This is a genomic window from Companilactobacillus tucceti DSM 20183 (assembly GCF_001434665.1).
GTDB lineage: Bacteria > Bacillota > Bacilli > Lactobacillales > Lactobacillaceae > Companilactobacillus > Companilactobacillus tucceti.
Window position 1 is genome coordinate 57672 of the sequence record NZ_AZDG01000002.1, and the last position, 90207, is coordinate 147878.

Annotated in this window: 85 protein-coding genes and 1 riboswitch (1 of these 86 cut by a window edge); of the genes, 60 read left to right on the forward strand and 25 right to left on the reverse strand. The window is 33.3% G+C overall.

Going from position 1 to position 90207, the window contains the following annotated elements; all coding sequences use genetic code 11:
- Positions 1-458: the 3' portion of a Cof-type HAD-IIB family hydrolase gene (locus FC72_RS01470; RefSeq protein WP_057764060.1), read on the forward strand. The gene continues 367 nt to the left of window position 1, outside the view; 458 of the gene's 825 nt are visible here — the last part of the coding sequence; its start codon lies beyond the left edge, outside the window; the stop codon is at positions 456-458.
- Positions 459-502: 44 nt separating this feature from the next.
- Here the strand turns inward: FC72_RS01470 and FC72_RS01475 are convergent, their stop codons facing one another.
- Entirely contained in the window at positions 503-1849 is a 1347-nt protein-coding gene (locus FC72_RS01475) for a uracil-xanthine permease family protein (RefSeq protein ID WP_057764062.1), read from the reverse strand.
- 703 nt (positions 1850-2552) lie between these two features.
- On the opposite strand from FC72_RS01475, the gene FC72_RS01480 reads away from it, so the two are divergent.
- From FC72_RS01480 to FC72_RS01490, 3 genes are all read left to right on the forward strand, one after another.
- Positions 2553-3758 carry a NupC/NupG family nucleoside CNT transporter gene (locus FC72_RS01480; RefSeq protein ID WP_057764217.1) on the forward strand — a complete coding sequence of 402 codons (1206 nt, stop codon included), beginning with the start codon at positions 2553-2555 and terminating at the stop codon, positions 3756-3758.
- 118 nt (positions 3759-3876) lie between these two features.
- Positions 3877-5148: an NCS2 family permease gene (locus tag FC72_RS01485; protein ID WP_235805124.1), complete on the forward strand. Its 1272-nt coding sequence runs from the start codon at positions 3877-3879 to the stop codon at positions 5146-5148.
- Between the two features lie 163 nt (positions 5149-5311).
- Positions 5312-5809, forward strand: coding sequence for a DoxX family protein (locus FC72_RS01490; protein ID WP_057764066.1), 498 nt, complete (start codon positions 5312-5314; stop codon positions 5807-5809).
- A gap of 30 nt (positions 5810-5839) precedes the next feature.
- Here FC72_RS01490 and FC72_RS01495 read toward each other — a convergent pair whose 3' ends face one another.
- The 4 genes from FC72_RS01495 to FC72_RS01510 all read right to left on the reverse strand — a co-directional run bounded on the left by FC72_RS01495 (position 5840) and on the right by FC72_RS01510 (position 10230).
- Positions 5840-6568, reverse strand: coding sequence for an alpha/beta hydrolase (locus FC72_RS01495; protein WP_057764068.1), 729 nt, complete (start codon positions 6566-6568; stop codon positions 5840-5842).
- A 162-nt stretch (positions 6569-6730) separates the two neighbouring features.
- Positions 6731-7459, reverse strand: coding sequence for an alpha/beta hydrolase (locus FC72_RS01500; protein WP_057764070.1), 729 nt, complete (start codon positions 7457-7459; stop codon positions 6731-6733).
- Positions 7460-7605: 146 nt separating this feature from the next.
- Positions 7606-8568, reverse strand: coding sequence for an AEC family transporter (locus FC72_RS01505; RefSeq protein WP_057764072.1), 963 nt, complete (start codon positions 8566-8568; stop codon positions 7606-7608).
- A gap of 39 nt (positions 8569-8607) precedes the next feature.
- On the reverse strand, positions 8608-10230 hold the full coding sequence (locus FC72_RS01510) for a malolactic enzyme (protein WP_057764074.1): 1623 nt from the start codon (positions 10228-10230) through the stop codon (positions 8608-8610).
- 101 nt (positions 10231-10331) lie between these two features.
- On the opposite strand from FC72_RS01510, the gene FC72_RS01515 reads away from it, so the two are divergent.
- The 5 genes from FC72_RS01515 to FC72_RS01535 all read left to right on the forward strand — a co-directional run bounded on the left by FC72_RS01515 (position 10332) and on the right by FC72_RS01535 (position 13864).
- On the forward strand, positions 10332-11201 hold the full coding sequence (locus FC72_RS01515; RefSeq protein ID WP_057764076.1) for a LysR family transcriptional regulator: 870 nt from the start codon (positions 10332-10334) through the stop codon (positions 11199-11201).
- 616 nt (positions 11202-11817) lie between these two features.
- A complete protein-coding gene (locus FC72_RS01520; protein ID WP_057764078.1) occupies positions 11818-12093 on the forward strand; it encodes a hypothetical protein in 276 nt (91 codons plus the stop codon).
- Between the two features lie 17 nt (positions 12094-12110).
- A complete protein-coding gene (locus FC72_RS01525) occupies positions 12111-12566 on the forward strand; it encodes a low molecular weight protein-tyrosine-phosphatase (protein ID WP_057764080.1) in 456 nt (151 codons plus the stop codon).
- Positions 12567-12611: 45 nt separating this feature from the next.
- Positions 12612-13319, forward strand: a complete 708-nt coding sequence (locus FC72_RS01530) for an MgtC/SapB family protein (protein ID WP_057764082.1) — start codon at positions 12612-12614, stop codon at positions 13317-13319.
- Positions 13320-13417: 98 nt separating this feature from the next.
- Entirely contained in the window at positions 13418-13864 is a 447-nt protein-coding gene (locus FC72_RS01535; RefSeq protein ID WP_057764084.1) for a hypothetical protein, read from the forward strand.
- Positions 13865-13995: 131 nt separating this feature from the next.
- Here FC72_RS01535 and FC72_RS10890 read toward each other — a convergent pair whose 3' ends face one another.
- Positions 13996-14145, reverse strand: a complete 150-nt coding sequence (locus tag FC72_RS10890; RefSeq protein WP_164477882.1) for an SPJ_0845 family protein — start codon at positions 14143-14145, stop codon at positions 13996-13998.
- A 158-nt stretch (positions 14146-14303) separates the two neighbouring features.
- Between FC72_RS10890 and uvrC the strand changes: the two genes are divergently transcribed.
- Both uvrC and FC72_RS01545 read left to right on the forward strand, forming a co-directional pair.
- On the forward strand, positions 14304-16121 hold the full coding sequence (gene uvrC / locus FC72_RS01540; protein WP_057764086.1) for an excinuclease ABC subunit UvrC: 1818 nt from the start codon (positions 14304-14306) through the stop codon (positions 16119-16121).
- Between the two features lie 266 nt (positions 16122-16387).
- Positions 16388-16894 carry a VanZ family protein gene (locus FC72_RS01545; protein WP_057764089.1) on the forward strand — a complete coding sequence of 169 codons (507 nt, stop codon included), beginning with the start codon at positions 16388-16390 and terminating at the stop codon, positions 16892-16894.
- Positions 16895-17068: 174 nt separating this feature from the next.
- Here the strand turns inward: FC72_RS01545 and FC72_RS01550 are convergent, their stop codons facing one another.
- The 4 genes from FC72_RS01550 to FC72_RS01565 form a co-directional block, all read right to left on the reverse strand.
- Positions 17069-17938 carry an SPFH domain-containing protein gene (locus FC72_RS01550; protein ID WP_057764091.1) on the reverse strand — a complete coding sequence of 290 codons (870 nt, stop codon included), beginning with the start codon at positions 17936-17938 and terminating at the stop codon, positions 17069-17071.
- Positions 17939-18027: 89 nt separating this feature from the next.
- A complete protein-coding gene (locus tag FC72_RS01555; protein ID WP_057764093.1) occupies positions 18028-19971 on the reverse strand; it encodes a PTS fructose transporter subunit IIABC in 1944 nt (647 codons plus the stop codon).
- Positions 19972-19986: 15 nt separating this feature from the next.
- Positions 19987-20910: a 1-phosphofructokinase gene (pfkB, locus tag FC72_RS01560; protein ID WP_057764096.1), complete on the reverse strand. Its 924-nt coding sequence runs from the start codon at positions 20908-20910 to the stop codon at positions 19987-19989.
- Entirely contained in the window at positions 20911-21669 is a 759-nt protein-coding gene (locus FC72_RS01565) for a DeoR/GlpR family DNA-binding transcription regulator (protein WP_235805125.1), read from the reverse strand.
- Between the two features lie 188 nt (positions 21670-21857).
- Here FC72_RS01565 and obgE point away from each other — a divergent pair, with 188 nt between their 5' ends.
- The 7 genes from obgE (at position 21858) to FC72_RS01600 (ending at position 28212) form a co-directional block, all read left to right on the forward strand.
- A complete protein-coding gene (gene obgE, locus FC72_RS01570) occupies positions 21858-23141 on the forward strand; it encodes a GTPase ObgE (protein WP_201781785.1) in 1284 nt (427 codons plus the stop codon).
- A gap of 11 nt (positions 23142-23152) precedes the next feature.
- On the forward strand, positions 23153-25075 hold the full coding sequence (locus FC72_RS01575; RefSeq protein WP_057764101.1) for an acyltransferase family protein: 1923 nt from the start codon (positions 23153-23155) through the stop codon (positions 25073-25075).
- A gap of 13 nt (positions 25076-25088) precedes the next feature.
- On the forward strand, positions 25089-26027 hold the full coding sequence (rnz, locus tag FC72_RS01580; RefSeq protein WP_057764103.1) for a ribonuclease Z: 939 nt from the start codon (positions 25089-25091) through the stop codon (positions 26025-26027).
- 2 nt (positions 26028-26029) lie between these two features.
- Positions 26030-26827 carry an SDR family NAD(P)-dependent oxidoreductase gene (locus tag FC72_RS01585; RefSeq protein WP_057764105.1) on the forward strand — a complete coding sequence of 266 codons (798 nt, stop codon included), beginning with the start codon at positions 26030-26032 and terminating at the stop codon, positions 26825-26827.
- A gap of 12 nt (positions 26828-26839) precedes the next feature.
- The gene (locus FC72_RS01590; protein ID WP_057764107.1) at positions 26840-27157 is read left to right on the forward strand and encodes a LapA family protein; all 318 of its coding nucleotides are present in this window, start codon (positions 26840-26842) and stop codon (positions 27155-27157) included.
- A gap of 89 nt (positions 27158-27246) precedes the next feature.
- Positions 27247-27429 carry a 50S ribosomal protein L32 gene (gene rpmF, locus FC72_RS01595; protein WP_057764109.1) on the forward strand — a complete coding sequence of 61 codons (183 nt, stop codon included), beginning with the start codon at positions 27247-27249 and terminating at the stop codon, positions 27427-27429.
- Between the two features lie 54 nt (positions 27430-27483).
- On the forward strand, positions 27484-28212 hold the full coding sequence (locus tag FC72_RS01600; RefSeq protein ID WP_057764111.1) for a hypothetical protein: 729 nt from the start codon (positions 27484-27486) through the stop codon (positions 28210-28212).
- 44 nt (positions 28213-28256) lie between these two features.
- On the opposite strand, the gene FC72_RS01605 is transcribed toward FC72_RS01600, so the two are convergent.
- Positions 28257-28448 (reverse strand): YjzD family protein, encoded by a 192-nt coding sequence (locus tag FC72_RS01605; RefSeq protein WP_125592128.1) that lies wholly within the window; start codon positions 28446-28448, stop codon positions 28257-28259.
- A gap of 93 nt (positions 28449-28541) precedes the next feature.
- Here FC72_RS01605 and dnaE point away from each other — a divergent pair, with 93 nt between their 5' ends.
- The 3 genes from dnaE (at position 28542) to pyk (ending at position 34731) form a co-directional block, all read left to right on the forward strand.
- Positions 28542-31856 (forward strand): DNA polymerase III subunit alpha, encoded by a 3315-nt coding sequence (gene dnaE, locus FC72_RS01610; protein WP_057764113.1) that lies wholly within the window; start codon positions 28542-28544, stop codon positions 31854-31856.
- 105 nt (positions 31857-31961) lie between these two features.
- The gene (pfkA, locus tag FC72_RS01615) at positions 31962-32921 is read left to right on the forward strand and encodes a 6-phosphofructokinase (protein ID WP_057764115.1); all 960 of its coding nucleotides are present in this window, start codon (positions 31962-31964) and stop codon (positions 32919-32921) included.
- A 40-nt stretch (positions 32922-32961) separates the two neighbouring features.
- Positions 32962-34731: a pyruvate kinase gene (pyk, locus tag FC72_RS01620; protein ID WP_057764117.1), complete on the forward strand. Its 1770-nt coding sequence runs from the start codon at positions 32962-32964 to the stop codon at positions 34729-34731.
- An 82-nt stretch (positions 34732-34813) separates the two neighbouring features.
- On the opposite strand, the gene FC72_RS01625 is transcribed toward pyk, so the two are convergent.
- From FC72_RS01625 to FC72_RS01665, 9 genes are all read right to left on the reverse strand, one after another.
- Positions 34814-35599, reverse strand: coding sequence for a Cof-type HAD-IIB family hydrolase (locus FC72_RS01625; RefSeq protein WP_057764119.1), 786 nt, complete (start codon positions 35597-35599; stop codon positions 34814-34816).
- 41 nt (positions 35600-35640) lie between these two features.
- Positions 35641-36246, reverse strand: coding sequence for a response regulator transcription factor (locus FC72_RS01630; protein ID WP_057764121.1), 606 nt, complete (start codon positions 36244-36246; stop codon positions 35641-35643).
- Between the two features lie 3 nt (positions 36247-36249).
- Positions 36250-37350: a sensor histidine kinase gene (locus tag FC72_RS01635; protein WP_057764124.1), complete on the reverse strand. Its 1101-nt coding sequence runs from the start codon at positions 37348-37350 to the stop codon at positions 36250-36252.
- Positions 37350-38102, reverse strand: a complete 753-nt coding sequence (locus tag FC72_RS11135) for an ABC transporter permease (protein WP_057764126.1) — start codon at positions 38100-38102, stop codon at positions 37350-37352. Before FC72_RS11135 ends, FC72_RS01635 begins: the two co-directional genes overlap by 1 nt.
- Positions 38095-38973, reverse strand: coding sequence for an ABC transporter ATP-binding protein (locus tag FC72_RS01645; RefSeq protein WP_057764128.1), 879 nt, complete (start codon positions 38971-38973; stop codon positions 38095-38097). The genes FC72_RS11135 and FC72_RS01645 overlap by 8 nt, the downstream gene beginning before the upstream one ends.
- A gap of 122 nt (positions 38974-39095) precedes the next feature.
- On the reverse strand, positions 39096-40769 hold the full coding sequence (locus FC72_RS01650) for an HTH domain-containing protein (RefSeq protein WP_057764130.1): 1674 nt from the start codon (positions 40767-40769) through the stop codon (positions 39096-39098).
- A 1-nt stretch (position 40770) separates the two neighbouring features.
- Complete coding sequence (locus FC72_RS01655; protein ID WP_057764131.1) at positions 40771-41937, reverse strand: MalY/PatB family protein; 1167 nt, start codon at positions 41935-41937, stop codon at positions 40771-40773.
- 198 nt (positions 41938-42135) lie between these two features.
- Complete coding sequence (locus tag FC72_RS01660) at positions 42136-43569, reverse strand: PTS fructose-like transporter subunit IIBC (RefSeq protein ID WP_057764134.1); 1434 nt, start codon at positions 43567-43569, stop codon at positions 42136-42138.
- A gap of 12 nt (positions 43570-43581) precedes the next feature.
- The gene (locus FC72_RS01665) at positions 43582-44028 is read right to left on the reverse strand and encodes a PTS fructose transporter subunit IIA (RefSeq protein WP_057764136.1); all 447 of its coding nucleotides are present in this window, start codon (positions 44026-44028) and stop codon (positions 43582-43584) included.
- A gap of 191 nt (positions 44029-44219) precedes the next feature.
- Between FC72_RS01665 and FC72_RS01670 the strand changes: the two genes are divergently transcribed.
- From FC72_RS01670 to FC72_RS01755, 18 genes are all read left to right on the forward strand, one after another.
- Entirely contained in the window at positions 44220-45080 is an 861-nt protein-coding gene (locus FC72_RS01670) for a CvfB family protein (RefSeq protein WP_057764138.1), read from the forward strand.
- 36 nt (positions 45081-45116) lie between these two features.
- Positions 45117-46004 (forward strand): site-specific tyrosine recombinase XerD, encoded by an 888-nt coding sequence (xerD, locus tag FC72_RS01675; protein ID WP_057764220.1) that lies wholly within the window; start codon positions 45117-45119, stop codon positions 46002-46004.
- An 11-nt stretch (positions 46005-46015) separates the two neighbouring features.
- On the forward strand, positions 46016-46393 hold the full coding sequence (locus tag FC72_RS01680; protein WP_057764140.1) for a hypothetical protein: 378 nt from the start codon (positions 46016-46018) through the stop codon (positions 46391-46393).
- Entirely contained in the window at positions 46390-47118 is a 729-nt protein-coding gene (locus FC72_RS01685; protein WP_057764142.1) for a segregation and condensation protein A, read from the forward strand. The genes FC72_RS01680 and FC72_RS01685 overlap by 4 nt, the downstream gene beginning before the upstream one ends.
- A gap of 20 nt (positions 47119-47138) precedes the next feature.
- Entirely contained in the window at positions 47139-47645 is a 507-nt protein-coding gene (scpB, locus tag FC72_RS01690) for an SMC-Scp complex subunit ScpB (RefSeq protein ID WP_057764222.1), read from the forward strand.
- Positions 47646-47648: 3 nt separating this feature from the next.
- A complete protein-coding gene (locus FC72_RS01695; protein WP_057764144.1) occupies positions 47649-48380 on the forward strand; it encodes a pseudouridine synthase in 732 nt (243 codons plus the stop codon).
- Between the two features lie 33 nt (positions 48381-48413).
- Positions 48414-48533: riboswitch (FMN riboswitch) on the forward strand.
- A 67-nt stretch (positions 48534-48600) separates the two neighbouring features.
- Complete coding sequence (locus FC72_RS01700; RefSeq protein WP_057764146.1) at positions 48601-49161, forward strand: ECF transporter S component; 561 nt, start codon at positions 48601-48603, stop codon at positions 49159-49161.
- Positions 49162-49243: 82 nt separating this feature from the next.
- Entirely contained in the window at positions 49244-50347 is a 1104-nt protein-coding gene (locus tag FC72_RS01705; protein ID WP_057764148.1) for a LysM peptidoglycan-binding domain-containing protein, read from the forward strand.
- A 62-nt stretch (positions 50348-50409) separates the two neighbouring features.
- Entirely contained in the window at positions 50410-51069 is a 660-nt protein-coding gene (cmk, locus tag FC72_RS01710; protein ID WP_057764150.1) for a (d)CMP kinase, read from the forward strand.
- A gap of 27 nt (positions 51070-51096) precedes the next feature.
- Positions 51097-52410: a ribosome biogenesis GTPase Der gene (der, locus tag FC72_RS01715; protein WP_057764152.1), complete on the forward strand. Its 1314-nt coding sequence runs from the start codon at positions 51097-51099 to the stop codon at positions 52408-52410.
- Positions 52411-52596: 186 nt separating this feature from the next.
- A complete protein-coding gene (locus FC72_RS01720) occupies positions 52597-52872 on the forward strand; it encodes an HU family DNA-binding protein (RefSeq protein WP_010623460.1) in 276 nt (91 codons plus the stop codon).
- A gap of 61 nt (positions 52873-52933) precedes the next feature.
- Positions 52934-54178, forward strand: coding sequence for a tetratricopeptide repeat protein (locus tag FC72_RS01725; protein ID WP_057764153.1), 1245 nt, complete (start codon positions 52934-52936; stop codon positions 54176-54178).
- An 18-nt stretch (positions 54179-54196) separates the two neighbouring features.
- Positions 54197-55399, forward strand: a complete 1203-nt coding sequence (locus tag FC72_RS01730; protein WP_057764155.1) for a CCA tRNA nucleotidyltransferase — start codon at positions 54197-54199, stop codon at positions 55397-55399.
- Between the two features lie 45 nt (positions 55400-55444).
- A complete protein-coding gene (locus tag FC72_RS01735; RefSeq protein WP_057764157.1) occupies positions 55445-55909 on the forward strand; it encodes a hypothetical protein in 465 nt (154 codons plus the stop codon).
- Positions 55910-56006: 97 nt separating this feature from the next.
- Complete coding sequence (locus tag FC72_RS01740) at positions 56007-57896, forward strand: ABC-F family ATP-binding cassette domain-containing protein (RefSeq protein WP_057764160.1); 1890 nt, start codon at positions 56007-56009, stop codon at positions 57894-57896.
- A 10-nt stretch (positions 57897-57906) separates the two neighbouring features.
- Positions 57907-58857, forward strand: coding sequence for a thymidylate synthase (locus tag FC72_RS01745; protein ID WP_057764162.1), 951 nt, complete (start codon positions 57907-57909; stop codon positions 58855-58857).
- A gap of 12 nt (positions 58858-58869) precedes the next feature.
- The gene (locus FC72_RS01750) at positions 58870-59358 is read left to right on the forward strand and encodes a dihydrofolate reductase (protein WP_057764163.1); all 489 of its coding nucleotides are present in this window, start codon (positions 58870-58872) and stop codon (positions 59356-59358) included.
- 335 nt (positions 59359-59693) lie between these two features.
- Positions 59694-61160 carry an MFS transporter gene (locus FC72_RS01755; protein ID WP_057764165.1) on the forward strand — a complete coding sequence of 489 codons (1467 nt, stop codon included), beginning with the start codon at positions 59694-59696 and terminating at the stop codon, positions 61158-61160.
- A gap of 178 nt (positions 61161-61338) precedes the next feature.
- On the opposite strand, the gene trhA is transcribed toward FC72_RS01755, so the two are convergent.
- The gene (trhA, locus tag FC72_RS01760; RefSeq protein WP_057764167.1) at positions 61339-61995 is read right to left on the reverse strand and encodes a PAQR family membrane homeostasis protein TrhA; all 657 of its coding nucleotides are present in this window, start codon (positions 61993-61995) and stop codon (positions 61339-61341) included.
- 150 nt (positions 61996-62145) lie between these two features.
- Here trhA and FC72_RS01765 point away from each other — a divergent pair, with 150 nt between their 5' ends.
- The 13 genes from FC72_RS01765 to FC72_RS01825 all read left to right on the forward strand — a co-directional run bounded on the left by FC72_RS01765 (position 62146) and on the right by FC72_RS01825 (position 75852).
- A complete protein-coding gene (locus FC72_RS01765; protein WP_057764169.1) occupies positions 62146-64494 on the forward strand; it encodes an ATP-dependent DNA helicase in 2349 nt (782 codons plus the stop codon).
- A gap of 286 nt (positions 64495-64780) precedes the next feature.
- Complete coding sequence (locus FC72_RS01770) at positions 64781-65623, forward strand: DegV family protein (RefSeq protein ID WP_057764171.1); 843 nt, start codon at positions 64781-64783, stop codon at positions 65621-65623.
- An 86-nt stretch (positions 65624-65709) separates the two neighbouring features.
- A complete protein-coding gene (locus FC72_RS01775; protein ID WP_057764224.1) occupies positions 65710-66564 on the forward strand; it encodes a DUF459 domain-containing protein in 855 nt (284 codons plus the stop codon).
- Entirely contained in the window at positions 66564-67154 is a 591-nt protein-coding gene (locus FC72_RS01780) for a YpmS family protein (protein ID WP_235805127.1), read from the forward strand. The genes FC72_RS01775 and FC72_RS01780 overlap by 1 nt, the downstream gene beginning before the upstream one ends.
- A gap of 11 nt (positions 67155-67165) precedes the next feature.
- Complete coding sequence (locus FC72_RS01785; protein WP_057764175.1) at positions 67166-67390, forward strand: YozE family protein; 225 nt, start codon at positions 67166-67168, stop codon at positions 67388-67390.
- Between the two features lie 10 nt (positions 67391-67400).
- Positions 67401-68255, forward strand: a complete 855-nt coding sequence (gene ylqF / locus FC72_RS01790) for a ribosome biogenesis GTPase YlqF (protein ID WP_057764177.1) — start codon at positions 67401-67403, stop codon at positions 68253-68255.
- Positions 68245-69015 carry a ribonuclease HII gene (locus tag FC72_RS01795; protein WP_057764179.1) on the forward strand — a complete coding sequence of 257 codons (771 nt, stop codon included), beginning with the start codon at positions 68245-68247 and terminating at the stop codon, positions 69013-69015. The genes ylqF and FC72_RS01795 overlap by 11 nt, the downstream gene beginning before the upstream one ends.
- Before the next feature lie 43 nt (positions 69016-69058).
- A complete protein-coding gene (gene dprA, locus FC72_RS01800; RefSeq protein ID WP_057764181.1) occupies positions 69059-69880 on the forward strand; it encodes a DNA-processing protein DprA in 822 nt (273 codons plus the stop codon).
- 116 nt (positions 69881-69996) lie between these two features.
- Complete coding sequence (topA, locus tag FC72_RS01805) at positions 69997-72081, forward strand: type I DNA topoisomerase (RefSeq protein WP_157051087.1); 2085 nt, start codon at positions 69997-69999, stop codon at positions 72079-72081.
- Positions 72082-72981, forward strand: a complete 900-nt coding sequence (gene xerC, locus FC72_RS01810) for a tyrosine recombinase XerC (RefSeq protein ID WP_057764185.1) — start codon at positions 72082-72084, stop codon at positions 72979-72981.
- A gap of 13 nt (positions 72982-72994) precedes the next feature.
- On the forward strand, positions 72995-73519 hold the full coding sequence (gene hslV, locus FC72_RS01815) for an ATP-dependent protease subunit HslV (protein ID WP_057764187.1): 525 nt from the start codon (positions 72995-72997) through the stop codon (positions 73517-73519).
- Positions 73520-73535: 16 nt separating this feature from the next.
- A complete protein-coding gene (hslU, locus tag FC72_RS01820; RefSeq protein ID WP_057764188.1) occupies positions 73536-74966 on the forward strand; it encodes an ATP-dependent protease ATPase subunit HslU in 1431 nt (476 codons plus the stop codon).
- Positions 74967-74979: 13 nt separating this feature from the next.
- On the forward strand, positions 74980-75852 hold the full coding sequence (locus tag FC72_RS01825) for an aldose 1-epimerase family protein (protein ID WP_057764190.1): 873 nt from the start codon (positions 74980-74982) through the stop codon (positions 75850-75852).
- A 13-nt stretch (positions 75853-75865) separates the two neighbouring features.
- On the opposite strand, the gene plsY is transcribed toward FC72_RS01825, so the two are convergent.
- Positions 75866-76483: a glycerol-3-phosphate 1-O-acyltransferase PlsY gene (gene plsY, locus FC72_RS01830; RefSeq protein WP_057764192.1), complete on the reverse strand. Its 618-nt coding sequence runs from the start codon at positions 76481-76483 to the stop codon at positions 75866-75868.
- A 204-nt stretch (positions 76484-76687) separates the two neighbouring features.
- Between plsY and parE the strand changes: the two genes are divergently transcribed.
- The 5 genes from parE to rbsU all read left to right on the forward strand — a co-directional run bounded on the left by parE (position 76688) and on the right by rbsU (position 84209).
- Positions 76688-78688 carry a DNA topoisomerase IV subunit B gene (gene parE / locus FC72_RS01835; protein ID WP_057764194.1) on the forward strand — a complete coding sequence of 667 codons (2001 nt, stop codon included), beginning with the start codon at positions 76688-76690 and terminating at the stop codon, positions 78686-78688.
- 10 nt (positions 78689-78698) lie between these two features.
- A complete protein-coding gene (parC, locus tag FC72_RS01840; RefSeq protein WP_083480713.1) occupies positions 78699-81134 on the forward strand; it encodes a DNA topoisomerase IV subunit A in 2436 nt (811 codons plus the stop codon).
- A gap of 72 nt (positions 81135-81206) precedes the next feature.
- Complete coding sequence (locus tag FC72_RS01845) at positions 81207-82166, forward strand: LysR family transcriptional regulator (protein WP_083480714.1); 960 nt, start codon at positions 81207-81209, stop codon at positions 82164-82166.
- 21 nt (positions 82167-82187) lie between these two features.
- The gene (locus FC72_RS01850; RefSeq protein WP_057764196.1) at positions 82188-83123 is read left to right on the forward strand and encodes a manganese-dependent inorganic pyrophosphatase; all 936 of its coding nucleotides are present in this window, start codon (positions 82188-82190) and stop codon (positions 83121-83123) included.
- A gap of 198 nt (positions 83124-83321) precedes the next feature.
- Complete coding sequence (gene rbsU, locus FC72_RS01855) at positions 83322-84209, forward strand: ribose/proton symporter RbsU (protein ID WP_057764198.1); 888 nt, start codon at positions 83322-83324, stop codon at positions 84207-84209.
- 250 nt (positions 84210-84459) lie between these two features.
- On the opposite strand, the gene FC72_RS01860 is transcribed toward rbsU, so the two are convergent.
- Genes FC72_RS01860 through FC72_RS01870 form a run of 3 tightly spaced genes read right to left on the reverse strand, consistent with a single transcriptional unit; the run spans position 84460 to position 86427 of the window.
- Complete coding sequence (locus FC72_RS01860) at positions 84460-85023, reverse strand: LOG family protein (protein WP_057764200.1); 564 nt, start codon at positions 85021-85023, stop codon at positions 84460-84462.
- Between the two features lie 5 nt (positions 85024-85028).
- Positions 85029-85865: a phage integrase N-terminal SAM-like domain-containing protein gene (locus FC72_RS01865; RefSeq protein WP_057764202.1), complete on the reverse strand. Its 837-nt coding sequence runs from the start codon at positions 85863-85865 to the stop codon at positions 85029-85031.
- A complete protein-coding gene (locus FC72_RS01870; protein ID WP_057764205.1) occupies positions 85858-86427 on the reverse strand; it encodes a bifunctional transcriptional activator/DNA repair enzyme AdaA in 570 nt (189 codons plus the stop codon). Before FC72_RS01870 ends, FC72_RS01865 begins: the two co-directional genes overlap by 8 nt.
- Before the next feature lie 76 nt (positions 86428-86503).
- Here FC72_RS01870 and FC72_RS01875 point away from each other — a divergent pair, with 76 nt between their 5' ends.
- From FC72_RS01875 to recQ, 3 genes are read left to right on the forward strand one after another with little or no spacing between them, the layout of a single operon-like run.
- On the forward strand, positions 86504-87010 hold the full coding sequence (locus FC72_RS01875) for a methylated-DNA--[protein]-cysteine S-methyltransferase (RefSeq protein WP_057764207.1): 507 nt from the start codon (positions 86504-86506) through the stop codon (positions 87008-87010).
- A complete protein-coding gene (locus FC72_RS01880; protein WP_057764209.1) occupies positions 87003-87776 on the forward strand; it encodes a Cof-type HAD-IIB family hydrolase in 774 nt (257 codons plus the stop codon). The genes FC72_RS01875 and FC72_RS01880 overlap by 8 nt, the downstream gene beginning before the upstream one ends.
- 58 nt (positions 87777-87834) lie before the next feature.
- Positions 87835-89646 carry a DNA helicase RecQ gene (gene recQ / locus FC72_RS01885; RefSeq protein ID WP_057764211.1) on the forward strand — a complete coding sequence of 604 codons (1812 nt, stop codon included), beginning with the start codon at positions 87835-87837 and terminating at the stop codon, positions 89644-89646.
- Positions 89647-90207 lie beyond the last annotated feature (561 nt).

A 90207-nucleotide genomic window follows, 5' to 3' on the forward strand; every position in this document is an offset into this window, starting at 1 on the left:
ATTATGAGGGATTTGATCGTCATCATTTTAGGGCTGAAGATTTTAATAAACTTAGATCTGTCAACGAAAATGAAAATTTTCAAATATATAAAGTTTGCTTTAGTACATCACCCAAGAGGTTGCCAGAGTTAAAAAAGAAATTAGAATCGCTTGCGTCTTTGGATGTCTCAATAAGCCGATCAGGTAGTGACTACTTTGAGGTAAATGCATTAGATGTTTCCAAACTTTCGGCTTTACAGAGAATTTCTGAATACGAGAGTATTCCTATTACTGAATTTATGTGTTTTGGTGACTACGGGAATGATTTAGAGATGATCAAAAACGTTGGCTATGGAGTTGCTATGGATAATGCAATTGATTTAGTTAAAGATGAATCGTGGACAATTACTAAAAATAATAATGATAATGGTGTTTCATTTATGATCGAACGTGTTTTAAATGGAGACTTTGATGAATAAATGAGATCAAAAGAGCCAGTAATCCAAATGGATTGCTGGCTTTTTTATATACTCTTAACTTTTGCAATTGATTCCTTGACATTTGGCATTAGTAAATTTAAAAGTATCGCTGAGACAGCAGCAATAGCAATTGGTGAACCTAATAAGTATTGCAGTAATTGAGGAGCCTGTTTAATGACTGATTGTGGTAATAATACTAAAGCTAATGTCAAAATGATTGGTAATCCGATTATATAAATATCTCTATCTGTGGTATGGAGACTTCTGATAACATTTAGACCGTTTAGCATGATGGTTACACAAATGATTGCAAAAACACCACCAATCACTGGAGCAGGAATTGCGGCCAAAAAGGCGGATAACTTACTGAAAAATCCTAAAATAGTGAACCAGATTCCAGCAAATAAGAATACGCGTTTACTAGCAACGCCTGTAATAGAAATAATTCCAGCATTAGTAGAATATCCAGTAACAGGGGTTGTACCTAGAAGTGATGCTACTAAGCAACTGAATCCTTCACCAATGATCCCCATATTCCATTGCTTCTTACTTATTTTGTGGTTTGTAACAGCGCCCATTGCAAACCAAGTACCGGTTGTTTCAGTGGTTATAACAGCATAGATGATTATGAAAGTAATGATTGCAGATGCGGAAAAATGAATTCCATAATGAAAAACAGTTCTTTGTGGAAGACTAAACCAAGCTGCTTCATTGACTGTTTTCCAATCAAAAATCCCCATAACAGTGGAGACAAAAGTACCAACGGCCAGGGCTAAAATTATTGATCCAGTTCTAAAAAATCGCCTTACGTGCGGAAAACGCATACTGATACTTACGGCAATCAATAAGGTTAAAGCTGTAATAGAAGCCAAAATAATATTGTTGTTTATATTTCCGGTTGCTTTAAAGATATTGTCGTTTAGAGCAGAAGGGATTAATGATAGTCCAACACAAGTGATTATAGTTCCACCCACTAGAGCAGGAACTAGTTTACTGATAACCTTTTGAAATATTCCAGTAATTCCCATTAATATTAAAATAATTGATCCGACCAGTAACGCTCCAATCAGATTTCCCATACCTTCACCTTTTATACCACCAGACGCTAAAACTACTCCAGCTGCAGCTCCTAGTGGGACAAAAGAAGGACCTTGGGAGACGGGCATTTTCATAAAGAAATATGTTTGTAGAATTGTACCGATACCGGCCGCTAAGAAAGTGGATTGTAATAATCCCATTTGATCTGATAATCCCATGGACATCATTCCCGCTAAAATAATTGGTGGAACATATATATCCATAGCTAATACGTGCTGAAAACCTAGGAATCCCGATTCAATCAAACTGACTTTATCATCTGGACCTACTAAAAGATTACTGTTATTTTCCATTGTTTTCTCCCTTTTAACTTATCGTGAACTAAAAAAATCGGACAAGGCAAATTAACGATTGCTTGGTCCGAGAAAGACCTAGTCGTAGTTTGCTTGACCGATTTATAATCCGATTCGTACGTGGGCTTATGAAAAATACACGTGAGAATATTGGGTGTAAAATCCGCCTTGTCAAACAACGAAAAGATACTAGGTACTTTCTCGAGATTTATTTGATAGGTGATAATCTGACACTTCCTTAAAAGATAATAGTTAATAGACTAACATGTATAAAAAATATAATAAAGAGTGAAATGTTCGTGTTTTACTGATAATGGATGTTTTTTAATAAAATTAATGGTTCAAATATACGGTAAACATATATTTCAAAATTAACATTAAATGATGATTAGATAAAAATTAATGTTATGTTTGTTATATCAATAAAAAATAATAATCCTTTTTTGCAGTATAGGTTGAATTTACAACGTTCTGACTATTTTATGGCAAAAAAAATACTTTACTTTGATAAGTTTAATAGATATATTATAAGAAATTTCAAATAGATTTGAGATTTTATTACTTATTCATCTGGAAGATAGATTAAAATAAGTATATTTAAAATAATATGATATTATTTTGGTACTTTATGTAAAGAATAATGATATTATATAAAAGTGCTGGAATTGTCTATTAAGGAAAAAGGAGTTATTTAAAAATGGGTATGTACCTAGTAATTAATATTATAGGTCTAGTTATTTTTCTTGCCATTGGCTTCCTGTTCTCTAAAGATAGGAGAGCAATTCAATGGAAGTCAATTGCAATCATGGTTGTACTTAATTTAGTATTAGCGTGGTTTTTGACAAGTTTTGGGGTTGGACGAGCAATCGTTTCTGGAGCTGCTGAAGGTTTTAACTGGTTAGTTCAAGTAGCATATGTCGGAATAGAATTTGCTCTTCCAAGTTGGGTCCATGTGAAGCAAATGGACTTTGTAACAAGTGCTTTATTGCCAATTTTGTTGATCGTTCCGTTATTTGACATTTTGACATACATTGGTGTTTTACCTTTTATCATTAAATGGATCGGTAAGGGATTATCGTTCATTACTGGACAGCCTAAGTTTGAATCATTCTTCGCTGTAGAAATGATGTTCTTAGGTAATACAGAAGCTTTAGCCGTATCAACTTTGCAATTAAAGCAAATGAAGGCTCAACGAAATGTAACTTTGGCGATGATGTCGATGAGTTGTGTAACAGCTTCTATCATTGGAGCTTACATTCAAATGATGCCTGGTCAATTTGTTTTGACGGCTATTCCAATTAATATTATTAATGCAATTATTGTAACTAGCTTACTAAATCCAGTTACAGTTACACCAGAAGAAGATACGATCGCCAAACTTAGTGGAGAAGGAGAAAGTGGCAAAAAAGAACCATTCTTCTCATTCTTAGGTGACTCTATTCTGGGAGCCGGAAAATTGATCTTGATTATCGCAGCTAACGTAATTGCTTTCGTTGCTTTAGCAGCATTGATCGATAAGGTTCTACAATTAGTTAATCCTTGGTTAACTTTAGAACATATTTTAGGAATTATTATGTATCCATTTGCCTGGTTATTAGGTCTTAATGGTCATGATTCATTCCAAATGGCTCAATATATGGGTACAAAGCTGGTAACTAACGAATTTGTAGTTATGGGTAAAGTTACAGGTATCGTTGGTAAATTCGATCCTCACTTTAAGGCAGTACTAACTGTCTTTATTACATCATTTGCTAACTTTTCAACGCTTGGAATGATTATTGGGTGTTTCAAGGGAATCGTTGACAAAGAAAAGAATGATACAATCTCTAAAAATGTTGGTTACATGCTATTATCAGGTATTTTAGTTTCACTATTATCAGCCGCATTTGTTGGTTTATTTGTTTGGTAATTTAAATTTGACATCTTCCAGACGTAAAAGCGTAAATCGAAAAAAGATTTGCGCTTTTTTGCTATACTAAAATATGTGTGAAATTTTATAGATATATTTAAATTGGGGGAAATTGTTTTTGTTACAAAGCATAAAAAATGGAATTAATTTAAAAAAAGAAGTAATTGCGGGAATAACTAGTTTTTTCGCCATTTCTTATATTTTGATCGTAAATCCAATGATTCTAAAAGATGCAGGCATGTCTATTGAAATAACATTCTTTGCTACAGCATTTTCATCTTTTATAGGATGTTTGATCATGGCGTTTTGGGGTGATAGCCCAATTACTTTAACACCAGGGATGGGAGTAAATGCCTTTTTTACTTATACATTAGTAGGTAGTATGGGATTGACTTGGCAACAAGCGTTAACAGTCTCCTTATTTAGTGGAATTGTATACGCAATAGTTGCTTTTACTCCCTTAAGTGAAATATTATCTAATGATATTCCTGATAATTTGAAGCGAGGAATTACTGTTGGGATAGGCTTATTTTTAGTTGAATTAGGAATGGAAAAAGCCGAGATCATAAAATCTGGTGGCAGTCATTCTTTGCTAGCCTTTGGCTCTATAACAAATACATCAACTCTAGTAGCCTTTTTAGGCATTTTAATATGTCTATTTCTAATGATGAAAAAGATTCCTGGAGACTTTTTGATAGGAATAATTATTACTACTATAATTGCCAAAGTATTTGGAGTTAGTGGTTCAGCTTCATCAACAGTTTCAATTAAAGACATTGGAGTCTTTGCACATTCATTATTACAATTTGATTTTTCAAGTTTTTTTAGTGCAAAATTTATTATTGCAATTTTTTCAATGTCGATGATATTGATTTTTGAATCTATGGGGCTATTACAAGGATTATTGGAAGATACAAAAAGGTTTAAGAAATCGTTTCAGGCAAGTTCTATCACTGCTATTTTATCTTCAGGATTATCTACAAGTCCAACGGTAGCGGCTGCAGAGAGTGCTTCTGGTATTCAAAGTGGTGGACGCACAGGTATTACTGCGTTAGTTACAGGAATATTATTTGGGATTTCGATTATTGCAGCTCCGCTAATAGCTTTAATACCACAGGCTGCCATTTCTCCAGTAATAATAATCACTGGTGCAATTATGATGAAGGAACTTTCAAGTATTGATATGCGAGAATTAGATGATTGGATTCCAGCATTTTTAATAGTTACTTTAATACCATTGACTGGGAGTATTTCGACTGGTCTACAATTTGGTTTTATTTCATATCCGTTAGTGAAATTCTTTGCTAAAAAAAGAGAAGATATTAATCCTGTCATATTAATTGTTTCAGGTTTATTTTTAATTAATCTAATATTGTCAGCTATAATATAATAAAAGCCGATCAGATATCTGTCTGAACGGCTTTTTTATATATTTTCTTAGTTTTTTATGTTAAAAAGGAATAAAAAATATTCCAACATTAGTATAAATTGATTGTGAATTATTATTCAAAGGAGTAGAATACTGTTTGTTATCAAATAGGGAGATGAAACAAATGGTAAAATTTTTACGTAATAGTAAAGTTGCTTCCGTTATTTTAGCAGTTATCAGAGTCTACTTGGGATTTGAGTGGGCAATTGCTGGTTGGGGTAAAATAACTGGTGGTTTTTCAGCTTCAGGGATGCTGATGGGTGTTGTTAAGAATCCTGTTAAAGGACCAGAAGGGAACGTATTATATCCATGGTTCAATGGAATGATACAACATATGATCTTGCCTAATTCAGGTGCAATTAGTTTTATGGTTGCTTGGGGTGAGTTCCTAGTTGGTTTAGGTTTAATTTTTGGTTGCTTAACTACTGCCGCTACTTTCTTTGGTATGATGATGAACTTCTCATACATGTTGGCTGGAACAGTATCAGTTAATCCAGAATATATTTTCTTAGAAATGTTTATCATTTTTGCTGGTTTCAATGCTGGTAAAATTGGCTTGGATTACTGGGTAATTCCATGGATCAGAACACATATTTTTAAACAGAAAACTAAAACGGAATAAATAAAAAGTCGACCTAAAAAGGCCGGCTTTTTATTTTTCTAACCAATTCATAACATTTTCGATGTTTCCAACCCAGGTTGTCCAAGAATGATCTCCATCGACTGCCATGTATTTAAAATCATCTTTTAAGTGAACCGTTAAAAAGTTTTTAAACATAACATTATCTTCATGCATATAGTCGTCATCCCCACAAATCGTAAGAACTTTTAATTTGGGATGTTGGCGATTAAAAATATTGACTAATTGGTTATCAAAAACTTTTTGAGAACTATCAAAAATAGTATCGAAAGTATTCTTTTCCATTGGTGCTTTGGGGTTATTACGGAACTTCTCTATATCTACAACTGGTGATAGTCCTGCTACTTTACTAAATTTGTCAGGATTCTTGAAGGCAATTTTAAGGGCACCATAACCGCCCATACTTGAGCCAACAATATAGTTATCTTTTTTATCTGTTGAGATAGGTAAGAGCGATTGAATTTTAGGGATATATTCATTAATAAAAAAGGTATAGTAAGGTATAAAGTCTGAATCACTGTAGAATGCGTTTCTAGCTTCAGGCATGATAATGACCCAATTGTGTTCTTTAGATAGGGCCTCGATATTAGTGTGTCTTATCCAGGCACTATCATCACCAGTGTAGCCATGTAATAGCCAAACAGCTTTATAATTTTTCTTACCAGTATCAGGAACTACAGCAGTTGTTTTAAAGTATGTATGTAAGTAATCTGTTTTATAACTGAGATTTATCAGTGTCATTTAAAGTACCTCGATTATTTATTAGCTGTATTTATAATAATGAATTCAATTTTTAAAGTCCAATTACAAGAATTTAATGGATAACAATAGGGGCCGTGACATAAGTCACAACCCCTATTTTAGTTTCTAAATTTTTATAGACTAAACGTGCAACAAAAGATTTTACTTACTCAACCAAGCTAGGACTTGATCTATATTTGCTGACCAAGTAGTCCAGGAGTGATCTCCTTTAACTGGCATCCATTTATAATTGCCCTTTAATTCATTTTCCAAGAATTCCTTCAATGCTAAATTATCATCACGCATGAAGTCAGCATCACCACATAGATGTAGGACTTTTTGATCAGGGTGGAATTGATTAAATATATTAGTTATTTGATTTTCTTCTACTTTTTTATCTGAATCAAAAATAGTATCAAACGTATTTATTGGCATAGGACTTTTTTCGTTATTACGAAAATGTTCAATATCTGCAACAGGAGACATTGCAGCAATTTTGCTAATTTTGTCAGGATTTAGAAAACCGATTTTAAGTGCACCATATCCACCCATACTTACACCGGCAATATAATTATCCTCAGCTTTGTCTGATATAGGCAACATGCCTTGTATTTTTGGCATTAGTTCCTTAACAAAGAAGCTATAGTAAGGTATGAAATTAGAATCAGTATAAAAGGCGTTTCTTCCTTCGGGCATGATGACAGCCAAATCATATTTAGCTGCTAGTTGCTCGATATTAACGTTTCTCATCCAAGTAGTATCATCAGCTGTGTAACCGTGTAAAAGCCAAACGGCCTTATAATTTTCCTTACCTGAATCAGGAATTACGATTGTTGTTTTAAAATATGTATGTAAAAAATTTGTACGAAAACTGGTATTTAATAATGTCATATTTATACCTCCAGAAATTGAGTATCCAATATGAAGTTTGTATCTTACGACAATTGATGTCAAGCCAAGCTAAATTTATAGTTACATAAGATATATTTATGGAAGTTAAAAAGAACCATACATTTCTGTATGATTCTTTACAACTATTAAATAAAGTTAACGATTTGCATTAGGATAGGAACAACGATAACGAATAGAACAGTTGATGTAGTTACAACGTTAGTTGCATATTCGACATCACCATGTGATTGTCCAACCAAGATAGGTAGAACAGCTAAACCAGGTGCAGCTGCTTGAATAATTAATGTATTGCTTTCTAGATTAGGCATTGGGTGACCTAATGAAACACCAAGCATTACAAAACCAATCACGATTGCAGGTGCAAAGACGAATCTACCAAGTAATGCAAGTATTGTATCGCGGTCAAAACCAATTGATTTAAGGCCGGCATCAGCTAAGATGATACCAATGTAGATAAGAGACATTGGTGTAACGATACCACCAACCATGTCTAGGGTTTTATTGATCCATTCAGGAACTGGGATTGCTAATAGCAAGAATACTAGTGATACTAAGAAACCAACAAGTGGAGCAGGTAGAAGTTTCTTCCAATTGAATTCTTTTTTAGTACCTTTTTCAACTGTTGGATCATCATTTGAGATGAAGAATACACCAATTGCCCAAGTTGAAATTGTATTCATAACATAGTAAACAAGGAAGTAAGGTAAACTCTTTGTTCCAAATAAAGCCATGTTTAGTGGTAGACCAATGAAAATAGTATTAGCATTGGCAAACATGTTGATAAATGTACCACGGCGGCCTTTTTTAATATGGAATACTTTAGTAAAGATCCAAGCTAGTAAATAACTGCAGGCAAAACTGGCAAAAGCAAAGACTAAACCGCCTGAAAGGCTAGCTAATTTGTCACGTGTTAAATATTTTAATACTGATACGAAAATAGATGCTGGCAAAGCAATTTTCATAATAATAAATGAGATATTGCTCTTAAATTCGTCACCAAGACGTCCTGAACTTCTAAGCCAGTAGCCAAGCGCAATAACGATGACGATTTCGGCAACACTTTCTAATGAAGTAATAAATGCTTCCATGAATATAATTCCCCTTCTCTTATAACGTAATCCTAAAAATTAATATTTTGGTTCCCATTTGATGTCATCGATTGCTTTTTTAGCATCTTTGGCATCTGTTAATTTTTCATCAATTGCTTGTTGAGCAACGCCCATAGCAACTGTCATACTAAATTCATCTAATTTTGAAACTGGAGGTAATACAGCAGCACCAGCTTCTTCTGGATCAACAATTCCACCTAATGAGTGAGCAGCCTTATTGATCATACCGTCACTAAGTAACTTAGCATTAACGGCCATTGCACCAAGTCCAAGACCAGGGTATACAAGCGCATTGTTAGCTTGTCCAATATTGTAAGTTACACCGTTGTATTCAACTGGATCAACAGGAATACCAGTTGCAACTAGAGCTTTACCATCTGTCCATTTCAAAAGATCTTCAGCTTTTGCTTCAGCAAGTTTTGTAGGATTTGATAATGGGAAAATAATAGGACGAGCAGTGTTTGCGGCCATTTCCTTGATGATTGATTCTGTAAATGTACCAGGTTGTGTTGAAGTACCAACAAGAATAGTAGGGTGGACTGCTTTAACCGCTGCTTCAAGCGATGTTAATTCATCAGCATTAGCGAATTCACTACGACTTCTTGTAAATGGTTTTTGTTCAGGTGTTAGGCCTTCAGTGTCATCAAACAATAAACCTTGTTTATCAACTAAGTAGAAGTGTTTTCTTGCTTCTTCTTCAGATAGTCCTTCTTCAACCATTGCGTCAAAGATACGTTTAGCAATACCAGCACCGGCTGTACCAGCACCAAATGACATGTAAACTTGGTCAGTGAATTTTTCCTTAGAAATATTCAAAGCACCTAAGATACCAGCAAGAGTAATAATACCTGTACCTTGAATGTCATCATTAAATGTTAAGATTTGATCTTTGTATTTATTTAAAATATTAGCAGCATTATCACGACCAAAATCTTCAAAGTGAAGATACATGTCAGGGAACAAGTCTTCTGCAAGGGCAACAAATTTGTCTACAAATGCATAATAGTTGTCACCAGTAACACGTTCATGATGATTACCCAGATAAAGGTCATCATTCAACAATTCTTTATTGTTAGTACCAGCATCAAGAACAACTGGTAGAACTGACTTAGGATCGACACCTGCGGCAGCTGTATAAACCATAAGTTTTCCAACTGAAATATCTACACCTTGAAGACCCCAATCACCAATACCAAGAATTCCCTCACCATCAGTTACAACGATTAATTTTATGTCGCGGTCGCCAGCAGCATTCTTTAATGAAGCTTCCATATCTTCTTGATCATCGATTGATAAGAATGCGGCATTTTGAGGATCTAAGAAAAAGTGACTATAGTTTTCAATTGTATCAGCGATAGTTGGATCGTAAACGACTGGCATGAAGTCATATACGTGTTCGCTGAATAATTTATAAAATAGAGTACGGTTTTCATTGAAAAGATCCATTAAGTACATGCGTTTTGCTAATGGAGTTGGTTTTTTACCGTATTGTTCATATGCTTGAGCAACTTGTTGATCAAGTGTTTGAACGAATGGAGGTAATAAACCTTCAATTTTATTAGCTTTTCTTTCTTCTTTTGTAAAAGCAGTTCCCTTATTTAAAAAAGGATTATTTAGTAAATCTAAACCTGTGTATGTCATTGCTTTGCCTCCTGAAATAACTTTCGTGACATACTATAAACCGTTATAAAAAATATAGTCAAATATGTTATAATTGATAAAAAATATTTATAGGTGAGACGATGAATTTAAATGACTATGGATATTTCCAAAAATTGAGTGAAATGAAAAGCTTTTCGGAAACAGCGCACCATTTTAACGTCAGTCAACCAACTATAACCTATGCGTTAAAAAGGTTAGAAACTGAATACGATACTAAACTAGTAGAAAGAAAGAGTTATGCTAATTCTCTTTCACTAACATATGCAGGAGAACAGCTCTTAAAACATGTAAACAAAATATTACATGAGGATAGCTTAGTTAAAGCTGATTTAAATCGTATAAAGAAGAAAAAAATCAAAATGGGATTACCACCAATAATTACTAATTATTTAGTACCCAAGGTTTTTGACAACTTAAAAAAATTTGATTATTTAAACCGAATCGTACCAGTGGTTGATGGCTCAAAAGAGCTACTGACTAAGTTAAAGAATGGTGATATAGACTTATCACTTTTGGGATCAACATCATTACCTGAAGATCCAGAATTAGAATATAAAGTGTTGGATATACATCAATTCAAAATAATTGCTAGTAGTAATAGGAAGTTTAAAAATAATTTAAAGTTGTCAGACTTGATTGATGAAGATTTTATAATTTTGGATGAGAAGTCTGTTCATCAACAAGTTTTTAATGATTTTATTGATAAATATAATGTTTCTCCAAATATTATCTTTCAGACTAGTGATTATAAATTACTTCTGAAATTGGTTCAGGAAAATAAAGGAATAAGCTTTATAACCGAAACTGCTATTAGAGATACATCTGGAATACAAGAATTAAAATTCGATAATTTAGATCTACCACCTTTTTATATAATGATGATATATCGAAAGAATACGGTGAAAAGTTCAATTTTTCAGAAATTAATTAGCATTTTTGAAAATGTTTAGATAAAAAATTAATATTTCTATTAAATGTTATGAATTTTTTGTGGTATACGTGTCTGCTTAGAGTGATATATAATTATAGGTGCCAATAGTATGTATGGGATTAATCCGACTATTCGGTAATAGATAATTTAGTATCAAATAGTCGACTTTGATCCAACAAATTATCTTTACAGAAACAGGCAAATATTGGGATAGTTCTTCAAATAGCCGTTTCTGGAAGAAGCTGAGTATTCGGCTTCTTTTTTTTACAACAAAATATTGAAAATAAGAAAATATAGCAAAATTTTAAAAGAATCCTCCTTTTGCCTGTCTGACAAGGGATTGAGAGATATAATAAGGAAATTAATGAACGATATATAGAATCTATACTTATATATATAGATACGTTATGCTATATTATTCGTTGGAGAGGAAATCCCTGTTTCCTCTCTCTTGATAATTTCATGTTTATAACAGTCTGATAATCTGTTATTACCCTGAATGGTAGTTCCTCCCTGAGCTACCATTTTTTTATGCCTTTTTTCTTGTTTATCGATCTATATTGGTCGGTTTCAGGAAATAGATAGTAATATGGTATAATTTTGTTACTAAGTTACTAGGAGTATTCAGTTATACGATGAAATATAATAAAGAACAACAGATTGAAATTGCTAAATATGCAATAAATAACGATTATGGTTATAAAAAGACCGGTGCTAAATATGATATTTCGTACCAACAAGTAGCTGCTTGGGTTAGAAAATGTGAAACGCAGTTAAAAAACAAAGAAGTAAAAACTGAATCTGAGAATGAATCTAACGAAGCAAGTACATTGGATATTTTAAATCGTCGCGATCCTGTTTTAGAAAAACGATTGGAAGATGTTAAACGTCGCCTAGGGTTAATAGATTAGTTGAGGAAGATAGTTAAATGAAGAATATTATTTTCGTTTGTTTAGGTAATATTTGTCGTTCTCCAATGGCTGAAATGATGATGCGTGAGTACATAGCCGAGAATAATTTGAATAATAAAATATCAGTTTCATCTAGAGCTACTGAAGATTATGAATCTGGCAATCCGATGCATCCGGGGGCGGTTGCTGAATTAAATAAACATAGCGTTCAAATTGTTGAACATCATTCTCAGAAAATTTCTCAGGCTGATTTTTCCGAAGCTGATTTGATTATTGGAATGGATCATCAAAATATTATTGATTTAAGAAGTATGACAAATACTTATCAGGATAAGATTCATCTAGCACTAGAATTTATGGATAATAAAGAGATTCAAGATCCGTGGTATGACCATAAATTTGATCGAACTTATTCTGAATTAAGTCAGGCAATTCCATATTGGACAACTTTTCTTTTGAATAGTATTGAATAAGAGTCGGAGACTTTTAGTTTCAAGCTCTTTTTTTATGGAGGAGGCATTACTGTGCAATTAAGTGCAGTTACTATAATATTAAGGTTAATTATTGCTACTGGTATATCTGGTGTTATTGGCTGGGATAGAGAGCATAAAAATAGACCAGCTGGTATTAGAACTCATATACTGGTCTGTTTGGGTGCATGTATTGTAGCTTTGATTCAAAAGGAAATAGGTTTTAATGCGTTAAGGGTCGCAGCACAATATCCACAATATAAGGGAGTTATTCGTGCTGATGAAGCTCGATTAATTGCTCAAGTTGTCAGTGGTATCGGTTTTTTGGGTGCCGGAACAATTATTGTTGAACATCATTCAATTAAAGGATTAACAACGGCTGCTAGTTTATGGGTAGTAGCTTGTATGGGTCTTGCTGTTGGTATGGGAAACTACGTTATTGCCATAGCAAGTTTCATAGTTGTTTTTGGAGTCATAGCTTTCTTGAAACGTATTGTGAGAGTTAGTGCAATTAAGAGTATTGAAATTCAATATAAAAATAAAGTGGAAACAAAGAAATTTATTTATGATTATTTCCAAAGTAAGAATATTGCTATAAGTAATGTAGTTTTTAGAGCTAATAAAATCGATGGTGAATACTTGTATACTAATGTTTACGAAGTCAAATTACCTCGAACTTTGAAATACGTGACAGTTATAGAGGATCTGTCTAATCACGATGACGTTACCAAAGTTAGAACAATCGCTGCAGGATAGATTCATATCTTTGAGAAGTGATTTATAATTTTGATAATTTTTTCTTGGTTGTAATTAAAAAAATCATCTGATAAAGTTTTCTTGTCAGGGGGAATTAAATGTTTAAGCGAGTGGTATTGGGGATTTCACTTATAGCGCTCATTAGTGGTGGCTCAATTATTTCAATGAAATACAATACAACTAATGCTGTAAATTTTGATCGTGTGATTAAACGTAAGGATTATAACTATGTTTCATTTCAAAATCTATACGAGAATCCACAACTGTATGTAGGAACTAAGATATATCAATACGGTACAGTAGAAAAGGTTGTCTTTAATAGTGATAATAGCTATATGCTAGTAGTTTTGAATGGTAAGGATCAGTCAAACATTATTAAACTCAATTTTGATTATAGCAAAACTGATAATGCTAATCGCTTTTCCGTAGGCACTAAAGTTAGATTCTATGGTAAAGTAGCAAAATCAGAAGACTATGAAACTGCTAAAGGTAGAGAAACTACTAGGCCAGTTGTTAATGCAAATTATGTAGACTTAAAAAAATAACAGAACCCACCGGAATTGGTGAGTTCTGTTATTTTTGTTTATCAAAAGGGTTTTTATATTTGTAACGGACAGTAAATATAAATGGCAATCACTCTTCTAAAAAGAAGGGTAGAACATATGAGAAGTTATCATTACTTTTGATCTTTGGAATCTTTATCCTTAGAGGATTTTTCTTCCGCGGATTCAACGCGTTTAACATTTTCTTTTACATCATCGGGAAGTGAGGCAAATTTGTCAAATAAACTGCCAAAATCATTTTCGCGTTTCACTGTTAAGCCCATCGGAATCAGCCCCTTTCAGTTATTTCTTTATCTTTTAAATACATTATAAAGCCATCAGATAGAAAACTCAAATTGTTGCAACCTTTTTTTAATAGTTTAAAATATAAAGAGCGTGCAATTAAAGTTAATTAATAAATTAATAGGAAGGGGATAATCCATTGGCTACTGAATATCTTGAACATAAATTAAGCCTTCTTCCACCTAAACCGGGTTGTTATCTGATGAAGGATGTTAATTCAAAGATAATTTACGTTGGTAAGGCCAAGAACTTAAAGAATCGTGTCCGATCCTATTTTAAAAGTTCACATGAAGGAAAGACTGCTAGATTAGTTTCTGAGATTCGTGATTTTGAAACTATTATAACTTCTAACGATAAAGAAGCGTTCTTATTAGAAATTACGCTGATTCAAAAACATCAACCTTATTATAATATTAAACTTAAACGTGGTACTGGTTATCCATATATCAAGATCACCAATGAACGTGATCCTAAAATGGAAATAACGGGATTAGTAAAAAAAGATGGTGGATACTATTTTGGACCATATCCTAACGTATATGCTGCTCAAAATACTTTAAACTTTTTACAAAAAGTTTATCCCTTGAGGCGTTGTCAAGGTCATTTAGGGCGTCCGTGTTTGTACTATCATATGGGACAATGTTTGGGTGCTTGTTTCAAAGAAGTGCCCAAGTCAGAATATGATACCCAAATTGAGAAAATCAAAAGCTTTTTGGGTGGAAACGTTGGTGAAATCAAAAGAAACTTAAATAGTCGTATGATGAAGGCTGCTAAAAAAGAGGAATATGAACGTGCAGCCGAGTTACGTGATCAAATTCAATATATTGAAGCAACCGTTGAAAAACAAAAAATCATCTCAAATGATGGTACACCAAGAGATATTTTTAATTATTATGTTGAAAAAGGTTGGATCTCGATTCAAATATTCTTCATTAGACAAGCTAGACTTATGAAACGTGAAAAGCGTGTATTCGCATGTATTAATACACCTGAAGAAGAACTTTCTACGTTTATTCTTCAATTTTATAATCGTCGTAATCAAGTTATGCCTAGAGAAATATTAGTACCTGATAATTTGGATAAAGATACTTTATCACAGGTCTTGAATGTACCATTTAGAACACCTCAACGTGGTCAAAAGAGAGATTTAATGGACATGGCACATGAGAACTCTAAATTAGTTCTACAAGAGAAGTTTCGCTTGATGGAATTAGATAATAGACAGACATACGGTGCACAGAAACAAATTTTTGATGCATTAGGATTGCCGTATGGTCATGTTATTGAGTCATTTGATCATTCTCATATTCAAGGAACCAGTCCAGTGTCGGCTATGGTTATGTTTCAAGATGGACGCCCTGAAAAGAGTGGTTACCGTAAGTATAAAATAAAGGGCGAAGTCGAACACCAATCAGGAGCCGATGAAGCTGCTAATACAAGAGAAGTTATTTATCGCCGATATTCAAGATTGATCAAGGAAAAAGATAATTTACCTGATTTAATTTTGATGGATGGTGGAATTATTGAACTTCGTGCTGTTATGGATGTATTGGAAAATGAACTCGGCATTCATATTCCCGTTGCAGGGATGGTAAAGGATGATCATCATAATACCTCTCATTTGATTGTTGGTGAAGATGGTGAGGAAGTTCCATTGGATCGAAAGAGCCAAGGATTCTATTTGTTACAAAGAATTCAGGATGAAGTGCATAGATTTGCTATAACATTTCATCGTAAAACAAGAAGTAAAAATGCTCTATCTTCAAAATTAGATGGTATTCAAGGTGTGGGACCTAAGACTAGAACTAAATTGTTGAAGAAATATGGTTCAGTTAAGAAAATGAAAGAAGCATCCGTTGAAGATATTACTAATTTGGGTATTCCTAAGACTACAGCGCAGACTATTAAAATTACGCTGGCAAGTACAGATTTTCATAAAAAATATAAAAAGGGATAATACTGTGTTCCTACAATAATCACGATAATTGCTAGTAATACCATGGCTGCTGATAAAAGAAATAGTGCGTTACCAATAACTAGACACTAAATGTATATGAAACCGTTTCATATAGTCTGTCAAGATTGCGTTCATAAATGGAAATATATATTCCCATCACAAAATCATCACACTTTTTTAAGCTTGCTTAAATTCCTTAATAGTAGGGTGTATGTATCAATTAAATAAAAATACTTAAAAGCAAATTTAAAAAAGGAGTGTTGCTAATGCGTTGGATACCATTTTTTATGATTTCAAGTGTATCTTTTTTAACTGCTGTTTATATCCTTACTAATATTAGAGAGTTTGATAAAAGAAGAATGGCTTTATTTAGTCTTGGATATTTGACCTTTATAGGTGTCATATTATTTACACCAATGTCATTTGATGGTAGATCAGTCTATATTATGCCAGCAGGGATTGGTTCGGTAAATCTTTATCATATCTACTATGATTTAGGATTTGTTGAGAACATCATTTTAACAATTCCATTAGGATTTTTGATCAAAGAATATTTTTACGAAATAGCTTTATTTGATTTAATTCCAATTGGATTACTGATTGGAGCCTCAATAGAAACTTTGCAATTTGTTTTATCACACGTATTATTGATCAATCGTACTGGTGATATTAGTGATGTTGTTTCAAATGGAGTTGGAATTTTTATTGGTGCCTCGTTATTCTTGATTTATCAGTATGCTTCAACGAATAAATTATTAGATAAATGGATCTAAAAAGAGTGTGCCAACACATGGTCATTTTTCGAGCATTAAAACAAAAGACCCTATCAATCTGATTTTAGATTGATAGAGTCTTTTGTTTTAAGTAAAAAAACCGTGTATCATTGAACGTTTATGCTGCATGTTTAAGGACAATAATATTTTTGCCAAAAACTCTTAGTATTTAAGTTATTTAACATCAGAAGTATTAATAATTGGTTGTGAACCACGTTCAGAAATAATTGTTACCATCATATTATTGATCAATTGTAACTTCTTATCGTCAGATAACTGCATCCCCGTATCTTTCTCGAGACGTTTAATGGTTTCTTCAGTAATAGAAACGGCACCTTCAACGATAACTTTACGAGCAGATAAAATAGCTGTAGATTGCTGTCTTTGTAGCATTGCACTAGCAATTTCTGTTGCATAGGCTAAATGAGTTAATCTTGTTTCTACAATTTCAACTCCCGCAACATTTAATCGTTCTTGAAGTTCTTGTGTCAATCTATCAGAAACTTCTGTTGGATTACTACGCAAAGTTAAAGGTTGTTTGCTGTTATCAAAAGTATCGTAAGGATATTCGGAAGCAATATGACGCACTGCTGATTCGCTTTGAATTTCAACAAATTGTTCATAATTATCAACGGCAAATAAGGCCATACTTGTATCAACTACTTTAAATACGATAACGGCCGCGATTTCGACTGGATTACCACGTAGGTCATTAACTTTTAAAATGGCACTGTTGAAATTACGAACTCTTAGTGAAATTGATGTTTTTCCAGTTAAAGGAACCGTCATAAACAAACCTGCATCACGAATCGTTCCTATATACTTACCAAAGAAAGTCAAAACTTTGGCCTGATTAGGTCCAACGATAGTTAGAGAACTAGCACCAAAAATAGCAACTAGAATCAAAAGAATGCCTAAAATAATACTTATGGAACTAGATGATTTGGTGCCTGTAAGGAATAACCAAGCACCACCTAAAATAAATAGAATTGCTAAAATTAAACCAATGTAACCATTAATATGAAATACTTGTTTTTCTTTCATTAAATTTAACCTCCTATTTGTTAAGTATATCTAGAATTTTTACTAAATACAAAAAGACCGTCCTCGATTGAGAACGGTCTTAATTATTATTAATCTTTTTTCTTAGCAGGTTTCCAAATACCATAGATAACACCAGAAATGATTGAACCAATGATAACTGCTAATAAGTACATCAATGGTTTATTAGCTAATGGTGTAACGAAGATACCACCGTGAGGTGCAGGAACGTTAACATGCCATAATTGTGTTAAACCACCACCGATTGCTGAACCGATAACACTGGATACAATAACGTGTAATGGATCTCCAGCAGCAAAAGGAATAGCACCTTCTGTGATGAATGAAATACCTAGAACATAGTTAGATAGACCAGCTTGTCTTTCTTGTTCAGTAAACTTGTTCTTCCAAAATGTTGTTGCAATAGCAATTGCTAGAGGTGGGATCATACCACCAACCATAACGGCAGCCATCAAAGCACCATCTTGTGTAGCAGTGAATGTACCAATAGCAAATGTATAAGCGGCTTTGTTGAAAGGACCACCCATATCGATTGACATCATACCACCAAGTAAAGCACCAAGTACGACTGCATTACCTGTACCCATTGTTTCTAGGAATGAAGTGATAGCATGATTTACAACGGCAAAAACTGGATCGACTGCGAAGTACATAATGGCTCCAACAATCAGTAAACTAAGAACTGGGTAAAGCAAGATAGGTTTCAAACCATCTAATGACTTAGGTAAGTTCTTAAGAGCCTTCTTCAAGTAAACTACTGTCCATCCAGCGATGAAACCAGCAAGTAGACCACCGATAAATCCAGCAGGACTCTTTGAAGAAATAACTGAAGCTGATGCTTGTGATGCCATATAACCACCAACAAAACCAGGTAGTAGGGCAGGACGATCACCAATTGAAACGGCAATGTATGCTGCAAGAACTGGAATCAAGAAACTAAATGCGTAGTTACCAACATTATTGAAGAATAAGAACCATTGTGAATGTGAACCAACGGAATTTTCCAATAAGAAGGAAATTGCCATTAAGATACCACCACCGACAACAAATGGTAGCATATTTGAAATACCATTCATTAAATCAGCATAGATTTTTGACCAAAGTGATTTCTTTTCAGTACTTTCTTCTTCCTCAGCAGCACCGCCTTCAGAATGGAAGACAGGTGCTTTTTGATCAACAGCAAGATTGATAAGTTCTTCGGCTTTATTGATACCATCACTTACGGGACGGTTAACAAGGTGCTTACCATCAAATCTTGGCATATCAACTTTTTTATCAGCTGCGATAATAACACCAGCAGCACGATCGATTTCATTAGCTGTAAGCTTGTGTTTTACACCTTCAGAACCATTTGTTTCAACTTTAATGTCGACACCCATTTTTTCAGCTTGTTCTTTAAGTGCGGCCTCGGCCATATATGTATGTGCAATACCAGTAGGGCAGGCTGTGACAGCAACAACATAAGGTTTTTCATCTTTTGATGTTTTTGCCGCGTTTGCTTCAATTTCGGCTTCCTTAGCTTTTTCCTTTTCTTCGTCAGCCTTATCTTTTGCTTCTTTTTCTTTCATAGCCTTATCGAATAGGTTCTGAACTTCATCAGCTGTTGTAGCTTTTTTCAAGTTAGCTACAAGTTCAGGATTGATCAACAGTGATGATAGGGCAGCTAAAGCTTGTAAATGAAGATTATCAGCTCCATCTGGTGCAGCAATCATGAAGAATAGGTATGCTGGTTGTCCGTCAAGCGATTTGTAATCAATTCCTTTGTCGCTTTTGGCAAATAATACAGTAGCACGTTGAACAGCTTTATCACGAGCATGTGGCATGGCGATCCCATCACCAATACCAGTACTAGTTTGTGCTTCACGTTTTAAAATATCTGATTTGTATAAGTCTTTATCGTTAATGACACCAACTTGGTAATACTTATCGACCATTTCTTCGATGGCTTCTTCTTTAGTAGTAGCCTTCAAATCCATGATCATAGCGTCTTTTAATAGTAATTGCTTAAGATCCATTAGGAAATTCCCCCCTTAGCTTAATTCTTTAATAGAAATATCTTGATAAACTTCATTAATTTTTTCTTTAACAGCGATATCTTGACTGAATGCCGTTGCTGATCCGCAGGCAGCTCCCATATGGAAACTTTCAATGGCATCATTTGTTTTCATAAATGTACCAACAAAACCAGCAATCATCGAATCTCCAGCTCCAACAGAATTTATTACTGTTCCCTTAGGAGCGTTAGCATGATAGGCGTGGTCTTTAGTAACTAGTAGAGCACCATCACCGGCCATTGATACTAGAACGTGTTTGGCACCTTTGTCTAGTAACTTTCTAGCGTTGTCAATAATATCTTGATTGTCTTTGAATGTTGTATTGAACAATTCAGCAAGTTCATGATGATTTGGTTTAACGACCAATGGATTAAGTGGTAGTGTATCCAACAATGCTTGTCCAGTTGTATCAATAACAAAGTCTGCACCTTGTTTTTGAATCATTTCTGCAATATCAAGATAGAATGTTTCAGAGATTTTCTTTGGCAAACTACCTGACATGACAACAACATCGCCATTTCCAACTTTTTTGAGTTGTTTAATGAATTCGTCTTTTTCTTGATCTGAAATGTCAGGGCCAGTACCATTGATCTCTGTTTCTTCATCTTGTTTAACAGCATTGACTTTAACGTTGATTCTGGTGTCTTCAGATACTTGTGTGAATGATGTCTTAAGGTCATGTTTAGATAATAAATTTTCAAACATTTTTCCAGTTGCACCACCGACAAATCCAAGTGCCGTAGAATCAATTTCTAATTCCTTCAAAATTCTTGATACGTTGATACCCTTGCCACCAGGAAGTTTAACGTCACTAACAGTGCGGTTAACTTCACCAAGTGTAAGAGTCGTTAATTGCAATACATAGTCAATCGATGGATTAGCTGTAATTGTATATATCAATTAATTAACCTCCATAATTCTGGTTTTTTTATTTAGTAGTTCTAGTTCTTTATCAGTTAAGCCACTAGTAATTAAAGTTACATCTTTGATATCTGCAAATTTACTAAAGCTTACTTGACAGTACTTAGAACTATCTGAGAGAACAAATGCTAAATTAGATTGGGTGATTGCTAAATTCTTAATGGCTGACTCTTCAGGATCAGGTGTTGTAAAACCAGAATCGATAGAAAAACCATTTGCTCCAATAAATGCTTTGTCAAAATGATATGTTTCAAGAGTCTGTATCATAGTTGAACCAACTAACGCCTTGGTAGCCGATTTGAGACGACCACCTGGTAAAAAGGTATCTATATTGTAATCGGCCAACATTGAGGCGTTATCAACACTGTTGGTCACTACTAACAAATCTTTATGTTCGATCAAATATGGAATCATAAATTGAATCGTGGTTCCGGAATCTAAAAAAATTACTTCATTATTTTGAACTAAGTTTGCTGCAGCTTTTCCGATAGCCTTTTTCCCATCTAAATTAACTGTTGCCTTTTGGGAAAGAGCAGGTTCCTCATGTAGAGATATAACATTTTGAGCACCGCCATGAATCCTCAATAACTTATGGCAGCTTTCAAGATCTTTTAAATCTCTTCGTAAAGTTGACGCTGATGCTCCAGTAAGGGGAATCAAGTCGTGCAATTTTACAATATTATGTATTTTTAATTGCTGTAATATAATCTGTTGTCTTTCTTCAGTAAGCACTTTCATTCTCCTCCAAAAAGTATATTACAACCATATTCAATCAAAATCAACCAAAAACGTTCATTTTCTTTCAAAATCATTCATAAACGTTTAAACTGTTTTAATGGCCTTTAAAATGTTTCTTTTATTCAAAGTATTATGAAACCCGTTTTTGTGCTAAAATTTAAAAATGATAACTATGTTTAGAAAGGGGGATTTTAATGTTTGTAGATAACGTTAAAATCACCGTTAGATCCGGTAAAGGTGGCGACGGAGCTGTTTCGTTCCGCCACGAAAAATATGTACCTTTAGGCGGTCCAGCTGGTGGTGATGGTGGTCGTGGTGGAGATATTATCCTCAAGGCCAATGAAGGAATGAATACGTTAATGGATTTCAGATATAAACGTATTTTTAAAGCTGAACCTGGTCAAAATGGTCAGATCAAAGGTATGTATGGACGTAAAGCAGATCCCGTATATATAGTCGTACCCGCAGGTACATCAGTTTATGATGAGGATACTGGAAAGTTAATAGGCGATTTAACAGAACACAACCAAGAGTTAGTTGTAGCAAAAGGTGGTTCTGGTGGTAGAGGTAATATTCATTTTGCCAATTCTAAAAATAGAGCTCCTGAAATTGCTGAAAATGGTGAACCAGGTCAAGAGTTGCATTTACGTTTGGAATTGAAATTAATTGCTGACGTTGGGTTAGTTGGTTTTCCTTCTGTTGGAAAATCTACCTTATTATCAGTAGCAACTTCTGCAAAGCCTAAGATCGCAGCATATCACTTTACGACTTTATCACCTAATTTAGGGATGGTTAAGTTAGATAGTGGATTAGATTTTGTTATTGCTGATTTACCTGGATTGATCGAAGGCGCATCAAATGGTGTAGGGTTGGGAATCCAATTCTTACGTCACGTTGAGAGAACCAGAGTAATTCTTCATTTGGTAGATATGGACCCAGAAAATGGTCGTGATCCTTATGAAGATTATTTATCGATTCGAAATGAATTAGGTAAATATGATGGCAATATCTTAAAACGTCCTGAAATAATCGTTCCAACTAAGTTAGATATTGCAGGTTCTGACGAGAGATTAAAAGAATTTAAGAGTAAATTACCTGATGATGTCGATATTTTTCCAATTTCAAGTATTCAACATACTGGTGTCAAAGATTTGATGAATCATACTAGCACTGTATTACAAAATGCAGAGCCAATTCACTTTGACGTTGAAAATGATGATGAGACAAAAGAATACAATTATGAAGCAAAAGCTGATCGTCTCACTGTCGAAAAAGATGGGGAACATAGCTTTATCGTTAAAGGTGAAGATGTTGAAAGACTTCTTCAAAGAAGTAATTTAGATCATCAAGACGGAATTATGAGATTTGCACGCATGCTTAAAGGAATGGGAGTTGAAGATGCTCTTATTAAAGCAGGTGCTCAATCTGGTGATTCAGTGACGATTCTTGATTTCACTTTCGAATTTATTTAGGGGTTAAAAAAATGAATAAAGCACCGAAAAGAAGATTTATTAGTGGATTTGATGGATTGCGGACATTAGGGGTTATTGGTGTTATCATGTATCACTTAAATCCGACTGTCTTTTCCGGAGGGTACTTAGGGGTACCTATATTTTTCTTGATTTCTGGTTATTTAATTACAGATCATTTCTTCAATACCGTAGATTATGGTGGTAAATTTTCATTAGGAAACTTCTATGGCAAAAGAATCAAAAGATTGTATCCAGGAATGTTATTTGTTTTACTGGCATCTAGTGCGTATATAGTGTTCTTTTTGAAAGACCTTTTATATCATCTGGATCAAATATTTATAACTAATATTTTGAATGTTTATAATTGGTGGCAAATATTTAATGGACAGTCTTATTTTGAAAGATTTGCTAATAACGAATCTCCATTTACACATTTATGGACACTTTCAATTGAAGGTCAATTTTATATTATTTGGCCACTGTTGCTATTACTATTCGTAAAATTTGGTGTTAAAAAGAGCAGAATTTTTGGATTTGCAATGATAGTTTCAGTTATTTCTGCTGTTTGGATGGCAATTCTCTTTAAGCCAGGTGTAGATCCAAGTCGACTATACTATGGAACAGATACTAGATTGTTCTCAATTTTACTTGGATGTGGATTGGCTATTGTTTGGCCTGCCGAGAAACTTAAAGGTGGCATAGCCAGAGTTGATAAAGTTAAACTTAATGTAATTGGAACTTTGTCAATTGCCTTAATGTTATTAATGATATTTACAATGAAAGATTCATCTGCTTTCTTGTATCGTGGCGGAATGTTTATCTTTTCAGTGGTCACATGTATTTTGATTGCAGTTGTTGCGCATCCAGATGCTTTCTGGAATCGAATCCTATCCAATAAAGTTTTCCATTATATTGGAAGCAGAAGTTATGGTTTGTATCTATATCAATTTCCAGTCATGATATTCTTTGAGTCTAAATTTAAGAATGTCGCTGATCATCCAATTCTTTATCCAGTTATAGAGGTTGTTTTGATTCTATTGGTAACTGAATTTTCATATAGATTCGTAGAGCAACCATTAGCACATCTTAATAAACAAAGCTTTAAAAACTTTTTCAAGTCATCATCAGTTCTTCAAAGAACTCTGGCTCTTGTGATTGCATTGATCAGTATTACTGGCTGTTATGGTGTGGTACAAGCAGTAGGCGCTCCTAAGCCTAATGTTAACCACAGCAAGCTTGCAACTAAGATCAACAAGAATGAAAAAGCAAACAAAAAGAAGAAACAACAAGCAATTGAGAATTTGAAGAAATCTAAGGATAAATCTAAGAATGGAAAAGTCAGCGCTGCTGACATGGCTAAATATAAGAAGGCCGCAAAAGACCATCCAGTTAATAAGGATTTTGAAAAATATGGATTGACTCAAATTGATTTGCAAAGATTAAAGGATATTCAATTAACAGCTGTTGGTGATTCAGTTATGGCAGATGGATCAGATAATTTCTTGAAATTGTTTGATGATAAGAAAGTTATTGTCGATGCAGCTGTTAGTCGCCAATTGGATTCAAGTTTGGATATCTTACAGAAATACAAAGATCAAGGAGTTTTGGCTCCAAATGTATTAATTGGCTTAGGAACAAATGGACCATTTAATAATGACCAAGTTTCTCAAGTTATGAAATTAGTTGGACCAAATAGACATGTCTTCTGGATCAATGTTCATGTACCAACTAGACCATGGGAAAAGACTGTTAACGGAGTCTTGGATGAATCAAGTAAAAAGTACAAAAATCTAACTATTATTGATTGGAATGGCTACTCAGCGGGTCATACTGATTGGTTCTACGATGATAATGTCCATCCAAATCCTGATGGTTCTATGTATTATTCATCATTTGTTGTAAAACAAATACTCAAACAATTAGATAAAAAATAGATAGGATTTTTATATGGAATTAGAATTTTTAGGAACAGGAGCTGGAGTCCCTTCAAAAAGCCGCAATGTCTCAAGTGTTGCTTTAAAGATGCTTGATGAAAGAAATGAAGTTTGGCTTTTTGATGTCGGTGAAGCTACGCAGCATCAAATTTTAAAAACAGCAATTAGACCAAGGAAAATCACTAAGATCTTCATTTCTCATTTACATGGTGATCATATATTTGGCTTGCCTGGACTTTTATCCAGCAGATCAAATCAAGGCGGAGATACTCCTTTAGAAATATATGGTCCTGTTGGAATCAGAGATTTTGTTGAGACGTCATTAAATGTAACTGGAAGTAGACCTAATTATCACATTAAATATATTGAGCTAAAAAATGGTGGAGAGATATTTAATGATAAGACATTTAAAGTAGAAGCAGGTTTACTTAAGCACCGTGTCACTTGTTTTGGATATCGCGTGACTGAAAAGCCACGAGTGGGTGAGTTACAAGTTGATAAGTTGAAAAAATATAATATTCCTAACGGACCAATTTTTGGTCAATTAAAGTCAGGAGATACAGTTACACTTGATGACGGTACGGTATTAAATGGTAAAGATTTTATTGGTCCAGATAAACCAAGTAAAGTAGTGACGGTCATTTCAGATACTCGTTACACACCAGAAATCGATCGCCTTTCCAAAGATGCTGACGTTATAGTACATGAATCGACATTTTCTAATTCTGAGAAAAAAATGGCTTATAATTATTTCCATTCAACAGCTACTCAGGCTGCTGAGGCTGCAAATAAAGCCAGTGCAAAAGGTTTGTTGTTGACACATATCTCAGCAAGATATACAGGTAAAAATGCCTTAACACTTCAAAAAGAAGCGCAAAAGATTTTTAAAAATACTAAAGTTGTTAATGATTTTGATATTTATGAGGTACCTTTTACGGAAAAGAGAGGATAAATATGACTGATTTATTAAATCAAACAGTTGTTGTTACCGGTGCATCTTCTGGAATTGGTAAAGATGTAGCAATTAATTCAGCAAAGTTGGGTGCAAACGTTATTTTATTAGCTAGAAATGAAGAAAAATTACTAGCTGCTAAGAACGAATGTATCAGAGTTGGTGCAGAGAGTGCTCATCATGAGTATTTAAGCGTTGATATGTCTGATCCTAAACAAATTTCAGATAGTGTCGATAAAATTTATACTCTAACAGACCAAGTTGATATTCTTGTTAACGCTGCAGGATTTGGGGACTTTTCTAATTACCTAGACACTGAATTTTCTACCATTGAAAAGATGTTCAGAGTAAATGTTTTAGGTCTCATGTTGATGACTAGATTAGTTGCTAGTAAGATGATTGGACAAGGTAAAGGTCACGTCATTAATATTGGTTCAATTGCTGGTAAGATCACTACTCCTAAGTCAGCGGCTTATTCAGCTACTAAAGCGGCCGTCATCGCATTTTCGGATGGCTTGAGACTAGAACTTAAACCATTTAAGATTCATGTTACAACGGTAAATCCGGGGCCTGTGGCTACAAACTTCTTTGATGTTGCAGATCATGGCGGTAATTATTTGGATTCAGTTAAGTATTTTGTTCTTGATCCAAATAAGTTGGCTTGGGAAATTGTTAATTCTTTTAATACTAATAAGCGTGAAATAAATCGTCCTAGATATATGGGATTAGCAGCGGTACTCTATAAGTTAGCACCTAGTGTTGGTGATTTACTTGCAAGTACATTTGGTAATCGTAAATAGGGGGAGAGAAGTATGAATAGTAAGCAATCAAGATTTGTTATTGGATTGGTTATTGCGTTGATCGTTGTAATATTTGCAATTTTAAATGTAAATCCTGTAACAGTAAGTTTTGGTTTTACACATATTAAATTGCCTTTGATAGTATTAATAATTGTTACGCTTTTGTTGGGTGCAATAATTACAATGTTGCTATCGAGTACCGGTAATAAGAAGAACGATAAGAAATTAAGTAGAAATGCAAAAAAACAATTTTCTAATTTAAAAGTTTCAAATGATAGTCAAATTGCTGATGCTTTAAAGGAAAATGAAGGAAAAAAGCAAACAAAATAGTAATTTTGCTTGCCCTAACGTTTTTATGATAGTATTATATTAAACGTTAGATTTGATTAAGTTAATATAAATTAAAGGAGTTTTTAAATATGGCTGTTCCAAAGAGAAAAACATCAAAACAAAGAAAACGTCAAAGACGTGGACATATTAAATTGAATACACCAAACATGCAATTTGACGTTGCTACTGGCGAATATCGTTTAAGTCATCACGTATCACCATCAGGTATGTACAAGGGTGATCAAGTAGTTGACACTAAAAAAGAAGCTTAATTAAAAGCCAAGTAAATTATGCTTGGCTTTTTTTTAATAAGTGGGGAAAATCTCATGAAAAAATCTAGATATTTATTTTTATTGATGGTTCCAATGTTCTTATTACTTCTGACTGGTTGTTCTAAGCTTTCTTTGACTACTACAAAAGATTCATATAAAGCTGATGGATTGGTAGCCGTTGTGAAAGGTAGAGTTACAGATGCTGATAAGGTAACTTATACTGTTAGTGGAAAGACTAAAGATGTCGAAGTTAATGATGATCATTTTGCAATTTCAGTTCCCGTTGCAACTCATGATAAGAATGTCAGAATAAAGGCAACTAGTGGTGATAATTCGACTACAGAAATAGTTAAGGTTAAAAAAGCAAAACCTTTAGCTGGATATACAACGTTTGCTCAGCAATATAATTATGCTAATTTAACCTTGGGAAAGCAAAATGACCAAATGAGGTTAATTGCTAATAGTAATGGAATTATAAAGCATACAACAGCTAGTGGAACTAAATTAGTAATGAATGTTCAAGATAATCAGTTGATGGGCATTGCTATGAATCTGTCATACAAGTCAATGAAGTCTAAGGTTGGTATGAAGAATTTTGGAACTGACCTAGGAATAATCGCTCAATTGGTGGGTGCAGATGGTAAAGCTGTCTTAAAGAACCTGTCCAAGCAGATAAAAGATGCTGACGGCGGAAAAACCACAATTAAACAGATTACCTCCAAGGGTGTTAATTTTAATGTTAATTTGACTACTAAAGACTTCTATCTTTATGTAACCAAATAAAAAAACGAGACTAGTTGATCAACTAGTCTCGTTTTTTATAAGATTTATTTAGCACGATTGTCGCTTTTATCTAAAATAGCAGGAACGATAAAGAAAATAATTGCGAAAACAGCACTGACAACAACAGAAGTTTGGAAGTTATAAGCTTGTTGGTTTAAAGCACCACCAATGAAGCCAGCAACTTGACCTAAAATGATTGTCCATAACAATACATCGAAATATCTCATTTCTTCCATCTCACTTTCTTCAGTAGTTTAGCACAAAAATGAGCTTTGCCCAATAATGTTCATAAACACTTTGATATAATTTTAACCAAAGGGGGTAGTCAATTGCAAGCACAACTCCAAGTAATGAGCAGTTATAGTTTATTACATAGTCCATTAAAGTTGACCGAACTAGTCGATAAGGCCAAAGAACGGGGCTATCAAGCCATAGCGTTGACAGATATAAATAATCTTTATGGTTCGATCGACTTTTATAAATATGCTAAAAAACAGGGTATTAAACCCATAATTGGTTTGGTAATTGAGATCAATGGAATAATTGATGTTAATACTGATTATAATTTGATTTTACTTGCAAAAAACAATCAAGGATATAAAAACCTTATAAAAATTTCTTCTTTGATCATGTCCTCTAAAGAAAAAATTCAAATTGACGATATTTCAGAGTTTATGTCGGGAATATTTGTAATTACTCCTTCAATTGATCCTGAAATTTTAAATATAGGTAATCTAAATGAATATTTTGCAAAATTAAAAAATTTAGTTGATAAAGATTCATTATATTTAGGAATAGGACTTTATTCTGAGCAAATCAATATTGTCAAAGACATTAGAAAAGTCTCCCAAGATATGGCATTACCACTAGTTGCTTTAGGCGATGTTCGTTATATAAATGATGACGATCATTTGTCGTATCAAGTATTAAATTTTGTTAGAACAGGTGATAAGTTTGATAATTTAGAACAGATAGTTGAGCATGGTGATCACTATCTACATTCTGCAAAAGATTTTTCTTCTATATATAAAGAATATGATTTAGGTCAGGCAGTAAATAATTCAGAATTTATCGCCGATCAATGTAATGTTGAAATAAAATTTCAAAACACTGAATTACCAAAATTTGATACTCCGGGTACTACTTCCGCCAATTATTTAAGAAATTTGGCTGTTAAAGGTTTAAAAAAACGTCTGAATGATCAAGTTACTTCTGAATATCAAAAAAGACTCGATTATGAATTGCAAGTTATAGATGAAATGGGGTTTTCAGATTATTTTTTGATTGTTTGGGATGTTATCAAACACGCACATCAAGTTGGAATTAAAACGGGACCTGGACGTGGTTCTGCTGCTGGTTCGTTAGTTTCATATACTCTGGGTATAACCCAAGTTGACCCGATTAAGTATGATTTATTGTTTGAGCGTTTTTTAAATCCACAACGTGTAAATATGCCAGATATTGATTTGGACTTACCTGATGATCGACGTGATGAGATGGTTGAATATATGCACGATAAGTATGGATCAGATCATATGGCACAGATAATTACTTTTGGAACATTAGCAGCAAAGATGGCTTTAAGAGATATTTCTAGGACTTTTGGTCAAACTCAATTTCAATTAAGTAAGTGGTCAGATTCTATACCAAGAAAATTGAATATAACTCTTAAGGAATCTTTTGAAGAATCTAATGATTTAAGAAATATTATTTCAGATTCTAAAGAAAACGAGCTTATTTTCAAAGTTGCAAAACGTATTGAAGGTATACCTAGGCACTATTCAACGCATGCTGCAGGAATCGTTTTAAGTAAAAAGCCTATGACTGATATTGTTGCGGTGCAATTAGAGGATGATGGCATCAATTTGACACAACAAACTAAAAACAATGTAGAGAGCGTTGGTTTGCTAAAGATGGATTTTCTAGGGTTGAGAAACTTAACGATTTTAGATACAGCCATTCAAATGATTACTAATCAATACGGTCGAGAATTTATGCCAGAAAAAATACCATTAAATGATCCTGAAACTTTACAGTTATTCCAACGTGGTCAAACTGATGGAGTATTTCAATTTGAATCTGATGGGATAAGAAGTGTCTTAAGAAGACTAAAGCCTACCTCATTTGATGATGTTGTGGCTACAAATGCTTTATATCGTCCAGGTCCAATGCAAAATATTGCTACATTTATTGCTAGAAAGCATGGGGATGAACCAGTAACTTATCCTGACGATTCTTTGAAGAAAATATTACAACCAACTTATGGAATTTTAGTGTATCAAGAACAAGTAATGCAGGTCTCATCACAAATGGCCGGATTTTCATTGGCCGATGCCGATATTTTACGTCGTGCTATTAGTAAGAAAAATGAAACTCTAATGCAAGAAAACCATCAAAAATTTGTTAACGGTGCTGTGAAAAAGGGAGTCGTCAAAGAATCGGCAGAAAATGTTTATCATTATATCGAGACATTTGGTAATTATGGATTTAATAAGTCTCATTCAGTTGCATACTCAATGATTGCCTTTTGGTTGGCATATATTAAAGTTCATTTTTCAGGAATATTTTATACTTGCTTGTTGAATTCAAATCTTAATAATGAATCAAAAATTTCTCAATATATTCAAGATGCTAAGGATAGTCATATAAAAATTAAAAATGTAAACATCAATAATAGCCAATCGAGTTTTACTTTTAATGATGGATCAATTCAATTCGGGCTTTTGAATATTAAAGGAGTTCGTCGTGACTTGGCTCAGGATATTTTAGAAGAACGAATTAAAAATGGAGAGTATTCTAATCCTCGTAACTTTCTACAGAGAATAGATAAACGTTTTGTTAAAAATGAATATTTGGAGCCACTAATTTTGTCTGGAGCTTTTGATGGATTTAATAAAAATCGCCGAGAACTATTACTAGATTTTCGTGATTTAACGGAAAGTATTCAACTATCTGGTTCTAATCTCTCACTCTTTGACGTTTTAGAGCCGAAAAAGCACGAAGTTGATGACTTTACTTTGACCGAAAAATTGAATCAAGAGAAAAAATATTTAGGTATTTATGTGTCAGGCCATCCAGTTGAAAAAATTAGAGAGAAATTATTGAATACTTCTACTATTAAAATTAGTCAGTTGGATCAATTTAAACAGCAGAATGTAAATATTGTAGGATTAATTAGAGATGTTCATGTGATAAGAACAAAAAAGGGTCAGCAGATGTGTTTTTTGAGCTTAGAGGACGAAACTGGGAAGATATCCGTTACTGTTTTTCCGCGATTGTTCCAAAAGCTATCTGAAGAAGAACTGGACAATAATATTTTCTTGATCGTTGGTAGACCAGAAGATGGCAGAAGAGGCGATTTGGAATTTATTGCTGATAAAATAAACGAACCTAATCAATACATGGTCAAACTGCCTGAAGAAAAATTATATTTAAAAATACCATCTAGTTTTTCGGAGTATAAACTGCGAGAGCTTTATACACTGATAGAAAAAGATGCAGGAAAAGTTCCCGTGATTCTTTATTTTGATAAAAATAAGCAGGCAATATTATTGAAACAGAATCGATGGGTGCGTTTTAATGATGATATGAAGACAGAACTTGTAAAAATGTTGGGAGAAAAAAATGTCTATTTAAAAAAATAGAATTAATTTCAACTTAAAACGTTTTCAGCTCTACAAAGAATGTGAAAAAAATGTTATATTTTATAAGGTTTTGTTTTTGAAACAAATAAATTTGGAGTGTGAATAATGAAGCGTATAGGTATTTTAACCAGTGGTGGCGATGCCCCTGGTATGAACGCTGCTATTAGAGCAGTCACACGTAGAGCTTTGGACAAAGGCTTAGAAGTGTATGGCATTAATTATGGATATGCTGGTTTAGTTGCTGGGGACATTTTCCCATTAACTGCTTCTGATGTATCTGATCGTATTCAACGTGGTGGAACATTCTTGTACTCTGCAAGATATCCAGAATTCGCCAAAGAAGAAGGACAATTGAAAGGTATCGAACAACTTAAGAAATTCGGTATCGATGCTTTGGTTGTTATTGGTGGAGATGGTTCTTACCATGGTGCATTGCGTCTTACAGAACATGGCTACAATGCGGTTGGTCTACCAGGAACTATTGATAATGATATTCCTTACACAGACTTTACAATTGGATTCGATACAGCCGTAAGTACTGTTATCGAATCAATCGATAAAATCAGAGATACAGCCACTTCCCATGAAAGAACTTTTGTTATCGAAGTTATGGGTAGAGGTGCTGGTGATATCGCTCTTTGGGCTGGTGTTGCTGGTGGTGCTGAAGAAATCGTTGTTCCAGAACGTGACTTTGATATTGCTGAAATTGCTAACCGTATCAAAAAGGGTCGCGAAAAAGGTAAGAAGCATATGCTTGTTATTCTTGCCGAAGGTGTTATGCATGCTCAAGAATTCACAGATAAGCTAAATGAATTCGGTGACTTCCAAGTACGTAGTACTGTTCTTGGACACGTTCAACGTGGTGGTTCACCAACAGTTAGAGATCGTGTTTTAGCAAGTAAGATGGGTGCATATGCCGTTGACCTTCTTGAAGAAGGAAAAGGTGGAGTAGCTATTGGTACAGAAGACAATAAGTTAACATACCACAGCATGCTTGATTTATTCGATGGAAAGCACAAACCTGATTTGGACTTATATGATTTAAATAAATCATTAAGCAGATAATTTGGTACAATAGATTTATCAAAAGAAAAGGGGTTTCTTGATGAAAAGAACAAAAATTGTAAGTACACTTGGTCCTGCAAGTAATGATGTTGAAACAATTACTAAGTTAATCGAAGCTGGAGCTAACGTTTTCCGCTTTAACTTCTCACATGGTGATCATGAAGAACATCTTTCACGTATGAAGATGGTTCACGAAGCAGAAAAAATTACTGGTAAGACTGTTGGTATCGTTTTAGATACTAAGGGTGCTGAAATCCGTACAACTGTTCAAGAAGGCGGAAAGTTCGAAGCCAAGATCGGTGATGTTATTCGTATTTCTATGGATGATTCATTGACAGGTACACCAGAAAAGATTGCTGTTACATACCCAGGTCTTTATGACGATACACATGTTGGTGGTCACGTATTGATCGATGATGGTCTTGTTGACTTGAAGATCACAGAAAAAGATGACGAACATCGTGAATTAGTTACAGTAGTACAAAACGAAGGTATGATCGGTTCAAGAAAGGGTGTTAATGCACCTGGTGTTGAAATCCGCCTACCAGGTATCACAGAAAAAGATTCTGATGATATTCGTTTCGGTTGTGATAACGGAATCAACTTCATCTCAGCTTCATTCGTTCGTAAAGCTCAAGATGTTCTTGATATTCGTGAAATTCTTGAAGAAAAACACTGTGAAGATGTTCAAATCTTCCCTAAGATCGAATCACAAGAAGGTATCGACAACATCGATTCAATCTTGAAAGTTTCTGATGGTTTGATGGTTGCTCGTGGTGACATGGGTGTTGAAATTCCATTTGAAAACGTACCATTCGTTCAAAAGAGCTTGATCAAGAAGTGTAACGCTCTTGGTAAGCCAGTTATCACTGCTACACAAATGCTTGATTCAATGCAAGAAAACCCACGTCCTACACGTGCCGAAGTTACTGACGTTGCTAACTCTGTTCTTGATGGTACAGATGCTACAATGCTTTCAGGTGAAAGTGCTAATGGTGACTATCCTGTAGAAGCTGTTGCTGCTATGAGCCAAATCGACGAACGTACAGAACAACAATTAGACAAGAGTAACCAACTTGCAATCCAAAGATTCGAAGAATACAAGGGTTCAAACGTTACAGAGTCAATCGGTGAATCAGTTGTTAGAACAGCTGAAGAACTAAACATCAAGACAATCGTTACAGCAACTAAATCAGGTTACACTGCACGTATGATTTCTAAATACCGTCCAAGTGCTGATATCCTTGCTATTACATTTGACGAAAGAACACAACGTGGTTTGACAGTTAACTGGGGTGTTGATCCTATTATTGCTGACAAGCCTGCAAACACTGATGAAATGTTTGACCTTGCTGCAAAGAAAGCTCAAGAACTTGGCTTTGCTAAAGAAGGAGATTTGATCCTTGTTGTTGCCGGTGTTCCTGTTGGTGAAAGTGGTACAACTAACTTGATGAAGGTACAACTAATTGGTTCAAAGCTTGTTAAGGGTCAAGGTGTTGGTGAAGAATCAGTTGTTGGTAACACAGTTGTTGCTCATTCAGCTAAAGAAGCAAATGACAAAGTTAAAGAAGGAGACATTCTTGTTACAGAAATGACAGACAAGGATTACCTTCCAGCTCTTGAAAAAGCTAGTGCCGTTGTTGTTGAAAACGGTGGTTTGACATCACATGCAGCCGTTGTTGGTATTGCTATGGGTCTACCAGTTGTTGTTGGCGCAAAGGATGCTACTTCACTTATCAATGATGGTGAAACAGTAACAGTTGATTCAAGACGTGGTGTTGTATACAAGGGTGCTTCACGTTCTCTATAATACATACTCCATTCATTAAATGATTTAAATTAAAAAGCTAATCTACAGAGGGACGCCTCATAGTAGATTAGCTTTTTTTGTTTTAAATAAATTCAGATATAAAATTCAAAACCCCTTGGCTTTGATTATCAGATGTTTGTTTATCGGATACTTTTTTAACGCGATCCTGAGCATTTTCCATTGCTACACCTAGACCAACTTCTCTAAGCATTTCCAAATCATTACCGCCATCACCAAAAGCACACATTTCATCTAAAGAAATATTCAATTTCTTTCCAAGTTCAGCTAAACCGGCTGCTTTATTTCTTCCAGGTTGAATTATATCAATATCTCCGTGACCGCTGCTAGTTGGTTCAGCAATTCCTGATAATTCAGATTTTAATAAATTAACCAAATTTTCAGTTTCTGATGGTGGACATGTTAAAGCAAATTTTAGAATCTGATCATCAATTTCTTTAAAATTGTCTACAATTGATAATTCATGATAATAATTTTTAACATTTTTAATGTAGTCCCTTGGTTCACTATTTAAGGTGTATGCATTTTTTGCCCCACATACTAAAATTTGAAGTTGTGGTATTTTAGATAATTTATCAATGATTTTATTTGTGGATGTATTATCGAAGGAATGTAATGCATAAACTTTTTCTAAATCTCGAATGTATGCACCATTCTCAGCAACATAGATAGTATCTGGATACTTTTTGAAAAATGATTTTAATTGAAAGTATTGATTACCACTTGCAACAACCCATTTAATATTTTGTGATGTTATTTTTTTATGAATCTCAGCAAATTTCCCTTCGTCGTAAGTCATATCATCACGTAAAAAAGTTCCATCCATATCAGTAGCAAATAATTTTATCATTTAAAATAACTCCTAAGTTAAGTTTATTACCCAAAATTTTATCATATCCACTTATTTTTTCTAGCAATATATAGAGCTTCAATTCTAGAACGTGTACCTGTTTTACTTAGAATTGAAGAAATATAATTTCTGACGGTTCCATCTGAAAGAAAAACTTTTTTTGCAATTTCTTGACTGCTCAGTCCTAAATCAATTTGCTTTAAGATATCTATTTCTCTGTTTGTTAATGGATTCTTTTCGGAAGTTAAAATGCTAGTTACCAGTTCTGGAGCAAAAATTGTTTTTCCGTCTAAAACTTCTTGAATGGTTTCAATTAATTCGTCAGTTGGACTATCTTTTAATAAGTATGCATTTACTTTGGCGGATACGGCTTGTTCAAAATAACTGGCTTGAGCAAACGTCGTAAGAATAATGACTTTAACATTTTGCTTGATGATCCTTAATTGAGAAGCAATTTCCAGACCAGACATCTTAGGCATTTCAATATCTAAAATCGCTATATCAGGTTGTAACTTAATTATATCTTTTAGTGCTGATTCGCCATTCGTTGCTGTACCGATGACTTCTATGCTATCTTCAAGATTTAATAGAGTCGATAGGGCAGTATTTAACATTTCTTGATCTTCTGCTAGATAAACTGTAGTCATTATTTACTCCTTAGGAACTTTAATTGAAATTGTTGTTCCTTTTTTTGATTGAATTTCTAAGGTTCCTTTAATGTCCTCAATTCTCTGACTCATTCCTTGGATTCCGAAGGCGTTTTTTCTAATTTTCGAGTATCCAACCCCATTATCTGAAATTGTTAAATAAAAATGCTTGTTGTCTTCGTTGAATTGAAAAAATACATAATCTGCCATGCTATGACGAATTATATTGGTCGAAGCTTCCTTTATTACTGATGCAAGAATATTTTGAATATCTTTTGGCCAATGTTCGGAAATATCTTCATTATCAGAACTTAGATGTATTTTAACTGTTTGTAGGTTATTTTCTTCCTCAATCATTGCAGCGGCAATAGTTTTTTCATTTAAATCAGCTACAATTTGTCTAACTAGAGTTAAATTCTCTCGTGAAGTTTTAGCAATGTCTTTTAGTTCAGAGTGAGCTTGTTCAACATTTTTATCGATCAATTTATCAGCTAATTCCGTTTTAAGAGTTATTAATGAAAATGATTGTCCAAGATTATCATGTAGATCCTTTGCAATTCTAGAACGTTCATTTTGTCTGATAATTGATTCCAAACGTTTATTATTTTGGTTTAATGAGGCAAGCCTTCTATAGGAATTACTAAGTGATCTAGCAGCAAAAGGTGAACCAACTGCAAAAGTGATTGTAACAATAACACCAAAACTATCGTAACGATTAAAATGGTAAATCATATTGAATCCAAGGGGTATAGTGATTAGTATTAAATAAATAAGGGTGTAAAAATGGAATCTTTTTTGAGTGATTTTAACAGAACCTATTTCCCATGCCGTAAAAATAAATAGGGTACTCATATCGTGAGTAAAGCTAAAATAAATAGCTAAAATAAGCTGACCAATAATATCAAATGTTAGTAATGGCTGATTTTCGTAACCATCACGATATAATTTTAAAAATATTATGATCAAAAAAAGAGAAAACCAGTCAAAATTTCCGTTATTAAATAACATTTGACTGGTAAGGATAATTAATGATAGTGTCCAAAAGTATGGCATGAAACCAAAACGTTTTGGAAACAATATCTGTTCTTTGAAGAATTTTTTCATTATGTTAATTCCTTATGTCTAAATCTTGTTAGGATAAATGTAAAAGTAATTATTATTAGTAACCAAATAGTTAAACCCAAAATTTGATTTATACTTATACCTTTATTATAAAGTATAGACTTATCAATAGACGAAAGCTCGAAAGTAGGAGTTAATTTACCAAAAATTTGTAGCCATTTTGGCATCATGTCAATGGGCCACCATAAACCACTAATCATTGCTAAAGGAAATACTATTAGATTATTTAGCAAGTTTATCGTGTTTGAATTTTTGAATAGTGAGATAAGAATACCTACAAAAATCAATGGAATTGTTCCCAAAAGGTTGACTGTCATAATGATCAACCATGTGACAATGTTTAATGAAATATGATTAATTACTATACCTATTAGAATGATTGCTATTGAGGATATAACATTTAAGAACATAAAAATGATAATTAGTGAAAGATAGTATTGCCATCTGGGAAGAGGTGTTAGTTTCGTAAATAGATCGAAGTGACTAGTGTGATCTTCCAATAATGTATTTGATACTGTGATGACAGAACCTAAAAGACAACTATAAATAATCATACTTATAAGGTAGTTGGTATTCCAAATTTTTAAATTAGCCTTAGAGATACCTGAAGTCAGCACTTTTGTATACAACAAGTAAAAGATGATTGGTAACATCATGTCAAACAAAAAGAAACGTTTGTTTCTTAAAATTATTCTTGTAAAATTTAACCTTACTTGGTAATTAAATTTAGTCATTTTTTTTACCTTCTTCAAAAGAATTAAATAGTGAGTCTAATGAGTTTTGATGTACTTTTAGATTAGTTACTCCCTTTAAATAGGGACTTAACTCTTGCATTAATAGTTCAGGATCAGATGTTATCAATTGATAATGAGTACCAAAATGATTTAATTTTTTGAGATTTGTTAGATTTCCGAAAACATCTAATATGTTGCTATCAAATTCGATTAGACTTTGCCCTTGTAGTAAACGAAGTTGTGCAATTGAGTCATCGAATTTAATTTGGTGGTCTTTTAATATAATGATTCTGTCAGCAACATTCTCCAGTTCTTCTAAATAATGACTAGTTACGAAAATAGTTTTACCTTGCTTTTTTAATTGAAGGATTTCTTGCCAAAAATCAATTCTACTTTTACTATCCATTCCAGATGTAGGCTCGTCTAAAAATAATAATTCTGGGTCACCAGCAATGGCTAAAGAAAATGCTAGGTGACGTTTTTGACCACCTGATAATTGTGACATTTTTGAATGTTCGAATTGCTTTAAATCTGATATTTCGATTAGCTTTTGATATGTTTTGGGTGTTTTATAATAACTGCGCGTTAATTCAATTATTTCTTTTACTGTTATACGGGTAAGAGTAATATTATCTTGCATCATTACGCCAATATGTTCTTTAGGATGTTTTGAATTTGGAAATATACTGATTGAACCGGAATCGTGACTTATCAAGTTGAGCATTATATTAATTAAGGTAGTTTTTCCCGCACCGTTTTTTCCTAACAGTGCTATGATTTGTCCGCTTTGAATCGTTAGATTAATATCATTTAGAATTGTGTTTTGATTATACTTTTTACTTAAATGTTCAACGGTAATAATATTTTCCATAATTATTACCTCCTTTAATTGATAACTAAATTTTAAGGCGATTGAACATTGTGGGGTAGTAAGTAATGTCACAATATAATATGACAAATGTCATAAAAAATAGACTACATTAAAAATGTAGTCTATTCTTGCGTATTAAGTATTTTTAACAGATCATCATAACTAGAAATCTGTTTTATTTTTTCTTTTGGGGTGTTATGGAATATCTTATATAGGTAACTAAATATTTGACGAGATTCTTCTTCTTGATCATTTATCACAACATTTAAGATTAAGTTGATTAAATTATTGTTTAAATTTACAGGGTTATCTAACTTTATCGCAAATATATTACCAAATTTAATATTGGCAGTAGCGTGGGGAACTGCAATTACACCGTCTATTATAAGTTGATTACCAGCTTCCTCACGATTGATCAAGGTTTGAATTAAATCATCTGATAAGAGATCTCTGTTCTTAAATTCGGATAGACCAATCTTTAAATTGCTTAAGTAATTTCCATTGCTATTAGCAAGATTTAGATAGTTATTTGGCGTCAAAATATTACTTAAATTCTTATTGATGTAGTAATTACTTGTGATTCTCTTTAAATAGGATATGTGTTGTTGATTGATAATTCCGTTGATAGAAATATCAAATTGTCCAGAATCACCTCGATTGGGTCCGTTCATAATGCTTATATCATAATGATTTGTTTTTACAAACTTTTCAAATTCATCTTTTGAGTAGACACTTTTAAGATTGATATTATTGATATTTTCTAAAAGAATATTCTCGTTGATATTGGCAATTGAACGTTGGTAAGTGTACATCAGTATTTTAATGTTTTTATCTTCAGACATTATGTCCATAGCTCTTACGACATATAGACCAATATATTCATCATTGATGGAAATATCAGGTATTTTGTTTTCGATAGTTTTTCTAAAGTCATTAGCTAGATCAAAAGCAAAAGGATTCTTTATTTTGATATCTTTTATTTGTTTGATAAGAGACGCTGATATGAAAGTAGGGAACAAGTTATTACGGCATAAGTGTTCTGTAATATCCGTTACTAAAGTAGTTTCATCTAAACGTAATCCATATTTGTTAGTTACTTTTCTTAAAACTTCTTTGATGAATGAGGTATTTAGTTTGTTTAGTGTTTCTATTTTATCTAAATAAAAGTCCTGTGTATCTTCAACTTTACAAATATTTAATGCAATAAGTTGTGCTGTGATCTGCTTTGATACAAGGTACTTATTCACTTCTGGCGGGATATATTGCTTATTCTTTTCAATTATCTTATTAATGGTAGGTAAGTCTAATTCAGGTATATTCTGAATGAACTTGGGATTATTGAAAATTAAATAAGCTAATAAATCTACTTCAGTTATTTTTTTGAATTCAATTTGATAGCCTTTACCTATTTTTGAAACTATATTGATAAATCCGTGGTAACGATTATTCAATCTTTCAACTGTATTAGTCACTTCTCTTTTGGAAAGGTAAGTCTCGGCCATTAGATTGTCTATACTTTTATTTTTTAAGATTAATAATTTAAATAAAAAAGTTTGATCGTCAATTTCAAATTGTTCAATTAAAGATTGAAATTCTCGGTAATTTTTAATTACCATGTGGTATTTGCTACTAGATTTTATCTGAGCAATTGATCTCTCGATTAGATATTGATTAATTTCGTTAATGTCACGAATGATAGTTCTGCGTGAACTATTTACTTTTTCGGCCAATTCGGTCCCCGTATAATCATCATTCCAAAGTAAAATTAAAATTTGTATTTGACGAACATTTAACATATTAACTGCGAATGCCCAACTCCATTCGCTTCAAACCCTCCTCTAGTTTGATTTTAGGACAGGCGATATTCATCCTTAAATAATTACTATCTCCATATGTTGTACCAGGCATTATGCCAACTTTACCTTTATTAATTAGTTTGTCCTGTAGTTCATCCATTGAAATATTCAACTTAGAAACGTCCATCCATGCTAAGTAGGTTGCTTGTGGTATTTTGAAACTTATCATAGGAAACTTTTCTTTGAGAAACTTATCAATGATCATAAAATTTTCATGAAGGTAAGGTACCAGTTGGTCTACGTATTCAACACCTTCTTCACTATATGCTGCCATTTGTGCATACATCCCTAATATACTTACTGATGATAAAGCATTTTTATCTTTTAATTCAACTAAAAAGGCATTTTTTAATTCTTCATCGGGAATAAATGTATAAGAACCTATTAAACCAGGAGTGTTAAAGGTTTTTGAACCGGAAGAACAAATAACGACATTTTTTTGAGTGATATTTGTGATAGGGATGTATTTTGATCCAGGATAAACAATATCTTTGTGAATATCGTCAGAAATGACAAAGACTTTGTATTTGTCACAGATTTGCGTAATTCTTTCCAATTCCTCTTTAGTGAATACTTTACCAGTTGGATTATGTGGATTTGTTAAAAGAAAAATCTTGGTCTGTTTTTGTGATATTACTGCTTCAAAAGAATCCCAATCTATCTTATAGCCGGATTGGGCACTACCTAACCTTATTGGTATTAACATGCGGTTGTTTTGCTCAATTACTTTATAAAAGGCATCATACATTGGTGTGAATGTCGCTACAGCCTCATTTTCATTTGATAGTAAACGAATAAATGTTGCAACACTGAAAATAACACTAGGACTATATACGATCCACTCTGGGTCTATTGTTGCTTGATCTCTTTTCTCATACCAACAGGTAATACTGTTTTTATAGTCATCGTGGTTCCATCGTGAATAGCCATAAATGGGATGTTCAATACGTTTCTTTATGGCAGTTTGTACAGATTCAGGAACCGGAAAATCAGTGTCTGAAATAGAGAAGGGGAGAATATCATTTCTTCCAAAGCGGTCAGCGATGTAATCCCATTGTGTACTGTAAGTATTTTTACGATCAATAACATTATCAAAATTATATTTCATAAGTTTTTCCTTTCAAAAAAGGGGATGTGACATAGTCATTCCCCTTTTTTAGTTTCCAAATTTTTATTGACTAAACGTGTCACAAAAGGCTGCAACCTACACATAGCTACGAACCACGAATGATTGATGGTGCTAATCATTCGTGCCTCTAGACTATGCTCCGGTGGCAAACCACCTTTTGTCACACTCTCTTCAAATTTAAGCGGCTTTTGCTTCTTTTGCGGCTTGTTTTTTAAGCCAGTGACTCTTGAAAGTAATAATGAATAGTACATTTAGAGCTAATCCAACAGCAACACATAAGTAGAACCAATACCATGGTGATTCTAGACCTATTAGTGGATCAAAGATACCAATACCAGGAGCTGTTCTTTCAACGTTTAAGAAAATTGTTAAAGCACCTGTGATACCTCCAGCCAAAGTGTTAGCTGTAATCATTGGAAGTGGTGCGGCTAGTGCATAAGGGATAGCTGGTTCTGTAGCAACAGTCATACCAACTAAGAAAGCTGACCAAGAAGCGGCTCTTTCTTGTTTTGAGAAAATTGATGGTTTGATCCAAGTTGCAATAGCAGCGGCCATTGGTGGAAGTAAAGTTACAACACCAACAATACCGTACCAGTTGAATACGTGTGAACTAAGTAGTGAAAAACTAAAGAACCAAGCTGTTTTGTTGATAGGACCACCCATATCAAAGGCTAACATTGCTCCAACTATGAATCCACCAAGGACTTTCATTGAAGTTGGGATGTTTTGTAGGAATGTTAACATAACACTCATTAACCAAGCCATTGCTGGACCGAGTAAGAAGTAAGTTAGTAATCCGAAGACTAATAGTGTAACAAATGGAATGATCATGTATCCTAATACTGATTGGAAATTCTTACCTAGTTTAAGTTTCTTGAAGTATTTAACAAAATAACCAACAGAAAGACCGATAACGATAGCACCTAAGAAACCGGCACCAGATTTAGTACCAAGTAGTTCATTATCATTTGCTAAAAATGTAACTAAGAAAGCTGGAGCAAAAGCAGGCTTATCAGAAATTGCATAAGCAATATAGGCACCCATGATGGGAATCATGAATTGAAAGCCTAAATTACCAATGCTAGTAATGATCCAGGCTATTGAAGGAGAAGTCCCTTTTCCTAGAGGAGTATTTGGCATTCCAAATTGTACCATCATGCTACCAATAGCAATTAAAAGACCACCACCGATAACGAATGGTAATGCGGCCGATACACCGGCCATTAAGTAGCTCATAACACCTTCAGTAACTTTTTCTTGGTCAGAACCTAATTTAACTTTAGAAGCTGAAAGTACGTGAGCGTTACCTTCCAAGTCATCAAATAATGTATCAATATGTTTTAAAGCTTCAGATACAGGTAATTCAACAACTTTCTTTTGATTAAATCTTTCTTTATCATGATCTGTCAATCCTTTTCCGATTGCTAGGATAACGTAATCAGCTTCAGAAATTTGTTCAGGAGTTAATTTGTTTTCAACACCGCTGGCACCTTGTGTTTCCACATGTACTTCATAGCCAAGTGATTTTGCTTTTTCTTCAATAGCTTCGGCTACCATATATGTGTGAGCAATGCCGGCAGGACAGTTTGTAACAGCTACTATCTTTGTCATAAGATCACCTCATTAATTATTAACTATGTTATTTATTGCATCGAATACTTCGGTTTCTGAACCATTCTTTAATATTTTTACAAAATCTTTGTGAACCAATTTACGACTAAGCTTTGCTAATAATTTCAAATGTTCGTCTGCTTGGTCATCGGGAACTAATAAACTAATAAATGTATTTACGGGTTTGCCGTCAAGTGAGTCCCATTCAATATCTGAACTGCTACGGCCAAATAAAATTGTTGCACTTTTAATGTTATTTGAAAGTGCATGTGGGATAGCAACTCCATTGCCAAAACCAGTTGTTGACTCTTCTTCACGTTCTAGGTAATCTTTAACTAATTCAGACTTATCATTAATTATATTTATGTTAAATGCTAAGTCTGCTAACGATTCCATTATTTCTTTTTGGGTTGAACCTTCTAGGTTCATGTTTATGTGATTGATTTCAAAAATACTCATATGTCTTGGCTCCTTTGTTTGTTCTATTTGATTTCAAATACATTGTATGAGAAAACGGTTACATTTTTAATGTGCAAATTGTCACTAAGGTGTGACAAAGGAATTTTGTTAGTTGCTACTGTCAAAATTATGAAAAGTCTTCCTATTACTGGTAGAATAGAGAAGCAAATAAAAAAAGAATATGGTGAATTATGGAACTAAAAGATATGTATGGGAATGTACTTGTCGGTACAGTTACAGACTTAAATAAAGATGAAGCTTTTGTTCAAATCGAAGGTAATACTTTTGCTTTGAAGTTAAGTGAATTAAATGAGATCCCTGAATTAGGGGATGAGATGGCTGGTTTTGTGTATGAAAATCAGTCTCGTAAAAATCGTATGACTACTAATCTTCCAGGTGTTTTACAAGGTGTTTGGGATTTTGCAAAAGTAACCGAGGTCAGAACGGATCTTGGTGTTTTTGTAGATATTGGATTAGACGATAAAGATATTGTTGTTTCGTTAGATGATCTACCATTAGAGCACTCCGAATGGCCCAAAAAGGGAGATACACTAATGGTTAAACTAGTTATAGACCACAAGGGACGTTTATGGGGAAAATTAGCTGATTTAAATATTTATATGCAATTAATGCGTAGTGCTAATTTGGAAGACAAAAATAAAAATAAAGAAGCTACTGTTATAGCTATTAGAAATTCTGGTACTTTCGTCATTACAGAAGATTATTATCTAGGGTTCATTCATCAAAATGAACAAGATGGACCAATGCATATCGGCCAACATGTCACAGCGCGTGTAATTGGATCAAGTCATAGAAGATTGAATCTATCAATGAAACCTCGTGCTTATGAAGAAATAAGCCCTGATGCTCAAATGATTATGGCTGTTTTGGAACATGCTAGAGACGGTAAAATTCCATATACAGATAAAAGTGATCCAGATTCAATTCGTGAGTATTTTGGTATTAGTAAAGGTAGTTTTAAGCGTGCTTTAGGTAACTTGATGAAGCAAGGTAAAATTGAACAAAAAGATGGTTATACTTATTTAAAGTAGGGTGATTATTTGGATAAAACACTAAAAAATCAAGCTATGTTAGATGCTTTGAATGATTATTCGCGTTTCTTACGATTAGATCGTGGTCTTTCGAAAAATACAATTATTTCATATCATCAAGATTTATATGAGTACAGTTGTTATTTGGAAAAGAACAATATAAGCAGTTACCCTAAAGATCATTTTTTAGTGACTAATTTTTTTGTCGACCAAGACAAACAAAAAAAGTCCAAAACATCTCAAATGAGAATGTTTTCGGCTTTAAAAAAATTCTATCAGTGGTTAGAACTGACGGATAAAATCGAAAGTAATCCGATGAATGAGTTGGATGCTCCTAAAAAGGGCTCTCATTTACCGGTTGTTTTGTCGATGGATGAAGTTGATTCATTAATAGAATCACCTGATATTTCTATGCCTCTAGGTGTACGTGATCGGGCCATATTTGAAGTGATGTACGCAACTGGATTACGTGTAAGTGAACTGGTCAACCTTTCGATGGATGATCTTCATTTGGATCTTGGTCTTATTAAAACCTTGGGAAAAGGTGATAAAGAAAGACTTTTACCAATTGGAGATACTGCTATTAAATGGTTAAATAAGTATTTTGATGAGACTAGAAATCAATTAGTGGATAAATATGGAGCTCAAAAAGAAGTTTTTTTGAATTTTCGTGGCAAAAAGTTAACTCGTCAATCCATTTGGAGAATGATAAAAAAATATATTCAAAAAGTTGGTATTAAAAAAGATGTTACACCCCATACATTGAGACATTCTTTTGCAACTAATCTCTTGGAAAATGGAGCTGATCTTCGGGTAGTACAAGAGTTACTCGGACATTCAGATATTTCTACAACGCAAATTTATACGCATATTAATAAAACGCAAATGAAACAAGTTTACAATAGAGCGCATCCACGGGCTTAATTGGAGGAATTATGCTAAATAAATATAGTGATGAAAATAAGAAGATAGCTATGGGATTCCTTTCATATATTCCGGATTTAAAAGATATGGATAATATGGAACAGGAACTTAGATTGTATGCTGAAGATGATAATCGACAATTATATTTATGGAAGAGTAACCTTGAAGATTACTCTGGAATAGTTGCTTTGTCTTTTTCTGAGCATACGGTCTTTGTTGAGTATATTTCTTTAAATCCTTCATATCGCTCTCAAAGTAATATGTATAAAATATTGGATGAAATTCAGCAAAAATTTTCTAATCAAACTATTCTCGGTAATTTTAATCTTGTAAAATTGATCAAAGGCTGGCACAATAAGCAAGCTGAGGAAGTGTCTGAAGAAGAATGAAAAAATTGAACTTGATTTTGACCGATTTTGAAGGTCCAATTGATTTATTATTACATCTTATTAAAGAATCTAAAATTGATATTTACGATATTCCAATTGCACAGATAACACAGCAGTACTTGGACTATCTTAATAAGATGAAAGTTTTAGAGTTAGATATTGCCGGAGATTACTTAGTAATGGCTTCTACACTCATGTCTATTAAAAGTAAAATGTTACTTCCAAAGGCACCTGATGAATTTGATGATGATGAATTAGAAATGGATGATCCAAGAGATCAATTGGTTTCTCAGTTATTGACTTATCAAACATTCAAACGTGTTTCTGAATATTTTTCCGAAAAGGAAAAAATACGTAGGTTGTCATTTGATAAAGATGTAAGTATTTCGCAAATTCCGGTTGAGAAATTTTTATTACCAGATTCAATAGCTTTAGATGATTTAAAAGAGACCTATATGGATCTTTTGATCAATCAGAATAATCGTCAGCCACAGACTGAAATTATCCAGAACGAAACATTATCTATTGAAGATGCAGAAGAAAATATTTTGCAAAAATTAACTACAGTTAAAAAAACTAACTTTCAATCACTTTTGAAACTTCATAATGATATTGAAGAAGTTGTTACTAATTTTATGGCTATTTTAGAAATGGTCAGGAAGCAACAGGTTTTAGCAATACAAGATGGATATCAAAGTGATTTATTTATTGAATTGAGGAATTAAATGTGTATCAAGCTAAAATTATGGCTTTGCTTTTTGTAGCAGGTGATCAAGGTATTAAAGAAAAAGATTTAGCTGAATTATTAGAAATCGATCGTGCAGCATTAAGGCAAAGTATTGAACAATTGAAGATTAAGTTAATGAGTGATCAAGATTCTGGTATTATGCTTTTTCAATACAATACTTCATATAAGTTGATAACAAAAAGCGAATATAGCGAATTGTTGACAAAGTATTTTAAGACAGGTTTAGGTACAAAACTAAGCCAAGCTGCTTTAGAAGTATTATCGATAATTGCTTATCGTCAACCAATTACAAGAATTGAAGTTGATGAAATTAGAGGTGTACAAAGTTCAGGTAGTATAAATACTTTGTTGGCTCGCAAGTTGATCAAAGAAGATGGGAAAAAAGATGTTATCGGTCATCCCAATCTTTATGTTTTGACAGATGAATTTTTTGATTATTTTGGAATAAAGAGTATTGAAGAACTTCCTAAAATTGAAAAGTTTGAAGATTATAAAGAGGAATAATAAATGGTAGAAACCAATAAAGTAAGATTACAAAAGGCTATGGCAGACGCTGGTATAGCTTCAAGAAGAAAATCAGAGGAATTAATTGCTGGTGGACATGTTTTAGTTAACGGTAAAGTAGTTAAGGAAATGGGTGTTAAAGTTGATCACCACGATAAAATAGAAGTTGATGGTGTTCCTATTCATAACGAAAAGAAACGTTATATTTTGATGTATAAACCTAGAGGAGTCATTTCCGCGGTTAAAGATGATAAGGACCGTAAAGTTATTACAGATTTATTGGAAGAAGACTTTAGAGAACGTGTTTATCCAGTAGGTAGATTAGATTATGATACTTCAGGATTGATCATTTTAACTAATGATGGTGATTTTGCCAACAAATTAATGCATCCTAAATATCATGTCGAAAAAACTTATGTTGCTAAAATAAAGGGCATTTTAGCACTCGAAGAAATAAAAAAACTAGAGCGTGGGATGAAGCTTAAAGATTTCAAGACGTCACCAGCTAAAGTTCAAGTAATGTCTAAAGATATGAAAAAAGGAACTTCAATTGTTAAGTTAGTTATTCATGAAGGACACAATCATCAAGTTAAGAATATGTTCGCAGCTGTGGGTCATCCAGTTATTAAATTATCTCGTGAAAAATATGGCTTTTTGACTCTAGATGGCCTCGTATCAGGTAAATATCGTGATCTTACAAGACAAGAAGTCGCTAAGTTGAAAGATAGGAAATAATTTGTTATAGTTAGTTTGTTAAAAATTTAATAAGTTGGTTTTCAGGGCAGGGTGAAATTCCCGACCGGCGGTATAGTCCGCGACCCAGGTTTTCCTGGTTGATTGGGTTTAATTCCCAAACCGATAGTAAAGTCTAGATGAAAGAAAACAGATTAGGTCTGTTTTGGTGTGCCCAAAATAGGCCTATTTTCTTTGGAAATCGGCAAGGAAGGTTGATTTTATGGGAAAGAGTACTTATAAGTTTCAAGAAATGGTAACTATATCTATTTTTGCGGCATTTGCGGCAATAATTATGTTTTTCGAATTCCCGGTATTACCATGGTTCCCATTCTTGAAAGTTGATTTAAGTGATATAGTCACAATAATTGGAACGATTTTTTATGGACCTGTTGGGGGAAGCTTGATTGCTTTGATCAAGGCTTTAGTACATTGGTTGGTAACCGGATCAGGAGTTGCTGGAATAATTGGAAATGGTGCTAATGTAATTGGAGCAATTGCTTTGTTACTACCATTTGGTTACTTCTGGAAGAGAAGTAATAAGACAATGGCAATTATTACCGGTACTATTTCGATGACGGTCGTAATGTCAGTTTTGAATTATTTTGTTATTATGCCACTTTATATTAATGTAATCGGCATGCAACTAAATATGAGTTTGGCAAAATATGTAGCAACTGGAGTTATTCCATTTAATATCGTTAAGTCATTGATCATTTCAGTTGGTGTTTTAGTTGTTTATCCGCGTCTAAAGGGTCATTTTGTTAATAAAACTGTAAACTAGTGATTCTTTAGAAATCTTTAAAGAATAAATTGTAATTTTTATGATATGCTTTAAGGGGTAGAAATTAGGAGGTTGGTTTTCAATGGCCGAGAACAACAAAAATAACACTTCTGGTGAAAATATCCCCAATTCAACTGCTGGATTAGAAGGATCAGTTAGTCAAGAAGATTTAAAGAAATATCATTTGATTCCATCAGATGATAATGAAAATATTCAAGATAATCAAAATGTAGAACAATATCAAAATGAACCGGTTCAAGACAATCAAGATAAACAAGAACCTGTTGCTCCAGTTATTCCTGTATCTTCAAATGATGATCACTTGCATAGAAGTCAGGCAGAACCTGATCATTTGGAACAATCTGAAGAGTCACAAGAAATACCACAGGAACAACCAGATCAAAATCAATACGATCAAATTGAGTCGGAACCAAAGGATCAAGAGCAAGATTTAAATTCTAATCCGGTCGAACCTGAATCAAATCAACCTGAGGAAGCTGAATCAAAAGAAGAAGCTAAGCCTTGGGAAAAGAGCTTTGATGATGATAATGATGAAAGTGGCCATGTTTCAAGAGCTGTAAGTAAGAAAAAGCAACGTGGAAATCATACTTTAGTAACTACTTTAGTTATTGCTCTGATTGTAATTATGTTTGCACCAGTTGTTATTAATGCGATGCATAGTAACAGTGGTGGTGATTTAGATAGTACTCAATCTGAGAAGTCTGTTGAAAGTAAAGATAAGAGTTCAAAGAAAAAGGCTAAGCCTAAGAAAAAGAAGAGCGACACTAATAAGTCATCAGAAAAGAAGACTACTAAGAAGAAGTCAAATTCTGAGACTGATAATGATGCCAATACTTCTAACGATACATCTAATCAATCAACTGATTCAGACAGTCAAGATACTACAACAACTGATAATTCAGCAAATCAAGCAACTACTGGTACTGCTTCAAATAATAACGGTGGAAATGCTAATTCTGGTACACAATCAGATACATCACAATCACAAAGTAACAATACTAGTTCAACCAATGATTCTTCAGCATCAGCATCTACTTATACAGTAAAAGCCGGTGATAATTGGTTTAGAATTGCTTATAATAATAATATGACTACTGCTCAATTGAAGGGCTTAAATGGTGGAGTTTCTACTTTGACACCAGGTACAACATTAAGATTAAAATAGAAGTTTAAGAAGGGTCTTGGACATTAAATTGTCGGGCCCTTTTGTTAAGGAGAGAACTATTAATGCAAATTGCTATCGATGGACCGGCTTCAGCTGGTAAGAGTACTATTGCTAAATTAATTGCTAAAAATCTAAATTTTGTTTATTGTGATACAGGAGCAATGTATAGAACTGTCACTTTACTTGCAAAAAAGAATCAATTAGATTATGGTGATGAGTCAGGTATTTTAAATTTAATGCGTGATCATAAAATTTATTTTGTTAACAAAGAAGATGGACAACATGTCTTCTTGGATGATGAGGATGTATCAGATGTTATCCGTACCGAAGAAATCACTAATAACGTTTCTCAAGTTTCAGCTATTAAAGAAGTAAGAACACAATTAGTTGAAATGCAACGTAAAATGGCTGACAATACTAATATTGTCATGGATGGCCGTGATATTGGTACAACTGTTTTACCAAATGCTGAAGTAAAAATATTTTTAATTGCCAGTGTTTCGGTTCGTGCTCAAAGAAGATTCAAAGATAATCAAGAACGTGGAATTGATGTTCCATTAACACAATTAGAAGACGAAATAGCTACTCGTGACTATAAAGATTCGCATCGTGAGATTTCTCCGTTGAAAAAAGCGGATGATGCAATTGAAGTAGATACTTCTAATATGACGATTGAACAAGTAGTTGACCGTGTAACAGAAATTGTTAATGAAAAAAAGTAAAATTTTAAAATAAGAGGAGGTAGGTTTATGGCTGTTCCTGTAGTTGCATTAGTAGGACGTCCTAATGTTGGTAAATCAACGATTTTTAATCGTATTATCAATGAACGTCTATCTATTGTTGAAGATACACCAGGTGTTACTAGAGATAGGATTTATGCTAGAGCAAGTTGGCTTGGAAAAGAGTTTAGATTGATCGATACCGGTGGTATTGATATGAGTGGTGAACCATTGACTGTTCAAATCAAGAACCAGGCTGAAATTGCAATTGATGAAGCTGATGTTATTGTCTTTATCGTAAATGGTCAAAATGGTGTTACAAAAGAGGATGAGGATGTTGCTAAAATACTTTACAGAACTAAAAAACCTGTAGTTTTAGCAGTTAACAAAGCCGATAATCCCGAACAACGTCAAAATATATATGACTTTTATACTTTAGGCTTTGGTGATCCAAATCCAATTTCTGGTGCTCAGGGTACCGGTGTTGGTGATCTTTTAGATGAAATAGTTCATGCGTTTCCAGCTGATGCCAAGCATGAAGAAGATGAATCTGTTAAATTCAGTTTTATTGGACGTCCTAATGTTGGTAAATCCTCATTAGTTAACGCTATCCTTGGTGACGAGCGAGTTATCGTTTCAAATATGGAAGGTACTACTCGTGATGCGGTAGATACTAAGTATCATGATGAAAAATTGGATAAAGATTTTACTATTATTGATACTGCTGGTATTAGAAAACGTGGTAAAGTTTATGAGAATACTGAAAAGTACTCTGTTTTGAGAGCTTTAAGTGCAATTGATAAATCCGATGTTGTTTGTGTTGTTTTAAATGCTGAAGAGGGTATTCGTGAACAAGATAAGCGTGTTGCGGGTTATGCACATAATGCTGGTAAAGGTGTAATTATTGTAGTTAATAAGTGGGATGCCTTGAAAAAGGATACTCATACAATGAAAGATTTTGAAAATCAGATCAGAACTGAGTTCCAATATCTCTCATATGCTCCAATTCTTTTCACTTCTGCGGTTAAAGGCCAAAGATTGGATCAAATTCCAGAATTGGTTTCAAAAGTTTATGACAATCGACAAAGAAGAATTCAATCTGCCATTCTTAATGACTTATTGTTGCGTGCAACTTCTATTGCACCAACACCAGTTGTTAACGGTAAAAGATTGCGTATTTATTACATGACACAAGTGGCGGTTCAACCACCAACATTTGTTGTGTTTGTTAATGATAACGAATTATTGCATTTCTCATATGAACGTTTCTTAATTAATCAATTAAGAGACACATTTGACTTTGAAGGAACACCTATTAAAATCTTGCCTAGAAAGCGTAAATAATCCTTAATTGACGCTAATTTGGAAGATTTTAGGCCAATATTTTAAATAAATTTAGAATTCGCCCATTTTAAGGGGTTAAAACTTGCCACAGCCTTGGTGCTATGGTATTTTGAATAATGGAATGATGAACACAGTCGTCGTTCATGTGTTCTAAATTATTTATACAAATCTCCGGAGGTATTATGTATGGCAAATAAAGCAGAACTTATTGATAGTGTTGCAAGTAAAACAGGTTTAACAAAGAAAGATGCAACTTCAGCAGTTGATGCTGTTTTTGAATCAATCCAAGAAAACTTATCAGAAGGTAACAAAGTTCAACTAATTGGCTTTGGTAACTTTGAAGTACGTCAACGTGCAGCTCGTAAGGGTCGCAACCCACAAACTGGTGAAGAAATTAAGATTCCTGCAAGCAAGGTTCCTGCATTCAAACCAGGTAAGGCTTTGAAAGATTCAGTTAAATAGTTATTTTTGGGGGCGGTCGATTGACCGTCTTTTTTATGTTTAAAATTATGGAGGTAAATTTGTGAGTAAAGCAAATGAAGTAATTGAAAATATTGATGCGGGTGATTTTAGTGATGTAGATGGCCTCATCCAATCATCAATTGAACAAGACGACGACCAAACACAATTTTCTTTAGCAGAGACATTACTTAGTAGAGGGCTCTCAGTTCAAGCTAGAGTAGTTTATGAAGCATTATTAGTACATTATCCAGATGAGGGGCAAATCCTCTCTAGGCTTGCTGAAATTGCTGTTTCAGATGGTGATTCTGATAAAGCCTTGGATTATATAACAAAAATCGAACCTGATGATGATGCTTATGCTGAAAGTTTGCTAGTTTCAGCTGATATATATCAATCACAAGGATTGTACGAGGTTAGTGAGCAAAAGCTTTTAACTGGAATTAGAGAGTTTCAAGATGAAGATGTTTTCAAGTTTGCTCTAGCGGAATTGTATTTTGATGAAAATAAGTTTGATAAAGCATTGGTTTACTACGATATTTTGTTAGATGCAGGTATCGACAACTATTCAGGAATTTCAATAGTTTTGCGTAAAGCTAGTTCTTTAGCCGGAACTGGTGAATACGAAGCAGCAATTTCAGAATTTGAACAACTAAATGCTATTGAATTGAATGAAGATGCTCAATATCAATTAGGATTTTTATATAATCAAGTAAAAGATTATAATAAGTCTGTTAAAGTTTTAGAAAAATTGCTTGAAATAAACCATGATTATCCAACCGCATATAGCATTTTAGCTGATGATTATTTAAATCTTAAGAGAAATGAAGACGCCTTTAAGTATGCACAATTAGGACTGAACTTGAATGAGTTAGACGAAAATCTCTATATGATTGCTTTTGAAGCTGGAACATCAGAGAATCTTTCTGAATCTTTGAGTTTAATTGAAACTGGTATTAAGAAGGTTGAGAATCCTTTACCATTAATAATTAAACTAAGTGACTTTTATATTACTAGAGGTCAATTCAAAAATAATCTCGATCTGCTTGATGGAAGAGACTTAGCAAACAATCCTAAGTTAACTTGGAATTTAGCAAAATCATATTATGAAACAGATAATCAAAAGTTAGCCCAAGACAATATTTTGTTAGTATTCGATGAATTTAAGGATAATCTTGACTACTTGTCTGATGTCATTGAGATTTTACGCAGCAGCGGAGATAAACAAGTTCTTAAGGTTGCGGTTAAGATGTATTTGAAACTTGAACCAGACAATATTGATATGCAAGAATTATTAGAACAGATTTAAAAAAGGTGAGGTATTTTTATGCGTATGAAAGAACTTCCTGCAGACTTTAAAAGAGCTCTGCCAGTCTTAAAAGAAATTGAACAGGCCGGATATGAGGCCTATTTTGTCGGCGGAAGTGTACGCGACCATATTTTAGGTCTACCAATTCATGATGTGGATATTGCTACAAGTGCCTATCCAGAAGAAATAAAAGAGATCTTTAAACATACAGTTGATACTGGTATCCAACATGGGACGGTCACTGTACTTTTTGGCGGTTCATCTTATGAAATAACGACTTTTAGGACCGAATCGGGTTATCAAGATTATAGACGACCTGATGAGGTTACTTTTGTGCGTTCATTAGAAGATGATTTAAAAAGGCGTGACTTTACAATCAATGCGTTAGCTTTAGATCGTAATGGTGAAGTTATTGACAAATTTGACGGTTTAAAGGATCTTAATAATCATTTGATACGTGCTGTTGGTAAAGCAGAGGAACGTTTTAATGAAGATGCGTTAAGAATGATGCGTGCGGTAAGATTTCAATCACAGTTGAATTTTAGAATTGAAGATAAAACTGCTGAGGCTATTAAGTCAAATGCACATTTACTTGAGAAAATAGCTGTTGAAAGAACTCGTGAAGAGTTTATTAAAATGATGCTCGGACAAGCTTGGCAAATTGGCTTTTCTGACTTTTTAAGATTCAAATTATGTGAATTTGCTCCTGGTATGAGAGAACATAGCACTTTACTACATAAATTAATTGAATTGAAGCCTGTTGAGTTCTTAGATGAAGATTCGGTATGGGTAGCGATTGGATTTGCACTAAAATTATCAGATCATGATTTAAATAAATTATTAAGAGTTTGGAAAGTTTCAAATAAAACTAGAGAAACTAGTTTGGCAACATATGAGATGTTGGAATTATTTTCAAATCAAAATTTTGATATTTGGGAGATCTATAATTTAGGCATCGATAATTTTGAAAGAGCAGCTAAATTGTGTCAGTTGTTCAGTATCAAAATGGAATATGACAAAATCTCTAAGTCAATTGAGCAAATTCCTATTAAATCAAGTCATGATTTAGCAATAACTGGAAATGACTTGATTAAAATATTGAATATTACTCCTGGACCAGAAATTGGTAAAATGCTTAAAAACGTTGAGAAAGCAGTTGTTGAAGAAAACGTTTGCAATAATTTTGATGAATTAAAAGTTTATGTGTTAAGCAATCGTTAATGCTGTGGTATCATTAAGTTAATAAAGTATTGAAAGGGTGATAATATGTCAAAGCATGTATTTAAAGAATTGAAGTTCTATTTTAGAAATGATGATACTTGGACAGTAAGTCATAGTGAAATGAGCGATGTCTGGCTAAGTCGTGTTACAACAAGTTATGGACGTATTGCAGGAGGTAGAATGCAAGAGATCCATCCATGTAAGCGTTTTAGAATAGAGATTCTTCCAGATGCTGACTATATTAAAGATGCTGATGTTTCAACAGCTGCTATGGCCGATGGAATGTTCAACCGTATTATGAAGTATCAAGATATTGAAAAATGTGATCTTGTTTTTGAAGATGATGAAGATAAAGATCCATTGCAAATTTACTTCCCATTCAAGAAGAAGGATGCCGATGGATTGGATAACATTTATCAATCATCAGCTATCTCAAAGAAGAATGGCAATCTTTACTTAACAATCGATCCAGCACATACAGTGTTCGATTTGTACAAGAATGAACTTTAATATTTAAGAGGTAGAAGCTAAATTGGCTTCACCTCTTTTTTTAATGCCTATATTCGTCTAAAATATTAAGTAATTAAAAAAATATGTGGTGACTTATTTGAAAACTTTAAATATATCTAATGCCTCCAAGTCATTTGGAGAAAGAACCCTTTTTACAGACGTTACGTTCACAATTAATGAAGGAGATAGAATTGGTCTTCTTGGTTTAAATGGAGCCGGTAAAACTACTTTATTGGACGGAATAGTCGATAATAACGAATTAAATACTATTGACATGGAAATGCCTAAGGATTACAAAATCACTTATCTAAGACAGCAGCCTGAGTTAGATGAAGATCTTTCCGTTATAGATGCTGTTTTTGCGGGTGAAGGTGAGCAATTCAAACTCATTCGTAAATATGAAAAATCTTTGGCACAATTTAATAATAATTCGACTGATGAAAAAATTCAGGACGAATTCTTTAAATTACAGGAAAAAATGAACGCAGCTGAAGCTTGGCAAATGGAATCAGATGTTAAGTCGATTTTAAATAAGCTAGGTATAACTGAACTAGATAAGTTAGTTAAAGAATTATCTGGTGGTCAACAAAGACGTGTTGCTTTGGCACAAGCTTTGATTGCCGACTCTGATCTATTGATCCTTGATGAGCCTACTAATCACTTGGACTATGAAGCTATCGACTGGTTAGAAGGTTATTTGAATAAATATCGTGGCTCAGTACTTTTTGTAACCCATGATCGTTATTTCTTGAATAAAGTATCTACAAGAATTCTTGAGTTGGAGAATCAAAGTATTACTGAATATTCAGGAAATTATGAGAAATATTTGCAGCAAAAAGCTATCAATGAAGAAATTTATAATTCAGAACAACATCATAAAACGCAAATGTTTAAAAAAGAACTTGAATGGATGCGTGCAGGTGTAAAAGCCCGTGGGACTAAACAACAAGCGAGAAAAGATCGCTTTACTGATTTAAAAGAAGATCTTAAAAATAAGCCTGAAGTTAAAAAAGATATGACTATAGATATTGCTCAACAACGTTTGGGTAATGATGTTTTTGATATTAAAAATGCTAGTTTGAAATTTGATAATCAAGTAATTATTAATGATTTTAGTTATCTTGTAACAAAGGGAGATCGTATAGGAATTACTGGAGCTAATGGTTCAGGTAAAACAACTTTCTTAAATACGATCGTTAATAAGATTCCATTAGATTCTGGTGAAATAAAAACTGGTCAAACAGTTAAAATCGGTTACTATACACAGTACACAGAAGATATGGATCCTGAGAAACGTGTTATTCGCTATCTTGAAGGTATTGGACAAGGAGTAAGAAATTCTGACGGAGAGTCAATGTCAGCCTCACAATTGTTAGATACTTTCATGTTTGACCATAAGATGCAAGGTGCATATATTAGAGAACTATCTGGTGGGGAAAAAAGACGTTTGTATCTTTTGGCAATCTTGATCAGACAGCCAAATGTCTTGTTGCTTGATGAACCCACAAATAATTTGGATATTGGAACTTTAACTATTCTTGAAGACTACTTGGAAAAATTCAAGGGGACAGTTATGGCTGTATCTCATGATCGTTATTTCTTGGATAAAGTAGCTGATAAATTGTTGATATTCAAAGGTAACGGGAATATTCAAGAAAGTTATGACTCATATTCAAATTATGTTCAAAAAATGAGTCAAGAAAAGCATCAAGAAGTTAAAGAAAAAAAGGCCGAAGAAAAAGCTGAACGACCTGAGAAAAAAGAAACTGAAAAGACTAAGTTAACTTATTCTGAACAAATGGAATTTGATAAACTAGAACCAAAAATTGAAAAATTAGATGATGAAATTACAAAATTGAAGGAACAATTGAATGATGATAATAACGATTATCAAAAGTTGATGGACTTTCAACGTCAGTTAGATGAAAAAAATGCAGAAGCAGATAAATTGATGGAACGTTGGGAATATTTGGGACAATTTGCTTAGGAGAAAATTGATGAACAATGAACAACAATATTTAGATTTGTTGAAATATGTTTTAGAGAATGGACATAAAAAATCTGATCGTACCGGTACAGGAACTATCAGCACTTTTGGCTACCAAATGAGATTTGATTTGAAGGAATCATTTCCGCTATTGACGACCAAAAAGGTTCCATTTGGATTAATTAAAAGTGAATTACTCTGGTTTTTACATGGAGATACTAATATTAGATACTTGTTAGAACATAAGAATCATATTTGGGATGAGTGGGCTTTTAAAAAATATATTGAGAGTTCAGACTATAATGGTCCAGATATGACAGATTTTGGTCATCGTTCTTTAGTCGACAGTGAATTTGCTAAAGAATATAAAGTTGAAAAATCTGCCTTTGATAAAAAAATTCTCAAAGACGATGAATTTGCCAAAAAATATGGTGATTTAGGATTTGTTTATGGCGCTCAATGGCGACATTGGCAAACTCGTGAAGGTGGATTTATTGATCAAATTAAAAATGTTATTGATCAAATTAAAAAGACTCCATATTCACGTCGTTTAATAGTTAGTGCCTGGAATCCAGAAGATGTACCTACGATGGCATTGCCTCCTTGTCACACATTATTTCAATTTTATGTGAATGATGGTAAATTATCTTGCCAACTTTATCAAAGAAGTGGCGATTTATTCTTAGGTGTTCCGTTTAATATAGCTAGTTATGCATTGTTAACTCATTTGATTGCTAGAGAGACTGGTTTAGAAGTAGGCGAGTTTATTCATACTCTTGGGGATGCACACATTTATTTGAATCATCTTGATCAGGTTAAATTACAACTAACTAGAAAGCTTGTCTCTGGTCCAAAACTAGAAATAGATTCAAATAAGAGTATTTTTGATTTAGATACTACAGACATTAAATTGTCTGGGTATGAACCAGAACCAGCAATTAAGGCACCTGTCGCCGTTTAAGGGAGTAATCTGATGATAAGTTTTTTATGGGCTGAAGATAAAAATCACGTAATAGGTTATAAAGGGCGTTTGCCTTGGAAATTGCCTAACGATATGAAACGTTTTAAGGATCTAACAATTGGAAAAAGTATTGTTATGGGACGAAGAACATACGAGAGCTTTCCTAATGGTCCACTACCAAAACGTTTAAATATTGTTATGTCTAGAAATTCAAAGTACCAGGTCAAAGAACCTGCAGTTTTGATAAATGATATTTCGGATCTATCCAAATATGTTGATATGAATTCTGAAATCGTTGTAATTGGTGGTAGTAAAATATTTGAAGCCTTCAAAGATATTGTCGATCGTCTTTACTTAACTAAAATAGATTATGAGTTTAAGGGCGATGTTAAAATGATTGATTTAGATTATAGTAAATTTAAATTAATTGAAAAAGAAGGCGGTATTATGGACGAAAAAAACATCTATCCATATACTTTTGAAACATATCAAAGAATATAAAAAAGTTCTTTGTCAAATAGTATTGATGAATGATTGATCTGAAGCACCTCTTAGTTGAGGTGCTTTTTTTATGCACTGATAAGCTTAACTCTTTTAATCAGATGATTAAGATTTCTAAATCCATAACAATTATATTTTAATTTTTTATTTTATTAATAGTTCTCTCCACGGAAGCTTATAAATGTTCACACACTTAAATGTATTTTTATTGCAAAAGATAGCTTATTTGATTCTTTAAAAAGTGGATAGACTTATTAATGTCCAAAGTGTCAAGATTCTTTCATTCAATTTTGGAGTACAATTACTTTACCAATTATCGATGGGAGCTAAATCTTGTGAAAAATAAGCATTTAATATTGATTCTTAGTTCAATTTTCATTGCAACATTCATGACTTCTGTTGAGACGACAATTGTTACCACTGCACTACCAACTATTACTAGTGACTTGCATGGAATATCCATGCAAAATTGGGTTTTTTCTATGTATCTACTTACTACCGCAATTTCTACACCAATCTACGGTAAATTTAGTGATCAGATTGGACGTAAGCCAGTATTCTTGATTGGACTATTTTTATTCGTATTAGGATCTTCAATGTGTGGGTTTGCTCCAAATATCGTATTTTTGATTTTTTCACGAGCAATACAAGGGATGGGTGCAGGTGCTGTGATGCCAGTTACTTTTACCATTATTGTGGATGTATTCCCAGTCGATAAACGTGCCGGAATAATGGCACTAAATAACACTGCATGGGGGATTTCTGCTCTATTTGGGCCGTTATTAGGTGGTTTCATTGTGGATCAGCTAAACTGGCATTGGGTCTTCTTTATTAATGCTCCGCTTGGTATTTTAGTTTTTGTCTTAATATTGTTTGGTTACAAGGAGAAAAAGTCAGTATCCACTTCTCTTCCAATTGATTATATTGGGTCAGCTGTTCTTTCAGTATTTCTAATTACATTATTGTTGGCTCTTCAATTTCTTGGCAATAAAGATTCATCAAAAATGTCAGCTATAATTCTCTTAATTGTCAGTTTTGCGTCTTTTGTTATTTTCTTAAAACAGGAAAATCGAAGTATAAACCCAGTAATTCCATTAAAACTTTTTAGAAATAGAACATTTTCAAATCAAATATTCACGGCACTTCTTCTAAGCGGTGTACAAATAGGATTTCAGATTTATTTTCCTCAATGGTTACAATCCATCTACGGCGTGTCTGCTTCTATCGCTGGTTTTGCAATCACTCCAAGTCCAATTTTTTGGTTAATCTTTTCATTTGGAGTTGGTCCATTAATTAAACGCTTTTCACCTAAACATATAGCCTTACCGATTATTGTGATACAGACAATTTTTTATATTCCTTTAATTTTTGCGACTAAGAGCCTTCCAATGATTTTGTTTTATATTATTTCAGCTGTCACAGGTGCTGGATTAGGAACTATTATTACTATGAATACTGTCATTGCCCAAGTTGAAGTGCCTGAAGAAAACGTGGGAGTTGCATCTTCCATGCTCACACTGGGAAGAACACTTGGACAAACATTAATGACTGGTATTTTTGGATTAATATTTAACACTAGTTTAAATTATGGAATTCAAAAAAATAATGGTATTTCAATTTCAAAGATCAACCAATACATTGACGCTTCAACTCATAAATTAGTTTCAACAACCCAGTCATCAACAATAGACAAAGTTTTATTGGTAGCTTTCCACAATGTGTTCATTTGTGCGATTATTCTTTTTATCATTGTTTTCCTACTCAACTTAACTGATAAGACAAACAAAACAATAAAAGATTAATAATCGTAAGCTGCTCATTACTTGTTGACACGCACACTATACCTGACTTATATCAACTGAAAGTTGAAAGCTAAAATGTACAGTAAAAGCTGGTATTGATTATATTCATCAATACCAGAAAATGTGGAACCATAAAAAAATCCTCAACCGATATTATCAGTTGAGGATTTTTTAGTGTCTAGTGAACATATAAGTAAACCGAGAAATACATCAAAGCTGTACCGATCATAACGAAAATATGCCAGATGACATGAACGTATTTAAGATTCTTGATTAGATATACACCAGCACCTAGTGTGAAAGCAATACCACCAAATACTAGTAACCAAGTTCCTGTTGCACCAATAGATTGATATAGCGGTTTCATCGCTATTACAATAGCCCAACCCATTAGTACGTAAAGTAGAGTTTCAAAATATTTGAATTTACCTACATTAAAAATCTTATATAATATTCCAAAAACTGCTAAAGCCCATATAACAGATAATATGACGATACCAAAGGTTGACCTTCTAAGGGCCAATAAGCAATATGGAGTATACGTACCTGCAATCAATAAAAAAATTGAGCTGTGATCGAATATTTGAAATACACGCTTAGCCTTGGTGAAGTATAGACTATGGAATAAAGTGGAACTTAAGTATAGGAAAAAAAGTGTAAAAGCATAGATGAAATAAGCAGTAATTGTTAAAGCATCCCCACTTTTAAATCCTTTGATCAACAAAAAAACAGCACCAATAATTGCTAGGATTATACCTATTCCATGAGTGACAGCACTAAATATTTCATTAGTGATAATATATCGCCTAGAAAAGGCTTTTTTTAATTTACTCAAATTAAGATCTCTACTTTCAAATTAGTTAATTACATTATAATACAGATGAATTAATGGTGAGTGAATAGAAGAAGACTCTTTTTCAAGAGACAATTGCGAACGTGTGTTTTATAATTAAAGGTGATTTATATAAATGAAAGAGGAGTTTTTATGTCAACAAAGGTAGGTATTCGACAATTAGTTGAGTTTGTTTTACGTAAAGGTGATTTAGTCGAAAATAAGAATAGTCAAAATACTGCCTTAGCTGGCGCAAGAATTCATCGAAAAATACAAAGTCAGCGTTCAACGGATTACGAAAGTGAAGTCTATCTTAAAAAAGCAGTAACTATGAATGATCAGGAATATATAATTTCAGGTCGTGCTGATGGTATTAAAAAAACTAAGGACTCAATATTGATTGAAGAGATTAAAACGTCAGATCAAGCGTATGAGGATCTGTCTGATAATACTAATGATCTGTACTGGGGACAAGTGAAGGTTTATGGCTATCTATTGTTACAAGATGAGGACTTTGAAAAGGTTACTTTACAATTAACATATTTTCAGGTGACCACGGAGAAAGTAACAAAGATAAAAAAGGATTTTACTAAATCAGAATTGACCAAGTTCTTTGTTGATTTAATATCTGAGTATGAATATTGGTTAAAATTACGAGCAGATTTACGCAAGCAGCGTAACAAATCTATAAAAACTTTATCTTTTCCATTTCCAGAATTTCGTCCTGGGCAGCATGAATTAGCAGGGGCTGTATATAAAACAATTTATTTGCAAAAGAGGCTTTTCGTTGAAGCGCCTACTGGTACGGGTAAAACCATTTCTACATTATTTCCAGCACTAAAAGCGATGGGTGAAGATTTGATTGAGCGTCTTTTTTATTTAACCGCTAAGCAAAGTACAAGACATGTTGCTGAAGACGCAGTTGAGATGATGATCAAAGATGGCCTACACATAAAATCCATTACTTTAACAGCCAAAGATCAAATACGTTTTCCAGAAGAAATGGATTTATTGCCAGAAGAAAATCCTTATATGATTGGTTATTATGATCGATTAAAACCAGCATTAAAAGATATGCTGACAAATGAAGAGTTATTAACTAGACCATTCATAGAAAAATACGCGAGAAAGCATACAGTTGATCCATTTGAATTTTCATTAGATGCATCTCTTTTTTGTGATGTTATAATTTGTGATTACAATTACTTGTTTGATCCATTAGTTTATTTACAAAGATTCTTTACTGAAAGCGACCCTGATAATTTCTTTTTGATCGACGAAGCACATAATTTAGTGAGTCGGTCGAGGTCTATGTATTCAGCTGAATTATCTAATCAACCTATAGATGATCTTTTAAAATTATCCAAATCAGATAAAAGTCAGGCAAGTGAAGATCTTCAAAAACAATTAAAAAAAGTACGACGTTGTTTTAAAGAGATAGCTAATGAATTGAAAAATCAAGAAGAATATATTTCAGATGAAGAACCTGAGAAGCTTTTAAAAGTATTGAGAAAATTTGATGAATTTATTACTGACTGGATGCAAAAGCAAAACCCATCTGAATTGGTCAAATCAGTTCAAGATTATTTTTTTGATTGTCTTACTTTTGTCAAAATAGGGAATTTATTCAATAAAAGCTATAATACAAGAATTGTTATTGATGGTAGAAAAGTGATCGTTAAACAATTGTGCCTCGATCCTAGTGACTTTTTAGACCAATCTTTGCAACTAGGTTCAGGAGCTGTTTTATTTTCCGCAACTTTGACGCCGATGAATTATTATCAAAATGTATTAGGTGGAATCGAAAATAGTTTAGCTTATCGATTGCCGTCACCATTTCCACCAAAAAATCAGGATATATTGGTTACACAGTACATACAGACAACATATATTCAAAGAAAGTATAGTGAGAATGCCATTGTTACTAGCTTGAAGACATTAATAGAAGCGAAGACTGGAAATTACATGTTTTTCTTTCCTTCATATGGTTATCTTAGGCAAATTGAAGATGCATTTGAAAAAGTTTGTCCGGATATTAAGATAATAGAGCAAGAAAGTGAAATGGATGCGGTAAGTCGTCAGGAATTTTTGAATCAGTTTGAAGACGCTCCAAAAGAAACCATGGTGGGATTCTGTGTCTTGGGTGGTATATTTTCAGAAGGAATCGATTTAAACGGTGATAGATTAATTGGCGTTGGAATAATTAGTGTTGGGTTACCTGGATTAAGTTCAGAAAATAATTTAATTCGTGATTATTATGATCAGGAAGATAATAAAGGATTTGCTTATGCATATCAGTTGCCAGGGATGAATAATGTTTTGCAGGCAGCAGGAAGATTGATCAGAAGTAGCAAAGATGTTGGAATCATATTGTTATTAGACCAAAGATTTGCGAATAGTAGATATACAAATTTATTTCCAAATCATTGGCAGAATTATCGACTTATTCGTTCGATACCTCAGTTGCAAGATGAGGTTAGCAGATTTTGGGAAGATAAATGATTCTTATGAATAATTAAATGAGATTCATAGTTAATCACGTTAAGTGATAAAATCTAAAATTATTTTTAAGTTCTTAATTAAATTTGGTTAAGAGCTTATTTTTATTTTCAATATTCGCTGCAAGTATAATATAATGATATCTGATGTTAATATTTATTTGAGAAAATATGTTTTAACAAATAAAATAGCTGAAAACTTTGGTGTACCAGTATAATACTCTGATTAATTTCTGTTATACTTTAACCAATAAACAATGAAAAACCCTATATCGTGAAAGAGGGATACAATGAGTAAAGTAAAAATCATCACCGATTCATCAATTCAAATAACTCCTGAGGAAATAAAGAAGTACGATATTGGAGTTGTACCTTTGACAATTAATATCGATGACAAAACATATACCGACGGAGTTGACATTACGCGTGAAGAGTTCGTTAAAGAAATGGATTCTTCAAAAGAATTACCTAAGACTTCACAACCATCAATTGGTACCTTTATGAAGGTTATTGATGATATATCAGAAGATTATACTGATATTCTTTCAATCAATATGACTGAGTCAATTAGTGGGACCGTTAACGCGGCTAGACAAGTGGCTGAAATGACTGACAAGCATATGGAAGTTGTTGATTCAGAATTTACTGATCGTGCTTTAGCATTTCAAGTTATTAAGGCTGCCCAATTGTCCCAAGAAGGTAAATCTATTGATGAGATAAAAAAAGCCATCAAGAAAGTTAGAGAAGAAACACGTTTATATATGGGTGTTACAAGTATTGAAAACATCTTGCGTGGTGGACGATTGAGTAGATTTGCTAGTACTTTATCAACATTATTGAATATCAATGTTGTTTTGACTTTAAAAAATAACAGTTTGGACATTGCTAAACGAGGTCGTGGTAGAAAGACTATCGAGAAATATATGAGTAATGTTATGGAAGAAATTAAAGGACTAGAAAATATCAAAGCTATTGGTATTTCTTATGTTGATAAACTTGATTATGTAAATGAATTGAAGGAAAAACTTAAGGAAATAGTTCCTGATGTTCCATTGCTTATTAGAGTTACTAGCCCTGTAATTGCAACACATGCCGGTTCAGGTGCTTTTGCAATTGAATTTTATACAGAATAAACATAACGATTTTTGATCGTATTTATATACAAAGAGGGTGAGAGATAGATTCTGTCTTACCCTCTTTTTTGAAAGATGGATTATATATGAAAAAAAGAAATATATGGATTTTAGTAATAATTATTGTTGTATTAATTGGTGGTGGAGTTGGCTACTACTATTTTAATAATCAAAATAGTTCAAAGACTACCCAAGTGATTAAGAAATCAAAGCCTAAAAAAATTAAGAAAAAGGTAAATCCGAATAAGTCTCAAATAAATATTGTCGCTGTAGGAGATTCTTTAACACAAGGTGTCGGGGATTCTAAAAAAGTGGGTGGCGGATATGTCACTAGACTTAAACAAGATATCGCGAAGAAATACAAAGTTAAAACTAATGCATACAACTATGGAGTGTCAGGGGATACAAGTACACAAATCATTTCTAGGATCAAGTCAGATAGGAAAATGCATCAAGATCTACCGAAGGCGGATGTGATTACTGTAACTGTTGGTGGAAATGACTTTATGCATTTGTTACAAAAGAAGGGTATTGATTTAACAGAAACAGATATTACTAATGAAGAGAAACAATTTGATGTTAGACTGAAGAATTTATTAGATGATTTAAGATACTATAATAGTGATGCACCAATATATTTAATTGGTATTTATAATCCGTTTAGTATTTATTTATCTAATGTAAAAAATGCTAAAACAGCATTTATCAATTGGAATAAGGCATCCGCTCAAGTAGCGAGTGAAGAAAAGTTAACTTATTTTGTTGATATAAATAATCTTTATCAGACTAAAAAAGTAGATAAAGAAGCTAAAAAGACGGGAACAAATCCATATCTATATAACAAAGACCATTTCCATCCAAATGGTACTGGTTATGATATGATGACCGCAAAAGTTTTTGAAGAAGTAAGTAAAACAACGAAAGATTGGCTGATTAAATAATGAAGAAGAATTATTGGAAATATGCATTTATAGCACTTGTAGCAGTTTTGGTAGTAGGTTTAGGAATCATTGGTACTAAAGTTATGAGTGCACCTAGTGAAACCTATAAAGTTACATCAAAAATTGACTCAAGCGATAGTGTTTTCACTGTAAACATGAATAAATCAGAAGCCAACAAAATGGCGCAATATTATTTGAAACATACTTTAAATGATGGTAAAACTCAGTATCAATTAAAACTTAAAAAGGATGCTGAATTAACTGGTGCAATTGCCTTTTTAGGATCTAAGATACATTTTAATTTAGTTATGCAACCATATGCTAAGACTAATGGGGATGTACTATTGAAAGCTAAGAAATTAAAGATTGGTGATTTGTCATTGCCAATAACTTTTGTTATGAATTATATTAAGAATAGCTTTAAAGTTCCTGATTGGGTTAGTGTTAATGGTCAAGATAAAACAATTCTGTTAAAATTCACTAAGTTTACTACAAAAGAAGGATACGGAATTAGAGCTAAAAATATAGATTTGAAACATGACAAATTAACATTTCTTGTTATGAATGAGAAAATAACTAATAATCAGTAAAGGAATAAAATATGAAACGAAGCTTTTATGAATATTTGATGACTTTGAGAAATACAGAAAGTGTTGAACCTGAAGCTGAATTTGCTAATAATGCTTTTAGGGATCAATCTTTTCCAAAACATGAACAAGACTATGAAAAGTTATCCGAATATTTAGAGTTAAATGCGGGTTATTTACCCAGTATGACAATATTTGATGAAGTTTTTGAAAAATATCAATATACAGATAGGAAATAGGTGAATATATATGGTGATGCAATGGTACCCAGGTCATATGAATAAGGCTAAAAATCAAGTTCAAGACCGACTAAAAATGGTTGATATTGTTCTAGAAATTGTGGATGCAAGATTACCATTTTCTTCTAGAAATCCTGTATTGGAACAAATAATCGACCAAAAGAAACATATTATTATTTTAAATAAAGCTGATTTGGCTGATCCTAAATTGACCAAAGATTGGAAAGTTAATTTTGAACAAGAAGGTACCAAATCAGTAGAATTAGATGCAAAACACAATAAAGGTTTAGGAAAAATCAAAGATTTGATTCGTGGAGAGTTGTCGGAAAAAATAGCTAGATATGAATCTAACGGCGTTAAGAATTATCGTATAAAGGCAATGTGTGTCGGAATTCCTAACGTTGGTAAGTCAACAATCTTAAATCGTATTGTTGGTAAAAATGTTGCTGTGACCGGTAATAAACCAGGTGTTACTAAGAACCAAAATTGGTTGAAGACAGACTTAGGAATCGACCTTTTGGATACACCAGGTATCTTGTGGCCTAAAATTGATGATCCCAAAGTGGGCATGAAGTTAGCTTTATCAGGTGCAATCAAGGATAAAATATACTCACCTGATGATGTAGCTATTTATGCTTTAAATTTCTTAGAAACTTATTATATTGATCAATTAATGGAAGTCTATAAGCTAGATCGTACTGATCTTTACAATAGTACAACTCCTGAATTACTAATGGATCTAACAAAGAAATTTGGTTATAAAGATGATTATGACAAGGCTTCTAGGAAAATTATCAATGATGTTAGAAAATTAAGATTTGGCCGTGTTACTTTTGATGTACCAGGTGAATTTTATGAAGAATAGCTTAACCATCAAAGATGTTAAAGAAATGCTAGAAGATGGTGTAAGTGCAGAACAACTAGAAAATTTTAAAAATGATTCTCGAGTTGGCGTACAAAAATTGTTAGTTCAATTTGAAAAGAGAAGAACGCAAAAGATTGAACTATTAGAAAAATTTGAAGCAAAGAAGCAATACGAGAAAAGCTTTTGGGAACATGATCTTTTAGTTGCTGGTGTTGATGAGGTTGGTCGTGGTCCACTAGCTGGTCCGGTTGTAACTGCAGCGGTTATTTTAGCGTCCGATAATACACTTTATGAAGTCGATGATTCTAAAAAATTATCGGAGAAAAAAAGAGAAGATCTGTATCGTCAGATTTGTGAGCAAGCAATTGATATTAGTATTGGTGTTGGCAGTCCTAAATTGATCGATCAGGAGAATATATATCACGCTACAGAACTTGTTATGAAAGATGCAATCGAAGGTTTGTACGTTAAGCCCGACCATATCCTGGTAGATGCCATGAAAATACCAGTTAATATTGGCCAAACTAAGCTTTATAAAGGCGACTCAAAGTCATTGAGTATTGGTGCAGCTAGTATTGTTGCTAAAGTGGCTCGAGATCATTTGATGAATATGTATGCTAAAATTTATCCAGAATTCAATTTTACTCATAATGATGGTTATGGAACAAAAGAGCACTTGGATGCGTTGAATAAATACGGTAGAACTTCGATACATCGTTTAAGCTTTTCACCTGTAAAACAAGTTAATAAAATATATTAAACACTACTTTCGTAATTTTATTTAAGAAAGTGGTGTTTTTATTATGGATAAATTAACTGAAGTTTTGATAAAATGTCGAATGACCAAGATGGTCTCGAATCAAGATATGCTTAAAATTATAAAAAAATCTATAAAAAGTGCTAATCTAGAAAAGGATGCACTTAAATTAATGGAAGAACATTTTTCAAAAATGGATTTTGACCAGTTTCTTCTATTATTTAATGGATTTAATGTAAAAAAAATTCAGGCTATAAATTACTTAAGTGAAGAGTATCCTGATATTTTGCGAGAAATCTATAATCCACCGGCTCTTTTGTTTTATCAAGGACGAATTGAGCTGCTTAAAACTAAAACGATTGCAATGATTGGAGCAAGATCAGCAAGTAATTATGGAATAAGCTGTGTTGATGGTCTTGTACCAAACTTAATTGACCGTTATACTATTGTGAGCGGTTTAGCAAACGGTATTGATGGACAAGCACATCACTGTGCTGTTGCTAATGGAGGTAACACAATAGCTGTTATCGGTACTGGATTAAACTGCTTTTATCCTCATAATAATAAATATTTGCAAAGACAAATTGCCAACTATGGATTAGTGTTAAGTGAATATCCTCCAGATACTTTAGCTAATCCTTGGCATTTCCCGCAACGAAATCGTATTATTGCTGGTATAAGCCAGAGTGTGATCGTCGTTGAGGCTAAAAATCGTAGTGGAGCTCTAATAACGGCTAATATTGCGCTTGAAAACAACCGAGAAATTTATGCTATTCCTGGTAGAGTTGATTCTAAACTCTCGGATGGCTGTAATCAGTTGATATTTGACGGTGCAACGCCACTTTTAAATATTGATATTTTAAAATAATCTTTGTTAAATGAATAATTAAATGTATCATTTAAATTGACAAATCAGAAATCGATACTTAATATATGGAACAGTTTTCTATTTCTAATTGATTCATTCAGAAAGGAGCACTTTGCGTGCCATCAAAACAAAAGAATTTGGTGATCGTAGAATCACCATCAAAGGCAAAAACAATTGAGAAGTATTTAGGTCGTAATTATCATGTTGTAGCTAGTCTAGGACATGTTCGTGATTTACCTAAAAGCCAGATGGGAATAGACTTTGATCATGATTATGAGCCTAAGTATATTTCTATTCGTGGTAAAGGTCCTGTAATTAAGGACTTGAAAAAAGAAGCTAAGAAAGCTAAAAGAGTTTATCTTGCAGCCGATCCGGATCGTGAAGGAGAAGCCATAGCATGGCATGTTTCTCATTTATTAGGTTTGGATTCAGAAGACAAAAATCGTGTTGTGTTTAATGAAATAACTAAAGATACTGTTAAACAAGCGTTCAAGTCTCCACGCAGCATTGATATGAATCTAGTAGATGCTCAACAAGCTAGACGTGTTCTGGATAGAATCGTTGGATACTCAATTTCCCCAATTCTTTGGGCAAAAGTTAAAAAAGGTCTTAGTGCCGGACGTGTTCAATCTATAGCTTTGAAATTAGTTATTGAACGTGAAAAGTCAATTAAGAAGTTTATTCCAGAAGAATATTGGTCAATTGAATCAACTTTTAAGCATGATAAAGATGTTTTCAATGCCAATTTCTATGGTATAGATAATAAAAAAACAGAATTAAAAAATAACGATCAAGTTAAAGAAGTTTTATCTCGTGTAGATAAGAGTAAAGACTTTGTCGTTGAGAAAGTTTCTAAGAAGGAACGTAAGCGATTACCTGCTGCACCATTTACAACAAGTTCACTTCAACAAGAAGCTAACCGTCGTTTAAACTATAAAACTAGAAAAACTATGATGGTTGCTCAGCAATTATATGAGGGAATAAATTTAGGACGTAAAGAAGGTACCGTTGGTCTAATTACTTATATGCGTACTGATTCAAAACGTATCTCTAAAGTTGCTCAAACTGAAGCTTCTGATTTTATTCATGAAGAATACGGTGAACCATTTGCAGCTGTTAAGAAACGTCAAGACAAAAACCAAGAAGGTGCCCAAGATGCGCATGAGGCCATTAGACCATCATCAGTCTTCCGTACACCTAAGTCATTAAAAGATATATTGAGTCGTGATCAATATCGTTTGTATGAATTGATTTGGTCAAGGTTTGTTGCTAGTCAAATGACACCAGCTGTTTACGATACAATGTCAGTTGATTTGACTCAAAATGGAGTCAAGTTTAGAGCTAATGGTTCTAAAATGAAATTTGCTGGTTATCGTAAGGTATATCAAAGTACTGCAGAATCCAATAAAAAGGACAATATTTTACCAGAATTAGTTGAAGGGGATAAAGCTAAGTTACAAGCTAATAATCCGGCTCAACATTTCACTCAACCACCTGCAAGATATACTGAAGCATCTCTTGTTAAAGCCTTGGAAGAAAATGGCGTTGGTCGTCCTTCAACGTATGCTCCTACAATTGATACTATTCAAAGACGTTATTACGTTAAATTAAATGGTAAGAGTTTTGAGCCTACAGAATTAGGTGAAATAGTAGATAATTTGATTCAAAATTATTTCCCAGATATCGTAAACATTGACTTTACAGCTCATTTAGAAGATGAACTTGATGAAATCGAAGAAGGTAAAGAGGATTGGGTAAAAGTTGTAGATAGTTATTACAAACCATTTGCAAAAGAACTTGAGTCTGCTGAATCTAAGATTGAAAAAGTTCAAATTAAAGATGAACCTGCAGGTATGGATTGTGATATTTGTGGAGCTCCAATGGTCGTTAAAATGGGACGATATGGAAAGTTTTATGCTTGTTCCAGATTCCCAGATTGTCGCAACACTAAACCTATTGTTAAAGAAATTGGTGTTATTTGTCCTAAATGTAAAAAAGGACAAGTAATTGAGAGAAAATCTAAGAAGAATCGAATTTTTTATGGTTGTTCAAGATATCCAGATTGTGACTTTGTTTCTTGGGACAAACCAATTGGACGTGATTGTCCTAAAGATGGTCACTACTTGGTTGAAAAGAAGGTCAAAGGTGGCCGCCAAGTTATTTGTCCAAATGGTGATTATGAAGAGGACATTCAAAAATAAATGTTAGAACAAAAATTAGTTGATCAATTTGTTGATTATCTACTCGTTAATCATCATTACTCTGTGAAAACTAAGAAATCTTATTTAGAAGATATTAATAATTTTGTTAATTTTTTGGAGTCAAATGGTGGTTTTAAGGGATTTACAGAAGTAAATCGAGTAGACGTTGAAACCTATTTAACGTATTTAGATGAAAAAGATTACGCTGATGAAACGATTGCTAGGAGAATATCTGCCTTGCGATCGTTTTATAATTTCTTAGTTAAGAATAAATATATATCTGCTAATCCGTTTGATTTGGTACAATTACGACATAAGGGACGCAAGTTGCCGCATTTCTTTTATGAAAAGGAAATGCAGCAATTATTTGAGGCTGTTAAAGGCGACGATCCGCTGTCACAACGCAATTCAGCAATTCTAGAATTACTTTATGCTACTGGGATGCGTGTTAGTGAATGTTCAAGCTTGACGTTAAGTCAGTTGGATTTTACTAATGGAATTGTTTTAATTCATGGTAAAGGTGATAAAGATCGTTATGTTCCCTTTGGTAGTTACTCTCAAGATGCTTTAAAAGAATATATAAAAGATGGCAGAAATAAGTTGATGACCAAGTATCATCAAGAACATGACTTTGTTTTCGTTAATAATAGGGGAAAAGAATTAACTAGTCGTGGAATTGAGTATATTTTAGATCAAATTATTAAAAAGACTAGTTTGACGTCAGATATTCATCCCCACATGATCAGACATACATTTGCGACACATATGTTAGATCATGGCGCTGATCTTAGAACGGTACAAGAGCTATTAGGTCACTCTAGTTTGTCTACTACCCAAATATATACACATGTAACAATGGAACATCTACAAAAAGATTATAAAAAATATTTTCCAAGATAGGATGGTAAATCAAATGACAACAATCGTTGCTGTAAAACATGACGGTCACACTGCTATTGCGGGGGATGGTCAAGTTACTTTAGGTGAAAAATATATCATGAAAGGATCAGCACACAAGGTAAGAAGAATTTTCGATGACCAAGTTGTTATTGGATTTGCTGGTGGTGTAGCTGATGCTATTACCTTACAAGATTGGTTAGAAAAGAAATTAAAAGCTTATTCAGGAAATTTGAAACGTTCTGCGGTTGAATTAGCTCAAGATTGGCGTAAAGATCCAACACTACAAAAGCTTGAGGCAATGTTGATTGCAATGGATAAGGATAACTTATTACTTATATCTGGTAGTGGTGAAGTTATCGAACCAGATGAAGATGTTGTAGCAATTGGCTCAGGTGGTAATTTTGCCCAGGCTGCTGCAATTGCAATGCAAAGACACTCAAATGATATGACCGCTGAAGAAATTGCTCGTGAGGCCATTAAGATAGCTTCAGGGATTGATATTTTTACTAATGAGAATATTATTTCAGACAAATTTTAAAAATGGAGATCAATAAATGGAGACACTAACACCGAAACAAATTGTTGAACAATTAGATAACTATATTATTGGGCAAAATGATGCTAAAAAAGCTGTCGCTATTGCTCTATATAATCGTTATCGTCGTATGCAAGTTCCAAAGAAAATGCAACAAGAAATAACACCTAAGAACTTGATGATGATCGGGCCAACAGGTGTAGGTAAGACAGAAATTGCTAGAAGATTGGCAAGAGTAGTTAAAGCTCCTTTTGTTAAAGTCGAAGCTACTAAGTTTACGGAAGTTGGATATGTCGGTCGAGATGTAGAATCAATGGTACGTGATTTAGTAGATGTTGCTGTTTCAATGGAAGAAAAAGAGAAATTTGACGAAATTAGACCAGAAGTTAGACGCGATGTAGATAAGAAACTTGTTAAATTATTAGTTCCTGGCATTAAAAAAGAACGACGTCAAGAAAATAATATGGATTTCATGTCCATGTTGAATAATTTACAATCAGCTAATGGATTGCAAGACGCACTTGGTCAAAACAATAATGATGATGATCCAGATAGTGATTCTGAAGTAACCGATTCTATTCGTGATCAACGTTTATCAGTAAAAGAACAACTTGATAAGGGACTACTTGAAGACCGCGAAGTTACGATCAAAGTAGAGGAATCTCGTAAGGTTGGCCCTATGAATGATCAAATGGGACAAATGGGTATTGATATGAGTGGAATGATGGACTCATTAATGCCCAAGAAGATGATCACAAGAACGCTACCAGTAAAAGAAGCACGTGAAGTCTTGATACAACAAGAATCTCAAAAACGTGTTGATCATGATGAAATTTATCAAGCAGCTATAGAAAGAACTCAAGATAATGGAATTATTTTCATTGATGAGTTTGATAAAATTGCCGCTGGAGATAAAAAGAATTCTGGTGAGGTTTCTCGTGAAGGTGTTCAAAGAGATATTTTGCCAATCGTTGAAGGCTCACAAATCAATACTAAGTATGGAGCAGTGAATACTGACCATATTTTGTTTATTGCATCAGGTGCATTTGCTGAAAGTAAACCTAGTGATTTGATTGCTGAATTACAAGGTCGTTTCCCAATTAGAGTTGAATTAAATGACCTAACAGAGAGTGACTTTATTCAAATTTTAACAAAACCTGACAATGCTTTGACTAAGCAATATGTGGCTTTGACAAAAGCTGATGGTATTAATTTAACCTTTACAAAAGAGTCAGTTGAAGAAATCGCTAAGGTGGCTTTTGATCTTAATAACGCCAATCAAAATATTGGAGCCAGACGTCTATCTACTGTTTTAGAAAAAATTCTTTCAGACATTTTGTATGAAGGACCAGATATGCAGATGGGCGATATTACAATTACTAGAGAGTACGTTAAAGAACAAGTCGGTAAAATCGTTGCCGATAAGGATCTTTCTCGTTACATCCTATAGGGTGGTGTGATTTATGGAAATATATCAATTAAAAAACGATTATTTAACTGTTGATGTTAAATCCACTGGTGCAGAGATGATCAGTGTAAAAAATAATGAAGATACTGAATTTATCTGGCAGGCAGACCCAGAAATATGGGGACGTCACGCACCAGTTCTCTTTCCTATCGTTGGACGTCTAAAAGACGATCACTATTTTGTTGATGGCAATGAATATCAATTGAATCAACATGGGTTTGCACGTGATCAAGAGTTTTCATTAGAATCTCAAACTGATTCAAAATTGGTTTTTCTTTTGACTACCAATGAGGAATTGCTTAAAAAATATCCATATCACTTTGAATTAAGAGTTATTTATCAATTAGTTAAAGATAGTATTCAAGTTAGTTATATCGTTAATAATCTAGAAAATGATGATATTTACTTCTCAATTGGTGCTCATCCAGGATTTTCAGTACCATTTGAAAAAGATTTGAACTTTGAAGATTTTAGAGTTGGTATCAGTCCTAGTGAACTTAGAACAAGTATTCCACTTGTAGGAAGCAATATTGACCTTAATAAAGAGTTTAAAGTGGCTAACCAGGATCTAGAGTTAACACACGATGTTTTTGCTGAGGATGCAATTATTTATCGTTTAAATGATCCGGCCGTCTTAACAATTGAGAGTGAGAAATCTGAACACAAATTAACTGTTGATACTGGAAATGCTAAATTTGTAGGTATTTGGTCACCATATCCTAAAAAGGGTAATTTTGTTTGTATCGAACCTTGGTGGGGTATTGCTGATAAGATTGACACTGATAACCAATTTCAAACTAAGTATGGAATTAATAAACTTGCTCCAGATGATCAATTTGAAGCATATTACAGTATTTCAATCAAATAAAAAAACGACCAATTTAATGGTCGTTTTTTTGTTGCTTTTTATACTGTAACCCGATAGGAACTAAGTTTTCTTTGCCTTTAAGCAGGCGCTTTATATTAGGAATATGTCTGACATAAATTATAATGGTTACAATTACAGCAACCGTAGTTAAGATCCAATCATGCATGAACAATGTAGCAATAGTAAAAACTAAAACGGTCGTTAAACTAGCCACACTGACCATACTAGTTACGTAAACGATTGTTGCAAGACAGATAAAGCAAATTGCAAACAACAGTGGATTATAAGCAAGTAAGATTCCAGCACTTGTTGCAACTGCCTTTCCACCTCTAAATTTTAGAAAAATAGAAAATACATGTCCGATTACGGCGAATATCCCAATGAACAGCACCCAGTGATGATCTAGATTAAAGAAAACAGGCATCAATGCACCTAGGGTTCCTTTCAAGATGTCTATAATTAAAACAACGGTTCCAGCGAAAGGTCCAAAAACACGATAAGCATTAGTTGTACCGACATTTCCGCTACCATATTCAAATATATTTTTTTTGAAAAAAACTTTTCCGACGATATATGCAGTCGGAAATGAGCCGATTAGATAGGCTAAAATTGCACAAACTAGAAGTTTCATTCTAAAAATCACTCTCTTAGCTTTAATTTTTTGGTATATTGTAACTCTATGGAACTTTTACAAAATACTAACTAAGACATTATCTACTAAATCTGTTAGAATTGAAAGGAGCGAACATACGTTCAATTCTTACAAATAATATCTTAATCTAGTGATATAATAGTAAAATGTTAACTTAGATTCTACAAAAAAGGAATGATTTGCATGCCAAAATCATCTTATGATGATTCATCAATTCAAATTCTGGAAGGGCTGGAAGCAGTTCGTAAACGTCCAGGTATGTATATTGGTTCCACGGATTCACGTGGACTACATCATCTAGTTTACGAAATTGTTGACAATTCAGTCGATGAAGCATTATCCGGATATGGAAAAGAAATAAATGTATCAATTAATAAAGATAGTAGCATAACAGTGGTTGACCACGGACGTGGTATGCCTACAGGAATGCACGCATCAGGAAAGCCAACTATTGAAGTTATTCTAACTGTATTGCACGCTGGTGGTAAATTCAGTGAGAATAGTTACAAAACTTCAGGTGGGTTACACGGTGTTGGTTCTTCAGTTGTAAATGCATTGTCAGAATGGATGACTGTTCGTGTTGTTCGAGATAATAAGGTTTATGAAGAACGATTTGAAAACGGCGGTCATCCAGTAGGTACGCTAAAAAAAGTGGGCACTACTAAAGAAGGTAATGGAACTACAATAAGTTTCAAACCTGATGCTAGTATTTTTCAAACAACTAAATTCAATTATGATACTTTAGCTGAAAGACTCCGTGAATCGGCCTTCTTACTAAAAGGTGTTAAATTCACTATTACTGATAATCGTGGTGAAGAACCTAAAGAAGATGTTTTTCATTATGAAGATGGTATACAGTCTTTTGTTAAGTATCTTAATGAAGATAAAGATACTATCGGTGGTATTTTTTATGTTGAAGGTACCAATTCAGATATTGAGATCGAATTCTCCGGCCAATACAATGACGGTTATTCAGAAAACATTATCTCATTCGTAAATAATGTTAGAACTGCTGATGGTGGTACACATGAGTCTGGTATGAAATCTGGTCTCACAAAAGCTTTTAATGACTATGCTAGAAAAGTTGGATTGCTAAAAGAAAATAGCAAGAATCTTGAAGGTAGTGATGTCAGAGAAGGTTTATCAGCAATTATATCTGTCCGTATACCAGAAGAAATCTTACAATTTGAGGGGCAAACAAAAGGTAAACTGGGAACCCCACAAGCTCGTTCCGCTGTTGATCAATTAGTTTATGAGCAGATGAGTTTTTATTTGATGGAAAATGGTGAACAAGCACAAACACTTGTAAAAAAATCATTAAAAGCTAGAGAAGCCCGTGAAGCAGCTAGAAAAGCTCGAGAAACCACTAGAAATGGTAAAAAGAGTAAGAAAAATGATGGTCTACTATCAGGTAAATTAACACCGGCACAGTCTAAAAATTCAGCTAAGAATGAATTGTTCTTAGTCGAGGGTGATTCTGCTGGTGGTTCTGCCAAACAAGGTAGAGATCGTAAATTCCAAGCAATTTTGCCTTTAAGAGGTAAAGTTTTAAATACTCAAAAAGCTAAACTTGAAGACATTTATAAGAACGAAGAAATAAATACGATGATTTATACTATCGGTGCAGGTGTAGGTGCAGACTTTAAACTAGATGATCGCAATTATGACAAAGTTATTATCATGACTGATGCTGATGATGATGGATCACATATTCAGATTCTTTTACTTACATTCTTCTATCGATACATGCGTCCATTGATCGAGTCAGGACATGTGTATATTGCTTTGCCACCTTTATACAAGTTACAAAAGGGTAAAGGTGCAAAGACACAGATAAAATATGCTTGGACCCCTGATGAGTTAAAAGACTCAATTAAGAAGATGGGTAAAGGATACGATCTACAACGTTTCAAAGGTTTAGGTGAAATGAATGCCGACCAATTATGGAAGACAACCATGGATCCAGAAACTAGAATTTTAATTAGAGTTAATATAGATGACGCTGCTTTAGCAGAACGACGTGTAACAACATTAATGGGTGATAAGGTTAAGCCAAGGCGTGACTGGATCGAAAATAATGTTAAGTTTAACGGTACTGAAGAAGGCGACACTATTTTAGAGAAAATTGATGATAATGATCCAATTGATCAAAATATTGTTGATGACTTATTGAATAAGGAATAGGTGATAAAATTTGGTTAATAATTCTCCTAAAATTCAAGATATTTCTTTAGAAAAGATTATGGGAGATCGTTTTGAGAGATATTCTAAATCGATTATTCAAGAAAGAGCTTTACCTGATATTCGTGATGGATTAAAGCCAGTTCAAAGAAGAATTCTTTACTCAATGTATCTTGATGGAAATACTTACGACAAAGGCTTTAGAAAGTCTGCAAAAGGTGTCGGTAATGTCATGGGTAATTTTCACCCCCATGGTGACTCATCAATTTATGAAGCTATGGTACGTTTATCCCAAGATTGGAAATTACGTGCACCATTAATTGAAATGCATGGTAATAACGGTTCAATGGATGGAGATCCACCTGCAGCTATGCGTTATACTGAGGCCCGTTTAAGTAAAATATCAGCAGAAATGCTTAGAGACATTAATAAAGATACAGTTGATGAAGAGTGGAACTTTGATGATACTGAAAAAGAACCTAAGGTTTTACCAGCTAGATTTCCCAATCTATTAGTAAACGGTTCAACTGGTATTTCTGCTGGTTATGCAACAGAGATTCCACCTCATAATTTAGGTGAAGTAATTGATGCTACAATCAAGCTTATTGATGATCCTAAAGCAACGTTAGATGACCTCATGAAAATCGTTAAAGGCCCTGACTTTCCTACTGGAGGAATACTTCAGGGTGCTAAGGGAATAAGAGAAGCCTACGAAACTGGACGTGGCAAAGTTTATTTACGTTCTAAGACATCAATTGAAAATCTACGCGGTCATAAATCACAAATTGTTATAACTGAGATTCCATACGAAGTAAATAAAGCTTTATTAGTTAAGAAAATTGATGAAGCTCGAGTAATGAAAAAAGTTGATGGAATTGCCGAAGTTCGTGATGAAAGTGATCGACAAGGACTATCAATTGTTATCGAATTAAAGAGGGATGTTGATGCGCAAGGTATTTTAAATTATCTATTTAAGAATACTGATCTACAAATCTCTTATAACTTTAATATGGTTGCAATAGCTGATATGCGTCCACAACAAGTAGGTTTGGTAAAGATCCTAACTGAATACGTTAAACACCAAGAGGACGTTGTTTTAAGACGTAGTAAGTTCGATCTAGCTAAGGCAAAGTCCAGACTACATATCGTTGAAGGATTGATAAAAGCATTATCAATTTTAGATAAAGTTATCAAAACCATTCGTGCAAGTAAAAATAAATCAGATGCTAAAAATAATTTGATCAAAGAATATCAATTTACGGAAAAGCAAGCTGAGGCAATTGTTTCATTGCAACTTTATCGATTGACTAATACTGATGTTACAGAGTTACAAAAAGAAGATAAGGAATTGCATACAACAATTGATTATTTGAACAAAATTATCAACAATCATGCTACCTTGATGAATGTTATCAAAGATGAATTAACTGAAGTAAGAGATACATATGCTGACAAACGTCGTACAAAGATCGAAGCTAAAGTTGCTGAGATCGAAGTCGATACTAGTGTGCTGGTTGCTAATGAGACAGTACGCTTATTGGTTAGTCATGATGGATACGTTAAAAGAAGTAGCTTAAGATCATATCAAGCTTCAGATACTGATGATAATGGTCTAAAGGATGAAGATTATCCTATTTTAGATAGAGAAGTAAGTACATTAGATCATCTATTTATTTTTACAAATAAAGGAAACTTGATTTATCGTCAAATTTTTGAAGTAGATGATAGCAGATGGAAAGATACTGGATCTCATTTGTCACAAGAAATAGGATTATCCTCTGATGAGACTATTTTAAGAGCCTTTGTCTTTAGTGATCTCAATCAAAATGGTAACTTTTTGATTGCTACAAGTGAAAACTACATAAAGCAAGTGGCTTTCAAAGATCTACTACCAGGACGTACTTACAAATCACGCGCTAGTTGTTATGCAAAATTAAAAACTGGTGCTGCACAAGTATTGGATATATATTATGTTGATGATATTAGTTGCTTGGTATATGTATTTACAAAGCGTTCTTATGCTTGTTCGTTTGAGTTAGATGAAGTACCTATTGTTGGTAATCGTGCTGTTGGTGTTAAATTTGTTAACTTAAAAGATGATGATTCTATTGCTGGTTTCTTTTTGACTGATCCTGATAATAAAGTTGCTTTAATTACACAGCGTGGCGCTTATAAGCAGATGAAATTGTCTGAGATTCCTATAACTAGTCGTGCCAAACGTGGGGTATTAACTTTACGTGAATTAAAACGTGATCCTCATAGAATTCAATTAGTAACTGATATAACAGCAAATGAGGAATTGACAGTAATAACTGATAAGAATAAATCTATAGCTATTAATCAAAAAGATCATCCAGTCTCTGATAGATATTCTAACGGTTCATTTATTATTGATCCTGTAGCAGATGGCAATCCTAGTCGATTCGTCAAAAATCAAATTGAAAAATAATTTGTTATATAAACAATAAGTTTAAGTTATATAGTATTATTAGTTTATATGAATGATTAGGAGGATTTCTGTTTGCTGGATGAAAAATCGAGAAGAGTATTTAGTTCTAAGGCGCTAAATTATTTTGATGAATTAACAAAAAATATGAGCTATACGAAAACTGCTCAGTCTTTGGGTATTACTCAACCTGCGTTAACACAACAGATCAAGAAAATTGAACACGTTGTCGGTACACCATTATTTTATAGTATGGGGAAAAAAATCTATCTTACTGATGCCGGTACAGCACTTCTTGATGCTACACATGACATTTTTAATACTATCAATACGGTTACTGATAAAATTCAACAAGAATCTTCTAGTACAACTGGTAAAATCAGTATTGGACTTTTGGCTACGACTGAGTCGGTAGTCATTGAAGATTTCATTGTTGAATACAAGAAAAATAATCCTGGTATTGAAATTGAATTGAATTCACTTACTAGAAAAGATATCTGGGAAAATATTCAAAATAATGGTATTGACTTGGCAATTATGTATTTGCCAGATGAGAATATTAAAAATTGGAAGATATACAAATCTAAAAAGATCATCAGCGACAATATTATGTTGATTCATAATAGTGATCGTATTAATAAAAAGGGTAGAGCAACATATAAGGATGCAGTAGAGCGTCCTTGGGCTGCATACCTAGAGGATTATTATCTATCCAACTTACTGACAGAATATTTTAGGGATGCTCTAGTGGATACTCCTAATGTTATTGCAAGATTTTCTTCACCATATCAATTGTTGAAGTTTGCGCAAGAGTCAGAAAATATTTATACAGGTTTACCATTAAGTTTTTGCCTCGCTCATGAATCATTAATAAAACTTTATCAAACACCACTTGAACCAGCTATATCAAGTGAATTATCATTTGTATATCGAGAAGATAAAGAGAAGATACCACGTATCAAGGAATTCTTTGAGGAGTGGAGTAGTTTCTTAGACAAAGTTGGTTATATTGAACGTCTAAAATCTTCAAGATAAAATAGAAAAGGGGAAATTTTAATGACTAAAGAAAAAGAATTAGTTTTTGGACACAAAAATCCTGATACAGATGCTGTTGTCGCAGCTATCTCATATTCATACTTACAAAATAAATTAGGTTTCAACACAGAAGCTGTTGCATTGGGTGAACCTAATGAAGAAACAAAGTATGTTTTTGATAAATTTGATGCTAAATATCCTCGTGTAATTTCAGCTGCTAACGGTGAAGTTAAGTCAGTTATGCTTGTTGATCATAATGAAAAGCAACAAAGTTTAGATGATATTGATGATTTAACAGTTACACATGTTGTTGATCACCACAGAATTGCTAATTTTGAAACAGCAAATCCACTATTTTATCGTGCTCAACCAGTTGGATGCACAAGCACAATTCTTTGGGAAATGTACGCAGAAGAAGATGTTGAAGTACCATCTGAACTTGCAGGTTTGATGGCTTCTGCAATCATCTCAGATACACTTCTATTGAAGTCACCTACAACAACTGATGAAGATAAGGCTGCTTTGAAGAGCCTTGCAGAAACTGCTGGTATTGACTATGAATCATATGGACTTGACATGCTAAAGGCAGGAACAAACCTTGACAGTAAGTCAACTAAAGAATTGATCGATATGGATGCTAAGAGTTTTGATATGAATGGTAATAGCGTACGTATTGCGCAAGTAAATACCGTTGATATTGCTGACACGTTGAAGAGAGAATCAGAATTTACTGCTGATATTAAGGCAGAAAATGAAAAAGAGGGTTACAATCTTTTCATTCTACTAATCACAAACATCCTAACAAGTGATACAAAAGGCCTAGTTTTAGGTGATGAAAACGCTATCTCAACTTTCGAAAAATCACTTAATACAAAAGTTGAAGATAACAAGGCATCATTACCTGGAGTTGTTTCTCGTAAGAAACAAGTTGTTCCTCCATTGAATGAAAACTTCTAATAACGTTCTTTTACCAAGTATTTTATGAAAATTATATAATCAAATAATTATCAAATTTATTTGTGAAAATAGAACCTATTTTCTTGAAAACGTTATCTTATATATGTATAATATTTTTATCGTCAAAACTGCTAGATTTTTTCGAAATCTAGCAGTTTTTATGTGTGACGTTTTTATTTAAGAAAAAGGAGTTTTTAAATGAATGCATTAAATATATTAATTGGGTTAGTTCCAATGATTGGTTGGGGACTATTTCCAGTCCTAACTGGTAAATTTGGTGGTAAACCAATTAATCAAATACTTGGAGCTACATATGGAACATTGATCATGGCTATAGTCGTGGCCCTTGTCAAACAAACTCCGATTATTGGCGGTAAAGAATTTCTATTTACATTCATTTCAGGTGCATGTTGGTCCTTAGGCCAAATCTTAGTATTCTATGCCTTTACTGAAATGGGAGTTTCTAGAACAATGCCTATTTCAACCGGATTTCAATTGATTGGTGCTTCGCTTTGGGGTGTTCTTGTGTTAGGTGAATGGTCTAAGACAAGTTCAAAGATGATTGGATTCTTTTCAATTTTATTGATCATCGTTGGTGTTTACTTAACAACATATGGTGAGAATAAAACAAAAGAAAGTGGATCAAGCGCTGTCAAGGGTGTTATCTTAGTATTATTTGCAGAAGCAGGATACTTAGGATATTCAGCATTTCCTCAAGCAATCGATGTAGATGGTTTCCAAGCATTTCTACCACAAGCATTAGGTATGGCGGTTGTTGCAACTATTTTTGCTCTTGTAACTAAGAGTAATAGAGTTTCAAAACCATTTACCACAAAGAGCTCATATACTAATATAATTAGTGGTTTCTTCTTTGCTCTTGCTGCATTGACATATCTAATATCAGCTCGTCCAGATGTTAATGGTTTAGCAACAGGATTTACCTTATCTCAGATGAGTGTTATTATCGCTACTTTAGGTGGCATTTACGTGTTACATGAAAAGAAAACAAAAAAAGAAATGGTTGCAGTATTATCAGGTTTAGCTTTGGTTGTTGTAGCCGGAATTATTACAGCATTTATTAAATAAAAATAAGCCATATCAGAATATTCTGATATGGCTTTTTATTTGTCAGGGAATTGATGGAATTTATTGATATTTAAAATTTATACAAATTAATCTTAAAATTGGGAGGGATTATCATTTAACAATCGAGGGGGGAAATTAAATGATATATATATTTAAGGAGTATTCAGTCAGATAAGAGATTCATTTATCCTATCTGACAAGGACAATATAATACCATTTCGGTGAAAAGTAAAATAATATGTTTAAACAATTAAAAATGCCTGATTGCTGGTGTTTTGTAATTTATTATGAATTCACCTATTTCGTCTAATGAATCAGAGAATAATAAAGATTTTCTAGCGTATTTATCTAAAAATCCATTATCCGTCATAGTATCAAAGAAGTTTTCCAGGCTATCGTAGTAATGATCTACATTATAAAAAATACATGGATTATTGTTATCCCCAATTCTTGTCCAAGAATAAGCCTCAGATATTTCTTCTAATGTACCAGGTCCACCAGGTAAAGCTATGCTAGCGATAGATTCGTTTAGCATTCTAGTTTTTCTAGTATCCATACTGTCAACTATATCTAGTTTGGAGAGCTTATTATGTGATAATTTTCTATCATACAAGGTTTTAGTAATAATTCCATGTACGTATCCATTATCCTTAAGTACCGTATTAGCGATTATTCCCATAAGTCCGTGTTGTCCGCCACCGTAAGTCAGACCATAGTTATTTTGAACGATCCAGTGTCCTAAATTAATTGTTCCTTGTTCAAATACTTTTTTATTACCTGATGAGGCACCGCAGTATACAGCAATTTTTTTCATATAAACTACTCCTTTTTTAGCGTGAAATTTGTTTCTCTTTTTAGACGACGATAGTACAAAATAGATGCCGTATCTAATGCATCTAGTGCTCTTTGTTGATCTTTAGAAATTTGTTTTGTGCTTAATGCTATCAAGATAAACGTGGTGTAAAGTTTTTTAGGGGATAGGTCTAATGATAATTCTTGACTATCGTTTTTTAAGTCACGGTGTAATGCTGGGACAGATAGTAATGGCGTGTTTGCAGCCTTATTTCGATTAAGAAACAAATTATCATCATGCCAGTATGACTTATAAGGTTCTATGAATGCTTGATAAATATTTAAAAAGCGTTTTTCAAATTGGGCAAATTCTAAATTTTTAAACTTTTTATAGAAATCCGGAGCAAGTGCCTCTTTGTAATTAAATCCTTTAGAAATAATTAAAATGAGAAGTCGAGTATAAACGCTTATTTCTTTATTTAAATATTTCGGCAATTCTAAAAATACCTCTATCGGAAAATCCGACTGTTTAGGAACAGTGACACTATTAACATATAATGTCGGAATTTCGATGGATTTTTTTATGCCAAAAATGTACTTAAAGTAGACGTTCAAGTTGCTGATGACTTTATTTACTGTACTGGGACTTAATTCAAGATTTGTCAGCATAAAATTTTTGAACTCTCTGACATCTAATTCATGAACATCTTTTATATCTTCAGTAATTTTATATTCGGCATTGTGTTCAATTACAAAGGCAAAGAAGTCATTTAACGAATTAGTATATTCAATATTGGCTCTTTTTGATATGTTCCTAGTTTTTAAATAGGCATCAAAGCCTACTTTATAAGGTATTTTAACCATAAATATCTCCTTTAACTTTGCTTCTAAATTCACTTGGGGTAATTCCAGTTTCTTTTTTAAAAAAAGTCATAAAGTATGTGTCACTGGAAAAGCCACTTTGCAATGAAATATTATTAATAGTTAGTTCTGTATCCTTTAACAAATTCTTTGCGTAATTTAATCTGATCTCACTTAAATAGGTTAGGGGAGTCTTGTTAACCATTTTTTTAAAAGTTCTCTGTAAATAATAGGGACTACTATGGCAATCTTCCGCAATTATATTAAGAGTGAGTTTTCTTTTGAAATTCTTCTTAAGATAAGACTCTATTTGAATTATCCATTCGTCATTGGATACTTTAATACCAGTAGGATGACATCTTTTGCAAGGGCGAAATCCTAATTTCATAGCCTCACTAACTGTTTTAAAAATTACTACATTATCTTTTTTTGGACTCTTAGAACTGCATGAAGGTTTGCAAAATATCTTAGTTGAAGTTACCCCATAATAAAAGTTACCATCTAGTCTATTATCGTTTGTTATAATTGCATTCCATCTTTTTTGAGTCAGCAAGTATTTTTTCATAACACTCCAATTAAAAAGCAAGATTTTTAAGTGAATTATAGCATATAATAAACCTATTACAAAGCAGGTGTATAGAATGACAAAAGATATCTTTTATTCTAAAACAAAAATTAACAATAGATTTTATTTAATAGCGTCAACTGTAGATGGATTAGTATTCGTTGGTTGTCAAAATGGCAATATGGACGAACTGAAAAGCTTTTTCAAGAAAGAAAAGCTGGTTTATGATGAAAAGAAAAATGAACCTTATGTAATAGAACTTGAAGAATATTTAAGCGGAAAAAGAAAAGAATTTGATTTTAATTTAGATGTTACTGGTACAGAATTTCAAATGAAAGTTTGGCAGCAATTAAGAAAAATACCTTATGGGAGTTTGAGTAATTATTCTAAAATTGCTACGCAAATTGGCAACCCTAAGGCTGTTAGGGCCGTTGGAACCGCCATTGGAAGAAATCCAGTGTCGATTATTGTTCCATGTCATCGGGTTTTATCAAAAAATGGAAGTTTGGGCGGATATCGTGGTGGATTACCAATGAAAAGGGAATTATTGAATCTGGAAAAAGAGGTAAGTGAACATGTCTAAATTCAAATTAGCTTTTTTTGATATTGATGGAACTCTTGCAAAACACAGTGATCCAAATCACATAACAAAAATGATCGATAGAGTACCTCAATCGACTAAATCTGCTATAGAACAGTTAAAAATTTCTGGAATTGAACCTGTAATTGCTACGGGAAGAAATCACGGTATGATTAAAAATCTTTTAGATTCTTTAAAAATAGATAGTTTTATAGCTAATAACGGGCGATATGTTGTATTTAAAGATCAAAAAATAGTTCATGATACATTTACAAAAGAACAGGTAAAAAATATAGTTGCATATTTTAATCAAAGACAAATATCCTATTGTTTTGAAACCTGTGATCATTTATTTATAAATGAAAATTCAAATTTCTTAGATGATGGGTCTATGGGACTTGAAAAAATAGAGGATAATGTCATTCCTGATGGAATCATTCAGATGATTGTTAGAAGTGGTAAACCTTTTGAAGTGCCAATTGACGGTATACAGTCCGTAAAAGTAGCGCCGAAGGTTTATGACATTACTATGGCTAATTCAAATAAAGCGGTAGGTATTAATAAAATTTTACCTGCTATGAACATAAAACCAGAAGAAACATTAGCTTTTGGTGATGAAGAGAATGATATAGAAATGTTTGGTGCTGTTGGTTTTTCAGTTGCTATGGGGAACGGTACTAAAAAAATAAAGTCATTAGCTGATTATGTTACCGATTCTGTTGATAATGATGGAATATGGAATGCATGCAAGTATTTGAAATTATTTTAGAGTTTATTCAATTAGTGATATTCTATTAACTGTATTCTAAAAATAAGGAGTTTTTAAGTTGAACGATCCACAGTCCATATTAAAATCAACTTTTGGTTACGATGACTTTCGAAATGGCCAAAGAGATATAATCGATCGAGTCTTATCAGGTAAAAGATCCTTGGGTATTATGCCCACAGGTGGTGGTAAGTCTATTTGTTATCAGATACCCGCTGTTATGTTTTCAGGATTAACCTTAGTTATATCTCCATTGATTTCTTTGATGAAGGATCAAGTGGATAGCTTAAATGAATTAAATATTCCGGCTACTTTTATTAATAGTACTTTGGAATATCACGATTTAGAGGAAAGAATGCGCTATATTGAATCAGGTGCAGTCAAACTTTTATATGCAGCTCCTGAAAAAATAGAAAATCCCGATTTTTACAGTTGGTTATCACAATTGCCAATTGATTTAGTAGCAATTGATGAAGCTCACGTTCTATCCTCATGGGGACATGATTTTAGACCCAGTTATTTAAACATAATTCAACCCTTGAATGAATTACCTAGTCAACCGGCCTGGTTAGCATTGACTGCTACTGCAACCAATCAGGTTCAAGAAGATTTGATGTCTATATTAAATGTTAAAGAAGAAAATGTTATCAAAACTGGATTTGCTAGGACCAATTTAGCATTAAAAGTTGAAAGAGGCGTTGATAAGTTTTCATATGTTTTAAACTATGTTAAATCTCATGCCAAAGAATCCGGCATAATTTATGCCGGACGAAGAAAAGACGTTGATAAATTATATGACTTTTTAAAAGATCGTGGAGTAAATGTCGGAAAATATCATGCCGGATTGAGTGATAAGGAAAGACATGATCAGCAAGAAGATTTCTTATTTGATAAAGTCGACGTGATTATTGCTACCAATGCTTTTGGAATGGGTATTAATAAAACAAACGTTAGATATGTATTACATTTTACTATTCCTGGAACTATTGAAAATTATTATCAAGAAGTAGGAAGGGCCGGACGTGATGGCCTTCCTGCTGAAGCAGTTCTGTTATACACTCCTGCCGATTTGAGGCTTCATATGTTCTTTATTGAGCAGTCAGAAGCAGATGATGAGTATAAACAAAGTTTGAATATTAAATTAAGAAAAATGAATCAATATGCTAAAACTGAAAAATGTTTAATGCAGTTTATTTTGAATTATTTTGGAGAAAAAACAACTCAAGTCTGTGGACACTGTTCTAACTGTTTGGATAATCGTGAGATTACAGATGTAACTAAAGATGCACAAAAGATATTGAGCTGCGTGGTCAGAATGAGACAAAATTACGGTAAAAAGACAATTTCACGTGTGCTGGCTGGTAAAGATGATGTCGCAAATGATTGGCATAACTTTGGACAATTGCCCACGTTTGGGTTATTAAAGGATTGGACGTTAAAATCAATAAATGAATTTATCGATTTTTTGGTAGCAAATGTTTTTTTGAGTACGACTAATGGCCTCTATCCAGTTCTAAAGTTAACTGAAAGTGGAGCGATGGCTCTTAAGGGGCATACAGTCGTTGGTCGTAAGAGCCTTGCAATGCCAGAACAAAGAAATTCTATTGTATCGGATGGTAGCTTTGATGAGTCGTTATTTGAGGAACTACGTAAGTTACGTTTGAAGATAGCTCATGCACAAGATCTACCACCATTTGTAATCTTCTCCGATAAGTCATTAAAAGACATGGCTCAACGTTTGCCATCTAATAATAGTGAATTTTTACAAGTTAATGGAGTTGGAAATGCTAAATTAGACAGATATGGTACTAGATTTATGGAAGTTATTAAAAACTATCAAAAAGAAGAAAAAAAAGTAACGTCAGAACCTTAATAAGTTAGAATTAAGGTTCTTTTTTATATGTAAAATAGGTCTATTAAAACTAAATGTTTTACGAAAACATAATAAAAAAACTAAAAAAACACAACCAATGTTTAAGATGAGTAACTTACAGTGAAACCATCCACATTTTATTGAACGTGACATCTCAGAGCTAATTTAAAGTATATAAGCGAAATCAAAAATCAGTTGACTTAAGAAATTGAGATTTGTCTTTGTTAGTTACAATTCGAAATATAAATGATTTTGGGAAAATTTGATGAGTTATAGAAATCAAGTAAATTATCAGGGAAGCAGATTTTAAGAACGTTAAGATGTTGTACTTGAGCTTGACATGTGCCGTTCTAGTATTACTTCTTATAATACATATTATGTAACCTTAGATGTAAATTTGGAAATTTGCATCAAAATTGTTCATACCCTGTTGGCCACATTAACATGTTCAGACAATTTATCAACTATCTTCATTAAGTTGCTAAAGTAATAATAAAGACAATCAATGTCAAGGGCAGTTTAAAAATGTAGGTTTTCGGCAGAAAGAAATGTAGGTTTTCG

Bases quoted from the DNA above. Each gene is read 5' to 3' on its own strand.
- hslU (WP_057764188.1), top strand. From the start codon at position 73,536: ATGGAGACACTAACACCGAAACAAATTGTTGAACAATTAGATAACTAT.
- FC72_RS01670 (WP_057764138.1), top strand. From the start codon at position 44,220: ATGGAACTAAAAGATATGTATGGGAATGTACTTGTCGGTACAGTTACA.
- FC72_RS01585 (WP_057764105.1), top strand. From the start codon at position 26,030: ATGACTGATTTATTAAATCAAACAGTTGTTGTTACCGGTGCATCTTCT.
- FC72_RS01730 (WP_057764155.1), top strand. From the start codon at position 54,197: ATGCGTATGAAAGAACTTCCTGCAGACTTTAAAAGAGCTCTGCCAGTC.
- FC72_RS01720 (WP_010623460.1), top strand. From the start codon at position 52,597: ATGGCAAATAAAGCAGAACTTATTGATAGTGTTGCAAGTAAAACAGGT.
- FC72_RS01590 (WP_057764107.1), top strand. From the start codon at position 26,840: ATGAATAGTAAGCAATCAAGATTTGTTATTGGATTGGTTATTGCGTTG.
- pfkA (WP_057764115.1), top strand. From the start codon at position 31,962: ATGAAGCGTATAGGTATTTTAACCAGTGGTGGCGATGCCCCTGGTATG.
- rpmF (WP_057764109.1), top strand. From the start codon at position 27,247: ATGGCTGTTCCAAAGAGAAAAACATCAAAACAAAGAAAACGTCAAAGA.
- rbsU (WP_057764198.1), top strand. From the start codon at position 83,322: ATGAATGCATTAAATATATTAATTGGGTTAGTTCCAATGATTGGTTGG.
- scpB (WP_057764222.1), top strand. From the start codon at position 47,139: ATGGCTTTGCTTTTTGTAGCAGGTGATCAAGGTATTAAAGAAAAAGAT.
- FC72_RS01785 (WP_057764175.1), top strand. From the start codon at position 67,166: ATGAAACGAAGCTTTTATGAATATTTGATGACTTTGAGAAATACAGAA.
- xerC (WP_057764185.1), top strand. From the start codon at position 72,082: ATGTTAGAACAAAAATTAGTTGATCAATTTGTTGATTATCTACTCGTT.
- FC72_RS01775 (WP_057764224.1), top strand. From the start codon at position 65,710: ATGAAAAAAAGAAATATATGGATTTTAGTAATAATTATTGTTGTATTA.
- ylqF (WP_057764177.1), top strand. From the start codon at position 67,401: ATGGTGATGCAATGGTACCCAGGTCATATGAATAAGGCTAAAAATCAA.
- FC72_RS01565 (WP_235805125.1), bottom strand. From the start codon at position 21,669: ATGAAAGTGCTTACTGAAGAAAGACAACAGATTATATTACAGCAATTA.
- FC72_RS01865 (WP_057764202.1), bottom strand. From the start codon at position 85,865: ATGGTTAAAATACCTTATAAAGTAGGCTTTGATGCCTATTTAAAAACT.
- FC72_RS01490 (WP_057764066.1), top strand. From the start codon at position 5,312: ATGGTAAAATTTTTACGTAATAGTAAAGTTGCTTCCGTTATTTTAGCA.
- dprA (WP_057764181.1), top strand. From the start codon at position 69,059: ATGGATAAATTAACTGAAGTTTTGATAAAATGTCGAATGACCAAGATG.
- FC72_RS01630 (WP_057764121.1), bottom strand. From the start codon at position 36,246: ATGACTACAGTTTATCTAGCAGAAGATCAAGAAATGTTAAATACTGCC.
- FC72_RS01665 (WP_057764136.1), bottom strand. From the start codon at position 44,028: ATGAGTATTTTTGAAATCAATCACATAAACATGAACCTAGAAGGTTCA.
- FC72_RS01685 (WP_057764142.1), top strand. From the start codon at position 46,390: ATGAAAAAATTGAACTTGATTTTGACCGATTTTGAAGGTCCAATTGAT.
- FC72_RS01480 (WP_057764217.1), top strand. From the start codon at position 2,553: ATGTACCTAGTAATTAATATTATAGGTCTAGTTATTTTTCTTGCCATT.
- FC72_RS01575 (WP_057764101.1), top strand. From the start codon at position 23,153: ATGAATAAAGCACCGAAAAGAAGATTTATTAGTGGATTTGATGGATTG.
- FC72_RS01625 (WP_057764119.1), bottom strand. From the start codon at position 35,599: ATGATAAAATTATTTGCTACTGATATGGATGGAACTTTTTTACGTGAT.
- FC72_RS01555 (WP_057764093.1), bottom strand. From the start codon at position 19,971: ATGGATCTTAAGCAATTACTATTAAAAGACGCTATGATCATGGATTTG.
- FC72_RS01705 (WP_057764148.1), top strand. From the start codon at position 49,244: ATGGCCGAGAACAACAAAAATAACACTTCTGGTGAAAATATCCCCAAT.
- der (WP_057764152.1), top strand. From the start codon at position 51,097: ATGGCTGTTCCTGTAGTTGCATTAGTAGGACGTCCTAATGTTGGTAAA.
- FC72_RS01605 (WP_125592128.1), bottom strand. From the start codon at position 28,448: ATGGAAGAAATGAGATATTTCGATGTATTGTTATGGACAATCATTTTA.
- FC72_RS01510 (WP_057764074.1), bottom strand. From the start codon at position 10,230: ATGACATACACAGGTTTAGATTTACTAAATAATCCTTTTTTAAATAAG.
- FC72_RS01500 (WP_057764070.1), bottom strand. From the start codon at position 7,459: ATGACATTATTAAATACCAGTTTTCGTACAAATTTTTTACATACATAT.
- FC72_RS01550 (WP_057764091.1), bottom strand. From the start codon at position 17,938: ATGAAAGAAAAACAAGTATTTCATATTAATGGTTACATTGGTTTAATT.
- FC72_RS01495 (WP_057764068.1), bottom strand. From the start codon at position 6,568: ATGACACTGATAAATCTCAGTTATAAAACAGATTACTTACATACATAC.
- FC72_RS01650 (WP_057764130.1), bottom strand. From the start codon at position 40,769: ATGTTAAATGTTCGTCAAATACAAATTTTAATTTTACTTTGGAATGAT.
- FC72_RS11135 (WP_057764126.1), bottom strand. From the start codon at position 38,102: ATGACTAAATTTAATTACCAAGTAAGGTTAAATTTTACAAGAATAATT.
- FC72_RS01525 (WP_057764080.1), top strand. From the start codon at position 12,111: ATGAAGAATATTATTTTCGTTTGTTTAGGTAATATTTGTCGTTCTCCA.
- FC72_RS01645 (WP_057764128.1), bottom strand. From the start codon at position 38,973: ATGGAAAATATTATTACCGTTGAACATTTAAGTAAAAAGTATAATCAA.
- parE (WP_057764194.1), top strand. From the start codon at position 76,688: ATGCCAAAATCATCTTATGATGATTCATCAATTCAAATTCTGGAAGGG.
- FC72_RS01515 (WP_057764076.1), top strand. From the start codon at position 10,332: ATGAATTTAAATGACTATGGATATTTCCAAAAATTGAGTGAAATGAAA.
- FC72_RS01825 (WP_057764190.1), top strand. From the start codon at position 74,980: ATGGAAATATATCAATTAAAAAACGATTATTTAACTGTTGATGTTAAA.
- rnz (WP_057764103.1), top strand. From the start codon at position 25,089: ATGGAATTAGAATTTTTAGGAACAGGAGCTGGAGTCCCTTCAAAAAGC.
- FC72_RS01750 (WP_057764163.1), top strand. From the start codon at position 58,870: ATGATAAGTTTTTTATGGGCTGAAGATAAAAATCACGTAATAGGTTAT.
- FC72_RS01660 (WP_057764134.1), bottom strand. From the start codon at position 43,569: ATGACAAAGATAGTAGCTGTTACAAACTGTCCTGCCGGCATTGCTCAC.
- FC72_RS01795 (WP_057764179.1), top strand. From the start codon at position 68,245: ATGAAGAATAGCTTAACCATCAAAGATGTTAAAGAAATGCTAGAAGAT.
- hslV (WP_057764187.1), top strand. From the start codon at position 72,995: ATGACAACAATCGTTGCTGTAAAACATGACGGTCACACTGCTATTGCG.
- FC72_RS01875 (WP_057764207.1), top strand. From the start codon at position 86,504: ATGACAAAAGATATCTTTTATTCTAAAACAAAAATTAACAATAGATTT.
- FC72_RS01850 (WP_057764196.1), top strand. From the start codon at position 82,188: ATGACTAAAGAAAAAGAATTAGTTTTTGGACACAAAAATCCTGATACA.
- FC72_RS01780 (WP_235805127.1), top strand. From the start codon at position 66,564: ATGAAGAAGAATTATTGGAAATATGCATTTATAGCACTTGTAGCAGTT.
- plsY (WP_057764192.1), bottom strand. From the start codon at position 76,483: ATGAAACTTCTAGTTTGTGCAATTTTAGCCTATCTAATCGGCTCATTT.
- FC72_RS01680 (WP_057764140.1), top strand. From the start codon at position 46,016: ATGCTAAATAAATATAGTGATGAAAATAAGAAGATAGCTATGGGATTC.
- FC72_RS01545 (WP_057764089.1), top strand. From the start codon at position 16,388: ATGCGTTGGATACCATTTTTTATGATTTCAAGTGTATCTTTTTTAACT.
- FC72_RS01770 (WP_057764171.1), top strand. From the start codon at position 64,781: ATGAGTAAAGTAAAAATCATCACCGATTCATCAATTCAAATAACTCCT.
- FC72_RS10890 (WP_164477882.1), bottom strand. From the start codon at position 14,145: ATGGGCTTAACAGTGAAACGCGAAAATGATTTTGGCAGTTTATTTGAC.
- FC72_RS01600 (WP_057764111.1), top strand. From the start codon at position 27,484: ATGAAAAAATCTAGATATTTATTTTTATTGATGGTTCCAATGTTCTTA.
- FC72_RS01700 (WP_057764146.1), top strand. From the start codon at position 48,601: ATGGGAAAGAGTACTTATAAGTTTCAAGAAATGGTAACTATATCTATT.
- FC72_RS01505 (WP_057764072.1), bottom strand. From the start codon at position 8,568: ATGGAAGCATTTATTACTTCATTAGAAAGTGTTGCCGAAATCGTCATC.
- FC72_RS01870 (WP_057764205.1), bottom strand. From the start codon at position 86,427: ATGAAAAAATACTTGCTGACTCAAAAAAGATGGAATGCAATTATAACA.
- FC72_RS01535 (WP_057764084.1), top strand. From the start codon at position 13,418: ATGTTTAAGCGAGTGGTATTGGGGATTTCACTTATAGCGCTCATTAGT.
- pyk (WP_057764117.1), top strand. From the start codon at position 32,962: ATGAAAAGAACAAAAATTGTAAGTACACTTGGTCCTGCAAGTAATGAT.
- cmk (WP_057764150.1), top strand. From the start codon at position 50,410: ATGCAAATTGCTATCGATGGACCGGCTTCAGCTGGTAAGAGTACTATT.
- FC72_RS01520 (WP_057764078.1), top strand. From the start codon at position 11,818: ATGAAATATAATAAAGAACAACAGATTGAAATTGCTAAATATGCAATA.
- FC72_RS01880 (WP_057764209.1), top strand. From the start codon at position 87,003: ATGTCTAAATTCAAATTAGCTTTTTTTGATATTGATGGAACTCTTGCA.
- xerD (WP_057764220.1), top strand. From the start codon at position 45,117: ATGTTAGATGCTTTGAATGATTATTCGCGTTTCTTACGATTAGATCGT.
- FC72_RS01735 (WP_057764157.1), top strand. From the start codon at position 55,445: ATGTCAAAGCATGTATTTAAAGAATTGAAGTTCTATTTTAGAAATGAT.
- FC72_RS01745 (WP_057764162.1), top strand. From the start codon at position 57,907: ATGAACAATGAACAACAATATTTAGATTTGTTGAAATATGTTTTAGAG.
- FC72_RS01475 (WP_057764062.1), bottom strand. From the start codon at position 1,849: ATGGAAAATAACAGTAATCTTTTAGTAGGTCCAGATGATAAAGTCAGT.
- FC72_RS01655 (WP_057764131.1), bottom strand. From the start codon at position 41,937: ATGAAATATAATTTTGATAATGTTATTGATCGTAAAAATACTTACAGT.
- FC72_RS01635 (WP_057764124.1), bottom strand. From the start codon at position 37,350: ATGAAAAAATTCTTCAAAGAACAGATATTGTTTCCAAAACGTTTTGGT.
- FC72_RS01765 (WP_057764169.1), top strand. From the start codon at position 62,146: ATGTCAACAAAGGTAGGTATTCGACAATTAGTTGAGTTTGTTTTACGT.
- FC72_RS01695 (WP_057764144.1), top strand. From the start codon at position 47,649: ATGGTAGAAACCAATAAAGTAAGATTACAAAAGGCTATGGCAGACGCT.
- FC72_RS01860 (WP_057764200.1), bottom strand. From the start codon at position 85,023: ATGAAAAAAATTGCTGTATACTGCGGTGCCTCATCAGGTAATAAAAAA.